The 101,416-nt window shown below is 59.2% G+C and carries 95 protein-coding genes, 1 tRNA gene and 2 pseudogenes; 50 read left to right on the top strand and 48 right to left on the bottom strand.

The window, feature by feature from the left end; translation table 11 throughout:
- Positions 1 to 204: 204 nt before the first annotated feature.
- Both QP891_RS11865 and QP891_RS08550 read left to right on the top strand, forming a co-directional pair.
- Positions 205 to 348: pseudogene (locus QP891_RS11865) on the top strand (YlcI/YnfO family protein); the annotation flags it as partial.
- Positions 332 to 595, top strand: coding sequence for a type II toxin-antitoxin system RelE family toxin (locus QP891_RS08550; RefSeq protein ID WP_284770558.1), 264 nt, complete (start codon positions 332 to 334; stop codon positions 593 to 595). The pseudogene QP891_RS11865 and the gene QP891_RS08550, both read left to right, overlap by 17 nt.
- 59 nt (positions 596 to 654) lie before the next feature.
- Here the strand turns inward: QP891_RS08550 and QP891_RS08545 are convergent, their stop codons facing one another.
- The 3 genes from QP891_RS08545 to QP891_RS08535 are packed head-to-tail and all read right to left on the bottom strand — an operon-like array spanning position 655 to position 4,933.
- Complete coding sequence (locus QP891_RS08545; RefSeq protein WP_284770559.1) at positions 655 to 1,287, bottom strand: DUF3239 domain-containing protein; 633 nt, start codon at positions 1,285 to 1,287, stop codon at positions 655 to 657.
- Positions 1,284 to 2,909 (bottom strand): DNA repair helicase XPB, encoded by a 1,626-nt coding sequence (locus tag QP891_RS08540; RefSeq protein ID WP_284770560.1) that lies wholly within the window; start codon positions 2,907 to 2,909, stop codon positions 1,284 to 1,286. Before QP891_RS08540 ends, QP891_RS08545 begins: the two co-directional genes overlap by 4 nt.
- Entirely contained in the window at positions 2,906 to 4,933 is a 2,028-nt protein-coding gene (locus QP891_RS08535) for a helicase-associated domain-containing protein (protein ID WP_284770561.1), read from the bottom strand. Before QP891_RS08535 ends, QP891_RS08540 begins: the two co-directional genes overlap by 4 nt.
- A 65-nt stretch (positions 4,934 to 4,998) precedes the next feature.
- Here QP891_RS08535 and QP891_RS08530 point away from each other — a divergent pair, with 65 nt between their 5' ends.
- Entirely contained in the window at positions 4,999 to 5,184 is a 186-nt protein-coding gene (locus tag QP891_RS08530) for a hypothetical protein (RefSeq protein WP_005279826.1), read from the top strand.
- A gap of 47 nt (positions 5,185 to 5,231) precedes the next feature.
- Here the strand turns inward: QP891_RS08530 and QP891_RS08525 are convergent, their stop codons facing one another.
- Positions 5,232 to 5,852, bottom strand: a complete 621-nt coding sequence (locus QP891_RS08525; RefSeq protein WP_284770562.1) for a resuscitation-promoting factor Rpf1 domain-containing protein — start codon at positions 5,850 to 5,852, stop codon at positions 5,232 to 5,234.
- 295 nt (positions 5,853 to 6,147) lie between these two features.
- Here QP891_RS08525 and QP891_RS08520 point away from each other — a divergent pair, with 295 nt between their 5' ends.
- Positions 6,148 to 6,528: a cold-shock protein gene (locus tag QP891_RS08520; protein WP_005279828.1), complete on the top strand. Its 381-nt coding sequence runs from the start codon at positions 6,148 to 6,150 to the stop codon at positions 6,526 to 6,528.
- On the opposite strand, the gene QP891_RS08515 is transcribed toward QP891_RS08520, so the two are convergent.
- Positions 6,525 to 7,058: a DUF2771 domain-containing protein gene (locus QP891_RS08515; RefSeq protein ID WP_284770563.1), complete on the bottom strand. Its 534-nt coding sequence runs from the start codon at positions 7,056 to 7,058 to the stop codon at positions 6,525 to 6,527. The genes QP891_RS08520 and QP891_RS08515 overlap by 4 nt on opposite strands.
- 6 nt (positions 7,059 to 7,064) lie before the next feature.
- Positions 7,065 to 7,871 (bottom strand): glutaminyl-peptide cyclotransferase, encoded by an 807-nt coding sequence (locus tag QP891_RS08510; RefSeq protein WP_410757473.1) that lies wholly within the window; start codon positions 7,869 to 7,871, stop codon positions 7,065 to 7,067.
- 5 nt (positions 7,872 to 7,876) lie between these two features.
- On the opposite strand from QP891_RS08510, the gene QP891_RS08505 reads away from it, so the two are divergent.
- The 3 genes from QP891_RS08505 to QP891_RS08495 are packed head-to-tail and all read left to right on the top strand — an operon-like array spanning position 7,877 to position 10,816.
- The gene (locus QP891_RS08505; RefSeq protein ID WP_284770565.1) at positions 7,877 to 8,545 is read left to right on the top strand and encodes a DUF3027 domain-containing protein; all 669 of its coding nucleotides are present in this window, start codon (positions 7,877 to 7,879) and stop codon (positions 8,543 to 8,545) included.
- Positions 8,546 to 8,595: 50 nt separating this feature from the next.
- Complete coding sequence (locus QP891_RS08500; RefSeq protein ID WP_284817032.1) at positions 8,596 to 9,999, top strand: NCS2 family permease; 1,404 nt, start codon at positions 8,596 to 8,598, stop codon at positions 9,997 to 9,999.
- A 10-nt stretch (positions 10,000 to 10,009) separates the two neighbouring features.
- Positions 10,010 to 10,816: a TrmH family RNA methyltransferase gene (locus tag QP891_RS08495; RefSeq protein WP_284770567.1), complete on the top strand. Its 807-nt coding sequence runs from the start codon at positions 10,010 to 10,012 to the stop codon at positions 10,814 to 10,816.
- On the opposite strand, the gene QP891_RS08490 is transcribed toward QP891_RS08495, so the two are convergent.
- The 3 genes from QP891_RS08490 to serC form a co-directional block, all read right to left on the bottom strand.
- Positions 10,777 to 11,607 (bottom strand): DUF6928 family protein, encoded by an 831-nt coding sequence (locus QP891_RS08490; RefSeq protein ID WP_284770568.1) that lies wholly within the window; start codon positions 11,605 to 11,607, stop codon positions 10,777 to 10,779. The genes QP891_RS08495 and QP891_RS08490 overlap by 40 nt on opposite strands.
- Positions 11,608 to 11,610: 3 nt before the next feature.
- The gene (gene sepH / locus QP891_RS08485; RefSeq protein WP_284770569.1) at positions 11,611 to 12,459 is read right to left on the bottom strand and encodes a septation protein SepH; all 849 of its coding nucleotides are present in this window, start codon (positions 12,457 to 12,459) and stop codon (positions 11,611 to 11,613) included.
- A gap of 106 nt (positions 12,460 to 12,565) precedes the next feature.
- Positions 12,566 to 13,684, bottom strand: coding sequence for a phosphoserine transaminase (serC, locus tag QP891_RS08480; RefSeq protein WP_284770570.1), 1,119 nt, complete (start codon positions 13,682 to 13,684; stop codon positions 12,566 to 12,568).
- Between the two features lie 157 nt (positions 13,685 to 13,841).
- Between serC and QP891_RS08475 the strand changes: the two genes are divergently transcribed.
- The 6 genes from QP891_RS08475 (at position 13,842) to QP891_RS08450 (ending at position 19,944) form a co-directional block, all read left to right on the top strand.
- Complete coding sequence (locus tag QP891_RS08475) at positions 13,842 to 15,134, top strand: citrate synthase (protein ID WP_284770571.1); 1,293 nt, start codon at positions 13,842 to 13,844, stop codon at positions 15,132 to 15,134.
- Positions 15,135 to 15,255: 121 nt separating this feature from the next.
- Positions 15,256 to 15,615 carry an FKBP-type peptidyl-prolyl cis-trans isomerase gene (locus tag QP891_RS08470; protein WP_005279843.1) on the top strand — a complete coding sequence of 120 codons (360 nt, stop codon included), beginning with the start codon at positions 15,256 to 15,258 and terminating at the stop codon, positions 15,613 to 15,615.
- Positions 15,616 to 15,725: 110 nt separating this feature from the next.
- Positions 15,726 to 16,589: an aldo/keto reductase gene (locus QP891_RS08465; RefSeq protein ID WP_284770572.1), complete on the top strand. Its 864-nt coding sequence runs from the start codon at positions 15,726 to 15,728 to the stop codon at positions 16,587 to 16,589.
- Positions 16,590 to 16,983: 394 nt separating this feature from the next.
- Positions 16,984 to 17,331: a DUF485 domain-containing protein gene (locus QP891_RS08460; RefSeq protein WP_284770573.1), complete on the top strand. Its 348-nt coding sequence runs from the start codon at positions 16,984 to 16,986 to the stop codon at positions 17,329 to 17,331.
- A complete protein-coding gene (locus tag QP891_RS08455) occupies positions 17,332 to 18,975 on the top strand; it encodes a monocarboxylic acid transporter (protein ID WP_284770574.1) in 1,644 nt (547 codons plus the stop codon).
- 39 nt (positions 18,976 to 19,014) lie between these two features.
- Positions 19,015 to 19,944: a hypothetical protein gene (locus QP891_RS08450; protein ID WP_284770575.1), complete on the top strand. Its 930-nt coding sequence runs from the start codon at positions 19,015 to 19,017 to the stop codon at positions 19,942 to 19,944.
- Positions 19,945 to 19,946: 2 nt separating this feature from the next.
- Here QP891_RS08450 and QP891_RS08445 read toward each other — a convergent pair whose 3' ends face one another.
- The 5 genes from QP891_RS08445 to QP891_RS08425 all read right to left on the bottom strand — a co-directional run bounded on the left by QP891_RS08445 (position 19,947) and on the right by QP891_RS08425 (position 25,133).
- Positions 19,947 to 20,852 carry a DUF1906 domain-containing protein gene (locus QP891_RS08445; RefSeq protein ID WP_284770637.1) on the bottom strand — a complete coding sequence of 302 codons (906 nt, stop codon included), beginning with the start codon at positions 20,850 to 20,852 and terminating at the stop codon, positions 19,947 to 19,949.
- Positions 20,853 to 20,930: 78 nt separating this feature from the next.
- A complete protein-coding gene (locus tag QP891_RS08440; protein ID WP_284770576.1) occupies positions 20,931 to 21,359 on the bottom strand; it encodes an OsmC family protein in 429 nt (142 codons plus the stop codon).
- Positions 21,360 to 21,447: 88 nt separating this feature from the next.
- Complete coding sequence (locus tag QP891_RS08435; protein WP_284770577.1) at positions 21,448 to 22,476, bottom strand: ABC transporter ATP-binding protein; 1,029 nt, start codon at positions 22,474 to 22,476, stop codon at positions 21,448 to 21,450.
- Positions 22,476 to 24,095, bottom strand: a complete 1,620-nt coding sequence (locus QP891_RS08430) for an ABC transporter permease (protein ID WP_284770578.1) — start codon at positions 24,093 to 24,095, stop codon at positions 22,476 to 22,478. Before QP891_RS08430 ends, QP891_RS08435 begins: the two co-directional genes overlap by 1 nt.
- 6 nt (positions 24,096 to 24,101) lie before the next feature.
- Positions 24,102 to 25,133: an ABC transporter substrate-binding protein gene (locus QP891_RS08425; protein WP_284770579.1), complete on the bottom strand. Its 1,032-nt coding sequence runs from the start codon at positions 25,131 to 25,133 to the stop codon at positions 24,102 to 24,104.
- A gap of 309 nt (positions 25,134 to 25,442) precedes the next feature.
- On the opposite strand from QP891_RS08425, the gene QP891_RS08420 reads away from it, so the two are divergent.
- Both QP891_RS08420 and QP891_RS08415 read left to right on the top strand, forming a co-directional pair.
- Positions 25,443 to 26,765, top strand: coding sequence for an ammonium transporter (locus QP891_RS08420; protein ID WP_284770580.1), 1,323 nt, complete (start codon positions 25,443 to 25,445; stop codon positions 26,763 to 26,765).
- A 27-nt stretch (positions 26,766 to 26,792) separates the two neighbouring features.
- Positions 26,793 to 27,131 (top strand): P-II family nitrogen regulator, encoded by a 339-nt coding sequence (locus QP891_RS08415; protein WP_023025886.1) that lies wholly within the window; start codon positions 26,793 to 26,795, stop codon positions 27,129 to 27,131.
- Positions 27,132 to 27,832: 701 nt separating this feature from the next.
- On the opposite strand, the gene QP891_RS08410 is transcribed toward QP891_RS08415, so the two are convergent.
- Entirely contained in the window at positions 27,833 to 28,135 is a 303-nt protein-coding gene (locus QP891_RS08410; protein ID WP_284770581.1) for a malonyl-CoA-ACP transacylase, read from the bottom strand.
- Between the two features lie 724 nt (positions 28,136 to 28,859).
- Between QP891_RS08410 and QP891_RS08405 the strand changes: the two genes are divergently transcribed.
- The 3 genes from QP891_RS08405 to QP891_RS08395 all read left to right on the top strand — a co-directional run bounded on the left by QP891_RS08405 (position 28,860) and on the right by QP891_RS08395 (position 30,807).
- Positions 28,860 to 29,090 (top strand): hypothetical protein, encoded by a 231-nt coding sequence (locus QP891_RS08405; RefSeq protein ID WP_284770582.1) that lies wholly within the window; start codon positions 28,860 to 28,862, stop codon positions 29,088 to 29,090.
- A 200-nt stretch (positions 29,091 to 29,290) separates the two neighbouring features.
- Positions 29,291 to 29,737: a DUF2871 domain-containing protein gene (locus tag QP891_RS08400; protein WP_284770583.1), complete on the top strand. Its 447-nt coding sequence runs from the start codon at positions 29,291 to 29,293 to the stop codon at positions 29,735 to 29,737.
- Between the two features lie 62 nt (positions 29,738 to 29,799).
- Complete coding sequence (locus QP891_RS08395; protein WP_284770584.1) at positions 29,800 to 30,807, top strand: MFS transporter; 1,008 nt, start codon at positions 29,800 to 29,802, stop codon at positions 30,805 to 30,807.
- Here the strand turns inward: QP891_RS08395 and QP891_RS08390 are convergent.
- The 11 genes and pseudogenes from QP891_RS08390 to QP891_RS08335 all read right to left on the bottom strand — a co-directional run bounded on the left by QP891_RS08390 (position 30,788) and on the right by QP891_RS08335 (position 41,839).
- On the bottom strand, positions 30,788 to 32,560 hold the full coding sequence (locus QP891_RS08390; RefSeq protein ID WP_284770585.1) for an ABC transporter ATP-binding protein: 1,773 nt from the start codon (positions 32,558 to 32,560) through the stop codon (positions 30,788 to 30,790). The two genes, QP891_RS08395 and QP891_RS08390, sit on opposite strands and share 20 nt — an antisense overlap.
- A complete protein-coding gene (locus QP891_RS08385) occupies positions 32,553 to 34,301 on the bottom strand; it encodes an ABC transporter ATP-binding protein (RefSeq protein WP_284770586.1) in 1,749 nt (582 codons plus the stop codon). Before QP891_RS08385 ends, QP891_RS08390 begins: the two co-directional genes overlap by 8 nt.
- Positions 34,302 to 34,308: 7 nt before the next feature.
- A pseudogene (locus tag QP891_RS11860) lies at positions 34,309 to 35,777 on the bottom strand (ABC transporter ATP-binding protein).
- Positions 35,774 to 36,445 (bottom strand): energy-coupling factor transporter transmembrane component T family protein, encoded by a 672-nt coding sequence (locus QP891_RS08370; protein WP_284770638.1) that lies wholly within the window; start codon positions 36,443 to 36,445, stop codon positions 35,774 to 35,776. The pseudogene QP891_RS11860 and the gene QP891_RS08370 overlap by 4 nt, the downstream one beginning before the upstream one ends.
- A gap of 50 nt (positions 36,446 to 36,495) precedes the next feature.
- A complete protein-coding gene (locus QP891_RS08365; protein ID WP_284785647.1) occupies positions 36,496 to 37,131 on the bottom strand; it encodes an MptD family putative ECF transporter S component in 636 nt (211 codons plus the stop codon).
- Between the two features lie 524 nt (positions 37,132 to 37,655).
- A complete protein-coding gene (locus tag QP891_RS08360) occupies positions 37,656 to 38,759 on the bottom strand; it encodes a hypothetical protein (RefSeq protein WP_284770590.1) in 1,104 nt (367 codons plus the stop codon).
- Between the two features lie 309 nt (positions 38,760 to 39,068).
- A tRNA-Arg gene (locus tag QP891_RS08355) sits at positions 39,069 to 39,144 on the bottom strand.
- Positions 39,145 to 39,258: 114 nt separating this feature from the next.
- Entirely contained in the window at positions 39,259 to 39,540 is a 282-nt protein-coding gene (locus QP891_RS08350; RefSeq protein WP_284770591.1) for a glutaredoxin domain-containing protein, read from the bottom strand.
- Entirely contained in the window at positions 39,540 to 40,070 is a 531-nt protein-coding gene (locus QP891_RS08345; RefSeq protein ID WP_284770592.1) for a dihydrofolate reductase, read from the bottom strand. Before QP891_RS08345 ends, QP891_RS08350 begins: the two co-directional genes overlap by 1 nt.
- Entirely contained in the window at positions 40,070 to 40,897 is an 828-nt protein-coding gene (locus tag QP891_RS08340) for a thymidylate synthase (RefSeq protein ID WP_284770593.1), read from the bottom strand. The genes QP891_RS08345 and QP891_RS08340 overlap by 1 nt, the downstream gene beginning before the upstream one ends.
- Before the next feature lie 48 nt (positions 40,898 to 40,945).
- Positions 40,946 to 41,839 carry a Rossmann-fold NAD(P)-binding domain-containing protein gene (locus QP891_RS08335; protein WP_284770594.1) on the bottom strand — a complete coding sequence of 298 codons (894 nt, stop codon included), beginning with the start codon at positions 41,837 to 41,839 and terminating at the stop codon, positions 40,946 to 40,948.
- Between the two features lie 107 nt (positions 41,840 to 41,946).
- Between QP891_RS08335 and QP891_RS08330 the strand changes: the two genes are divergently transcribed.
- Entirely contained in the window at positions 41,947 to 42,615 is a 669-nt protein-coding gene (locus QP891_RS08330; RefSeq protein ID WP_284770595.1) for a TetR/AcrR family transcriptional regulator, read from the top strand.
- Here QP891_RS08330 and QP891_RS08325 read toward each other — a convergent pair.
- Positions 42,612 to 43,370: a 3'(2'),5'-bisphosphate nucleotidase CysQ gene (locus tag QP891_RS08325; protein ID WP_284770596.1), complete on the bottom strand. Its 759-nt coding sequence runs from the start codon at positions 43,368 to 43,370 to the stop codon at positions 42,612 to 42,614. The genes QP891_RS08330 and QP891_RS08325 overlap by 4 nt on opposite strands.
- A 35-nt stretch (positions 43,371 to 43,405) precedes the next feature.
- On the opposite strand from QP891_RS08325, the gene QP891_RS08320 reads away from it, so the two are divergent.
- The 3 genes from QP891_RS08320 to QP891_RS08310 all read left to right on the top strand — a co-directional run bounded on the left by QP891_RS08320 (position 43,406) and on the right by QP891_RS08310 (position 49,684).
- Positions 43,406 to 48,346 (top strand): Lhr family ATP-dependent helicase, encoded by a 4,941-nt coding sequence (locus QP891_RS08320; RefSeq protein WP_284770597.1) that lies wholly within the window; start codon positions 43,406 to 43,408, stop codon positions 48,344 to 48,346.
- A 70-nt stretch (positions 48,347 to 48,416) separates the two neighbouring features.
- Entirely contained in the window at positions 48,417 to 49,223 is an 807-nt protein-coding gene (locus tag QP891_RS08315; RefSeq protein ID WP_284770598.1) for a DNA-formamidopyrimidine glycosylase family protein, read from the top strand.
- 35 nt (positions 49,224 to 49,258) lie between these two features.
- The gene (locus tag QP891_RS08310) at positions 49,259 to 49,684 is read left to right on the top strand and encodes a YccF domain-containing protein (RefSeq protein WP_284770599.1); all 426 of its coding nucleotides are present in this window, start codon (positions 49,259 to 49,261) and stop codon (positions 49,682 to 49,684) included.
- Positions 49,685 to 49,888: 204 nt separating this feature from the next.
- Here the strand turns inward: QP891_RS08310 and pgi are convergent, their stop codons facing one another.
- From pgi to QP891_RS08295, 3 genes are all read right to left on the bottom strand, one after another.
- The gene (gene pgi, locus QP891_RS08305; RefSeq protein WP_284770600.1) at positions 49,889 to 51,526 is read right to left on the bottom strand and encodes a glucose-6-phosphate isomerase; all 1,638 of its coding nucleotides are present in this window, start codon (positions 51,524 to 51,526) and stop codon (positions 49,889 to 49,891) included.
- A gap of 98 nt (positions 51,527 to 51,624) precedes the next feature.
- Positions 51,625 to 52,971 carry a Na+/H+ antiporter family protein gene (locus QP891_RS08300; protein WP_284770601.1) on the bottom strand — a complete coding sequence of 449 codons (1,347 nt, stop codon included), beginning with the start codon at positions 52,969 to 52,971 and terminating at the stop codon, positions 51,625 to 51,627.
- Positions 52,972 to 53,036: 65 nt separating this feature from the next.
- Positions 53,037 to 53,360 carry a chorismate mutase gene (locus tag QP891_RS08295; protein ID WP_284817029.1) on the bottom strand — a complete coding sequence of 108 codons (324 nt, stop codon included), beginning with the start codon at positions 53,358 to 53,360 and terminating at the stop codon, positions 53,037 to 53,039.
- 118 nt (positions 53,361 to 53,478) lie between these two features.
- Here QP891_RS08295 and pcrA point away from each other — a divergent pair, with 118 nt between their 5' ends.
- Entirely contained in the window at positions 53,479 to 56,010 is a 2,532-nt protein-coding gene (pcrA, locus tag QP891_RS08290; RefSeq protein WP_284770602.1) for a DNA helicase PcrA, read from the top strand.
- Here the strand turns inward: pcrA and QP891_RS08285 are convergent.
- The 3 genes from QP891_RS08285 to QP891_RS08275 all read right to left on the bottom strand — a co-directional run bounded on the left by QP891_RS08285 (position 56,007) and on the right by QP891_RS08275 (position 59,830).
- Positions 56,007 to 56,765: a M23 family metallopeptidase gene (locus QP891_RS08285; protein ID WP_284770603.1), complete on the bottom strand. Its 759-nt coding sequence runs from the start codon at positions 56,763 to 56,765 to the stop codon at positions 56,007 to 56,009. The two genes, pcrA and QP891_RS08285, sit on opposite strands and share 4 nt — an antisense overlap.
- Positions 56,766 to 57,189: 424 nt before the next feature.
- Positions 57,190 to 58,827, bottom strand: a complete 1,638-nt coding sequence (locus tag QP891_RS08280) for a histidine-type phosphatase (protein WP_284770604.1) — start codon at positions 58,825 to 58,827, stop codon at positions 57,190 to 57,192.
- Positions 58,828 to 59,074: 247 nt separating this feature from the next.
- Positions 59,075 to 59,830, bottom strand: coding sequence for a M23 family metallopeptidase (locus QP891_RS08275; protein ID WP_284770605.1), 756 nt, complete (start codon positions 59,828 to 59,830; stop codon positions 59,075 to 59,077).
- A gap of 517 nt (positions 59,831 to 60,347) precedes the next feature.
- On the opposite strand from QP891_RS08275, the gene QP891_RS08270 reads away from it, so the two are divergent.
- The 5 genes from QP891_RS08270 to QP891_RS08250 are packed head-to-tail and all read left to right on the top strand — an operon-like array spanning position 60,348 to position 66,000.
- Positions 60,348 to 62,150, top strand: a complete 1,803-nt coding sequence (locus QP891_RS08270) for a cell division protein PerM (RefSeq protein ID WP_284770606.1) — start codon at positions 60,348 to 60,350, stop codon at positions 62,148 to 62,150.
- Positions 62,151 to 62,172: 22 nt separating this feature from the next.
- Positions 62,173 to 62,781 carry a phosphoribosylglycinamide formyltransferase gene (gene purN / locus QP891_RS08265; RefSeq protein ID WP_284770639.1) on the top strand — a complete coding sequence of 203 codons (609 nt, stop codon included), beginning with the start codon at positions 62,173 to 62,175 and terminating at the stop codon, positions 62,779 to 62,781.
- A 27-nt stretch (positions 62,782 to 62,808) separates the two neighbouring features.
- Positions 62,809 to 64,341, top strand: a complete 1,533-nt coding sequence (gene purH / locus QP891_RS08260; protein WP_284770607.1) for a bifunctional phosphoribosylaminoimidazolecarboxamide formyltransferase/IMP cyclohydrolase — start codon at positions 62,809 to 62,811, stop codon at positions 64,339 to 64,341.
- A 31-nt stretch (positions 64,342 to 64,372) separates the two neighbouring features.
- A complete protein-coding gene (locus QP891_RS08255; RefSeq protein ID WP_284770608.1) occupies positions 64,373 to 65,353 on the top strand; it encodes a hypothetical protein in 981 nt (326 codons plus the stop codon).
- Positions 65,354 to 65,385: 32 nt separating this feature from the next.
- Positions 65,386 to 66,000 (top strand): hypothetical protein, encoded by a 615-nt coding sequence (locus QP891_RS08250; RefSeq protein WP_284770609.1) that lies wholly within the window; start codon positions 65,386 to 65,388, stop codon positions 65,998 to 66,000.
- 80 nt (positions 66,001 to 66,080) lie between these two features.
- Here the strand turns inward: QP891_RS08250 and QP891_RS08245 are convergent, their stop codons facing one another.
- The 6 genes from QP891_RS08245 to rpmB form a co-directional block, all read right to left on the bottom strand.
- A complete protein-coding gene (locus tag QP891_RS08245) occupies positions 66,081 to 66,800 on the bottom strand; it encodes a TetR/AcrR family transcriptional regulator (RefSeq protein ID WP_284770610.1) in 720 nt (239 codons plus the stop codon).
- A gap of 112 nt (positions 66,801 to 66,912) precedes the next feature.
- Positions 66,913 to 67,695, bottom strand: a complete 783-nt coding sequence (locus QP891_RS08240) for a putative nucleotidyltransferase substrate binding domain-containing protein (RefSeq protein ID WP_284770611.1) — start codon at positions 67,693 to 67,695, stop codon at positions 66,913 to 66,915.
- Between the two features lie 336 nt (positions 67,696 to 68,031).
- Positions 68,032 to 68,286 (bottom strand): 30S ribosomal protein S18, encoded by a 255-nt coding sequence (rpsR, locus tag QP891_RS08235; protein ID WP_005279904.1) that lies wholly within the window; start codon positions 68,284 to 68,286, stop codon positions 68,032 to 68,034.
- Positions 68,287 to 68,301: 15 nt separating this feature from the next.
- On the bottom strand, positions 68,302 to 68,607 hold the full coding sequence (gene rpsN, locus QP891_RS08230; RefSeq protein ID WP_005279906.1) for a 30S ribosomal protein S14: 306 nt from the start codon (positions 68,605 to 68,607) through the stop codon (positions 68,302 to 68,304).
- 3 nt (positions 68,608 to 68,610) lie between these two features.
- Entirely contained in the window at positions 68,611 to 68,775 is a 165-nt protein-coding gene (rpmG, locus tag QP891_RS08225) for a 50S ribosomal protein L33 (protein ID WP_023025964.1), read from the bottom strand.
- A gap of 2 nt (positions 68,776 to 68,777) precedes the next feature.
- Entirely contained in the window at positions 68,778 to 69,014 is a 237-nt protein-coding gene (gene rpmB, locus QP891_RS08220; RefSeq protein WP_005279911.1) for a 50S ribosomal protein L28, read from the bottom strand.
- Between the two features lie 513 nt (positions 69,015 to 69,527).
- On the opposite strand from rpmB, the gene QP891_RS08215 reads away from it, so the two are divergent.
- Together QP891_RS08215 and rpmF are read left to right on the top strand one after the other, a co-directional pair.
- Complete coding sequence (locus QP891_RS08215) at positions 69,528 to 69,797, top strand: type B 50S ribosomal protein L31 (protein ID WP_005279912.1); 270 nt, start codon at positions 69,528 to 69,530, stop codon at positions 69,795 to 69,797.
- A 15-nt stretch (positions 69,798 to 69,812) separates the two neighbouring features.
- The gene (rpmF, locus tag QP891_RS08210) at positions 69,813 to 69,986 is read left to right on the top strand and encodes a 50S ribosomal protein L32 (protein WP_005279913.1); all 174 of its coding nucleotides are present in this window, start codon (positions 69,813 to 69,815) and stop codon (positions 69,984 to 69,986) included.
- A gap of 173 nt (positions 69,987 to 70,159) precedes the next feature.
- Here the strand turns inward: rpmF and QP891_RS08205 are convergent, their stop codons facing one another.
- Positions 70,160 to 71,533: an MFS transporter gene (locus tag QP891_RS08205; RefSeq protein ID WP_410762244.1), complete on the bottom strand. Its 1,374-nt coding sequence runs from the start codon at positions 71,531 to 71,533 to the stop codon at positions 70,160 to 70,162.
- Positions 71,534 to 71,848: 315 nt separating this feature from the next.
- Here QP891_RS08205 and QP891_RS08200 point away from each other — a divergent pair, with 315 nt between their 5' ends.
- From QP891_RS08200 to QP891_RS08190, 3 genes are all read left to right on the top strand, one after another.
- Positions 71,849 to 73,351, top strand: coding sequence for a S1C family serine protease (locus tag QP891_RS08200; RefSeq protein ID WP_284770612.1), 1,503 nt, complete (start codon positions 71,849 to 71,851; stop codon positions 73,349 to 73,351).
- Between the two features lie 61 nt (positions 73,352 to 73,412).
- A complete protein-coding gene (locus tag QP891_RS08195; protein WP_284770613.1) occupies positions 73,413 to 74,021 on the top strand; it encodes a MogA/MoaB family molybdenum cofactor biosynthesis protein in 609 nt (202 codons plus the stop codon).
- A gap of 28 nt (positions 74,022 to 74,049) precedes the next feature.
- Entirely contained in the window at positions 74,050 to 74,280 is a 231-nt protein-coding gene (locus tag QP891_RS08190; RefSeq protein ID WP_284770614.1) for a hypothetical protein, read from the top strand.
- Between the two features lie 111 nt (positions 74,281 to 74,391).
- On the opposite strand, the gene mscL is transcribed toward QP891_RS08190, so the two are convergent.
- The 3 genes from mscL to QP891_RS08175 form a co-directional block, all read right to left on the bottom strand.
- Complete coding sequence (mscL, locus tag QP891_RS08185; RefSeq protein WP_284817028.1) at positions 74,392 to 74,889, bottom strand: large conductance mechanosensitive channel protein MscL; 498 nt, start codon at positions 74,887 to 74,889, stop codon at positions 74,392 to 74,394.
- Positions 74,890 to 75,116: 227 nt separating this feature from the next.
- Positions 75,117 to 75,842, bottom strand: coding sequence for an SAF domain-containing protein (locus tag QP891_RS08180; protein ID WP_284770616.1), 726 nt, complete (start codon positions 75,840 to 75,842; stop codon positions 75,117 to 75,119).
- Between the two features lie 38 nt (positions 75,843 to 75,880).
- Positions 75,881 to 76,462 (bottom strand): 5-formyltetrahydrofolate cyclo-ligase, encoded by a 582-nt coding sequence (locus QP891_RS08175; RefSeq protein ID WP_284770617.1) that lies wholly within the window; start codon positions 76,460 to 76,462, stop codon positions 75,881 to 75,883.
- Between the two features lie 68 nt (positions 76,463 to 76,530).
- Between QP891_RS08175 and QP891_RS08170 the strand changes: the two genes are divergently transcribed.
- The 4 genes from QP891_RS08170 to sepX all read left to right on the top strand — a co-directional run bounded on the left by QP891_RS08170 (position 76,531) and on the right by sepX (position 81,186).
- Positions 76,531 to 77,457 (top strand): UTP--glucose-1-phosphate uridylyltransferase, encoded by a 927-nt coding sequence (locus tag QP891_RS08170; protein WP_284770618.1) that lies wholly within the window; start codon positions 76,531 to 76,533, stop codon positions 77,455 to 77,457.
- A gap of 75 nt (positions 77,458 to 77,532) precedes the next feature.
- Entirely contained in the window at positions 77,533 to 78,867 is a 1,335-nt protein-coding gene (gene glp / locus QP891_RS08165; protein WP_284770619.1) for a molybdotransferase-like divisome protein Glp, read from the top strand.
- Positions 78,867 to 79,577, top strand: coding sequence for a GNAT family N-acetyltransferase (locus tag QP891_RS08160; protein WP_284770620.1), 711 nt, complete (start codon positions 78,867 to 78,869; stop codon positions 79,575 to 79,577). Before glp ends, QP891_RS08160 begins: the two co-directional genes overlap by 1 nt.
- Before the next feature lie 157 nt (positions 79,578 to 79,734).
- On the top strand, positions 79,735 to 81,186 hold the full coding sequence (gene sepX, locus QP891_RS08155) for a divisome protein SepX/GlpR (protein ID WP_349865638.1): 1,452 nt from the start codon (positions 79,735 to 79,737) through the stop codon (positions 81,184 to 81,186).
- On the opposite strand, the gene QP891_RS08150 is transcribed toward sepX, so the two are convergent.
- Positions 81,183 to 81,845: a DNA-3-methyladenine glycosylase I gene (locus QP891_RS08150; RefSeq protein ID WP_284770622.1), complete on the bottom strand. Its 663-nt coding sequence runs from the start codon at positions 81,843 to 81,845 to the stop codon at positions 81,183 to 81,185. The genes sepX and QP891_RS08150 overlap by 4 nt on opposite strands.
- A 171-nt stretch (positions 81,846 to 82,016) precedes the next feature.
- Between QP891_RS08150 and QP891_RS08145 the strand changes: the two genes are divergently transcribed.
- Positions 82,017 to 82,430, top strand: coding sequence for a DoxX family protein (locus tag QP891_RS08145; RefSeq protein WP_239269179.1), 414 nt, complete (start codon positions 82,017 to 82,019; stop codon positions 82,428 to 82,430).
- Complete coding sequence (locus QP891_RS08140; protein WP_284770623.1) at positions 82,417 to 83,118, top strand: zf-HC2 domain-containing protein; 702 nt, start codon at positions 82,417 to 82,419, stop codon at positions 83,116 to 83,118. Before QP891_RS08145 ends, QP891_RS08140 begins: the two co-directional genes overlap by 14 nt.
- Positions 83,119 to 83,138: 20 nt before the next feature.
- Here QP891_RS08140 and pmt read toward each other — a convergent pair whose 3' ends face one another.
- Positions 83,139 to 84,764 (bottom strand): protein O-mannosyltransferase, encoded by a 1,626-nt coding sequence (pmt, locus tag QP891_RS08135; RefSeq protein WP_502869506.1) that lies wholly within the window; start codon positions 84,762 to 84,764, stop codon positions 83,139 to 83,141.
- A 24-nt stretch (positions 84,765 to 84,788) separates the two neighbouring features.
- Here pmt and rsmI point away from each other — a divergent pair, with 24 nt between their 5' ends.
- The 3 genes from rsmI (at position 84,789) to metG (ending at position 89,742) form a co-directional block, all read left to right on the top strand.
- Positions 84,789 to 85,637 (top strand): 16S rRNA (cytidine(1402)-2'-O)-methyltransferase, encoded by an 849-nt coding sequence (gene rsmI / locus QP891_RS08130; RefSeq protein WP_284770624.1) that lies wholly within the window; start codon positions 84,789 to 84,791, stop codon positions 85,635 to 85,637.
- A 281-nt stretch (positions 85,638 to 85,918) separates the two neighbouring features.
- Positions 85,919 to 87,775 carry a BCCT family transporter gene (locus QP891_RS08125; protein WP_284770625.1) on the top strand — a complete coding sequence of 619 codons (1,857 nt, stop codon included), beginning with the start codon at positions 85,919 to 85,921 and terminating at the stop codon, positions 87,773 to 87,775.
- A 134-nt stretch (positions 87,776 to 87,909) separates the two neighbouring features.
- The gene (gene metG / locus QP891_RS08120) at positions 87,910 to 89,742 is read left to right on the top strand and encodes a methionine--tRNA ligase (RefSeq protein ID WP_284770626.1); all 1,833 of its coding nucleotides are present in this window, start codon (positions 87,910 to 87,912) and stop codon (positions 89,740 to 89,742) included.
- A 93-nt stretch (positions 89,743 to 89,835) separates the two neighbouring features.
- On the opposite strand, the gene QP891_RS08115 is transcribed toward metG, so the two are convergent.
- Positions 89,836 to 90,336, bottom strand: coding sequence for a GNAT family N-acetyltransferase (locus tag QP891_RS08115; protein ID WP_284770627.1), 501 nt, complete (start codon positions 90,334 to 90,336; stop codon positions 89,836 to 89,838).
- Positions 90,337 to 90,346: 10 nt separating this feature from the next.
- A complete protein-coding gene (locus tag QP891_RS08110) occupies positions 90,347 to 90,841 on the bottom strand; it encodes a GNAT family N-acetyltransferase (RefSeq protein WP_284770628.1) in 495 nt (164 codons plus the stop codon).
- 25 nt (positions 90,842 to 90,866) lie between these two features.
- Between QP891_RS08110 and QP891_RS08105 the strand changes: the two genes are divergently transcribed.
- From QP891_RS08105 to QP891_RS08090, 4 genes are all read left to right on the top strand, one after another.
- Positions 90,867 to 91,706: a TatD family hydrolase gene (locus QP891_RS08105; protein ID WP_284770629.1), complete on the top strand. Its 840-nt coding sequence runs from the start codon at positions 90,867 to 90,869 to the stop codon at positions 91,704 to 91,706.
- Positions 91,707 to 91,975: 269 nt separating this feature from the next.
- Positions 91,976 to 93,151: a resuscitation-promoting factor gene (locus QP891_RS08100; RefSeq protein WP_284770630.1), complete on the top strand. Its 1,176-nt coding sequence runs from the start codon at positions 91,976 to 91,978 to the stop codon at positions 93,149 to 93,151.
- A gap of 93 nt (positions 93,152 to 93,244) precedes the next feature.
- Positions 93,245 to 94,108: a 16S rRNA (adenine(1518)-N(6)/adenine(1519)-N(6))-dimethyltransferase RsmA gene (gene rsmA, locus QP891_RS08095; protein ID WP_284770631.1), complete on the top strand. Its 864-nt coding sequence runs from the start codon at positions 93,245 to 93,247 to the stop codon at positions 94,106 to 94,108.
- Positions 94,105 to 95,085: a 4-(cytidine 5'-diphospho)-2-C-methyl-D-erythritol kinase gene (locus QP891_RS08090; protein WP_284770632.1), complete on the top strand. Its 981-nt coding sequence runs from the start codon at positions 94,105 to 94,107 to the stop codon at positions 95,083 to 95,085. The genes rsmA and QP891_RS08090 overlap by 4 nt, the downstream gene beginning before the upstream one ends.
- Positions 95,086 to 95,139: 54 nt before the next feature.
- On the opposite strand, the gene QP891_RS08085 is transcribed toward QP891_RS08090, so the two are convergent.
- Positions 95,140 to 96,459 (bottom strand): hypothetical protein, encoded by a 1,320-nt coding sequence (locus QP891_RS08085; protein WP_284770633.1) that lies wholly within the window; start codon positions 96,457 to 96,459, stop codon positions 95,140 to 95,142.
- 91 nt (positions 96,460 to 96,550) lie between these two features.
- On the opposite strand from QP891_RS08085, the gene QP891_RS08080 reads away from it, so the two are divergent.
- The 4 genes from QP891_RS08080 (at position 96,551) to QP891_RS08065 (ending at position 101,197) form a co-directional block, all read left to right on the top strand.
- Complete coding sequence (locus tag QP891_RS08080; RefSeq protein ID WP_284770634.1) at positions 96,551 to 98,359, top strand: ABC-F family ATP-binding cassette domain-containing protein; 1,809 nt, start codon at positions 96,551 to 96,553, stop codon at positions 98,357 to 98,359.
- On the top strand, positions 98,326 to 100,059 hold the full coding sequence (locus tag QP891_RS08075; RefSeq protein WP_284770635.1) for an alpha/beta-hydrolase family protein: 1,734 nt from the start codon (positions 98,326 to 98,328) through the stop codon (positions 100,057 to 100,059). The genes QP891_RS08080 and QP891_RS08075 overlap by 34 nt, the downstream gene beginning before the upstream one ends.
- 136 nt (positions 100,060 to 100,195) lie before the next feature.
- Entirely contained in the window at positions 100,196 to 100,774 is a 579-nt protein-coding gene (locus tag QP891_RS08070; RefSeq protein WP_284770636.1) for a hypothetical protein, read from the top strand.
- A 99-nt stretch (positions 100,775 to 100,873) separates the two neighbouring features.
- Positions 100,874 to 101,197 (top strand): putative quinol monooxygenase, encoded by a 324-nt coding sequence (locus tag QP891_RS08065; protein WP_005279956.1) that lies wholly within the window; start codon positions 100,874 to 100,876, stop codon positions 101,195 to 101,197.
- Positions 101,198 to 101,416 lie beyond the last annotated feature (219 nt).

Below are 101,416 nucleotides of genomic sequence, written 5' to 3'. Positions count from 1 at the left end.
TATGGGCTAGCGGCCATCGTGGTTATCCCTTTCGAGGAAGTGTGGTTACGGAATCGAAAGGTACTACGGTGGTCGCCGGCCTCATTCATAAGGGGCCCACCGTCAGTTACAGATACACCACACTAGTGGACGCAACCCGTTAACGCGAAGCAGAAAGAGCGCCTAGATGCGCTTGCTTCGCGGACTGGGCGGACTGGAGCCTTCTATCTTCGCAAGGCCCTAGATTCCTACCTCGATGAACTTGAGTATGTGTATGCGCTCGAAGCCGAATCCGAAGCAGCCCGACGCGGAGAATTGGACACGATCTCTTTGCAGGATTTAGAGGACGAGTGTGGTTTGGTCGATTGAGTTCACCCCGCGTGCGGCGAAGGCGTTCCGGAAGCTCGACAAACTGGTACAGAAACAAATCAGTAAGTTCCTTCGTGAGGTAGCAGAGTTAGACGATCCTCGTGTGCGCGGTAAGGGGCTCGTCGCGGACAAGTCTGGATTGTGGCGGTGGAGAGTAGAGGATTATCGAGTGATTGTTTCCATCCTCGATGAAACGGTGGTCGTCAACGTCATCGATGTAGGACATCGACGCAATATTTACCTTTAACCATTTGGCAAAGGTAAAAGAAAAAGCACCAGAAACAATCTGGTGCTTGAGAGTCCTGACTAGAGGACGAGCAGGTCATAGCGGGTGGATTTGACATCGGAAAGCCGCTTTCGGGCGCGCTCTAGGCGCTGCCATTGTTCCTGGGGGATGGATTTGCGGGCGATGGTGACGGTTTCAGCATCGGGGGTTCCCCAAGCAATGGGCATGGGGGAGATTTGCTGCCAATGCTCCTTATCGGAAGTAGAACGCTGGCCGGACACAGCGGCGACAGGCACCTTGGTGCCCACGGTGCGTTGGACGCCGGGAATGGAGGTTACCGTGCGCAGGCACGCGCCCCAGCGTGGGGGAAGGGACGGATCCACATTGGTATTCACCAAGGCAAGAAGGATCATGTCTCGTTCGTTGACCTGTGCGATGACGGCGGGAGCGAGCGGATAAGAATCATACAGCGATTGGGCCGTTCCCACCTTGCTTGCGGCGGCGACGCCGACGACGGCAACGACGATGCCAAAGAGGATGAGCCCTAATCCCACGGTTATCCCCCAGGAAAAGCTCCACCACACGGCGGCGCCGGCGATGATCAGGATGAGGCCGAAGATAAGCCCGGATACGCGAAGGCGGTTGGAATCGCGCAATAACTCGTTATTGGCCTTAGCAAAGGACTCGTCAACGTCGAACTTAAAGATCTTCATTGGCCTAAGTCTACTGCGTCCATGAGCCGGTAGGCATATCCTTGCTCGGCGAGGAAGCGTTGGCGGTGCATGGCGTAGTCCGCATCTAGGCTGTCGCGGGTGACTAGCGTATAAAAGAGCGCCGCGGTTTCCTTCGGACGCAGCAGGCGGCCGAGGCGTTGTGCTTCCTCTTGGCGGGAGCCAAAGGTGCCGGAGACCTGGATGGCTAGTGCAGCTTCGGGCAGGTCAATGGAGAAGTTGGCCACTTTGGATACGACGAGGATGGATAGCACGCCCTTACGAAATTGCTGGAAGAGCTTTTCGCGCTTGGCGGTAGAGGTGGTGCCATCGATGACGGGGGCATCGAGGTGTTCACCTAATTCGCGCAGTTGGTCCACGTATCCGCCGATGATGAGCGCTTGCTGGTCGTGGGAAGCAAGGATCTTATCGACGGCGCGGAGCTTAGCCGAGGCTTGTGCGGCGATGCGGTAGCGGTCGCGCGGCTGCGCGGTGGCATAGAGCATGCGTTCTTCCGGATCCATATCCACGCGGACCTCGATGCACTCCGCGGTGGCGATGTAGCCGGCCATTTCCAGCTCTTTCCACGGCGCATCGTAACGCTTCGGTCCGATGAGGGAGAACACATCGCCTTCACGGCCATCCTCGCGCACGAGGGTGGCGGTAAGCCCTAGCCGGCGCCGCGATTGCAGGTCCGAGGTCATGCGGAATACGGGTGCGGGAAGCAGGTGGACCTCGTCGTAGATAATAAGGCCCCAGTCGCGGGAATCGAAGAGCTCGAGGGCGCGGTATTCACCCTTGGTTTTCCGCGTGACCACTTGATAGGTGGCGATGGTAATCGGCTTGATTTCCTTCTTCTCGCCGGAGTATTCGCCGATATCGTTTGGAGAAAGCGTGGTGCGGCGCAGCAGCTCGTCGCGCCACTGGCGGCCGGCGACGGTATTGGTGACCAAGATGAGGGTGGTGGATTGCGCCTTTGCCATGGCGGCGGCACCGACGATGGTTTTGCCGGCACCGCAGGGCAGCACGACGACGCCGGAGCCGCCGGACCAGAAGGCATCGGTGGCGTATTCCTGGTAATCGCGCAGGTGCCAGCCGTCCTCGTTGAGCGCGATGGGGTGAGATTCGCCGTCGATATAGCCGGCAAGGTCTTCGGCGGGCCAGCCGGCCTTGAGGAGTTCTTGCTTGAGGCGGCCGCGTTCTGAAGGAGCCACGGCGATGGTGTTGTCATCGATGCGCGAACCCAGCAGTTTTCCTACCTTGCCGCGGGAGAGCTCGGTGAGGATAGCGGGCTCTTCGGATTCGAGGATGAGCCCGTGGGCGGGGTGCGCCTGGAGGCGGACGCGGCCGTAGCGGGACATGGTCTCGGCGACATCGACAAGCAGCGATTGCGGGACCGGGAACCGGGAGTAGGTTTCTAGGACATCGACGACCTGCTCGGCGTCGTGCCCGGCGGCGCGGGCATTCCAGAGTGCCAGGGAAGTAATGCGGTAGGTATGCACGTGCTCTGGGGCGCGCTCCAGCTCCGCGAACGGCGCGAGGGCGGTGCGCGCAGCTGCGGAATCTGGATGATCGACTTCCAGCAAGACGGTCTTGTCCGACTGCACAATCAGTGGTCCGTTCATGCGTCTAGGGTAACGGAGGTGATGCGGTGCAAGGGAAACCGGATGGTGGAGCCATCGGCGGCGCGGGCATCGATTTGGCCACCGGCGACGGTCAGTGGGGTGACGGTGCGGGTCTTGGTATTGCCATTTTTATCGGCGTAGCCAATGGTGATGGGGCGTGCGGTGCGCGCGGCGGCGTGGACCAGATCCAGGTTGGGCAGGCTCGGGGCCTCGCCGGTGGTGAGGTTGCGCAGCGCACGCGCGATATCCGGCGGCGCGGCCTGGGCGCGAGGGCTGGGTGTGGGAAGCGTTGCGGGCTCGGGCGCGATGGACAAGCTAGCGCCGTTTTCGTCCTCGGCAGCGGGGGAGAGGCCGTTTTCGCGCAGGCGCTCCAACAGCTCGCTGACGCGCAGCTGGGAAATCGCGACCGTGGGGGCCAGCAGGCGCAGCGGAGCGGCCTTCGCGGCGATCTGCAAGAGGGCTGGGTCCTCGCTGCGCAGGTAGGACAGGGCAGGACCGGAGCGCAAGGTGCCGTGGCGCTTGGTGATGTCCTCGATGTGGAACTCCAACGTATGCGGGACATCGCCATGCGCGGCGAAGAAATCGCGGATCTCCGTGCCCGTCATCCCGCGGTCGAGGCCGCGGCGAAGGGAGGCATCGCTAATGCGGTAAACGCTGGCGAGTCCTGGTGATTCCAAGTCCGCGAGGGACTCCAGGGTGTGGTGGGCCGCGGGCTCGAGGGGCCCTGGCACTAGCACGGTCATATCCGCCTGGACCAGGAAATAGTCGATGGTGTCGGGGGTGAGGGTATCGGCGGCATCGAAGCCATCGATAAGCACGCTGGTGGCTCGCCCGAGCGCGATGGCGCCGATCCATTCCGCCTCGCGGTGCAGCTCCTCGATGGTCTCTGGGGAGGTGTGCGTGGCAAAAAGGGGAAAGGAAAAATGCAGATCCGCTTGAAATTCAGCTGCGGACAGCGGCTGTGCGGAGTTGAGGTAAACATCGAGGATATGCCGGCGAAACTTGGGCAGGCGGTCGGTGCTGGCGGCGAGTACCCGGCCAGATTCCCACGGGGTCCAGGGGGAGTGTTCCCAGGCCACGAGGAGCACGCGCCACTGCGCGGCTAATCCTGCATCGAGCCACTCTTGGGCGGAATCGGTGGGTGCAAGGAAGTTTCCCTCGTACCCGGACGGTTCGCCGCGGTTGATAAGCCGCGCGGACAGGCCAAGCGTAATCAGGCGGCGCAGTTCTGGTTCCGCGATGTCCAGCTGCTTGCTGAGCTGGGCAAGGGGGCGCACGCCGACGGTTTTATCCTTGAGCAGCTCGATCGGCCGGGCACCGAGGGAAGAAATCAGCTGTTGCATGCCGCGCACCACGGACAGGCCCGCGGCGGTACCGGCGTCATCGGCCTTGCGGTCAACGGTGGGCTCGCCGCGCCGCGCGGAGGGCTCGGTGGGAATGTAGGGGACGGTCTGCCCCTTCATGGCGCGGTGCACCTCGCGCGGGAGGCGAACGGTCTGGGAGTCGACGCGCTGCAAGAGATGCTTGGCAATCAGCCGCGGCACGGGGTGGGACGGATTGGTCTCGCGGGTGGTACCGATGCCATTGGAGCGCGCCAGGGTGGCAAGGACGTGGCGTTCGTCTTCAGCAAGGGTATCGATTGTTGCGGGCGATACCTCGAGCTGATTAAGCAGCGACCAGCCGGTGGGCAGCGCAGGCATGACCTCTGGCGGAATCTGCACCGCGCCAAAGGCGAGGCCGCGTTCCTTGAGCTCGCGGGTGATGGCGGGGTTGTGGTCTTCTACCTCTGCAAGCTCGCCGCCGCGCTTGGCGATGTCCTCCAGCACCGCCAACTGCTGTGCGTTACACTCTGCTAGCGCTCGGGCGATAGAGGTGCGCAAGAGGAGCCGCGTGGCCAGCGCCGCGATGGAGGGCGGCAACGGGGTTAAAACATCGGGGCGGTGGCGAAGGATGGTGGCCAGTTCCTCTTCTGAAAGGGAATTAAGCCAGGTGCGAAAATGCGGGAGGTGGGAGGACTGAGTCATGATAAATCACAATTTTAGCGCCCGATTGAGTTACGTTTTTGCCCGAGGTTTGAAATAATAAAGCTATGTCGAATGAAAAGAATGGCTTTGTTTCCCCGGCGTGGCCGGACAATGAACACCGCGAGCATGCAATTACGGAAATTTCTGCGCCTTTTGCTGGTGCTTCCAGCCCTTATGGCGATGATTTGGTGTTGCCGATGCCGGCAGAGAAGTTGAACTACGTTCACCCTTATACCCGCATCAACCGCTAAAAAATTCCCCTTGCCGCAGAAGGCTAGGGGAATTTTTATGCGCTTATTTAGCGGCTGAAGGTCTCAACCAGCTGTGCAATCGGGTCGATGACGTCGCGGTTAGCGGAGTAGAACGCGTTAAAGTCGTGGCGGTTGGCGTGGTAGGCGTCCGAAATCTGTGCCGGTAGCTGCAGGCCGTAAGCGTTAGCGGTGTCCTTAACGAGGTTGTAGACGGCGTCTACGGCGAGCTCATCGGACTTGTTTTCTGCTGCCTGCTGTACTGGCTGCGGTGCTTCAGCAGGTGCGGAAGGGGCGGTGCGCTCGGTCGGCGCGGAGTTCAGGCCAAGGGAAGCCGAGCATGCAGGCCATGCGCCCCATCCCTGGTTAGCCAGGGTGCGCTCAGCGATGACAATCTGCTGCTCGCGGGTTGCCTGGTTAGCGGTAGGGGCGAACTCACCGCCACCGTATGCCTGCCAGGTCTGGGGGTTGAACTGCAGGCCGCCGTGGTAGCCATTGCCGGTGTTGATGTGCCAGTCACCGCCGGACTCGCACTGCGCGAGGCGGTCCCAGTCGGAGTCAGGGGCAGCGGCGGCGTTCGGTGCCATGATGGCAGCGGCTGCGCCCAAGGCAACGGTGCCTGCGGTGAACTTGGCGGCAAAGTGGTTAGTCTTAGCGGAGTGGCGTCCCATAAAAGTAGTCCTTTCCGTAGTGCCCGTTTTCGTGTAAATGTTTTGCGCCTAGAAGAAAGGATGGGCAGGGAAACCTTCTTTGCGGCGACACTGAGGGCCAGCGTAGTGGTTTATAACGAAATAGTCACGTTCTGGGCACTAAATGGGAAAGAATTGAGACTATTGTGGTTCCGTCCGCAATATTTCCGCAGGTAGTGACAGTGTTGTGAACTATGCCACACGACACGTGGAACTTCTGTTCTGTATAACTTCCAGCTAAACTTAAGAATTTACCCAAGAGAAGAGGTGGATACCTATGCCCATTGGCAAAGTGAAGTGGTATGACGCCGAGAAAGGTTTCGGTTTCGTTAGCAATCCGGGCGATGAAGACGTCTACGTCGGCCGGAATGTCCTGCCCAAGGGAGTAGAAGAAATCTTTCCGGGTCAGCGCATCGAATTCGATTTCGCGGCGGGGCGCCGCGGGCCGCAGGCACTGCGGGTGCGTGTGCTGGACAAGCCGCGCCGTCGCACGCCGTCGCGCAAGCCGGAAGAGCTCGGCAGCATGGTCTCAGATGTTATGACCCTGCTGGAATCGCAGGTGCAGCCGGTACTGAACTCGGGGCGCTACCCCGAGCGCAAGACTGGGCGCCAAGTAGCAGAAATCCTCCGCGCAATTGCGAAGGATTTAGATAGTTAATCATCCATGGTGGATAGGGACCACACGGTGGCGAGGGGGGTTTCTTCGCCATCGTCATCGGTGCCAATCATGAGGGAGGAGACTTCCACCACCATGAGCCGGGGGCGCTCGCCAGTTGATGCCTCGATGGGGTCTACCGAACCGGGGATATCTACCTCGGTCGTTTCATTCGCACCATGAGAGGTTTCGTCATTGGCGGCGGGGTCATCATAAATGGACAGCACCTTCCATTCGTGATTAGAAATCTCCCCGGGGATTTCCAGATGCAAGGTGTCATCCTCGCCCACCGTTAGTTGGGGGACATCGCCTTCGGGGCAATCGGTTCCCGGCTCGCATACGAGGTAGGGCGTGACCTCCTTGGTGTTATCCCCCACGGAGGCGGTAATAGCAATCTCGCTCGGCTCTGGGCCCGGGCGCGAATTGCGCCAGCTCTGAAAGATCACCACGGAGGCGACGATGACCGCCACGACCACGATGAGCGCGAGGATTTGCAGCAGCGACTTTTTCCTTGCTTCCTTACGGGTTGCCATGGCCCATTACTTTACTCGAACGCGGTAGAGCTCATCCCACCGCTTGCCGGTAAGCCAGAATTCATCGGTGCCCTCGATATGTGCGATGCCGTTTAAGACGTCATCGGGATCGGTATATTTCGATTTATCGATGGCATCGGTAGAAATCACCGCGGTTACCTTGCCAGAGGAGAGATCGATGCGGTGGATATCTTCACTGCCCCACACATTGGCGTAGACATCACCGTCCACGCATTCCAGCTCATTGAGATCTTCCACGGGCGAGCCATCGAGGGTGACCTCGGTGGTCGAGAGCTCCGCAAAGGTCTCTGGATCCATGTGCCGCAGGGTAGAGGTGCCATCGGACATGATGAGCTCGTCCTGGTTGGCGCATAGTCCCCAGCCCTCGCCGGCATAGGTGGCGGTGTCGGTGCGCTGGAAGTCGCCGTCATAGCGCAGGGATTGCCCGCGCTTCCAGGTCAATTGCCAGATGGAATTACCATATTGGGTAATGCCCTCCCCAAAAAGTGAGTCATCGAGGGCGCGCTCTTGCAAGATTTCGCCGGTTTCAGGGGAGAAGCGGATGAGTTTGGATTCGCCCCATTGCCCGGTGCCGAGCAGGAGGTTGCCCTCGCCGTCTTCTTCGAGGCCTTGTGTAAAGGAGTTCTCTGGTAGCGGCGCCCTATCGAGGACTTCCACTGAAAGGTGATCGGGGGAGGAAGCATCGGGAGAGTCTGAGGAACAAGCGGTCAAGGCGCAGCAGGGCACGGCAATGAGAGCGGCGCGGCGGAGAAACGGCATGCACCATATGTACCACTGTCGGCGGGCCATCATGAATAATGAGGGGCGTGAGTAAGCGAAAAGCAAATCCGTTGATCGATTCCCGCGCCGTACGCATCGCGCGTGAGGCATTGGAAGAGGTGGGGGAAGGGGGCATCGGCAAGCATAGGGGCGTAGCCGGAATGGGCCGCAACGTTGTCACCCATCGCTTTGAGGCGGATATGCCGGGCTACCCAGGCTGGGAATGGCAGGCCGTGCTCGCGTGCGCGGAAGGCTCGCGCTACGTCACCGTCAATGAGGTGGCGCTGGTACCGGGCGGGGAGGCGCTGCAGGCACCAGAATGGGTGCCGTATGAGGACCGAGTGCTGCCGGGGGATTTGGGTCCGGGGGATCTCATGCCGCCAGCCATCGATGATGAGCGCCTGAACGGAAATGAGCTTTCTGCCAAAGGTCTGGCGGATGCCAAGCAGCGCTGGCAAGAAGAATATGGCCCGACCTCGGAGATGGCAGCCAAGGCGCACCTGCAGTGTCGCACGTGCGCGTTTTATATGGGGCTCATGGATAACTTTGGGGTATGTGCCAATGAGTATTCCGCTGATGGCCGCGTGGTGCATGCGCGCTACGGGTGTGGTGCGCATTCGCAGACGCGGGTGAGTGAGGAGAAGGCGCCGGCCGCGGCCTTCGATGACGAAAAGCCTATTTACCAAGATTTTGAATTTGGGGATTAAAGCAGCACACTTAGGGCGTAAAAATACCGCTCTACGTGAAAGGGCACGGCGTGAAAGCCACTCTCGATCGCTATTTCCACATTTCTGAACGCGGTTCCACCATCGGAACCGAGCTACGCGCGGGAACGGTCTCGTTCTTCGCCATGGCATATATTATTTTGCTCAACCCGCTCATTCTGGGCACGAGCCCGGATGCGGAAGGCTATACCTTAGGCGTGCCGCAGGTTGCTGCGGCCACGGCGCTGGTCGCCGGCGTCATGTCCATCGCTTTTGGTGCGATTGCGAAGTACCCCTTCGCCATGGCTGCGGGCCTGGGCATGAATACCTTCGTCGCCATCAGCATGGTCGCCACCAGCGGGCTGACCTGGCAAGAAGCCATGGGCCTGGTGGTAATCGAGGGCCTTATTATCGTCCTGCTCGCCGTGTCCGGTTTCCGCACCGCGGTATTTGACGCCATCCCGCAGCCCATGAAGGCCGCTATGGGCGTGGGCATTGGCATGTTCATCGCCATGATCGGTTTCGTGGACGGTGGGTTTGTTACCCGCGTGCCCGATGCCGCGCAGACCACCGTGCCGGTGGGCCTAGGCATTAATGGTTCGATTGCCACCTGGCCGGCGGTGGTCTTTGTCATTGGCCTTATCATTTGCGCCTTCATGGTCATCCGCAATGTGCCCGGTGGGCTATTTATTGCCATCATCCTGAATACCGTGATTGCCTTTATTGTCCAGGCGCTCACGGACTCGGAGGACTGGGGCATGGCCGCCCCAGAGGCCCCAGATGCGCTGGGAGGCCTGCCGGATCTTTCCATCGTGGGCGATGTGAACCTGGTTGGCGCCTTTGCCAATATTGGCGTGATCTCCACGGTTCTGCTCATCTTTACCCTGCTGCTGACCAACTTCTTTGATGCCATGGGTACCATGACCGGGCTGGGTAAGCAGGCCAAGCTCGTGGATGACAACGGCAACCTGCCGGGAATGAAGAAGGCGCTGGTTGTGGAAGGTGCCGGCGCGGTTGCCGGTGGTTTGGGCTCGGCGTCCTCGAATACTGTCTTCGCGGATTCCTCTGCCGGCATTGCCGATGGCGCCCGCACCGGCCTGGCCAATATCATGACCGGCCTGCTGTTTATCGCGGCCATGTTTTTCACCCCGCTCTATGAGATCGTACCCATCGAGGCCGCAGCACCGGTGCTGGTCATCGTCGGCGTGATGATGGCCGCGCAGCTTACGGATATCCCGTGGACGCGCATGGAAGTAGCCATTCCAGCCTTCCTTACCATCGTGGTCATGCCGTTTACCTATTCCATTGCCAACGGCATTGGCGTGGGCTTTATTACCTTCGCGCTCATGTCCACCTTCGCCGGTAAGGCCAAGCAGGTGCACTGGATCATGTGGCTACTGGCGGGCTTGTTCGTCATTTACTTTGGCATCGATCCGATTTCGGAGGCCATCGGCTAGCCTGGAAGGCATGCATATTTCTGATCCCCGTGACCCTCGCCTGGACGATATTCGGAACCTCAACAAATCCGATAAATCCGGCGAGGGTTTGGTCATTGCAGAAGGCCCCTTGGTGGCCGCCCGCCTGATGGAATCGCGGTTCCCCATGCGCTGCCTGGTGGGCTTTCCCCACAAGCTGGAGGCCTTCTTTGCCGAGTACGGCGAGCCGGAGTGCCCCGTCTACGAGGTCTCGCGCGAAACCCTCGCGGAGGTCGCAGGCTTTGATATGCACCGCGGGTTGGTTGCCGCTGCGGGCCGCGCCCCAGAGCCGGAGGTGGGCGAGATTCTGGAGCGTTCCCGCACCATCGCCGTGCTGGAGGGCGTGGGGGATCATGAAAATATCGGCGCCATTTTCCGCCACGCGGCCGGCATGAACGTGGATGCGGTGCTGCTGGGCTCAGGTGCGGCGGATCCGCTCTATCGACGCTCGGTGCGCGTATCCATGGGCCACGCGCTGCGCGTGCCCTTTGCCCATTTGGAGGGAGGTTTCACCACGTGGCAGCGCTCCTTGCAGGCGCTTGCCGATGCCTCCTTTACCCTCATTTCCTTAACCCCCAACCCCCAGGCGGTGCACCTGGCAGAGGCCATGCACGGGCAGGACAAGGTGGCCATGCTCGTTGGCGCGGAGGGCCCTGGGCTTACCGAGCACGCAATGAAGGCCACCGATATCCGCGCGCGGATACCAATGGCCCCAGGAACTGATTCCCTAAACGTTGCGACCGCGGCCGCCATTTCCTTTTATGAGCGCCAGCGATCCTTAAGTGACTTAAACGTCTGACGCAGCCAGTTGCCAATCAGCGAACCGAGCTGCTTCGCGGTGGAAAGGATCTCATCGCCAGTGGAATCCGGCTCGGCATCGTGGTCCTCGTAGTCGTCATAGTCGTTGAGGCCCAGCCTGTTTGCGGATTGGGCGGCGAACTCGCTGACCGGCTGCTTTGGCTTCGGCGGATCGATCTTGGGCTCTGGGCGCCCGTCGACGGCATAGCCCACGACGTCCAGGTCCGGGCCTTCCTGTCCCACGGTGATGCCCAACCAGTGTTCTTGGGCGGCCTCCATTATGCTGTGGGGCCGAAACGGCAGGGAAATGCCGCCGAGGGATTCGTCCTTTTCACCGGCCCAGAACGGCGCCTCAAAGGGCTCGGGTAGGCCGGTGTCCTCGTAGAGGCGGTCACGGGTGGCGCACAGGCAGCGCTTGAGCTCGCCGCCTTCCCACAGCGCGAAGCCTGCATAGTCTTCGTCCGCGTTGCTAACCAGCGCGATAACCCGCTGGGAAGGAACCGCGTTTAAGAGGTCCTTCGGCAGCTGGGAAAGCAGGACTGAATCGCCCTCGCAGACCGTTTGCACCACGGTAATGCCCGGGTAGCCGCCGATGTAGTACTCATTCGGATCCGTCTGCGCGGAGCGGTTCAGGGGGAATTGCCCAATCGGGGTGACCGGGAACTTGGGGTTGAGCTGGGCTAGGAACTTGCGGCCGAACCCGCGGTCCGCCTTGGGCTCGGTCTTGAGAACTTCTTCGGCGCCGGGCTTGGAGATGTACCACAGCGTGAGAACGGCATGAGAGATGTCCACTGTTTAGTCCCTCGGACGCTTGGTATTGGAGCGAACGCCCAAGAGCACGTCCTCCCAGTGTGGGGTGACGGCCTTGCGGCGGCGCTTCGAGGGCTTGGACTCGGAGGAAGGATTCTGCAGGAATTCCTCTTCTTCCGTCTCCTCGCTGGAACCGGAAATATCGGTGACATTGGCGGGCTGATCGCCGTCAATGGCTTCGTCGTAGCGGCCGCTGCCCAAGGAGGTTAGTGAGCGCACCGGCTGTACGAAGTCCGGGTCCGTAAGGTCTGCCGCGACCGAGTTGCGGGCCTCGACCGTAGCGGGGGAGGACATGGACTGCTTGAAGGTCCATTCCGCCTCGTTTTCAGAAAGTCCCGCCTTCCAGGTCACGCGCACAACCCACGGCTCGCCCTGGTGGCGGTAGGCGTCCCACGTGGACTCCGAAAGGGAGTGGCCGCGGGCGGCAAAGGAGCTCGCCAGTACTTCCCACAGGGTGAGCTTGGCGGGGCCGTCGTCGCGCACTGGGTGGGCCTGCTTGGCCACCTCAGAAATGCGATTGCGCTCCAACATGACTGGGTAAGCAAAGGGCTCGATGCGCGATTCATCGACGTGTATCTCTTCCGCGAGCTCTGCCGTGGAAGCACCGGCACGGATGCGGTTTTGGATCTCTGCCGGCCGGATCTGCTTTTCTTCCTCTTCGTGGGAGGGCTTGGGCATCGGCGCTAGCTTCGGCGGCTCCGGCTTGCTAGCGGTGGGCGTGAGGGCGGAACGCAGCTCATCGGTGATGGGAAGGGAAAACTCTTCGCCTTCTTCGGTGCGTAGCACCAATGAGTCTTCGCTCGATTCGCTGTCAACGAGAAACAGCTCGCGCATAGTGTGGCGCTCCTTTGCCTATCGACGGAAGGACGGATCTGTGATGTAGTCAACTATAACGCGAAAAGGCCCCGCGCCATGCGAGGCGGCGGGGCATGTTGATGAGTTAGTTGGCATCCAACACGTAGTCGATGCACTGCGTGAGCTTGGCGATATCCTCGGTCTCAATCGCCGGGAACATGCCTACGCGCAGCTGGTTGCGGCCCAGCTTGCGGTACGGCTCGACATCGAGGATGCCGTTGGTGCGCAGGGTGGCGGCAAGTTGTGCGGCATCCACGGATTCGTCGAAATCAATGGTGCCCACGACCAGCGAGCGCGCCGCCGGGTCGCTGACGAACGGGGTGGCCTCCGGGCGCGATTCGGCCCAGTTGTACAGCGTGGAGGAGGATTCGGTGGTGCGCTTGACCATGCCGTCGAGCCCGCCATTGTCATTCATCCACTTAATCTGGTTATCCAGCATGAGCAGGGTGGCAATCGCCGGGGTGTTATAGGTCTGGTTCTTGCGGGAGTTGGTAACCGCGGTCTGCAGGTTCAAAAACTCCGGAATGAAGCGGTCGGAGTTATTGATCTTTTCGATGCGCTCCAGCGCGGCCGGGGACATGGCGGCGAGCCAAAGGCCGCCGTCGGAAGCGAAGCACTTCTGCGGCGAGAAGTAGTACACGTCGGTCTCTGCGATATTAACGGGAAGGCCGCCGGCGCCAGAGGTGGCATCGACAAGCACGAGCTGCTGGTGGTTGTGGGGGTGGGGGCGGACAACCTCCGTCATCGCACCGGTTGAGGTCTCATTGTGGGCCCAGGCGGCGACATCGGCATCGGCAGCAAGCTCGCGCGGATCCGGGGCGGTGCCGACAGGGGATTCTGTCAGGGCCGGGGCATCGAGCCATGGAGCCTTGGAAGAGGCCTTGGCAAACTTGGTGGAGAACTCACCAAAGGTAAGGTGGGCCGACTGGCGCTCGATGAGGCCGAAGGTAGCCGCATCCCAAAAAGCGGTGGCGCCGCCCAAGGACAGAACAATTTCGTATCCCTCCGGAAGCGAGAAGAGATCGCTTAAGCCCTCGCGCACGGAACCGACGAGGTTTTTCACCGCCGGCTGGCGGTGCGAGGTGCCCACGATAGCGGGGTCAATAGCCTCGATCTGGGCGGGGCGTACCTTGGAGGGTCCGCAGCCAAAGCGGCCATCGGAAGGCAAGAGATCTGCTGGCAGTGTGATTTCTGGAGTACTCATGCCGCTAGTGTAGAACAGTTCCGGTTGGATGGCAGGTATTTTGATGTCCATAAACTTGTTGGCAGTATCACAAAGTTTGCTAGAGTGTGAATAGGTCAAAGGCACACGGCGTAAGTTGGCGCCTTTAAAGAACTCTTTAACAGGGAAAGGAAATTCCGTGTCTACTGAAGAAAACAAGGTAGTACTCAAGCACGCTGGCAACGAGTACGAGATGGATATCAAGCAGTCCACTGAGGGCGATTCCGGCTTCGATATCTCCAAGCTCCGCAAGGAAACCGGGCTTGTTACCTTCGACCCCGGCTACACCTCCACCGGCTCCACCGAGTCCAAGATTACCTTTATTAACGGTGAGGAGGGCATCCTTCGTTACCGTGGCTACGATATTGCTGAATTGGCAAATAACGCCACCTTCAATGAGGTTTCCTACCTGCTGATTAAGGGTCACCTGCCGGATGAGCAGGAGCTGTCGGAGTTCAATAATGCCATCCGCCACCACACCCTCTTGGATGAGGACTTTAAGGCGCAGTTCAACATCTTCCCGCGCGATGCCCACCCGATGGCCGTGCTTGCTTCCTCCGTGAACATTCTCTCCAGCTACTACCAGGATCAGCTGGACCCACTGGATGAGGAGCAGCTGGACAAGGCTACCGTTCGCCTGCTGGCTAAGGTGCCGATGCTGGCCGCTTACGCCTTCCGTGCATCCCAGGGTAAGCCTTATATGTACCCGGATAACAATCTCAATGCGCGCGAGAACTTCCTGCGTATGATGTTCGGTTACCCCACCGAGGAGTACGAGGTTGACCCGGTTGTCTCCAAGGCACTGGACAAGCTGCTCATCCTGCACGCTGACCACGAGCAGAACTGCTCGACCTCCACCGTCCGCATGATTGGTTCCGCACAGGCCAACATGTTCGTCTCCATCGCCGGCGGCATCAACGCCCTGTCCGGCCCGCTGCACGGCGGCGCAAACCAGGCCGTGCTGGAGATGCTCGAGGACATCGAGAAGAACAACGGCGGCGATGCTACCGACTTCATGAACCGCGTGAAGAACAAGGAAAAGGGCGTTCGCCTGATGGGCTTCGGCCACCGCGTGTACAAGAACTACGACCCACGCGCGGCCATCGTCAAGGAAACCGCACACGAGATCATCGATCACTTGGGCGGCGACCCGATGCTGGACTTGGCCATGAAGCTGGAAGAGATTGCGTTGAATGATGACTACTTCGTCTCCCGCAAGCTCTACCCGAACGTGGACTTCTACACCGGCCTCATCTACCGCGCCATGGGCTTCCCAACGGACTTCTTCACCGTCCTCTTCGCCATCGGCCGCCTGCCGGGCTGGATTGCTCAGTACCGCGAGCAGCTGGAGATGAACTCCAAGATCAACCGTCCTCGCCAGATTTACACCGGTGAAACCCTGCGCAAGGTTACCCCTCGCAGCGAGCGCTAATTAGCGCTTTTGGTCGCCCCAATTCAACCGAATCGGGCTTGAGCACTATAATTGGTGCAGCTCGGTTCGGTTTCATTGCGACCGCACGAACAAACTAGATTTCCCAAGGAGACTAATCCCCATGGATAAACCTGTTATTGAAGCCCAGTCTGGCCCAGCGCCGACCGACCTCGTCATCGAGGACATCGTCGTAGGCGATGGCGCTGAAGCTCAGCCTGGTGGCGTAGTGGAGGTCCACTACGTTGGTGCCGAATATGAGACCAACCAAGAATTCGATTCCTCGTGGGACCGTGGCCAGTCCATCGAGTTCCCACTGACCGGTCTCATTGCCGGCTGGCAAGAGGGCATCCCGGGAATGAAGGTAGGCGGTCGCCGTCAACTCATCATCCCGCCGGAAAAGGCCTATGGCCCAGCCGGCGGTGCGCACCCGCTGTCCGGCCGCACCTTGGTCTTTATCATTGACCTCATCCGCGCCGACTAAACTGCGCTAAAAATCGTTGAACCGGCTTCCCTTAAGGGGAGCCGGTTTTTCGCTGTGCTGGGGCAGTCAGTTCCCGCAAGGGGCCGCATGAGACGGCAAACTGGGGCACAATGGGAACTATGACTGTGCCACATATTTCTTTCAATGATGACCGTGAGATGCCCCAGCTGGGTTTGGGCACCTACAAGCTCAATGACGATGAATGCATTCGCGTAGTCCGCGAAGCCATTGACCTGGGCTACCGCCACTTTGATACGGCAACGCTGTATAAGAACGAAGAGGCATTGGGTACCGCGCTGAACCAAGCCATTGACGCGGGCGACGTCACCCGCGAGGACCTGTTTATTACCTCCAAGGTCTGGCACTCCCACCACGGCGCGCAGAAGGCGGAACAGGCCTTTCAAGAGTCCATGGAGAAGCTGAAGCTGGATTACTTGGACCTGTACCTCATCCACTGGCCATGGCCACAGGGCGGGCTGTACGTGGAGACCTTTGAATCCATTGCCCGCCTGCAGGGGATGGGCCAGATCGCTTCCATCGGTGTCGCTAACTTCTACGAGGAGGTCCTCGAGGACCTCATTGAGAAGACCGGCATTACCCCGGTTCTCAACCAAGTAGAGCTGCACCCTGGCTTTACCCAGCCGGAGTTGCGCGAATTTCACCACAAGCACGGCATCGTGACCGAGGCGTGGTCTCCGCTGGCGCGCGGCGTGGTGCTTAATAACCCGGAGATTGAAAAGATTGCCGCTGCGCACGAGGCTACCGAAGGCCAGGTGGTACTGGCGTACCTGATGGCCAAGGGCATTTCCGTTATTCCGAAGTCCGCCCGCAGCGAGCGTCTCAAGGAGAACCTGGCCGCCGCGGAGCTAGAGCTGGGCAAGGATGAAATCGCGGCTATTGACTCCTTGGAAGGCCAAGAAGGCTTCGGCCGCATGTTTAATGACCCCCGCGAATTCCCGGGCGAAGAGGGCTAAGAAGGCACTCTCGGGCAAAGGAGCCACCGACGACGACGTCGTCGGTGGCTTTTGCTGTGCGTGCCCGTTGGGTGGGGGAGTGCGTGCTGGTCAAGGCACTAACCGCGTTAATAGGTGGTTCCTTTCGTGCAACCTTTACTCATTAGCTAATGTCTAGTTAACAAAATTTGCGAACCACTTAAATCCTGGGTGGAGGGGGTGATTTGCAAAGAATATTAGCCCAGTTCACCGGAGCCTATCGGGCTAAAAGGGGGAGTTTATGTGAGGTGTATTGGCAATATTTACTGCTTTGCAAACAATGTTCTGTATCTTACATAGCAACGCGGGTAGTGATGAACAACACATTGCTCCTCGTTTGTACAGAACCTCTCTCACCCAAGGAGACAACCGTTCTATGAGTGATACAACTGCTCCCGTCGAGCGCCGTGACCTTACGGCAGCCGACTACATAGAAATGCGCGATAGCGAAGAGTTTGGCGAACTGCGCAGCGCTTATCGTAGTTTCACTTTTCCCATGACCGTCGCGTTTTTCGTGTGGTACATCGTCTACGTGCTCACCGCCGTGTTTGCGCCTGATTTTATGGCCATTGAGCTTGGCGATGGCGGCTGGAACGTCGGCCTCGTCTTCGGCCTGGCCCAGTTCCTCACCACGTTCATCATTACCTGGATTTACGTGAAATATGCCAATAAGAATATTCAGCCTAAATCGGTTGCTATTCGCGAGAAGTTGGAGGCCAAGTAAATGACTACCACTTACCTTGCACAAGAAACTTCTGCCGGTAACCCGATTCTGAATATCTCCATCTTCGGTATCTTCCTCGTGGTGACGATGACCGTCGTGCTGAGCGCTGGCAAGTCCACGAAGAAGGCTTCGGACTTCTATACCGGTGGTGGCGCGTTCTCCGGCCGCCAGAATGGCTTGGCCATTTCCGGTGACTACCTTTCTGCGGCGTCCTTCCTCGGCATCGTCGGTGCAGTGGCGCTCAACGGCTATGACGGATTCTTGTACTCCGTTGGCTTCTTCGTCGCCTGGCTCGTGGCCCTGATGCTCGTGGCCGAGCCGATGCGTAACGTGGGCCGCTTTACCATGGCGGACGTTTTGTCCTTCCGCCTGAAGCAAAAGCCGGTGCGCGTGGCCGCGTCCATCGCCACGCTCTTCGTGACGCTCTTCTACCTCATCGCCCAGATGGCCGGCGCCGGTTCGCTGGTGGCCGTGCTGCTGAACATCCATGACTTCAAGTGGCAGGCAGTCGTCGTCGGTATCGTCGGCGTGTTGATGATTCTCTACGTCCTGGTCGGCGGCATGAAGGGCACGACCTACGTGCAGATGATTAAGGCCGTCCTGCTGGTGACCGGTGTGGTCATCATGTGCATCATGGTGTTTGTCTCCCTGCGCGGTGGCTTCAGCAACATGTTCAGCACCGCTATTGATATGCACGCGTCGTCTGATTACCTCCATGAAAAGGGCTATGAGGCTAAGGAAATCATGGAGCCGGGCCTGAAGTACGGTGGCTCTACCGCCGCTAAGCTGGACTTCATCTCCTTGGGTATGTCCCTCGTACTGGGTGTGGGCGGCTTGCCACACGTTCTGATGCGCTTCTACACCGTGCCCACCGCCGTTGAGGCTCGCCGCTCCGTGACCTGGGCCATCGTTATCATCGGTGCTTTCTACCTGATGACCCTGATCCTGGGCTACGGTGCAGCCGCACTGGTTGGTCCGGACCGCATCCTGAACGCACCGGGTGGCGCGAACGCCGCGGCACCGCTGCTGGCACTGGAAATCGGTGGCTCCATCTTCATGGCCATTATTTCCGCCGTGGCCTTTGCTACCGTGCTCGCCGTGGTGGCGGGCCTGGCGATTACCGCCTCCGCTTCCATTGCGCACGATATCTACCACGCGGTTATCCGCAACGGTGAGTCCACCGAGGCAGAGCAGGTGCGCGTCTCGCAGGCCACCGTGGTGGTCCTGGGTATTGTCTCCATCATCTTGGGTATCTTGGCGATGACCCAGAACGTGGCCTTCCTGGTCTCCCTGGCCTTCGCAGTGGCGGCATCGGCTAACCTGCCGACCATCCTGTACTCGCTGTACTGGCGCCGCTTCAACACCGCGGGTGCCGTGGCCTCCATGTACACCGGTGTCGTCTCCTGCTTGGTTCTCATCTTCTTCTCCCCAGCGGTATCCGGCGCCGAAAGCGCCATGTTCCCGAACGCGGACTGGGCTATCTTCCCGCTGACCTCGCCGGGTCTGGTCAGCATCCCGCTGTCCTTCTTCGTCGGTTGGTTTGTCTCCATCGTAACCAAGCCGGACAACTTGGACGAGCTGGCGGCAGAGATGGAAGTTCGTTCCCTGACCGGTGTGGGTGTCGAGGCCCCAGTCCAGCACTAATTGCCCGCAAAGTAGCAATTACCGGTAATATGGTTCGACGTGTTTAATCCGTCTTCTCTCAACGCGGCGGCATCAGTAAAGGCTGGTGCCGCCCTTGCCGTGTGCATGCTTGCCTGCTCTACGGTTGCTGGGTGCAGCAATAGCGAGCGAGATAGCACCGCCAAAGCCGAAGACACCACCATTACCGCGCATAGGGCAGCAAAGGTGCCCCCGCGGATCAATGAGTTCCTCAAGGGGGATGAGGACCATTCCATTAGCTATATTCGCCTGCACGATGGCATGTATATGGGCTCTGCGGCAGAACACGATCCTCGCCCGGCGCTCAGCCTCATCAAGCTTTATATCGCCACCTACGTCATTGAGCAGGGCGAGTACGAAGATAAATTTGAGGCGCTCGGCATGATTGCCAGCTCTTCTGATAAGAGCGCCGAGGAGCTGTTCAAGAAGTACCCGGATTCCATCGATAGGATTGCCAAGGAATATCACCTGGAATCCACCAAGGCGGGCGAGACTTGGGGCTATTCGGAAACCTCCACCTATGACGTGGCCAGCTTCATTTCCCAGCTCATCAAGCGCGATGAAACCCACCCCGTGCTGGTGGCGATGTCGCACGCGGATCCGGTCTCAGAAGATGGCTATGACCAGGACTATGGCACCGCGAAGCTCTCTAATGTGGTGGGCAGCAAGTGGGGATGGTCCAACGATAAGTCGATCAATTCCTCGGTGTCCTTTGGCAAGAACTTCGTCGCCGCGGCATCCATTAATGGTTCCGCCGATGACCTCACGGACTACGTGAAGAGCGAAATCAACGGCGAGAATCTGGGCAAGGCCACCGAGCGGTTCCTGAAGTACAAGAACGGCGAGGATGTTCCGCCCATCGAGACGACCTCAGAAAAACCGACCTCTGGCGAGAAGAAGGATGAGGGCAAGAAGGACGAAAAGAAGTCCTCCGAGCCTAAGGAGAAATAGGCCTACTTAATGGCCTTGGCGATGTCCTGGGCGGCATCGGCAAGCCCGCGGATTTGCTCGTTGCTTAGCGATGACCCCTTAAAGCTCACCCCATCCGCGGTGACCTGCGGCAAATCCGGCATATTGGGGATAGCCTTGTCCAGGGTGGAGCTAAGATCCTGGATACCTGGCTGCTTGGAGCCGGGTGTCCATTGGCCCCAGTCGCTGGCGTAGACCTCGTTGACATCGACGATGACGTTCTCGATGGTCTGCTGTCGCGACTGCGGAAGCTGGTGAATGGTGGTCTTGGGGTGGATTTTCCCGTTGGAACCCCAATCGTGCATCCAGTAGAACGTGCCAATCCCATCGCGGCTGGCCCACTCGATGGTGTTGTAGTTGCCGTAAACGCCGGTCTGGTAACCGGCTATAGACAGCGCCTTGGAAAACGCCTGCAGGTATGGCCGGATGAACTGGGTGTAGTGCTCGCGGGTGGGGTTATCGTCGATGGCGATATAAATGGGGCGGTGCGTGGGTCCACCGGCGGCCTTGTGCAGCGAAATGGCCTGCGGAGCGTGGATGGCGGCGCCGGCCGCGCCCTGCTTCCAATCGGCGGTTTCGGCGCGGCCGAATTGATAGACCGAGGCCGTGGGCAGGCCGGCCGCGGCATTGGCGGCAGCCTCTTGGAGCGTGACCGGCTTGCCGGTCATCCAGGCCGCGCCGGGGCGCTTATTGGAAACGTAGCGAATGGCACCGATATGGCCCGCGCGCTTGATGGCGGCGGGGGAGGGGACGCCGGAGGAAAAATCGATAATGGTGCCGCGCACCGGGCCGAGGGCGGCGGCAGAGGGGGCTGCCGCACCAATGGCGCCGGCGGTAAGGGCAAGGGCGCTTGCCTTCAAGAGGCCGCGACGAGACAGAGACGGTGACATAAAAAGCTCCTGCAGTGATCGCATTAGTCACAATAGTTAACAAATGCACCATAGCAGGAGATGGTGGGGGAATCGTGTTTATTTTGACTCGTTGCTAAATTCCACGTTCGTGGCGTGTTCCACGGTGCGCGATACCGTGCAGTCCTTCTCGTGGGAGATGCGGATGAGGTTATCCACGAGCGTGCGGGCCTTATCGCCGTCCGGGGTGGAAGGGAAGGCGAGGGTGAAGGAGACGCGGACATCGGAAAGCCGCGAGGCGCCATCCTCATCCACGCGGTCGCCCTCTGCGCGCACCCGGAAAGACTCCGGCTCGGTGCGCCGGGAGGTCACGACATCCACATCCACCGCGGTGCATCCGGCGACGGCAGCCAGCAGGAGTTCTACCGGAGATAACAGGCCCTCGCCGCGCCCGAACTCGATGCTGGCGCCGTCCGCATTGGTGGCGCGGTACACCGAATTTTCTACGCGGGTAAGGTCAACGGAATACTGCTTCGTGATTTCACTCATGGCTTAAAGCTTAAGCCAGGCTCGGGATATAGGCCACGCTGCAGTAAAGGATTAAATGCAGCGATAGGAAATCGGAGGCAGTGCGCACTTAATAAATCAACGGCGGCGAGAAGCGGATACGCACCGATTGTCCAAGCTCTGGTTTATTATCTGCGGTAGTCCGGAACGTGACCCCAGACTCATGGGAGGCGGTAACGGAGTAGTGTCCGGCTTCGAAAATGGCGGAGTCAACCACCGCAGCAACCGTGGCACCTGGATGGTTTTCCTCCACGATCGTCGCGTGGTGCGGCAAGATGGCGGCCTTAGTGCCTTCTCCTCGCACGGTTACGTCACTCAACGGCCAAGAGATACCAAGAGTTGGGCACTCGACGCGGCTTCCTGAAATAGTGGTCTGGACAATCGTGGCATCCGCAATAAATCCCGCGACCACCGGGCTAGCGGGATTTTCCAGCAGCTGTTGCGGAGTAGCAATCTGCTGGATTTCGCCGCCGTCTAGAACCACGACTCTATCTGCGATTGCCAGTGCCTCGGCGCGATCGTGGGTGACGTGCACCGTGGTTAGGCGTTGCTTTTGTGTCAGGGCTACCAGCTCGCGGCGCAAATTATCGCGCAATGGTTCATCGAGGGCGGAAAGCGCCTCATCCAGTAATAAAACTTTGGGTTTAGCGACGATCGCCCGGGCCAGGGCAACGCGCTGGCGCTGCCCGCCAGAAAGGCTGTCTGGTGTACGGTCTTCGAATCCTGGCAGGCCCACGAGAGCTAAAGTCTCAGATATGCGCTCTTCGCGCTCGGCCTTTGCTACTTTCGCCTGGCGCAGCGGGTAGCCAACATTGTCCTTTACAGACATGTGCGGCCAGATCGCGTGCTGTTGGAAGACCATGCCGATGCCGCGTTTCTCCGGCGGAATATCAGTCATCTGCCGGCCATCTATGTAAAGCTCACCTGACGATGGAGAAATAAAACCAGCGATGGTGCGCAGGAGCGTGGTTTTACCGGAGCCTGACGGGCCAACGAGTGCAATGAGTCCCCCAGGCTCGATGGAGAGGTTGATATCGCGCAGGCCGGTGGTTCCATCCGGAAAAGTGACCGTGAGGTGGGAAGCTGCAATTTTCGCCATTATGAAGTCCTTACCTTAGGAGCGCGGATAGTCAGTGCGAGGGCAATGATGCCTAGCAGTGCAAAGAGCAAAGCGAGTGCCGATGCCTGGTTGTAATTTCCTGCCTGTTGCAGGTTGAAGACTTGCACACCCAGCGTTGTAGTTCCAGGGGCGACGAGGAGTACGGAAATAGTAAGTTCTCGAATCGCGGTCACCGCGACGAGCACCGCACCGGAGATTGCCGCCGGAATGGTCATTGCGCCGGTGGTAGTAAAAAGCGCTTTAAGAGGCGTGGCGCCAGAAATGCGCGCTGCTTCTTCCACGGTGACCGGGGTGCTTATTAGCGGGGCACGCACGGACTGGACAACGAGTGCGGTAAAAGCACAGACGTAGGCGATAAGGATTATCCAAATGGTGTTATATAACCCGGTATAGCGCCCGGCAATCAGCCAGGCGACGCCGATGATGAGCCCCGGCAGCGCGCTCGGCAGGAGCGCAGAAAGTGTTAAAAGGGTATTTCCCCGCGCCTGGGTCCGAGTCACTAGAATTCCGATGACCCAGCCAAGAATCCCGCAGATAATCGCGGCGGTTATTGACAGAAATGCGGAATTGGTAAGGCCGTCGAGAACGCGCGGGTTGGATAAAGCACTGCTAAAGTTCGCCAACGAGATGGTTTCTAATGTAAACGGAACTCCAGGGGCTGGCAGCAACGCGCGGTAAGCCAAACCAAGGATTGGGCCAATGGAAATGGCGAGTCCGCACACCCACATGATGATCGTGACCGGCCAACGCGCTGAATGCAGCGCAAAGCGCGCCGGGCTTCCGGAGTCATGGGTAGAAGACGAGTTTTTCAGGGAGGTGAGGTAGTCCATGATGACTGCGCCGATTCCCAAAAATAAGAGGACGACGCCGATGGTCGAGACCACCTGTAAGGGGTTCGATACGGTGCCGGAATCAATGAACCGGTAAATCATCGTTGCGAGCGTTTCGAATCGAGCCGGCGAGCCGATAATGGCAGGAATTCCGAAATCCGCCAGATTAGCAATTGCCGTGAGGGTAAACGCGGATAACAGGGCGGGGCGCAGGAGCGGAAGGGTGACCGTGCGCAGAACAGTCATCACGGAAGCACCAGATACTCGGGCGGCTAGCTCGAAATCGGGAGAGATGGAGCGCAGGCTCGAAGAAATGATGACGTATGCCGTGGGAAAAGAGTGGATGGTCATCAGCGCTATGACCCCGTCTGCGCCGTAGATATTCCATATTTCGAACCCAAAGAGTTTATTCAAGCCCTGATTCGGGCCGAATAGTTGAATCCAGGCGATCGCTCCGATAAATGGCGGAACCAAGAGCGGCGAGAGCAGGAATAGGCGCAGTACCGAAGAGCCGTAGACATCCGTGCGGTCTAGCGCGATGGCAATAACGGTGCCGATGATGACGGCGGCGAGAGCCGAAAGCGCCGTGGTGAACAGCGAATTCCATGTAGCAATACCGAGCCCTTGCTCTAGCAGGACGGGAATTTGGTTTCCACCCAGTGCAAGGGAGACAACAAGGGCCAAAGGCGCGATGAACAGGCCAAGGGCAATGAGCCACACGCCAACGCGCAGCGCGGACACGGAGGGATTTTTCAACAAGCGAGCCATCAAGAACTAGGAAGCCACTGCCTTTTGGAATACCTCGACGGCGGCGTCTTTATCCTTGGTGATTTTCTTCAGGTCTTGGTCCATGAGCTCAATGTCTGCGAGTTCAGGGGTGCCCGCTGGAGTTCCCACATCCTCACGCACCGGGAGGTAAGACTGATCGACGGCGATTTCTTGAGCCTTCTTCGAAAGCAGGAAGTTGATGTACTTCTGTGCCGCTTCTTGCTCCTTGGAGTCTTTGAATACGCCCGCAGGCTCAGAAATATACGGTGATCCCTCGGTGGGGTAGGCAAGGGCAACTGGGGATCCCTTATCCGCTAGGTCGCGGACTAAGTAGTCGACGACCACGCCCACGGGCCTAGAACCGGAAGCGATTTCCTGGGAGGTAGGGCCATTGGACTCTGCGATCATCGGAGAATTCTTGCCCAGGTCTTCGATCCACGCTTCACCGAGGTCTGGATTGTTCTTCCATGCTGAGGCATTGAAGGCTGCCGCACCAGAGACCGCCGGGTTAGGCATGACGAGTTTGTCCTTGTACTTCGGATCGGTGAGATCCGCCCAGGAGGTCGGGGCATCGCCTTCTGCGATTTCGTCGGTGTTATAAGCAATGACCGTGGGGATAATGCGCGTGCCGACATAAAAATTCTCGTCGTCCTTGGCCTCGTCGATGACGTCATCGGAATCGACATCGGCAAGCTCGATGAGATCGCCATCCTCGGCGTAATTTTCAAAGGTAGGAGCATCAGCCGCCCAGAAAACGTCTGCTTCGATATCGCCAGATTTCTTCTCCGAAGAAATGCGCGCGTTCAAATCGCCGGTACCGGCCCGGTACACCTTGACCTCGATATCGGGGTTGTCTTCATTGAAGGCGGCATTGATTTCATCGACCTTCTCTTCCGGCTCTGAGGTATAGACGGTAATGGTGGTTGAATCGCTTGCGGCCTGCGTATCTTCATCGTCGGTCGCAGGCTCACCGCACGAGCTAAGAAGAACGGTTGAAGCAAGGGCTAGGGCAGCGAGAGATGAGTGCTTCGGCTTCATTGGGGAAGTTCCTCCAGAGAGAGTAGTTAACAGGAACGTCTATCTAACTGCACTGAAGTTAAGGCAACTTAGGATCGATGTGAACGTACAGTAAATTCTTTGAGCTCCTGGGCGGATGTTGTGGAGGGAGGGCTCGCCAAGGAACCTCGCTCGAATGGGCAGCCTTTTAGTGGTGAAAAGCGGGAAACCAGGAGGTGACAAGCTTAAGGTAACCCCACATGGGGGATTAATCTATAGGTCAATAGATATTTATATACCTGTAGTACTACCGTTATGAAAAGCAATGAAGGAACCCTACAAGGAGAAATAATGGATTCGGTGATCGCAGGCAATGCGAGCTGGATGCTCATGAGCGCGGCTCTCGTGCTGCTCATGACCCCAGCCCTGGCACTTTTTTACGGAGGCATGACAGAGCGCCGCGGCGTGCTCAACATGATGTTGATGTCCTTCGGCTCACTAGCGGTAGTCAGCATCATTTATATCCTCTGGGGCTGGTCAATGAGCTACGGCACGGAGTCCTGGGGCGGCATCGTTGCCAGCCCCTTCGAGTTCTTCGGGCTGAAGGACTCCATCTTTGATGCCAATGGTGAATACCTCGAAGGTGCGGAAGGCTACGCCAATATCATCGATATCGGCTTCCAGCTCACCTTCGCCGTTATTTCCACCGCGATTATCTCCGGTGCACTCGCCGGCCGTGTGAAGTTCGGTACCTGGATGCTTTTCAGCGGCCTGTGGGCAACCTTTGTCTACTTCCCGCTGGCCCACATGGTCTGGGGCGGCGGCATCCTGGGTGAGGGCGAAAGCAGCGTCACCAGCTGGATCTTTGGCAGCGAAGGCGGGGAAGCGCTTGTGGCCCCCATTGACTTTGCCGGTGGTACCGTCGTCCACATTTCCGCAGGTACGGCCGCACTAGTCCTAGCGATTGTCGTGGGCAAGCGCCAGGGCTTCCCGAAGAGCGTGCAGCGTCCCCACAACCTGCCCATGGTCATGCTCGGTGCCGGCCTGCTGTGGTTTGGTTGGTTTGGCTTCAATGGCGGTTCCGCCTTCGCAGCCGATGGCCTCGCCGGCCTAGCCTGGGTCAACACCACCGCCGCAACGGCCGCCGCAATCCTGGGCTGGTTGCTCGTGGAAAAGCTGCGCGATAACTACTGCACCTCCCTGGGTGCAGCCTCCGGTGTGGTCGCAGGACTTGTCACCATTACCCCGGCCGCGGGCGACCTGAACCCGGTCACCTCGCTCATCATGGGTGCCCTCGGCGGCATGCTAGGTTGCCTCGGCGTGGGCCTGAAGTTCCGCTTCGGCTTCGATGACTCCCTCGACGTCGTGGGCGTCCACTTGGTCGCCGGCCTGTGGGGCACCGTGGCAGTTGCCTTCTTTGCCAATGACCGCGGCATCTTCACCGGCGGCGGCGCCGAAGGTTGGAAGCTGCTCATCGTACAGATTCTCATCGCCGCTATCGCCGTGGTCTTCGCCGCAGTCATTACCGCCATCATTGCGGTGATTTTGAAGGCGACCATCGGCTGGCGCGTGACCGACCAGATCGAAACCGACGGCATTGACTTTGGTGGTCACCGTGAGACCGGCTACGACATTGGCGGCCGTGCCATGCGCGGTACCACCAGCCGCAACTAAAACGCCCAGCGATACCTAGGAGCAATAATGAAACTCGTAACAGCCGTGGTCAAGCCCTTTACGCTTGATGATATCCAGCAAGCACTACAAAAACTCGGCTCGCCGGGCATGACGGTGACCGAAATCGAAGGCTTTGGCCAGCAACGCGGTAACAAGGAAATCTACCGCGGCGCCCAATTCGCCACCTCCTTTGTCCCCAAAGCCAAAATCGAGCTCATCGTGGCAGACGATGACGCCGAAGCGATTGTCGATGCCATCGTGGACGCCGCCTGCACCGGCGAAATCGGCGACGGCAAGATTTGGATAGCGCCCGTCGAAGACGTCATCCGCGTCCGCACCGGTGAGCGTGGGGAGAAGGCTATTTAGACCTCAAATGCGCGGTGGATCTGCTTGCTTATAGAAGTAGAAGAGTCGTGGCAAACCAGTTTATTTTAAGTTCAACGTGAGGAAAAATCCGAGAGCCCGACCCCGATGTGTCAACTTTCCGGGGCCAGGCCTTGTGTGAGGTTACCCTCGTTTAGTGTACATCCGATCTGTGCGGATCGTGTGGCGGTACGAGAGGATGGGCCTAACCCCAACAGTTCCACTACCCGGGGTAGGTCCCGTTGGCCCATTGGCGCACCGCTGTTCCTTGGCGTTCCAGGCCTTGGTTTTGCCTCGGTGCAGCTGATCGGCACGGTGCTTTGGGGTTATTCCCGTCGATGACTCCGGGCAAGCCTCCGTAATGTAGAGCATCGTGCGCCAGGTTAGTTCCTCGCAGGATACAGCGGTGTCTGGTTTGGTGTTGTCGGTTGCGCTAGTTCTCACGCTGCCTTACGCGCTTAAGGACGTCGTAATCACCGGTCCTGGCATCAACGGCGGATTAAGCATCAATCAACGCTGACGCAAGCTGCTACTGTGAATACTCCTAAAAATGTCCTCATCCCCTTTTTGCTACTTAACCCCCAACGGCATTGTCAAAGCAACCCGTCAATCTTTAGGTTCGACCATCGCGCAGCTGCGTGAACAGGGTCGTAACGGCCCGTTTGGCGAGCAAACTGGGGGCCAGGGCAGTGGAGGTGAACAGTTTAGAGAACTGCAGTGACCTTATAACCCTTCTTGGTGAGCAGCCGGGTCGCTGCTTTAAATGTCGCGTTATCGCTGTCGGGGTTGTATTTTTCGGGATCTAAAGCGATATGCGCGAATTTTCCATCATAGCGGATAGTCATGAATTTGTAGCCAGCTTGTTCTTCGGCATCATCGATTAGCGTTTGCACGTCGGAGGTATCGCGGTCGGGGGTGGCCGCCGCCGCATGGTCTTGATGCTGGGCTATAGGGGAAGCTTTTTCGATTGGAGTGCTGTGGCCGATTAAGCCAGTGCTTGCAGTCAATAGTCCAGCAAGAATAGTGGTAATAATCTGAATACCTTTCTGTTGGGCGTATGGTATGGGTGAGTGTGGTATAGAACACTCGCTCACCTGCAAAATTAACGGTTACAACCGTAACTTAACTTCGGATTAGCTCAAAAACTGTGCTGACCAAGGACCAGTTTTCCTGGTTCCTTCCAGCACAAGAGCCCAAATTGGTTATTATACCAAAACTAGTCTTTGTTTTCAGGCTCCTGAAACGGCTCTTCCTTTGGGAAGTACTCCAGTGGGTGGATGTAGGACTGGACCCCTGTTCGGAATACCCGGACAGGGCGGTAGATTACTATTTTTCCAACCCGGTTGGGCTGGATATCGGGTGTCCGCCAAACAGGGGTCAGGCCCGTTGGATATCAGGTGTCCACCAAATGGGGGTCAGGTCCATTCAAGGAGATATAAGTAATGCCTTGGGTGAAGTGAATAGCGAACTTTTGAGAGGAGATACCAGCCCCTTAGCCTGAGCCTGCACATGCATTTTGAATGGCGGCGATGGTAGCTTGAGAACCATGAGAAGCTTGTGGAGGTATTTCCGGCCATTCGGCGTCTCCGCCTTGGTAGTCATCGTGCTCGGGGTTCTGTTTAATGACCATCACTGGGCACTGATTCTAGTGGTCGCAATTTTGCTCATAGGAGTCGTTCTATCCTTGGCGGATTATGCTTCCGGGCGGCGTCGAAAGAATGAGGATGAGCGTTGAATCAGAAATTGCAGTTGTCGTTGGCTACCGGATTCGTCGGCGTGGTTTTGGTCATCGCAGCGCCTATTTTAATTAGCACCGGAATTGATGCTGCCGATGCTGGGCAGCAGTCAGGTAATGCTGTGGTTCCATTGCTTTTAGTGGGCATCGGAACCGTACTAGTGATCCTTGCGCTGGCCCGTTCCGGTCCTGTATTTGAAAAGAAAAATTTAAACGCCGAGCGCTAGAAGCGCTAGTTTTGGGGGCCATATTCCTTGCGGGAATGCAGAGGACACGACGTTAAGCGCCTTCAATCAACCTACTGGTTGATTGAAGGTTCAACCGCCTCTGCGATTCAAAGCCAGAGAAGTCGGGGCAAGATATGTATTTAGAGAACTTGATCCCCTCGGCTATCCAGTCATGGTGATGACTGGGAAGGAGTAATGACATGAAGGCTTTGTACAGGGCAGCGATTTTCTACCTCGTCTTGGGCTTGGTCGCCGGCTTGTTTTATCGGGAGTTTACGAAGCTACAAGATTTCCCGGAAGGCGAATATACGCAGCTAAGCGTGGCCCACACCCACTTGCTGGCATTGGGCTTCATGCTATTCCTCATCTTCTTGGCGCTGGAAAAGGTCTTCGCGCTGTCGCGGCACCGCCAGCTATTCAACTCATTTTTTTGGCTGTACAACGTGGGCGTTGTGCTCACCGTCGGCATGCAAATTTCGCACGGCATACTGACGGTGCTGGGCAAGGAATCCAATGAGATGATTTCGGGCATCGCTGGTCTGGGCCACATCTTCATCACTGTGGGGCTGACGGTCTTTCTCGTGAATTTGGGCCGGGCCATCAAGGAACCAGATGAGGGTAGCACCAAAGCTTCGGTGAACGCCTAACTATGAGCGAGCACAGCGCACAATAAAACGTCACGGCGCCTACTCGCCGCGATTGGATAAGCTTGGCGGTTCTTTCCGTCGGGTTGGGCATCATTGTTCTAGATGGCACTATCGTCGGCGTGGCATTGCCCTCGGTCATCACTGACCAGCAGCTTAACCCGACGCAGGCGCAGTGGGTCAACAGCCTCTATGCGGTGCTATTAGCTGCGCTGCTGCTGCGACGGGCAAGATTTGCGGGTACCTGGGGACGCAAGCGCGCCTTCCTCACCGGCCTGACAATATTTGTGGAAGGCAGCGTATTGGCGGGTTTTCTACCACCGCCGCCTTTGACCTCCGCGCGAGCCGTGCAAGCTATCGGCGCCGCATTCATCATGCCGTCCACGCTCTCTACGGTTAATGCCGTATTCCGTGGCAAGTACCGCGCCGCAGCCTTTGGTGTGTGGGGCGCGGTGATTTCTGGGGCTGCAGCGCTCGGACTGCTCGCCGGTGGTGCACTGACGGAATGGGTGTCCTGGTATTCGCGATTATCGAGGCCCGACCTAGGCTGGTGGGAACCCCAATCCTCGTTCAGTTTCTTTGGCTGGACGTGGTCAGAAAACGCGCCCATCTCACCGGTGCCGGTGGCGCTCGCGGTTTCGGCCGTGGGCTTCGCGCTGTCAGCCATGGCAATCGGTGCATTCTCTCCGGTGCAGCAGCCCCCACGTCGCGGCGCGTTTCGGGGCACCCGGCACCGTGCTCATCGGGCTCGGCTTGGAAGCCGTCGGCGTCCTTATCCTCGTCCTGCTTATGGGGCCGGATACGAATGGTTGGATTATCGCCGCGCCGCTGACCCTGTATGGATTGGGCCTTGGGTTCGCCTCCGCAACGCAGAGCACCGTGCGTCTGGGGCAGTGGTGCAGGCCTTAAGCGAGGGCTTGACCATCGCCGCGCAGTGGTCGCTCGTAGCCGCTAACGCATTCCTCGCTCTGGGCTTTGTTGGTGCACTTCGGGTGCGCCGTGCTGCGGGGGAGAAGGGTGCCCCCGCAAGCAATGCCGATCTCGGTGCCCGCTTTAATCGCGTCCCGAACTGATTTTCCACCCGCGTGCTGCTTTGCGTTGCTGCCAGAAGTGACGGTAGATACCGGGGACATCGGAAAGCTCAGCGTGGGTACCAAGTTGGCTGACGTGCCCGTGTTCATCCAAGACTACGATTTGATCAGCAGATTTAATTGTATCCAGCTTATGGGCGATGACGATAAAAGTAGACTTCTCCCGTAGCTCGTCCATTGCGGCAAGGATATTTGCCTCATTTTCTGCATCGAGTGCGGAGGTAGCCTCATCAAAGAGGACAATCGGCGCTTGTTTGAGCAGCGCGCGAGCAACAGATACGCGCTGGCGCTCACCGCCGGACAGAAGCCGTCCTCCTTCACCAACCGGAGTGTGCCACCCTAGGCGGTTGGCAATAGACGTCACGCCTGAAAGATTAGCTGCGCGGAAGACTTCCTCATCGGAGGCATCGGGACGACCAACGCGGATATTAGCAATCAGCGAATCATCGAAGAGATAGACGTCCTGAAAGACCATGGATAGTCTGGACATTAGCTGTTCGGTTCCAAGCTCGCGGATATCTACGCCGTCAACCATCACCGTCCCGGAATCTACATCCCAGAATCGCGAAATAAGGCGCGCAATTGTGGTCTTTCCGGAGCCAGAAGGACCGACAATGGCGGTAACGGTGCCCGGTTGGGCGTGGAAGGCGACATCGACCAATACCGGCTTATCTCCGTACCCAAACGTGACATTGCGCAGCTCAACACTGCCCGAACCGTCTCCTGTACGCGGAGTAGTGGGTTCTGGCAGGGAAGGGGCATCGGTGATGAGCTCGGTTTCTGCGAGCGCGATACGGCCTGCGTCTAAACCGACGAAACAAGAGCCCAGCTGCTCAAGCGTGCGGGTAAACCTCAAGCTGATTCCGATGATCGCAATTGTTTCTAGTGGCGATAGGGCGCCTTCAACGGCAAGATCCGCGGAGACCATAATGAGAGCCACGATGAAGATCTGCACTACTATGCCGTTGAGTAGCAAAGCTAATGTGGATACCCATAGCTCGCGTATCCGTGCTTTATGATCGATTTCTAGTGCTTGCTCAAGCGGCGCAAACCCTTGTGATTTTCCCGCCGCGCGCAAGGCCGGCTGGCGGTTAGCAAATTCTACGATGCGCTGGGAGAGCTCTTTACTCGGCCCGAGTGCGCGGTTCGATGCTTTCTCACGAATCCATGCAGCCAACTGCATCACCACGAGCGCCAATGGTGCGATGATTAGAAAGACCAATCCCAACCGCGGATTCCAGAAACACGCTCCAACCAACAGGGTCATAAGTGCTGCACCATCGCGGTACACCATGCCTTGAGTATGTGCAAGAGTCTCGGCCGCCACCATAAAACGATCTGAGACGAGACGAGATAGCCCGCCGGTATTAGCCGGTATGAACCAGCCGAGCGGTAGCGTTGCCAATTTATCGCCCACAGTCGTGTGCGCGGTTCGGATGAAATCCAAGGCCGTGTGGTAAGAGGCCATGGTTGCGAAAAATCGTAGCGCAAAAGCTACGAGCGCAATTGCCAAAAGCGTCCACATCCATGGTGCGATCGTCGTATCCCCATCGAGTGCCTTTGTAAGTGGCACGAGCGTGAGAACGGCGAGGCCGTCAAGCACGCCAACGATAAGCGATAGACAAGCATGCCTTTTATTGAGCTTATGACCTACAGGACTTTGCAGCTTTTTGACACTGCGAGTAAGTAACGGATCACGAAGCCGCGAACTAGCAGGCGTGGTGGCATTAGACATGAGAATTATCCTTCACAGGCTTGAGGCGGATTATTTGGTCTGCGCCTTGGATTGACTCCGGTTTGTGGGCTATGACCAAGACGGTCTTGTCTCTTACGAGTGTGGCCAGAGCCGCTTGAATTTCTGCTTCGCAGTCAGGATCGGTTGCCGCAGTAGCTTCATCCAGGATCAAGATTGGGGCATTGGTAATAATTGCCCGGGCAATAGAAATGCGTTGCTGTTGTCCACCGGATAAAGAGATGTTCTCACCAACAACGGTGTCGAGCCCAGCTGGTAAAGCGCGAATATCAGCAGCTATGTGCGCGGCCTCTGCTGCTTGCCAGATCTCTTCATCGCGAGCTTCTGGGCGTGCAAGGCGAATGTTTTCCCGAATACTCATGCGCAGTAAGTGAGGATCTTGTAAGACAAAAGCCACAGTGCGGTACAAACTGTCGAAAGTGAGATCACGGATATCCACGTTGTTGATAGTGATTGTGCCCGAATCTGGATCCTGGAAACGCGCCAGCATCGTTGCTGCTGTGGATTTGCCAGACCCGGAGGGGCCAATCAATGCCGTGACAGTGCCTGCGTTTAATTGCGCAGAAAAGTCTTGGAGGACTGGTGTGTCTGGGGCGTAGCTAAAGCTGACCTTGTGGAATTCCACCTCCATGTCTTGACTACTGGCATCGAGGCTCTTTGAGCCTTCATTCACGTGGGAAATTGTCATGACTTCATCGAGGCGCAACGCCGCATTGCCAGCGAGCTGGTAAGACCACATCATGCGGCCGACGGTTTGAATCGTGCCTGGGATCACCAGTGCAATCAACGTTGTGGCGATGACTTCAGCAACCGTGACATAGTCCCCGGCTATTAGCAGAGAACCGACTCCTATATTGATAAGGATGAGCACGGGAACCGCCACCACGGATTCTGAAATTGCGCTAACGCGAAGAAGCGGACGTACCCACTCGTAATAGAAGATAGCGAATTGTTTAGCAGCTTCGCGGTACCGAGCGTGGGCTTTGCCAACGGTGCCGAAAGCCTTGACGACGGAAATACCTTCGGAGAACTCCACTGCAGTGGCAGAAACCTCTCCAAGATAATCGTCCATTTCCGCAGTTTTTGTGCCCATATCTTTCATTGAATACGCCTGGATTGCTAGGAAAATGGGCACAGTGACAATAGAAAGTAGGCCAAGGCGCCAATCCAAGATAAAGGCATAAACTAGAAGCGCAAGAGGCGTGAAGATTGCGGCAACTTGCTCTACAGGAGCATGGGCTGTCAGGGTGTGCAGAGTTAGCGTATCGTCCTCGACTGCTTTGCGGACTTTGCCGGAATTAGTCTGGCTAAACCAAGACAGCGGTGCTTTCGCAATAGCGGTAATAATTCGGCGCCGGTTGATCCCCACCAGCTTTGCGTCAGCGAAGTGGGTGATCGTAAGGGCAAGGAAATAGAAGAATAGCTGGCCCAAAAATGCTGCAAGGAGCCATTTCACAATGGACGCGACGTCATCAGTATTGCCGTCGATTAGAGCATTTCCCAGTGCCACCAACGCGACGTAGGGTGCTACGGCGAGTACCGAGGATATAAGCGCGAGAAACTGTGCGAAGTAGATGGTTGTTTGCACTGGGGCCAGTAGCTTTTTTAGAGCGACCTGGCCGGCTTTTTGTTTTGCGCGAGCCTCTTCTTCCGGTGACGCACCGTGTGATTCTGGCGCGTGGGTTCCGCTTGATTCTGTGGAACTTTGTTTTACCTCAGACATTTCTTTCTCAATTCTTGTTGATGTCAGTCATATCGATGATTCTGGTGACTGATTCTTGGATGAATTCGTGGTCATGGGTGATAACGATGACCACTGCGCCGCTTGCTGCAAGAGAGCGAAGCAGCGCAGAGATGGATTGCAGTTGGCGCCAGCCCACCCCAGAGGTAGGTTCATCGAAGATGTAGACCTCTGCTTGCTCGGCTTGGGCTGAAGCTATGGCTAAGCGTTGCCGTTGCCCACCGGACAGAGACTGCGGATGCCGTTGGGCCATCTCTTCCAGATCGAGGCGATGGAGAATCTCGTTGACATCGATGTGGTCCCGCTTCTTCTTTGCCAGTCCGAGCGTGACCTCTTCTTCGGTGGTGGCAGCGAATAGCTGGCGGCCAACATCCTGCATCACCATGTACGCGCTGCGCCTCCGAGCTGCTGCTCCTACTCGTTTGCTGTTCAAACGGAGACTACCGCCGCGTTTGGGAGAAGCAAGACCACAAATGATCCTGGCGAGGGTGGTTTTGCCTACACCGTTGGGCCCGATTAAGGCGGTGACTTCGCCGCTGGGGAAAAATGCGTGGTCAATGTTTAGCACCTCATGCGTGCCATAAAAAAACGGATATCGCTTAACTCGAGTCCGCTCCAGTGGGGATCGGCGTTTTCGGGCGTGAGTGGTCCCGGCACGCTCGCGGGCAGGGGAACGTGGTGCAGACTGCGCAACCCCAATTGTTTGCGTTTGGGTTCGTCTAAGGCATAAAACTCCTCAGCGTGGAAACTCCGCGCTATTTTTCCCTGAGTCAAGTAAATAACTTGGTCAGCGATATCTTTTAAGAAAAAGAGGCGGTGATCCGCGATAATGATCGTTGTACCTAATTCCTTCAAGCGGTGTAGCACGCGTGCAAGAATATCGATGCTTTCCATGGAGAGATTGGAAGTGGGTTCATCGAGAAGCACGAGACTGCCCGGGGAGACAAGCGCGCATGCGCATGCCACGGTTTGTAACTGTCCACCGGATAATTCTTTGAATCGCCGGCCCCGAAGATCGTTAATGCCTAGCAACTCGACCGCTGATTGAATCCTCGACTCAATTTCTGCGGGATCCATACCAAGGTTTTCTAGCCCGAAGGCTAATTCTGCATTGACACTTTCAGTGAAAAACTGCGTCCGTGGATTCTGGAATACTGAGGCGCTGAACTCGATGGCGCGGGACAGCGGTTCCTGCGCAGGGTTAAAAGCCTGGTCATCCTTTGTAATAGTGATGGTGCCTAGTAGCTCTCCTGGATTGAAATGGGGGATGAGTCCGTTGATCAACTTGAGTACCGTGGACTTTCCCGATCCGGAATCACCGGTAATCAGTAGGCACTGTCCTGGAGAGACAGAAAAAGACACATCAGATACACCTTGAATGCCTGGCCGAGCGCCCAATGGATATGTAAAAGAAACGTTATGGGCGTTTACACTGGTTGCGATACTGCGTTCGTTCATAAGTGGACCTCCGTGGGAAGCCAGACAGAGGCAACAACGAGGCCCAACCCAGCTATTGCAGTTGCATCGACAAGCTTGAAGGAAAGATCGGCGGTGGTGGTTGGACGTGTGGGTCCTCCCAATCCGCGGACAAGAGCAGAGGCAGCGAGCTCATCACCAGCGCGGACAACGGCGCCTAACAAGGGGATGATCAGCATCGCGGACGATTGTGTGGGCTGTGTGAACCAGCTTTTTACTCCGGGTTGGAGGCCACGAAGGACCATGGCATCGCGGATGGCTTTGGCTTCTGCCACGATGATCGGCAAAACGCGCAGGAATACCGCCGGTGGAATGGTGGCCCAGCCTGGTAAACGCAGGTCCCGCAGTGCTGAGGTCAACGTGGATGGTGTGAGAGTGAGCAAGCCGAATGCGCCGATGGACATGCTGATGACAAAACGGCTTAGCCACGAAAAAACTGCCGCCGAAAAAGCGAAAAATGTGGAGCCAGGAAGCTGTAAAAGGCCCCAATACCCTAGATAGGATAATGCAAAAGAGCACAGGCAAATAAGACCATAGTGTGGCTTTACTGTAGCTAGTGCGATGGAGCTGAAGGCGATAGAAATCAGCAGCGTCGGTAGGTGGCCGTGGCTGAGAGCTACCGCATTGATTACTAGAACAGAAAGCAGCACGGTCCGTGGATCGATCGAAGGTCGACGAAGCACGCCCTGTTTTCGCAGGCTCACAGGAGGCCAGCGCTTTCAAAGTGTTTGCGGCTGACGCGAACTCCGACCTTTCCTCCGATAAAGCCGACGATGAGCGCACAAATGGCCAGTACTCCAATGGTCCATGGCTGGAAGATATCCGACATAGCATCGGCGTATTCTTGGCCCATTTGGTCTGCGATATCGACGTAGTATGAGTCCGTATCCAGGATTAGCGGGATAAAAGGCAAAGAAACCCAGGCACAGAAGACGCCATAGGCAATAGGGAAGGACTTGGCAATCCCGAGGTGGCTTTTTGTGATAATCAAATCCGCGATAAACCCAAGAATTATGCTTCCCAGCAAGGTCCAGAAGTAGTGCCCGGTGAGCATGAATGCTAATCCGTTAATACCGCCGACAAGGGTGAAAGCGCCCATTTTGGGCGTGCGGGCGGCATAAAGCGCTAGCACGATTCCATTTGCGATTGCCGCGATGAACCAGCCAATGAACATGAATTGTGGTCCTGCGAATCCGACCATCCCGGTTACAAAGGTGATTACAAAGTAAAGTGCAGCAAAGATACCAGCGTTGATGAGATCTCTGGTGTTTAAACGTGCCGTCGACCCACTGGATGAGCTTGTATTCCGTGCGGGCGTAGAGGACTGTTGGGTCATGGTAAACCTCGATTCATGAACAGTAGGGAAAGTAAGGCTTACCTAAAACGTATAATACTGTTTATAAGGTATTTCTAGCTTGATCTGAAGATTTACCCTTAATGGGGGCGAATGCAGATAAGCGGTTTTTAGGGATCATAAAATAACTATTTATTGATATGAGGGAACTAAGGTGTACCGCCTCTGCATGGGGTTGCCCGCAAATCGTGGACACGTAGTAGAGCTACCTAGTGGTTAGGCAGCGATTTTCTCTTCGTTTCTGGTTTGGGTGATGTGATTTTCGAAATCGACAGGGCTTACCATCCCGAGGGCTTCAGTGCCGGCGCCGACAGTTGTAGACCACTTCAATCCAGTAAGCCACAGCCTGACGCGCAGTATCGTGGGTTGGCCAGCGCTTCCGAGAGTGTCAGGAAGTTTATCTGTGAAACTCCTTCTAGATTAGAGCTTCACGCACAAACTTCCTGACACTCTCGCCGCAGGTGTTCCCTAACTTTGGTGGGCGGGTACTCGGCTACTAATGGCAACTACGCAGCAGGCGAATCCTTGCCATTGCCTAACGCTCCATCTGCGAGCATCGCTGCACCATACACGGGGATGAAATAGATAATTGCAACCGTGAAGAAACGCGCGGCGGTGACATCTTCTTCAAGCAATGTCCCCAGAACTTGATGCATATAAGCGATAACTGATCCGCCGAAAGTGACCAGACTGCCGGATTGAGTAAGGGTAAGTTCATTGAGATTGAAACCGAACAGGACTTGTGAAATCGACGGCTTAAGAGTCCCGTTTTCAGTGATTTGATTCTCAACGAATTCAACGGCCTGTGCGTCCTCAACCAAGTCATCAATATCATCAGCGGTTTCCACTGGGATATCGAGGTTGAGTTCTTTTTCGAGCCGTTCAAAGCGGCGTAGAACGCTGTCAATGTTCGGCGGACGGTAGTGTTCACCAACAATCGTTGATGCTGCGGAGCACTTCTCAAAATCAGGGAAAGCTGCCGGATAGCCTTTCAGAGCAACCTGCGCGCCTGGCGAGAATCCCAGTCCCTGCATCTGTTTCAACAACTGTTCAGGGGCAGTCAGGTTCTTGGTCGCTTGATTGATAGCCTCGGTGAGTCCTCGTGGAACGATTGCTTGTACATTTAATGCCTGTGCAGCACTGACGGCTTGGGTCAAGGCTGAGAAGTTAAGCCCTGCGGGCATGCTCTTTGGTGGGATAACTTGACCAATTCCACCGAGAGTAGAAATGTCTGGTAGGGGATTGCCGAGTTTCGCTAAGGCGGCCATTGATGTTTGCACCCCAGTCATCTGTTCCAATGCTGAAGAGCCGATTCCAATATCCATACCGCTTCGTATTGCTTCGACAGCTTTGAAAGTTTGGTCATCGTACATTTTCAGAAAAGCGGATGCAGCGTTTGTGGTTGTTTGCGCTTGGCTGAGGGCTTGCATTACTCCGCTGTTTTTGAAGTCAATGTAGGGGCTCGTTCCCAGTTTCATGGATGTGTTCAGGTTTGCTACTTGTTGCGCGAGGGCTTTGGAGCCTGCAGCACTGTTTGCGATGTCACTTTGTATTTTCCCGAACCAATCCAGATTGCGATTCTGCTTCGGGTTGCTGCCATCGTGGGGCATCGTGTCACCTTTCTGAGGTGGAGTGGGCCGTATTGGGTTGATTGTCTCACATGGGTGTCATTTCCCAATTCGCATTGTCAAACACGTGCTCTATGGCCGCTGGCTTGTGGGGGTCGGGTAGTTGTACTGGTCTGTGAAACGACCTAGCATTGATTGTGTCTTGTGTCGTGGGTTTGGGAGTGTGGGCCTGACCCCGGAAACAGCTCCGGCACAACAAAAACGCCTCTCCTATTTGCACAGGTAGAGGCGTTTTGCCGTTTTGAGGAGATTGTTCGAACAATCAAATCTAATTGTTCGAACAATCTCCAATGGTGCCCCAGAGAAGATTCGAACTTCCGACACCGGCTTTAGGAGAGCCGTGCTCTATCCCCTGAGCTACTGGGGCGGGGATGTTGCTCATGCAACTCGGATCATCATAGCAGTGGGGCGCGAGTGCGCCCCAAAAGGCTGCGTGCGCGGCCGTTTGTGTGGGTCGGCCCAGCAGCCTTAGCTATGAGGTTTAGGCGCCTGCCAGCTCCTCCTGCTTATTGCGCACGGAGGATGCGGGCGGGTTGGTCTCGTGAGTGCCGTCGGAGTACAAGACGGTGGGGATGATGCGGTTGCCGTCGTTGACGGACTTGATCCACTCGTTGATGTCGTCGGCGTTCTCGCCTTCTACGTCCACGAGCTCGTATGGGGTTTCGGTGCGGTCCAAGTTCTTGATGAGCTTGGCGCAAAATGGGCACCAGTCGGCGTAGAAGATGGTGACATCGGCGTTGGTTTCGGGTGCTTGTACAGTCATTAGGCTGCGTCCTTTCTGTCGTAAGTTAAAAAGCGGTACTTCATGGGGAGCTCGCTGGCCGGTTGCTCGGGAAGCTCTAGATGCCCTTTGTCTGAGGTGAGCCAGTCCGTGCTGTAGGCCAAGCCGAACGTATCGGGGATATCCGGGGCAAAGACGGCGTCTTCGCCATAGATATCGCCGATGTTTACGCCCATGAGAGTGACCTCGATGCGGTCCACCTGGTCCAAGGCGGCGGTGTAGATTTGGCCGCCGCCGATGACCCAGGCATCGGCAAGCGCGGGCATCGTTCTGCCCACCGTAGCACCAGTTGACCACGTGCCGGGCGCGCGCGAGGAGAGCACGTAATTGTTCCGGCCGGGCAGGGGACGGAACTTGGGGTTGAGGGACTCCCAGGTCTTGCGGCCCATGATGACCGGCGCGCCCATGGTGACGTCCTTGAAGTGCTTGAGATCCTCCGGCACGTGCCAGGGCATCTGTGCACCATCGCCGATGATGCCGTCCAGGGACTGCGCCCAGATCGCGCCGAGCATTAGACCGACACCTGCGCCTTGATGGCCGGGTGCGGGTCGTAGCCCTGCACCGCAAAATCGGCGAAGTCATAGGAGAAGAGGTCCTTCGCCTTGTTGAGTTTCAGCTGCGGGTACTCTCGCGGCTCGCGGGAAAGTTGCTGCTGTACCTGCTCCACGTGGTTGTTGTAGATATGGCAATCGCCGCCGGTCCAGATGAGATCGCCCACCTTGAGACCAGCCTGCTGGGCAAACATGTGGGTCAGCGCCGCATAAGAGGCGATATTGAAGGGCACGCCCAGGAACATATCCGCCGAACGTTGGTAGACCTGCAGCGACAGCGTGTCATTGGCCACGTAGAGCTGGAAGAGCAGGTGGCAAGGCATAAGCGCCATCTGGTTGAGCTCAGATACATTCCACGCGGAGACCAGGTTGCGGCGCGAGTCTGGGTTGTTCTTCAAGGTGTCGAGTGCCTGCTGGATTTGGTCGATGTGGCTCCCATCCGGGGTGGGCCAGGAGCGCCACTGCACGCCGTAGACCGGGCCCAAATCGCCATTCTCATCGGCCCACTCGTTCCAAATGCGCACGTTATTATCCTGCAGGAATTTCACATTGGAATCGCCGCGCAGGAACCACAGCAGCTCGCCGATGATTCCGCGAAAGTAGACCTTCTTCGTGGTCAGCAGAGGGAAGGATTCCGCCAGGTTATAGCGCAGCTGTGCGCCGAAAATGGAGCGCGTGCCGGTGCCGGTGCGATCGCCTTTGGCCGTGCCTTCTTCGAGGACGCGGCGGAGGAGATCCTCATACGGGGTTTTGATAGTGGCACTAGAGGCGGTGGACGTATCACTCATGGTGCCCCAGTGTAGAACGTTAGAAAGCCATGGGGATAGTCAGAATTTTTATTTCCTGTCGGCGCTGGTAGAGGGACTGCTTGCGCGAAGTGTTTCTCGCAGGGCCTGCTCGATCGGGGTGGCTTCCCACTGGGCGGTGGCACCGCTCAAAATGGAGGGGTGTTCCCACAGGTAGCTCATCTCCAACAGTCCATGAAGATCGGAGTTAAAGAGCCCGCCAAGCTTGAGCATCCACGGACGCAGCGTTATGGGCGAGTGCCGGCAGCCAGCGAGATGCGCGAACTCCGCCTGGGTAATTGCAGGGGCGCAGGGTACGGAAATGATAGGTGGGCTGGTGGGGTCAAGGAGGGCATCAGCAAGCGCGCGGCCAAAGTCCGGAAGGTAGGTAACCGAATGCTTGGTATGCGCGTTGAAGAGTGCGAGGGGAATGCGCTTGCCGATGATCAGTTGGTGATACACGCACCCCGGGCCAGAATCCGGGCCAAATAGATCTGCGGCCACCACCGATACGGCGCGGGCAGGTGAAGCGAGGCGGGTATTGATGAGCGCAGCGCGCACACCGGGTTTTCCTTGTCTGGATGTGGTTAAAGGGGTACCGGGTGAAAACGTTTCGTAGCTCGGATCGAATCCGTAGATGGATTCTGGAAAGACGATGGGGATGGCGCGTTCGGCGGCGATGCGGAGGGCTGTGTCCTCAGCGGGGATGAGGAGCGTGCGCCATGCCTCGGCGTTATAAGCGGCGTGGATGCAGTGGACAATGCCGTCGACGTCTGCGGGGTAGAACTCTTTTTGGGTGGCATCGCCGGTGATGTGCTGTACGTATGGGCCTAGGTCGAGCACTGAGCCATGGCGGCTCATGATGATGCATTCATGGCCTCGGGCGGTGAGTTCGCGGGCAACCGCCCGGCCAACGGGTCCGGCGCCAGTGATGAGAAATTTCATTATGCGGAGTCCTATTCATATTAGTGACTGGTGCTCTCTAAAAATATAGGGCGGGGCCACCGAAAGCAAGAGCAGTGCTCTCTTTTGTGAGTTGCTATAGTTTGCTCATGGCACAAACCCCACGCGAGCGCGCCCGAGAACAGACGATGACCCGCATCATCGAGCTGGGGCGGCAGCAACTAGCTAGTGGTGGTGTAGAGGCGCTGAACCTACGGGCCATAGCCCGTGAGCTAGGAATCGTTCCTTCTGGTATTTACCGCTACGTACCGGATAGGGCAAGCCTCATAACCCTCCTCATCGTTGATGCTTTTGACTCCCTAGATGGGGCTGTGGCGCGCCACGATGATCTGAGTGTGCAACCGCGTGAGCGATTCATTGGCCTCGTAGGTGCGATGAGGCAGTGGGCCCTTGAATTTCCGCAACGGTGGGGCCTGATTTATGGCACTCCGATTGTGGGCTATCAAGCGCCAACCACAGAGACGATAGCAGCGGGCACCAAAGTGAGCCGCCGCCTCGCCGCCTTGCTTGAGCAGTCCACGGTAGTGCCGCTGAGGCAGCGCTCGCCCCACCTGGATGCCGATATGGAGGCAGCCGCGAAAGATATGGGCTCCGATCTCAGCGCGGACGCCATGGAAATGGCGCTGGAGGCCTGGGTGAGGATCATCGGGCTGATTAACGCCGAGGTTTTCGGCTACCTAGGGCGCGATACGCTGAGCGAGTTCGCCGAGTTCCATGCCCGATCGGTGGCGCGGCTCGCCGATGGGTTGGGGCTCTAAAAGCCGCCATTCTCCTCGGCAAAGGCCGCGGCGTGCTCCAGAATCTCGTCTTTCAGCTCGGGGCGGCAGATGAGCAGATCGGGGATGAAGGTGTCCTCGTTATTGAAGGTGATGGGGCTGCCATCGAGACGGGAGCAGTGCAGGCCGGCTGCCAGGGCAACGCCTACTGGGGCGGCCTGATCCCATTCGTATTGGCCGCCGGCGTGAATATAACCGTCATAATCGCCCAGCAGCACGTGCATGGCCTTAGCACCGGCGGAGCCGACGCCCTCGGTTTCATAGCCCATCTTTTCCGCGATGTAGCCGGCCACCGTGGGCGGGCGGTTGCGGGAGATGACGAACTTCTTGGATAGCGGGCCGGCGACGGCGCGCACATCGGAGGACTTGAAGGTCACGCCGTAATCCGGCAGGCCCACCGCGGCGTGGACCGGGGTGCCGTCCTCAACGAGGGCGATGTGTACCGCCCAGTCCTGGCGGCCGGTGGCAAATTCCTTGGTGCCGTCAAGCGGGTCCACGATCCAGACGCGCTTCTTTTTTAGCCGGGCAAGGTCATCGGAGGCCTCTTCAGAAAGCACGCCATCGCCGGGCCGGTGCTGTTCTAATACGCGGGCGATCCATTCTTGGGCGGCGTCATCGCCGGCATCGCCAAGCGAAAGGCCCCGCAGCAGGCCACCATTGCGCACGCCCTTTAAAATCTCGCCGCAGCCTTGGGCGAGCGAATTGGTCAGGCGGGAATCAGAAATCTCGACGGTCATGGTGCCCACATTACAACGGGGACTAGAGTGTGGTCATGCCAGAAAACATCCTCGAGCGTTTTCGCCCCCAAGTGGCGCAGTGGTTCCAGGACGTTTTTGCCGCTCCCACCGCGGTACAAGCCCAGGCATGGGACAAGATTTCCCGCGGGGATCACGCCCTGATGGTTGCCCCCACCGGCTCCGGTAAGACGCTCGCTGCGTTTTTATGGGCGCTAAATAACCTGGTGGAGCGTGAAGGCCAATTGGCCCTGCCGGTAGGCAATGCTGCTGGCTCCGCAACGGGCGTGCGGGTGCTGTATATCTCGCCACTCAAAGCGCTGGGCGTGGATGTGGAAAATAACCTGCGGGCCCCGCTGACCGGCATTGCGCGCACCGCGGAAAAGCTGGGCCTGGAGGCGCCGAATATTTCCGTGGGCGTGCGCTCGGGCGATACGCCCTCGGCAGAGCGCTCCCGACAGGTGCGCAAGCCGCCGGATATCCTCATTACCACCCCGGAATCGGCGTATTTGATGCTGACCTCAAAGGCGGCGGGGATTTTGAAAACCGTCGATACCGTCATCATCGATGAAATCCATGCGCTGGCCGGCACCAAGCGCGGCGCGCACCTCGCCCTGACGCTGGAGCGCCTGCAAGAAATTGCGGGCGACTTTCAGCGCATCGGGCTTTCTGCCACGGTGCGCCCGCTTTCGGCAGTCTCGGATTTCTTAGGTGGCAATCGCCCGGTGGAAATCGTGGCGCCTGAAGCCCACAAGAAGTGGGATTTGGACGTGCGCGTTCCGGTAGAGGACATGTCGGATCTTCCCACGCCAGAGGCGGGCTCGACCATTGGGGAGCTCACCGTTGATGATGCCATTGGCATTACCGGCGGGCCGGAAGGCAGCGGCGACGGCATGGAGGAATTCGGTGGGGAAGAAGACACCGCGTTGCCCACCGCGAACTCCATTTGGCCGTTTATTACCCAGGACCTCTATGCGGACATCATGGCGCATCGCTCCACGCTGGTCTTTGTCAATTCGCGGCGCAGCGCCGAGCGCCTGACCAGCCGCCTCAACGAGCTTTACGCGCAGGAATATGACCCGGATTCGCTTTCGCCCGAAACACGGCGCGATCCTGCCCAGTTGATGGCGCACTCGCACGTTGCGGGCAAGGCGCCGGCAGTCATCGCGCGGGCGCACCACGGCTCGGTGTCCAAGGACGAGCGCGCGATGACGGAAACGATGCTGAAGGAAGGCACGCTCAAGGCCGTGGTGGCCACGAGCTCGCTGGAGTTGGGCATCGACATGGGCGCGGTGGATTTGGTGGTACAGGTGGAATCGCCGCCCTCGGTGGCCTCGGGCCTGCAGCGCGTGGGCCGCGCCGGGCACCATGTGGGCGCGGTCTCGCACGGCGCGTTTTATCCCAAGCACCGCGCGGACCTAGTGCAATCCACGCTGACGGTGTCGCGCATGCGCGGCGGGATGATCGAGAAGATGCACACCCCGCGCAACCCGCTGGATGTGCTCGCGCAGCAGACCGTGGCGGCGGTGGCCGCAGCGGGCGAGGAAGGCTTAAGCGCGGATGACTGGTATGACATCGTCAAGCGCAGCCATCCCTACCGCGAGCTGGCCCGCGAGGTCTATGATTCCGTGATCGACCTGGTCAGCGGCGTGTACCCATCCACGGATTTTGCGGAGCTAAAACCCCGCGTGGTGTATGACCGCGTATCCGGCGTGATGACCCCGCGCCCAGGGGCGCAGCGCGTGGCCGTGACCAGCGGCGGCACCATCCCGGATAGGGGAATGTTTGGCGTCTTCCTCTATAGCGGTGGGGAGTCCGGGAAGGCCCCGCGCCGGGTGGGCGAGCTTGATGAGGAGATGGTCTACGAATCTCGCGTGGGCGATGTCTTTACCTTGGGCGCGACCAGCTGGCGCATCGAGGAGATCACCCGCGATCAGGTCCTAGTCACGCCCGCGCCGGGGCATACGGGCCGCCTGCCGTTTTGGAATGGCGATGGCGCCGGGCGCCCCTATGAGCTCGGCCAAGCTTTAGGCGAGTACCGCCGCGAGGTGAATACGGACCCGAGCATTATCGCGGATGCTGATGAGAATGCCCGCAGCAATATCTTGTCCTACCTGCGCGAACAGCAGGAGGCCACCGGCATTATTCCGGATGAAAAGACGCTCGTGCTCGAGCGCTTCAAGGATGAGTTGGGGGACTGGCGCGTGGTACTGCACACCCCCTTTGGCCGGCCGGTTAACTCCGCCTGGGCCTTGGCGGTAGGCGCGCGGGTGGGGGAGCGCACCGGCATGGACCCGCAGGCGGTGGCCGGCGATGATGGCATCGTGCTGCGCCTGCCAGAGGGCGAGGCCGATCCCGATGGCACGATTTTTGCCTTCGACGCCGACGATATTGCCGATGTCGTGGCCGAGCAGGTGGGCAATTCCGCGCTTTTTGCCTCCCGTTTCCGCGAGTGCGCGGCCCGCGCGCTGCTTTTGCCCCGCCGCAATCCCGGCAAGCGCGCCCCGCTGTGGCAGCAGCGCCAGCGCGCCGAGCAGCTCTTGGACGTCGCCCGCCAGTACCCGTCCTTTCCCATCATCTTGGAAACGGTGCGCGAGTGCGTGCAGGACGTCTACGATGTCCCGGCGTTGCAGGAGGTCATGCGCGATCTGGGCCACCGCCGCGTGCACATCGCGGAGGTCACCACGGAGCAGCCTTCGCCCTTTGCCTCCTCGCTGCTGTTTAATTACACCGGCGCCTTCATGTATGAGGGCGATTCCCCGCTGGCGGAAAAGCGGGCGGCGGCCCTCGCCCTTGACCCAGCGCTCTTGGCCAAGCTGCTGGGCACGGTGGAGCTGCGAGAGCTCTTGGATCCCGCGATCATCGACGAGGTCCATGCCCAGCTGCAGCGCACCGCACCCTCGCGCCGGGCGCGCACCACCGAAGAGGTCGCGGATCTCCTGCGCGTGCTCGGCCCCATTCCGGTCGAGGAGCTGGGCGAGCATACCGACGTTCCCTTTACCGCCCTGGATAGCCTGGGCACGCGGATTATGCGGGTGCGCATCGGCGGGCGCGAGCACCTTGCCCAGTCCCAGGACGCCGCGCTGCTTCGCGATGCCCTCGGTGTTCCCATCCCTCCCGGCATCCCCGCCCAGGTCGCCACGCTTGCCGATGCCCTCCCACAGCTCATCAGCCGCTGGGCGCGCACCCGCGGCCCGTTCGTGCTCGCGGACTTAACCGCTGCCTTCGGAATTTCCGTCTCCGCTGCATATACCACCCTGGCCGGGTTGGATTCGATCGTGGAGGGTCACTACCGGCAGGGAATCGAGGAGCAAGAGTACTGCGCCGCCGAGGTATTAAAGACCATTCGCTCGCGCTCGCTTGCGGCTGCGCGCGCGGATACCGAGCCGGTCTCCGGCGCCGCCTTTGCCCGCTTCCTCCCGGAATGGCACGGCATTGCGCCCGCAGGGAAGCGGCCGGCACTCCGCGGTGCCGATGGAGTATTTTCTGCTATCGAGCAGCTCGCCGGGGTTCGCCTGCCGGCCTCTGCCTGGGAGTCCATCATTTTGCCCGCCCGCGTGGGGGATTATTCGCCCCGCATGCTAGATGAGCTAACCGCCAATGGTGAGGTGATGATCGTCGGCGCCGGAAAGGCCGGAGCTGCCGATCCGTGGGTGATGCTGCTGCCTACCGATTACGCCGCCCAGCTCGCCCCCGAAACCGATCCGGAGGGCGTAAGCATGCTGCAGCGCGCCATTTTAGGCGTGCTCGAGCGCGGCGGCGGCTTCCTCTTTTCCGATATCGCCGCCGAGGTCCCCGGTACCGCCGAGGAAATCCGCGAGGCCCTCTGGGGGCTGGTAGAAATGGGCCTGGCCAGCCCGGATTCCTTCGTCCCCATCCGCACGCGCTTATCGGCAGGCGGGCGCGGTGCCTCCCGCGCCGGCCGCGGTTCTACCGCCCACCGCTCCAAGCGGCGCCCCACGCGCTCGCGGCTGCGCATGGGTCGCACCTCGTTTGCCCAGACCCAAAATGCCAACGGAAGCGCCGGCCAGACCCCACCTGATATGCTCGGCCGCTGGTCGCTGGCTGTGCCCGCCGCCCAAGATGCCACCTCGCGGTCCGTGGCGCACGGCGAGGCCTGGCTGGATCGCTACGGCGTGGTCACCCGCGGCTCCGTGGTGGCCGAGGACGTCCTCGGCGGCTTCGCGCTGGCCTATAAGGTGCTTTCCGGCTTTGAGGAATCCGGCAAGGCCATGCGCGGCTATGTCATTGAGGATCTCGGCGCCGCGCAATTTTCCACCCCGGCTATTATCGATCGCCTCCGCGGCCTGGCGGATTCCCCCGATGTCACCGGTTGGCCGTCCGGCACCACCGTCCCAGAGACCTTCGTGCTCGCCGCCGTGGATCCCGCCAACCTCTACGGCGCGGCGCTGCCCTGGCCGCAGCGCGATGATGCGGGTGGCAAAGCCACCGGCGGGCCGGCCCGCTCTGCCGGGGCACTAGTCGTGTTGTGCGATGGCCTCCCCATAGCCCACCTCACCCGCGGCGGCAAGACCTTGACCACGTTCATCGACGCCCTGCCCGATGGAATTGAGACCACCGACGTCTACGCCCGCCTCCTGTCCGCGCTCGTAGAACTCATCGCCGCCGGGCACATGTCGCCGCTGGTGATTGAGAAGTGCAATGGCAACCCCATCCACCACACCTCAGCGGCTAATATCCTGCGCTCGCTCGGGGCAGGAATTACCCCAAAGGGCATACGCATTGCCGGGCAGGCTGCGCCGCCGCGCGTTCCGCGCCGCGGGGCGCGGGACGGCTCACCGGACGACTCGCGGGGTAACTCACGTGATGGCTCGAGCGGTGGCCTGCGCGGCGGCGGTCTGCGCGGCGGCAGGCGCGCCTCCGAGGCCATCGAGGAGCTCAGCTTCGACGATCCGCCCCCGCCCCCGCCACCTCGCAATTCCGGTGGCTTCCGCCCGCGCGGCGGATACCGTCGCTAGCGCCACCTGCCTGCAGGTGTATTTTGGTGGGGCCACAGTGTCTGAGGCCCACGGAAGGAGGCCAGCCCCCATGCCCGAAGGCGATTCCGTCCTACAACTTTCGCGCCGGCTGCAGTTTATGGCCGGGCGCGAGGTCACCGGCTGTTCCGTGCGCGTACCGCAGCACGCCACCGTTAACCTCACCGGCACCATCTGTGAGCGCGTGTGGCCGTATGGCAAACACCTCTTCATGCAATTCGACCAGACCATCGTGCACACCCACCTAAAGATGGAGGGCGCCTGGGCCATCCACTACGCTGGCGACCGCTGGCGCAAGCCCGGACATAGCGCGCGCATCGTACTGCAACTGGCCCATTCACCGCGCGATATTGAACTCGTAGGCCACTGGTTGGGCTTTGTCGATATCTTCGACGCGGATCAATACTTTAGCCGCATCGCGCACCTTGGCCCGGATATCTTGGACCCCGACTGGGACCGCGAGGAGGCGGTGCGCCGTCTGCGCGCGCGACCCGAGCGCAGCATCGGCACGGCGTTATTGGACCAGAAGGTCGTGGCAGGCATTGGTAATGAATACCGCGCCGAAATCTGCTTCCTCGCCGGCGTTCACCCGGCCGCCCCGGTGGCAGAAGTGGATGTGGAACAGGTATTGGACATCGGCAAGCGCATCATGTGGGCCAACCGGAACTCGCCCATCCGCGTGACCACCGGCGTGCGCCGGGCCGGGGAGACCACCTATGTCTTTGGGCGCAACCGCAAGCGTTGTCGGCGCTGCGGCACCATCATCCAGAAGGATTCCCTGGGCGGCGTTGACCGCGGTGGGGACGAGGGTGAATTAGAGCGCATCATCTGGTTCTGCCCGCACTGCCAGCCGCTCTAAGGTTCCTTTACGCTTTTCGCGCTAAGCTGGCGGGCATGCGATCACTACTAAATCTTGTATTTAATATCATCTGGTTACTCTCCGGCGGCATCGTTCTTGCGCTGGGTTACTTCCTCTTCGGCATCATCGCCTGCATCTTCATCGTGACGATTCCGGCGGGCGTGGCCTCGTTCCGCATGGGTCAGTTCGCCCTGTGGCCGTTCGGCCGCTCCGTGGTTGAGCCCCGCAAGGGCACCGGCGGAATGTCTTCCATCTCCAATGTCATCTGGTTCGTCATCGCTGGTCTGTGGCTATCCATCGGCCACGTCGTGACCGCCGTCATCCAGGCGATTACCATCATCGGTATCCCCGTTGCCTGGGCCAACCTCAAGATGATTCCAGTGACCTGCTTCCCCTTCGGCCGCAAGGTTGTTAGCTCGAAGAACATCCCGGCCGGCTGGCAGCCCATGGTGAAGCTGTAAATTCACCTCGCCTGAAAGCGCCCGGCCCGAAGCGAAATGTTGCTTCGCGGCTGGGCGCTTTAGTGATCTGTGGTGCTTAGGCACGAAAATGTCCACAACAACCGCGTTTGTCTGAATTTGAGGGCAGATTTTTCAAGAACGCGGTTGTTTTGGACACTTTTACGTGCCCGGGGCGCCTGGGCACGGGCACGGCGCGGGCCGGAACTAACGGTTGGCGCGGTACCAGCCGATGAGCTTATCGGTGGACTGGTCGCCGGAATCTACCTCTTGGCTGCCGGAGACGGCAGGGGCCAGGTCATTGGCCTGCTGCTTGCCCAGCTCCACGCCCCATTGGTCGAAGGAGTTGATATCCCAGATGATGCCCTGGGTAAAGACGATGTGCTCGTAGAGCGCAATGAGCGCGCCCAGGGTGGAGGGGGTAAGCTCCTCGGCCATAATCGTGGTGGTGGGCCGGTTGCCCGGCATCACCTTGTGCGGTACGAGGTCTTCGTCAACTCCCTCGGCGGCGATTTCTTCAGCCGTCTTGCCAAAGGCCAGCACCTTGGTTTGGGCGAAGAAATTGCCCATGAGCAAGTCATGCATCGAGCCGGTGCCGTCCGCGGTGGGGAAATCCTCCTTGGGGCGGGCAAAGCCGATGAAGTCCGCCGGGATGAGGCGGGTGCCCTGGTGCATGAGTTGGTAAAAGGCGTGCTGGCCGTTGGTACCCGGCTCGCCCCAGTAAATTTCGCCGGTGTTTCCAGTGGTGACCGCGGTGCCATCGCGGCGCACGGACTTGCCGTTAGATTCCATGGTCAGCTGTTGCAGGTAGGCCGGGAAGCGGCCGAGGTCCTGCGCGTACGGCAGGACGGCGTGGGTTTGGGCGCCAAAGAAATTGGTGTACCAGATGCCCAGCAGGCCCATAAGAACGGGCACATTGCGCTCTAGCGGGGTGGTGCGGAAGTGCTCATCCATGGCGTGGAAACCTTCCAACAAGCGCATGAAGTCCATCGGGCCAATGGTGCACATCAAGGACAGGCCGATGGCGGAATCGAGGGAGTAGCGACCGCCCACCCAATCCCAGAACGGGAACATGTTGTCCGTATCGATGCCGAATTTCTCCACCTGCTCCGCATTGGTGGATACGGCCACGAAGTGCTTGGCTACGGCGGATTCATCGCCATCGAATTGATCGATGAGCCAGCGGCGGGCCGCGTGCGCATTAGTCAGGGTTTCTTGCGTAGTAAAGGACTTGGAGGAAACGATAAAGAGGGTGGAGCCGGCATCGAGCCCGTCCAAGGTGGCGGCCATATTGGCAGGGTCCACGTTGGAGACGAACTCCGCGGAAATGCCGGCCACCTCATAGGAGCGCAGGGCTTCTGCGGCCATGGCCGGGCCGAGGTCAGAACCGCCGATGCCGATATTGACCACCTTTTTGATGGTGTGGCCGGTATGCCCCAACCAAGATCCGGAGCGCAGGGCGGTGGCGAAATCACGCATGCGTCCTAGGACTTCGTGGACATCAGCGGCGACATCTTGGCCATCGACGTGCAAGTCATCTTCTACCGGCAGGCGCAGGGCGGTGTGCAGCACGGCGCGATCCTCGGTGTTATTGAGATGCTCGCCTGCAAACATGGCATCGCGGCGGCCTTCCACATCGGCGGCGCGGGCTACCTCGACTAGGTGCTGGAGGATCTCTTCATCGATGAGGTTTTTGGATAGATCCACGTGCAGGCCGGCGGCGTCGAAGGTGTAGTTCTCGGCGCGGTTCGCGTCTGTGGCGAAGAGATCGCGCAGGCGCATGTCCTGCTTTTCTTCATATACCTTGACCAGGTCTTTCCACTGGGGCGATGCGGTGATATCCATGGCAATTGGCCTTTCTGGCGACGAGCGCATTGGCAATGTGTACCCCTCCCACCGTAGTCGAGAATGAGTGCCAACGGCACCGTGAGAAGTGTGGCGTTTTAGAGGATGAGGGCGCCCGCCCAGCCGGCGATGAGAAGTGGGATATTGAAGTGGATAAAGGTGGGGATGACGGAGTCACGGATGTGATCGTGTTGGCCATCGGCGCCGAGGCCGGCGGTGGGGCCGAGGGTGGAATCGGAGGCGGGGGAGCCGGCATCGCCAAGCGCACCTGCAGTACCGATGAGCGCTACCGTGGCCGCGGGGCTAAAGCCGAGCGAGGCACACAGGGGAACGTAGATAACGGAGATGATGGGCAAGGTGGAAAAGGACGAGCCAATGCCCATGGTGACCACCAGGCCGACTAAAAGCATGGCGCCTGCGGAGAGAAACTTATTGGTGCCAAAGAGGTTGGCGGTGGCATCGACAAGCGGGCCGACTTCCTCCGTCGCCGTCATGACAGAGGCAAAGCCCTGCGCGGTGATCATGATAAAGCCGATAAGCGCCATCATTTTCATGCCGTTGGTAAAAACGTCATCGGCGTGCTTCCAATCCACCGCGCCGGAAATGAGCAAGATACCCAGGCCGGTCAGGGCGCCGACGAGCAGGCCATCGGATTCGAAATCGAGCGTCTGCATGATGATTTGGACGGCGAAGGTGGCAATAATCGCCAGGATGGAGACCCAGATTTTATACGTCGAGGGTGTTTCCTGGTGCTCTTCGGCGGCAATAGGCCGGTCCTCGTACTCGCGCGGGGCGCGGTAGCTGATAAAGATGGCGATGAGCAGGCCGGTGAGCATGCCCAGGGCGGGAATGGCCATGACCTGCATAATATTGATATCGGAGGTATCCAGGCCAGCCTCTTCGATATTGAAGAGCAGGATATCGTTCAAATAGATGGACCCGAAGCCCACCGGAATGAACATGTAGGTGGTGATAAGGCCGAAGGTCAGGCACGTGGTGATAAGGCGTCGATCCAGCTTGAGCTTATTAATCACCGCCAATAGCGGTGGGACGAGCAGCGGGATGAAGGCAATGTGAACGGGGATGAGGTTCTGGCTCATCACGGCCATGGCGATAAGGCCAATAACGAGCATCCACTTGGTGGTGGCCGCGGCCTTGGGATCTAATTCGCCGGTGCCGCCGAGCTTGGCGATGAGAAAATTGGCCAGGATCTGCGGCAGCCCGGCGGAGGCAACACCCATCGCGAAGGCGCCCAAGAGGGCATAGCTTAAGGCAATCTTGGCGCCGCCGCCGAGCCCGTCCTGGAAGGCGAGCATGGTGGCATCCAGGCCCATGCCGGATATTAGGCCGCCGACGATCGCGCCGATGAAAAGCGCCACCACCACGTGCACGCGCAAGAGGGCGAGCGCGAGCATGACGATGACGGCGATGAGTACTGCGTTCATGCCCCGAAAGCGTACTGCATAGTATGGGCTAGCCCGTAATTAATCCGAGGGGTTGAGAGGTGGCCTTACCCCAGGCGGCCGCGCCCCATGCGCAGCAGGGCAGAGGCGATGGTGGGGCCTTCCTCACCAAGCTCCGCGCGGAACTCGTTGAGGATGGCGATCTCGCGGGTGTGCACCAAGCGCGTGCCACCGGAGCTCATGCGGGTGCGGCCCACCGCGCGAGAGACCTCGGTGCGGCGCTTGACCGCATCCAAGATGATCTTGTCAAGGCGGTTGATTTCCTCGCGATACTGCTGGATTTCCGCATCAGATAGGGGATCGTCCGTGCCGGTGGGCGTGCGGATATCCAAGCCATTGTCAACGATGGATTCATTATCTTCAGCGGTCATGGTCCCTTATTCTGCCACTTTGTCGTGCCAAGGTGCTACTTGGTCAGGGTTTTGGAAAGCGCAGTGTATGCCGCAATTACCGGCCATGTCCGGTGGTGCTAGTAGGTTGGTAGGCATTATGACGAATAACTCTCCATTTAGCCCTTCTTCCACCCCGCGCGAACCCGCATCTGGCACTACCTCCCGTGGCGGTTTTGCCCCTAGCCAGAATCCCTTTGGTAGCACGCCCAGGCCCGCGGAATCCGATCCTTTAACCCAAGGTTTGAACCCGCAGCAATTAGAGGCGGTTACCCACACCGGCAGGCCCCTGCTGATCGTCGCCGGTGCCGGTTCCGGTAAGACGGCGGTGCTTACCCGCCGCATCGCGTACCTCATGCGCCATCGCGGGGTAAACCCGTGGGAAATCCTCGCCATTACCTTTACCAATAAGGCCGCCGCTGAAATGAAAGAGCGCGTGGGCTCTCTGGTGGGACCGGTGGCCGAGCGCATGTGGGTATCTACCTTCCACTCCATCTGCGTGCGCATTTTGCGCCAGAACGCGCAACTCGTACCGGGGCTTAATACCAACTTCACCATTTATGATGGCGATGATGCCCGCCGGCTTCTATCCATGATTGCCAAGGATATGCAGCTGGATCTGAAGAAGTACACCCCGCGCGTGCTGGCGAACCAGATTTCCAACCACAAAAATGAGCTCGTGGGCCCGGCTGAAGCGGCAGAAAAGGCGCAGCAGACAAAGAACCCGTTTGAAACAACCGTGGCGGATGTCTACGCCGAGTACCAGCGCCGCCTGCGCGCGGCCAATGCGGTGGACTTCGACGACCTTATCGGGGAAGTAGTGCGCATTTTCACCGAGCACCGCCAGGTGGTGGAGTTTTATCGTCGGCGGTTTAAGCACGTGCTGATTGATGAGTACCAGGACACCAACCACGCCCAGTACGCGCTGGTAGCAGCGTTGGTGGGCAAGGGCGAGCTAGGCCCCGATGCCCCAGAGCTGTGCGTGGTGGGTGATTCCGATCAGTCCATTTATGCCTTCCGCGGCGCTACTATCCGCAATATCGAGGAATTCGAGCGCGATTACCCGCAGGCACACACCATCCTATTGGAGCAGAACTATCGCTCCACGCAGACCATTTTGAACGCGGCCAATGCCGTGATTGCGAAAAATGAGAACCGCAGGGAGAAAAACCTGTGGACCGCGCATGGTGATGGCGAATCCATCGTGGGGTATGTGGCGGATAATGAGCACGATGAAGCCCGCTTTATCGCCGCGGAGATTGATGCGCTGGCGGATAAGGGCCACAGCTACTCCGATATCGCCGTGATGTACCGGACTAATAATGCCTCCCGCGCGCTGGAGGATATCTTCATTCGCTCCGGCATCCCCTATAAGGTCGTTGGCGGAACACGCTTTTATGAGCGCCGCGAAATCCGCGATATGGTGGCCTACCTGCGCATTATGGATAACCCGGACGATACGGTGAGCCTGCGCCGCATCATCAACGTTCCCAAGCGCGCTATTGGTGATAAAGCCCAGGGCCAGATTGCCCTGCACGCGGAGAACCAGGGGATAAGCTTTGGCAAGGCGCTTGCCGATGTCCCCCGGGGCGACGTCCCCGGCCTCGGCACCCGCGCCGTTAATGCGGTTACCAAATTCAACGACATGATGGATGGCATCCGCGCACAAATCCCAGGCATGCGCGATGAGGTGACCGGCCAGCCCGATTTGGGAGAGTTGCTCACCGCCATCCTGGATGCCACCGGATACAAGGCGGAGTTAGAAAACTCCAATGATCCGCAGGACGGTGCGCGCCTTGATAACCTCAATGAGCTGGTGTCCGTAGCCCGCGAATTTACCTCGGAGGCTGCCAACCAGTTGGCCGCTGCTGGTGCGGATGCCGTCGATCCCAATGAGCTAATAGAAGAAGGCGAAGCCGCGCCGGGCTCGTTGCAAGCCTTTTTGGAGAAGGTCTCGCTGGTCGCGGATGCGGATCAGATTCCGGATTCTGAGACAGGGGTAGTAACGATGATGACCCTGCACACGGCGAAGGGCTTGGAGTTTCCCGTCGTCTTTGTCGCTGGTTGGGAGGACGGCCAATTCCCGCACATGCGCTCGCTGGGTAACCCGAAGGAATTAAGCGAAGAGCGCCGCCTGGCCTACGTGGGCATTACTCGCGCCCGCGAAAAGTTGTACCTCACGCGCGCCATCTTGCGCTCTGCGTGGGGCAATCCGGTAACCAATCCCGCCAGTCGCTTCCTCGCCGAGATCCCAGAGGATCTCATCGACTGGCGGCGAGAGGATTCCGATAGTGACCTCACCGGTTCCTGGGGAGCCGATGACTATCAATATGGCCGGAGCTATCGCCGCGGTTCTAGCGGCGGCTATTCCGGCGGTGGGGGTGCTGGGTTTGGCCAGCGCGCTACGTCTTCCCCTTCGCAACGCACTCGCCAGCCTGCAGCTAATTCCATGCCGAAGAATAAGAACCTCAACCTTGCGGTAGGAGACCGCGTCAATCACGCGAAGTACGGGCTTGGAACCGTGATTGAAACGGCCGGTTCCGGCGCCCGCGCCACGGTGATCGTGGACTTCGGTTCCTCCGGCAAGGTGCGGCTCATGCTCATCGGCGGTGTGCCGATGGAAAAGCTCTAGACCGAAATCCCGCGCTCGTCGAACCAGCCCACTGGGTCAACGGCTGCGCCGCCGCCTGGGTGGATTTCGAAGTGCAGGTGCGGGCCGGTGGAGCGGCCCTCATTGCCGATGTCCGCGATGTGGTCGCCGGCAGAAACGTGGTCTCCCACATTGACGCGCAGCGAGTTGGCGGGCATGTGGCCGTAGACAGAGATGCTGCCATCGACGTGCTGGATGCGAATCCAGTTGCCAAAGCCTTGTGCTGGACCGGAGTTAATGACTGTGCCGTCCATGACGGAGTAGATCGGGGTTCCGACTGGGTTGGCGACGTCGATGCCGTTGTGCATCGCGCCCCAGCGCATACCGAATCCCGAGGTCAAGGTGCCGGAGGTGGGAAAGACCACCGTATTGCCAGCGGCGTCCTTGCCACGCTCGGGGGTCAGCCCGGAGCGGTCTCCCTCGGGAGCGAAGGCTTCCCGCAGGCCCGGAACGGAGGAGGGGTCCAAGACGATGTTGACTCCGCCGGATTCATTCTGGCTAAATTCCGGGACCGCATCGCCGTTGAGTACACCAACGGCGGTATTTGCGAGGCCGACGGCGGCGTCGATCACGCCTGCGTTATCAACGTTGGTGGCTTCCGGCTCAGAGGAGCCATTCGAAACGTCCACGCTAGCCACTGGATCAGCAGCAAAAGCGGAGGTGCCGGTAGCAAAAACGGTGCCAAGCGTGATGATGCTTAGCGCTACATTCCTGCGTGCGCGGTTCATGCGCTTCATAAGTTTAAGTCCTTTTCATGGCTGTGCATGGTCTCGAGGCGCGCAAACCTTGAAGGTTTCGCGTCTTTCAACTGCCCTGTGCGACACGCCGGGGGAATGGAAATACCCCATTTGGCGTTCGCTTGTGGCAACGAGTTAAAAGTTAGCCTGCCCATGGGTACCGCGCAATCTGGAAAAATGCTGGTAGAAACCACGATTATTCGAAAAGTTTCGAACATGCCAGCTTGTTGCGCGTGTTACGAAAGTGGCCAAAGTTGCGGGTTTGAAGTACTGGTTTAAGTTCTGGGGGTAGCTGGCGGGGGTGCTGGGATGAGCTTGTCGGTGTCGAGTCGGAAAACTGCCATTTACCTGCGACAAGGCCCTGTACTGGACTCGGCTGAAAGCGTCTTGGGGTCCCTGTCGGGCAGGGTCATTCCTAAGGGCGTTAGAAGGGGAGCTGGCTACCAAATTTGTGCAGTTGTTGTTGAATTTGTGGGCCGAAAGCGTTGACCGCACCGATTCCTATACCGATGGTCAGTGCGCCCGCAATGGCACCGATGATCCCCCAGAACTGCGGCTTGGAAGAGAGGGAATCAGCAACCGGTAGTTGGTGATCTGCAGCGTCTTCAGCATCCATGAGGTTGGCTTGAGAGTGATCTGAGGTGGAGCCTAAGGGTAAGCAATCGGCGAGCTCCTCGATAGTATAAAACGTTGAGTCAGCGGCAATAGGCTCACAGCCATCGTGGAACGGGATTTCCTTTTCGTTGTAGAGCATCCGCACAAGGGTCTCTCCGCGATCATTTTGGAATGCGTCCCATTGAATATTCGCGCCCATCGGGGAGACGGTATCACCACGCCATGCGGAGTTATCCCAGCTGTATAAATCATCCTCTGGGACACCTTGTTCGGAACCAGGCAGCTTCAGTAGGGCAGCCAGCGGGATGATGGTCTCGGCGTGGCCGAAGCGATAATTGGCCGCCACGTCGCCGCCAGCAGCGCGGTCCTGAACGTTTCTAATCATCTCCTCAAGCAGTGGTTCATAGTTGTCGTAGGCAATCGTCTGGCCCTGGATAGCCGGGCCTTTCTCATAGAAGTCTTCTACGTCAAGCAGGTACGCAAAGGTTGGTCCGCTGGTATCGTCCATGTACTCATCAAAGATCCACCCCTCCGCCGGGGCCTTTTCCTCGTGCTCCAAAGCTGGAGCGATGATGTAGAGGTTGTAGAACTGCAAGGCGGCGTCAACGATGCCCTCAACGGATTTATCGTCCTTTTCTCGGGCGGAAAAGCGAACGGAGCCATCTGCTAAACCGTTGATAAATTCTGGCGTAAAAATCTTAGCCAGCAAGCTGCGTGCAGCCTGCTGCGACTCTGGCTTGGCGTAGGCCTGTTGTACTTTTTCCTGTAAAGCCTGAGAGTCCTTCCACTCTGTATAGCGCTGATAGGATGCAGCGTTTTTATCCTTGTGTGCGTACATCAGGTCAGGGCGTGCGGCGATATTAACGTGGCCATCTTTCGTGTCATCGTCCAAGTGTGTGGCCAGTGAAGGGGACTGTTCCAGTAGACCTTCCCCGAAGTTCCACCCAGAGTCATTGGCGCGGTCCTCTCCAGAGGAAGTGAAGCTCACCTTGAGGTCCTCGGCGGCAATCGATCCCAGTAGCTCCGCATTGCGCTGTGCATTGCGCTTGCCGATGCCCCTGAGCTCTTCTCGTCCCACTTCCGTCAGGTTTCCATAACCGGCTTCTTGGCCAGGGCCACCGGATAGCTCTCGGTTTACCGCTATCATGGCCTCTACTTGCGGGATGAGCTTTGTACCGAGCTCGGTGAGCTGATCGCGTTGTTGGGCATACTCCAGCATCTGCTGCGCGAGGTCATCGTATTTAAAGCTTGATAGCCCGCGGGATCCGTGGCGATCTACCGTTGAGGCGTAAATCTGGTGAAACCCACTGGGGGCTTCGGCGTAGCTTGATCCCTGTGGCTGGTAATGCTGCTTGGAGTAGTAGGTGGCGCCTTCGGAAGCTAGAGCTGGTGCGGGCGCGAGGGTACAGCTAAGGGCAGTGATGAGGGAGAGAGTGCGTGTACGCATATGAGTATTCCTTGCTGGAGAGCTGGATAAAAAGACAGCTGACAGCTTAAGGGCCGCATCTTGCAATCACATGGCATGTAGGTAAATTGCGGGAATACTTTTCGGCTCTCGGCGGAGTGTGCGACGCGTCGGCGAATCGGGATTGAATTTTGCTGCTGCGAGCCAGCGGAGGTGGATGAGACAGTAGGTATAGCAAAAGCGCCGCAGAGGATATCTGTGGCGCTTTAACAAGAAGGGAAGAAGGCTCTTAGAGCTGGATGCCTCGCTCGGCCAGCCATGCCTGTGGGTCAACGGCGTCACCGGAGTTCGGGTGAACCTCAAAGTGGAGGTGAGAACCGGTGGAGAAGCCCATGGAGCCCATGCCGGCGATCTTCTGGCCGGCACGCACGTGCTCGCCCACGGCAACGTCGAGGGTCTGCATGTGGCCATAGACGGTCATGGTGCCGTCATCGTGGAGGATGCGGATCCACTGGCCGTAGCCGGAGGCAGGGCCGGAATCGATAACGGTGCCGTCCATGATGGAGAAGATGGGGGTTCCAATGGCGTTGGCGATGTCAACGCCGGCGTGGAACGAACCCCAGCGCGGCCCGAAGCCGGAGGTGAAGGCGCCTTCAGCGGGGCGGGCAATGGAGGGGGCGCGAGCGGCAAGGTCCTCGGCGGCGCGGTCAGCGGAAGCCTGGATGGACTTGCTCAGCTGGTCCACCAAGTTGGTGACCGGCTTTGCCTCAGCAACGTTGAGGATCTGCGGTGCAGCATCGGAGGAGCCTGCTGGGGCGTTGTTAACCTCGGAAGTATCAGCGGCAAGCTTGTAGTCAACAGACTGCGTCTTGGTGGTGGTAGTTGCAGTGTTGTCGGACTCAACGTTAGCGGCAGCTGCGCCGCCTACGCCGGCGGTGGATACGGCACCGGCTGCAACGGTCATGACAGCGATACGACCCTTGGTGGTCTGCGAGGTGACAATCTTGCGATGGCGGCCGGCGCCACGCTGAACTTTGCTTCGCATTAAATCTTCTTTCGTATCTTTCACAATCTTCAAAAAGAGCGTTACATCGTCTCTGGGGTAGTTACGAGATTGTGACCTTCTTGTTACCAACGAGATGTAACAGTAGCGTCTCAAAAAGATAACAGCAAGCCAAAAGTTGATTTTTTCTCGGGCCGATCTGGAATAAGCCTACATGCAGGCAACTTCTGGAGAATTTTACGCATGGTGCGATATAGATCTCTTAAAGCCAAGCCCCCGCGGTAGCCCCGAGTCTGTAATAGTGCACCTTAGGTGCCGGTTGTGGAAGCGCCCCCGCATGAAATTACTGTGACCAGTGGGGGATAAGGGGGAAAACTTCATTCCTTATATATATGTCTACAGTAGTTACTGAAGAAGTCCACGGTGATTTTGGAGGTGCCTCGTCGCGCCACCCCGCTACCGCGCGGAAAAGGTGGCAAAGTGGACGCCGATGAACAAAAACACCAGCCCCCAATCTCGGTCAACGCCCCGCCCGCGTAGCCAGGCGCGGGGCCGGACAGTGCAGACAGAGCGCGCCCCTCGTGCACCCCACGCCACCGCGACGCAGAAGCCACATAATTCTGCAGAACGCGTCGCCCGCAAAGCCGGGTCGAAGGCGAAGGCCCGTCGCACGCCGGCTCCGCTGACGAAGGCCGGGCGCATTCGCCAATTATTCATGTCGGCGGCGCTGCCGAATATTATTGTCGTCCTTATTATTGTGGCGCTCGCTTTCGGTGCGCTCTTGCTTTTCGGCTCACCGCTCGCGTGGTTGCCCACCATTGTGGCGGAAGCCTGGATGGTCTTTAACCTCGCGCCGGTATCCGCGGCCGGGGTGGACCTGTCGTTCCTCCCAGCCTTGCCCGCCCTCATCCTCGCAACGGTGGTGGCGGTGCGCGTGCGCGCCGCGGTGAAACACAAAGTCAGCGTGAAGGACCTGGCGATACTTGTCGCTTGCGTGGTGGGCGTTCCCGTGGTGTTGACCTGCATTGCTTGGGTGATGTTGTGGGATGCCGGCAAGGTCTTCGATGTGTCCCCGCCCAACCTTGCTGCCGCGCTGGCCCGGGTTATCGTCGTGCACTTGGCCGCGATGGCGGCTGGCATGGGCGCCCGCCTGTGGCGTGCCTTGGCCAAGCGTTATGGCGCCCCGCCGCTGCTTGTCGATGCCGCCCTTATCGCACTGCGCTACCTTGCCTACCTCGCCATTGGTGCGGCGGTAGTCTTTGTGCTCGTTTTCATCGTCAACTTCTCGCGCCAAGGGGAAATGATGGATGAATATCCGTCCATCTCTGGGCTGGGCATTTTCACCCTTATTTTGTTGAGCCTGCTGTATATCCCCAATGCCATCGTCAGTACCGGGGCAGTGCTGGTGGGCTCGGAGTTTTCGGCAGGGGAGGCACAGGTCAGCCTCTTTAGTACACACCTAGTTCCGTTGCCGCCGCTACCGATTACTGGTGGCATCCCGGCCTCCTCGCCGGGGTGGGCGGTTGTGTTTATGGTGGTTCCCCTCATCGCTGCGACAATGTCGTTGTACAAGAAGCGCCCATCCTTCCAGAAGGCGCTCGCAGCCACAGTGGCTACCGCGGTCATCATGTTCTTCGCGTGCTACCTCGTCAGCGGCACGCTGGGCTACTACGGCCACGCTGGCCCGCACCTGTGGACCGCTGCCGGCCTCGCCGCACTGTGGATCGCCCTTGTGGGCTTGGCCGTCGCGGCAGCCTTTGCGCTCATGAACTGGCGCGACGCCCGCGCAGCCGAGGCGGAGGCAGAGTCCGCGGAGGCGGAGGGCGCTGAAGAGGATTCAGACGGTACCGAAGAGTCGGCGGAAGATTCCGCTGCAGAGGACACCGGTGACGCAGAGCAGTCTGATGCGGACACGGCCGATGCAGACAATGCTGAGGCCGCCGATGCCGACGATGCGGACACCGGTTCTGGCGAGAGCGAATCCGACGAGGGTGAATCGGAATCGAGTGACGGTGACGCAGCTGAGTCCGCTGCGGTAGAAACAGAGGATTCGGCCGACGAAGATGACGCTGCCGCAGAATCCACGGACAACGCAGACACCGCCGAGGACGAAGTTAATGACGACGAGGTCATCGAAGGGAAGGTCGTTGAAGACGGCGCCGACACGGAGGACGCCGCGGGCGATGGTGGGAAAGAGGGGGCATCGGAAAGCAGCGAGCACGATGCGACTGAAGACCCCGAGATCCTGGAAGGCGAGATCGTGGAAGAGGACGCAGACGAGCACGGCGCTGGTGCGGTAGAAGGCGGCGAAGCACCCCAATCGGAAGCGGCAGATTCTACTGAAAGCGGGAAGAGGGACTAGGCTATAGCGCGTGACTTCACCGATGCCACCACGCGCTACTGATGCTACTGACCGCCTACGAGTTGTCGTGCTTGTCTCTGGGACGGGCTCGCTTTTGCAAGCCATCTTGGAATCCCAGGATGAGCACTACCGTGTGGTGAAGGTGGTAGCGGATAAGCCGTGTCGAGGTATTGACCGCGCCCGAGAACGCGATATCGATACTGAGATCGTGGAAATGGGCGCCGACCGTGCCGAATGGAATACATGTCTGGCTGATGCAGTAGCTGCTGCGCAGCCAGACATTGTTGTTTCTGCAGGCTTTATGAAGATTTTGGGGGAGGGGTTCCTCCGCCGCTTCGAAGGCCGCACCATCAATACCCACCCGGCGTTATTGCCTGCGTTTAAGGGCGCGCACGGGGTGCGCGATGCGTTGGAGTATGGCGTGAAGGTCACAGGTTCTACCGTCCATTTCGTGGACGCGGGCGTGGATACCGGTTCCATCATTGCACAGCGGCCGGTGGCCGTGCGGGCAGACGATGATGAGGCCAGCCTCCACGAACGCATTAAAAAGGTAGAGCGCGAACTCATCGTCGATGTGCTGCGCGCGGCGCAGCCCCGCGGCGAGGAACTTTTTATTCAACTCGCAGACTAAGACTTTTCGAAAGGCTTAATCCTCCTCATGAGCGAAGACCGCAAGCAGGTAAAGCGCGCACTCATTAGCGTGTACGACAAGACGGGGCTGGAGGATCTGGCCCGCGCACTTGATAAGGCAGGCGTAAAGATCGTCTCTACCGGCTCCACCGCCAAGAAGATTGCAGACCTGGGAATCGAGGTCACTCCGGTTGAAAAGCTCACCGGCTTCCCCGAGTGCCTGGAAGGCCGCGTCAAGACGCTCCACCCGCGCGTGCACGCCGGAATCCTGGCCGATACCCGCAAGGAAGACCACCTGGCGCAGCTCAACGAGCTTGAGGTAGAGCCCTTCCAGCTCGTCGTGGTCAACCTGTACCCCTTCCAGGAAACCGTAGCCTCCGGCGCGGACTTCGATGGATGCGTAGAGCAGATCGACATCGGTGGGCCTTCCATGGTGCGCGCGGCGGCCAAGAATCACCCGTCCGTTGCCGTGGTCGTGGATCCGGCGCGCTATGGCGAGGTAACCCAGGCCGTTGAAGAGGGGGGCTTTAGCCTTGACCAGCGCCGTGGCCTCGCCCGCGATGCCTTCCTCCACACCGCTAATTATGATGCGGCGGTCTCCGCATGGTTCGTGGACCAGCTCAGCGATGGCGAGGAGACCACCTCGCTGCGCTACGGCGAGAACTCCCACCAGGCCGCCACCGTCACCCGGATTGGCACCAAGGGCCTGGCCAATGCCAAGCAGCTCAACGGCAAGGAGATGAGCTACAACAACTACCAGGACGCCGATGCCGCCTGGCGCGCGGCCTGGGATCACGAGCGCCCCTGCGTCGCGATTATCAAGCACACCAACCCGTGCGGCATCGCCGTATCGGACGAGTCCATCGCTGCGGCCCACCGCGCGGCGCATGCCTGCGACCCGATGTCCGCATTCGGCGGCGTCATCGCCGTCAACCGCGAGGTTAGCGAGGAGATGGCCGAGCAGGTCAAGGGTATTTTTACCGAGGTCATCGTCGCACCCGCCTATGAGGAAAAGGCGCTGGAAATCCTGCAGAGCAAGAAGAACCTGCGCGTGCTTTTGGCCGAGCCAGAAGAACAGGGCGAGGAGCGCAAGTACATCTCCGGCGGCGTGCTGCGCCAGGAACCGGATACCTACCAGGCCGAGGGCGATAAGCCTGAAAACTGGACCCTGGCAGCGGGCAAGGCCTTGAGTGACGAGGACTTAGCGCAGCTCGAATTCGCCTGGCGCACGGTGCGCGCGGTCAAGTCCAATGCGATTTTGCTGGCCAAGGACAACGCGACCGTAGGCGTGGGCATGGGCCAGGTCAACCGCGTGGATTCCGCCAAGCTTGCGGTCGAGCGCGCCAATACGCTTGCCGATGCCACCAACCGCACCCAAGGCTCCTTCGCCGCCTCCGATGCCTTCTTCCCCTTCGCCGATGGCTTGCAGGTGCTTCTCGATGCCGGCGTCAAAGCCGTTGTCCAGCCCGGCGGCTCCATCCGCGATGAAGAAGTTATCGAGGCAGCTAAGGCCGCTGGTGTTACGATGTATCTTACTGGAACGCGCCACTTCGCTCACTAGCGATAGCGCCTGAAAACTAAGGACCCTGGCCATGCTCGCACCAACCCGCACCGCGCCGAGGCGTACTGCACCGAGACGCATGGCGCTCGGCGGCCTACTTGTGGCGGGGGCGCTGTGTCTTAGCGCGTGCGGGCAGGGCGAGAAGGAGACGGGATCAGAGCCGGGCATCGCCAAGCAGGCGACGCCGCGCTCTACAGAGAGCGCGACGGATACGGCGGATAGCCCTCGCGATGCCGCAGAGAAGGCCGAGGGTGCGCCAGCCGATGCCCAGTCAGATGCCGCGAACTCAGCCGGTGCCGACGGGGCGGCTGTGGCTGGTGACCTGCAGCGCGAGCTCGACCGCATCGCCGCCAACTACGGCAATGTAGGCATCGCGGTATCGGATGGCACCACCACCGTTGCCGCCGGGCGCACCGCGCCCGAAACCGCCTGGTCCACCTCCAAGGTGCCGGTGCTCATCGCGGCCCATCGCGCAGGGCTCATCGGCCCCGACGTGGTGACGTCTGCGATTACCTATTCCAATAATGAGGCGGCTCAATCCGCCTGGGACGCGCTGGGCGGCAGCGCACAAGCCGCCCAGGCCGCGCAACAAGTGCTTGCCGATGCCGGCGATGCCACCACCCAGGTACAAAGCCAGGTCACCCGCCCGGAATTTAGCGCCTTTGGACAAACGCAGTGGAGCGTGGGCGACCAGGCTGCGTTCATGGCAAAGCTGCGCTGCGTCAACGGTGCCGAGCCCATCCTCACCGCGATGTCTACGCCCGACCCCGCCCAAAGCTATGGCCTGCGCAACCTAGAGGGGGCCGCCCTCAAAGGCGGCTGGGGCCCAGATACCGCCGGCGGCTATGATGTGCGGCAGATGGGTCTTGCCACCATCGGCGGCCGCGAGGTGGCGGTAGCACTCATCGCCTCGGCCCCGGATGGTCAGTACGCCTCCGCCCAACCATTACTTTCGGGCATGGCGCTTGATCTCTCCAAGGCCGACGTTGCTTGGCCCACCCCAGCTTGTTAGCTCCATCCCTGGCTTGTGAGAAAGGACTTATCATGCCGCACTTTCATCTAACACCACGTTTGCGTTGGGGACTGCACCTCGGCGCGGTAGCGACCGCGGGCATCGTTTTGAGTGCATGCAGCAATGGCACGGATGAGGATCAACCCGACTTTTCCGGCGATGGCGGCATGACCACCGTCGAAAGCACGACGGATACTGCAGCAGAAGAATCCTCGTCGGCGACAAAGTCTCCGGAAACTCAAGAGAAAGAACCACCCGTGGTGACGGTGACCGAAACCGAACAGGAGCAGGCACAGCCACCAAAAAACAATAACGGCGGCGGAAATGAACTCATCGACGGCTTGGGTGAATACGGCTGGACCGATACCAATACTTATGCCAATTGCCACCGTTATGAACGCGTCGTCTTTGCCGGCAAAGGCCCAGACGGCAGGGCCATTATCTGTGAAAATCAGGGAAACGTCCTGACGTACCGCTCGACCATCTTTGGTGGCGAATTTACTGGGTCAATCATTGGCCAAGACGGCGGCAATTACTACGTGGATGCCACACCATCGACCATCGTTGTAACCCCCAGCGGGATTAGCGTGCGCGAAGGCGGCGGACTGGCCGCCACCGCGGACTTTACTCAATCCTGGCAACGTTAATCACTGGTAAGTGGTTAACGACGTCACAAGGAAATGGTTAGCGTTAACCTCAGGGGAGAGGTTAACGCGCCATAACGAGGTTAACGGGACTTTTTCTTATTGCGGTCCGCTGCTGCCGCCGCAGCCGCAGAAATCGAGTCATTGCGGTTCTTCAGCAGCTCAAGTGTCATCGCTTCGGCGTCCTCAGGAACGGTGGCGCCGAGGACGGCAAGGGCGGCATCGGCAAGCATGGCGGCAGTCTCCGGAACCGACTGGGCCGCGGCATAGGGAGGCGTGCCATCATTGGGGCGCATCTCGATGACCGACAGCGCGATGTGGAAGGGCAACTCGATGCGCGGATCCGCATCGCCCACAATGGCAGCGGCGGTGGTGCGGAAGTGGTTCTGCAGCCGCTCGCGGGAGCTGTGATACTCCGAAAACTCCGGCGAATTGGCCACCGGCAACTGGTACAACCGGCCGACGTTCCAACCGCTGGTGAGCAACAGGCGCGATTCCGCGGCAACCAACGACCACAGGCGCTGCTCGGGCTCGGCATCAGAATCCACCAGCTCATCGGCTAACTCCAGCGAGGGCTCAATGGTGGAATTTAGCAGCGCGAGGAAAATCTCCGTCTTGGAGGGAAAGTGGTAGTACAGCGATGCCTGCCGGATGCCCACCGCGTCCGCGATCTGGTGGGTCGACGTCGTGGCAAAGCCCTGGGTGGTAAATAACTCTGAGGAGGCGTCCAAAATCTCTTCCCGGGCGCTATTGCCTCTGCGGCGGGGGCTATGTTTACGCGGCCTACCGACGTTTCCTGACATGCGGCGGACGCCTCCTTTCTCTCAGCAGAAAATGCTTTTACTCAACAACTCTACAGCCCTGCAGCCCGCCGGCGCGGACCGCATGCGTAGCCACAAAAACTTTGTGGCGATTCTAATGTGCGCCATCCGCGGTGCGTTGGGAGATGGACTCGAAGGTCGCAGATACCATGCGGCAGGCCGTGCCGTAGGCCGTGCGCTCCAGTGGTGGCAGGTCTTGCAGGACGGATTCACGGCCGTGCACGTTGTCGAACCAGCGGCGCATTTCTACCGAATACCCAGTGCGCCACGCAAGGTCGAGGGTCTCTGCGTCCTCCGCGGTGAGCATCCCGCGTTCTTGGCCAATGGCGAGGCGATCGACCGTGGGACGCGGGCCCGGTGCCGCCCAGCGCGCAATGGCGGCGATGGGGGATAACAGCATGGACTTGATATCTACGGCCGCACTGCGATCGGGCAAACCGCCAACGCGCTGGAGCAGAGGCGGACGCTGGGACAACGCCTCCTCCAGCAAAGCTTGCTCGCCGCCGCGGCCTAAAGGCAGGCCGGCATCGACGCGCGCTGCCATGGAATCGGCCGCTTGATGTACCTCTAGCCCGACATCGCGAAAGACGGACTCCAAGTCGCTGTCTTCTCCCATCCACTCGATGGGCATGCTGGGTAGCTGATCCCCGCGCGCCGCCGCACCGGTTAACCGGATATCCGCATCCACGCCTGGCGCGCGCACGATATCTGTCAGTAGTCGCGAAAACCAGTTGGCTAATTCAATCTCATCGTCCTGGTGCGCTACCGCATTGCGCAAGACATCTTGTGCTTCCGCCAATAAGCCGCGAGCGGTTGCCCGGGACTGGCAATGGGGAGCAAGCTCCGAAAGATCGAGAAGGGATTGATGCAGGCCCATACAGTCACTGCCTTTCACTCATTGCAAAGCGGTGCGCATCTAAAAATTGTGCGGCGCAGGATTGCTATAAATGTAACACTTATGCGATATCGCAGTAGCGCTCGGGGGAGCGTGCGGCGGGTGCCGCCGAGTAAGGGTGCTGTGGGAGTCCGTCGCGGAGCTTTGCTGCTGGTGCTCTCGCGGAGGTATGGCGTGTGTGCGGTGTAGCGCGAATTTAGGCTACTAAAACGACTTTCGCCGCCTCACCTCGAAAGGCGGGGCGGCGAAAGTTTATGGATCTTTTACCGTGTCACACTTGCCAGCGGCAAAAGTGCGCTGTTGATACCCAGCTACTGTTTAGCGGGTGGTGAACGGCAGGAGAGCCATTTCGCGTGCGTTCTTGACTGCGGTAGCAACCTGACGCTGCTGCTGCGGGGTCAAGCCGGTGACGCGACGGGAACGGATCTTGTGGCGATCCGAGATGAATAGACGCAGAGTCTTGGTGTCCTTGTAGTCCACCTTCTCAATGCCCTCAGCCTTCAAAGGGTTCTTCTTCGGGCGACGGCTCTGCTCCATACGGAACTTCTTTTGGTTATTGCGCTTATTAGCCATTGTGCAATTACCCCTTTACCAGCTGGACTTGCGAACGCCCGGCAGCTCACCACGGTGAGCCATGCCGCGCATACGGACACGGGACAGGCCGAACTTGCGGAGGTAACCGCGTGGGCGGCCATCGGCTGCGTCGCGGTTACGAACGCGGGCTGGGGAAGCGTCACGAGGCTGGCGGTTCAGCTCGAACTGAGCCTCCAAACGCTCCTCATCCGGGGTGTTCGGGTTCTTGATGATCTTCTTGAGCTCAGCGCGACGCTCCGCGTAGCGGGCGACGATTTCCTTGCGCTGCTCGTTCTTAGCGATCTTGGACTTCTTAGCCATGAATTATCGCTCCTCGCGGAATTCGACGTGCTTGCGGGCGATCGGATCGAACTTCTTCAGGGAGATGCGATCCGGGTTATTGCGCTTGTTCTTACGGGTCACGTAGGTGTAACCGGTGCCCGCAGTGGACTTCAGCTTGATGATTGGGCGAATATCGTTACGTGCCATACTTAAATCTTCTCCCCACGTGCGCGGATCTTGGCAACAACGGACTCGATGCCGTCGCGGTCAATGATCTTCATACCCTTGGTGGAAACATTCAGAGTAATGGTACGGCCCTCAGAGGGCAGGTAGTAGCGACGACGCTGCACGTTGGGGTTCCAACGGCGCGAAGTGCGGCGGTGCGAGTGCGAGACCTGCTTGCCGAATTCCGGCTTGCGGCCCGTTACCTGGCAAATAGCCGACATGGGTCTTCTTTCTCCTAGCCGCCCACATCGTGGCTATAAACGACTACGTGCCGACTGCCGTGTGAGGGTGGCAGTGCTCAAAAAGTGAGGTGTGAGCAGGTGCGGCATCATCGTCAAAAACCAGTAGACGGGGCGTAATACGTATATTTTGACAACAGCAAGAGCAAATCTTACAGCCTTACTCGCGATATACCTAATCGCTGCTGCGATGCCCCTACGTATAAAGGTGTCGGCTTTCTGCCGATGATCAAGCGACAGCGCCCAAAGCATTGGGGAGGTTCGAGGCCTTACTATAACGAATGGGGCGCATATGTGTGCCTGTGGCGACTGTGGTTGCCACAGGCGAGCAATTTCGTATATATGGCCGTGGAATGTAGGATAATTCAGGTTATCGGTCGGCGCGCTTTGTGGCGCCGGGCGAGCTGTAACTGTACATCCCAACTCGGGCACGATCCGTACCGTCATTATTCAGTGTGCGGAACCGACCCGTAGTCCAACCCTGAGGGAATATATATGAAGAAAGACATCCACCCAGATTACCACCCAGTGGTCTTCCGTGATGCTGGTACCGGTCACTCCTTTTTGACCAAGTCCACCGCTACCTCTTCTCGCACCGTTGAGTGGGAAGACGGCAACGAGTACCCGCTCATCGTCGTTGACGTTACTGCTGAGTCCCACCCGTTCTGGACTGGTGCACAGCGCGTTATGGATACCGCTGGCCGTGTCGAGCGCTTCAACCAGCGCTTCGGTGCCATGGCTCGCCGCAAGAAGAAGAACGCGTAAGGAGAAGAAGAGAAAATGGCAACTCCTAAGTTTAAGAAGTCCCGTGCGAATACCCACGCACGTCGTTCCCAGTGGAAGGCTGACAACGTCGCCCTCCAGGAAGTCACCATTGACGGTCAGACCGTGCGCATCCCGCGCCGTCTGGTCAAGGCCGCTAAGCTCGGCCTGGTTGACGTAGAGCAGTTCTAAGCCTGCTTTCATCCTCGCCCCCTCCCGGTTGCTTATTAGTGACTGCGAGGGGGTTGCGATGTTTTAGACCCGCTTAGATTCTAGGGGGCATCAAAAAGCACCTGCAGGCCCGGGGTGGGCGGCAGGTGGTGCGGGGAACGCGCAGCCACAGTGCGTTCTCCTAAGCCGAAGGCCTATGCCTCGAGGGCGGCCTTGCGCTCCTCGGTGAGGCGGACTTCTTCCTTATTAATAAAGAGGAAGATGGCCAAAACGAGGATGGTAAAGAGCAGGAAGACCATGAAGGTGACATTCCAACCGGCGTACTTGACCAGGTAGCCCACACCGGTCGAGGCGAGCGTGGCACCGAGCAGGTAGCCGAAAAGCCCCGTAAAACCGGAAGCGGTACTTGCCACATTGCGCGGGGAGAGGTCGAGGGCCTGCAAACCGATGAGGCCAACCGGACCGTAGATGAAGGCACCGATGAGTGCGATGAAGGTAACCATAACCGCGAACGGGGTGCCCACTGGTGCCAGCCAGTAGCCGGCGATGGACAAGCCCGTAGCCAAGATAAAGATCAAGATGACCTTAGAGCGGTTGCCGTGGAAGAGCTTATCGGACATCCAACCGCAGAGAATGGTGCCCAGGAGGCCTGCGAGCTCGAAGGCGCCGAAGGCGATCAAACCGGAATTGATGTTCATGTGGTGGACTTCGGCGAGGTACGTCGTAATCCAGTTGAGCACGCCGTAGCGCAGTGCGTAAACAAATACATTGGCAATGGCCAGGAGCACAATGATGCGGTTGCGCAGGACGTATTTGAAAATCAGGTCCTTGGTAGAAATTCCATCGCCTTCTTGCCGCTTGATGTCTGCAACCTTGGCAGGATCATCGCGCCATTCATCGACCGTCGGCAGTCCTTCTGAAGGCGGATTATCGCGGATGAGCAGGAAGGCTAAGGCTGCGATGATCAGCGCCGCGACGGCGGGGAGCCAAAAGGCTACCTGCCATTGATTGCCGGTCATTGCCAAGCCGACGCCTACCAGCAGCGGTAGTACGCCTGCGCCCACATTGTGCGAGGTATTCCACAGCGATCCTTTCCAACCGCGCTCGGATGTGGAGAACCATTGCACGATGACGCGGCCGCATGGTGGGTGCCCCATGCCTTGGAACCAACCATTGAGGAACATGACGGTGGCAAAGACGCCGACGGATGCTGAGACCCACGGGACGAAGCCGACTATCAGGTTCATCAGTGCGGATAGACTCAGTCCGATGGGCAGGAAGTAGCGCGCATTGGACTGGTCCGCGAGCATGGCGGAAAAGAATTTGGATAAGCCATAAGAAATCAACACGGCGTTACTAATGATGCCGATTGCAGGCTTGTCGATGCTCCCGTTATCTTCCAGCAGCAGCGGCGCGATCGTGGAGATGTTGTTGCGGATGAGGTAAAAGCCCGCGTAACCCAGGAAGATTCCCATGAAGACTTGGAAACGAAGGCGGGGGAATTTCTTATCAACGTCCTCTTTAGGTAATTGAGGGCGTGGGCGGGGAGATTTGAGCCATGTCAGCACTGCATACTCCTTGGGTTGGAAAGATAAAAAAGATTGAACTTAAGGGTAAAGTAAGGCTAACCTTAAGTTAAATATAAAAGTAAGCTAACATAACTATGGATCGATTTTATTCTTCGGTGATTCTGTTCACAGCGGTGCGCCGCGGGGTGGGAGGATGTCTAACGGGGTGATGGTGGAGTCGAGTGCGAACGCAGGGGAGGCGACAGGTGTGGTGAGTTTGACCAGCTTATTGCCTACAGTAACTTCACAGGAACTTCTAGTAGGTTGGCAGAGTAGTTTAAGTTGTGACCAAGTGAAGCGAGGCATAGTGTTCCTATGAACATGAGGAATGATGACAACCGCGGCAATAATGGTCAGTCGCACGGTGTCCCGCAGGAACCCAACGGCGCGAACAATGGGCAGGCGCCGTATAACCAGCCGCGCGGAGGGCAACAGGATACTGGATCCGCGTATTCCAACGGAACCTATTCCCAAGGCTGGAACCAGCCGCGCATCAACGAGCAGGAGGCACAAGCCTCCCCACACGGTAACGAGGCGCCGCAGCACGCGCAGCACACCCCGCCCAGCAATCGCCTCTTTGGCGGCGCTCAGCCGGGTGCTACCCACGGGCAGCATGAAACTTCTAGCTTCGCTACCCAGCAAGGCGAGTATTCCCAGCAGGGGCCTGCGAATAATCAACCCGGCCAGCTGCCCGTGCCTGGGGTAACGCCATTGCCGCCGCAGCCAAAGCAGGAAAAGAAGATCGGGCTGGGTGCCGCGATGGCAATCGCTGCGGTAGCGGCAATCGCTGCAGGCTCCATTACCGGCGTGGTCATGGGAAAGAATCAATCCAGCAGCGGCACGTCCGTGGTCAATGAGGCGCTCAATAGTAAACCGGCCGCCAACAGCATGGGCAAGGAGCCGGAGGAAGGCTCGGTGGAAGCGGTTTCTGCCAAGGTTTTGCCGGCCGTGGTATCCATTCAGACCGCTACTCGGACCTCGGCTGCTGAAGGTTCCGGTTCCATCATTTCTCCTGATGGTTATGTGTTGACCAACCACCACGTCATCGCCGGTGCAGAGCAGGGCGGCATTATGCAGGTGACCTTGAACGATGGCAGCAAGCACGAAGCCGATCTCGTGGCTTCCGATGCCAATACGGATGTTGCCATTATCAAGATCAAGGACGTGCACGACTTGCCACACCTCCAATTCGGTGACTCTGATGCGGTAGCGGTAGGCCAAGAGGTAGTCGCCGTCGGCTCGCCCCTCGGGCTTAATGCCACGGTGACCTCCGGCATCGTATCCGCGAAGAACCGCCCGGTGCGCGCGTCTCAGCAGGGTGGCGAGTCCTCGCTTATCGATGCCATCCAGACCGACGCCGCCGTCAACCCCGGCAATTCCGGTGGTCCCTTGGTGGACATGGAGGGCAATATCGTTGGTATGAACTCGATGATTGCGTCGTTGTCCGATAAAACCTCGGGTGAGGGCGGATCTATCGGCCTCGGGTTTGCCATTCCTTCCAACTTTGCCAAGCGCATGGCTGATGAGCTCATCAATAAAGGCCACGTAACCCACCCCACCTTGGGGGTTAAGGTCCTGGCGCGCGATGACGGAAATGGCGCGCGCATTGCAGAGGTCGAGCCAGGGGGACCAGCGGATCAAGCAGGTTTGAAGCAGGGCGATATCGTCACCCGCGTCAATGACCGGCTGATTGAAAACGCCGATGCGCTTATCGCTGCCGCGCGTTCCCAGGACTTCGGTGCGACCGTCACCTTGGAAGTATCCGATGGACATTCGGATGACACTCGTCAGGTAGAGGTAACCCTGACAGGCGAGTAGATTAAAATGCAGCCCGCGCCGTGTCCGCATTGCGCCCCCGACGTTTCTTTGAAGGAGAAAAATGGCAGACTCCCAGCAAGACTTGACCGACTCCACCCGATTGGAGGATTCGGCTTCCACAGACGCTTTGCGGGATGTGGCGGAGCCGGATGATGCCTACCTTTTGGCCAGCGAGAAAGAAGACCGGGTGGCGGCGCCGCGTCGCGCGCTCGTTGTGATCGTCACGGATCACCCCGGCGAAAATTCAGATAGTACCTCCAAACTGGTTACTGAGCTTTTGGCAGAGGCGGATTTCCGCATCGATGGTTCGGTGGTCGTGCGCTCGAAGAAATCCAAGATCCGGCAGGCCATTGAAACTGGCGTCGTCGGCGGTGTAGACCTCGTTCTCACCGTCGGCGGCACCGGAGTGAGCCCGCGCGATAAGACCCCAGAGGCTACCACTGGGGTCATCGACAAGATGGTGCCAGGCGTGGCCCAAGCCTTGCGCTCTTCCGGTCAGGCTTGCGGCGCGGTCGATGCGTGCGCATCCCGCGGCATTTCGGGCGTTTCTGGTTCCACCGTCGTGGTCAACCTCGCACCATCGCGCGCTGCCGTGCGTGATGGCATGGCCACGTTGACCCCGCTGGTCCACCACCTTGTGGATCAATTGCAAGAATCCAGCGTGCAATAACGCGAAGGAAAGGGGTGGAGATACTGCCATGACCTCTCAACCACGCCGCCAGCGCAGGCGCGTATTCCGGCAATCAGATGCGCCGGAATATGACCGCAGCGCGGATCGCCCAGTAGGGCAGGACTTAGCTAGTGGGGAAGGCACCGATGCCCACCGCATCGTTACCCTCGATGATGCCGCAGCGGAAGGCGATGGCGCTCAGCCAGCCGAGCGCGGCGAAGAATTTTACCGCGAAAACCAGCCGCCGCACCACGGCTAATAGTCTGCTTAGCCTTGTCCCGAGCCAAAAATGCTCAAGCAGTCATTACAAAAGCCCGTGGCCTCCTTCATTGCGAAGGTGGACACGGGCTTAACTGCTTCTTAGCAAGAATTAGTCGTCGTGGCGGCTGTGCTTGCCCTCAGAAGCAGTGGAGCCATCGGTGTCCTCGACCGCAGTGGCATCCCCAAGTGCCTTATCTGCGGCGGAGACAGCTCCCGCGTTCTGAGCCTGCAAGAGATCGCGGATTTCTGCCGAGAGTTCTTCCGAGGTCGGTGCCGGTGCCTCTGGGTCCACACCCTGGCGGCGCTTGGATGCTTCAGTGAGCTTGTTGAGCGGCATCACGATGAGGAAGTAGACCACTGCGGCGATGATCAGGAAGTTAATCGCGGCGGTAATGACGGCACCAAAGTCCACGAGGGTGGACTTATTATCGGTGATTTGGAAGCCCAAACCGTCGACCTCTGCGGAGCCGAAGGAGTTAATGATCGGCTGAATAATGGAATCCGTTACGGAGGTAACAATCGCCGTGAACGCGGAACCGATGATGACCGCGGTGGCAAGCTCGACGACGTTGCCGCGCATAATGAAGTCTTTAAAGCCCTTGAGCATGGGAGACGGAGAACCTTTCTGGGAATAGATAAGGATGGGTGTGAACCATGAGCAAGCGGGAAGTTTAGTTCAAGCTAAAAGTACTCACAACTTGACGGACACGTGAATGCCACAACTCACTTGATTGGTGCAGTGGTGACTGACCTGCTCCAACCGATCGGATGGAGATTCCATTCTCCTAGAATTTGCCCAGATTATCGGGGCAATGGTCAACCTTCGTGCGGTCCTTAGGAAGCAGAATCGGCGTCAACAGGTGCTTGAGGCTGGGCGCGATCGCCGACGATAACCACGGTCAGCGGTTGGTTTAAAGAGGCGGCGGCCACGTCATTGGCGTGTTCATTTGGCAGCGCGAGCAGGACGGTGGCAGAAGAAACCTCGCCCTCCGCGGTGGTGGTGGATACGACCCGGGCGCCGGAGGCAATGACGCGGGCCGTCGCGGGCTGGGAATCGGTGGCATCACTTGCCGTGACGATATCGACGGTATCGCCGTGGTGAAGGTGGGGGATGATGTCTGGATCGGCAAGTTTGACTGGGATCATGCGGCCGGAGCCGCCTCCCTTAGAATCGGCAGATCCCGAGTTTGCGACGAGGCTAGATACCAATTCTTGGCCCAGGAGCCTCTGGCTGGTGACCACCTCGCCCTTGCCCGCGGCGGCGGTGATAATGCGGCCGGCGAGATCGGAGGGGGCATCGGCAAGCGCGCTGCTAGGAATGGAAGAAGAAGGCAGGCGCTCGAGGGAGACATCGGAGGCGGAAAGCTCCGCACCGGCGGGCAGATCGTGGCTAAAGACCAGCACCTGCGGCAGTTCCTTCGCCCTGGAAATCGCGGAGACCAACGCAGCGATGAGCAGAACCAGCGCGATGCCGCGGCGCACGAGCACGCCGCGGCGGTGGCCAGGGGTGCGCAGGGTGCGAAGGATTTGAGAGATTCGCGGGGACGGAGAATAAGCCATGCACAATTAGACTGCGCTACTGCCTGCGCGGTTCCCGCCTAGGAAGAAAAGCGGTGGATTCCTGCGGCGGTAACCACGGCCTCGACCCGGCGATCGTGGGATGTGGCCGGGATAGAGTCAAGGAACTCGGTGGGGTAGACCATGGCGAGTACCGCGGGGTGGTTGCGCGGCACCAGGGAAAGCGCGCGGTCGTAGTACCCGCCGCCTTTGCCCAGGCGGTTTCCGGCGGCATCGATGGCCATGGCTGGGGCCAAAATCAGATCGCAACCGCACAGCACGCGGCTATCAAAACGCGGGCCGGCCGGCTCAGAAATGCCCAACTGGCCGGGCTGCATGCTGTGCGGGCCCTTGTATTCTGCCCAGTTCAAGACGCCGTTGCCGCAGGTGATGGGCAATAATACGCGGTCAATGCGGCGGGTAAGCCACGGGATGAAATCCTCCCCGCCTGGCTCTGAGCCCAGCGGCCAATAGGCAGCGACGCTCGATACGCCGGCAAGCTCGGGTTCCAACTGCTCGCGCAGGGCAGTGGTCCATTCCGCGCGCTTATCGTCGGTGAGGTTGCGGCGCGCGCGAAGCAGGCGGGTGCGCAGTTGAGCTTTGATATCGCTGGAAGAAGGCATAAATAAATAATAGCGTCCGTGGCGTAGCGCTACACAGGAAAATAGTGCGCCGTTGTACCCTAAGATCCATGGCTAATGAACTCGAAGATTCCGCCACCGGAATCACCACGGTTGTAGTTCCTGCGGCTGGCATGGGCACCCGCTTTCTGCCCGCCACGAAAACCGTCCCCAAAGAATTGCTGCCCGTTGTGGATACTCCCGGCATCGAATTGATTGCTGAGGAGGCAGCCTCTGTGGGTGCGCGCCGCCTTGCGGTCATTACCGCACCCGAAAAGCAAGAAGTAATGCGCCATTTTGCGGAATTTCCGGATCTGGTAGAAACCTTAGATTCCCGCGGCAAGGATGAGCAGGTAGCCAAGGTCAACCGCGCCCACCAGCTCATTGAGCCCATCGCAGTAGAGCAAGAAAAGCCCTTGGGCTTGGGCCATGCCGTGGGGCTGGCGGAAGAAGTCTTGGCAGAAGACGAGGACTCTTTTGCCGTCATGCTGCCGGATGACATCGTATTGCCGGCCACCGTCATGGCGGATATGGCGCGCGTTCGTGCTGAGCTTGGCGGTAGCGTGCTGTGCGCCTTTGCGGTGCCGCAGGAGCAGACGTTTAATTACGGCGTTTTTGACGTAGAAGATACTGACGCGCCGGGCGTGAAAAAGGTCGTCGGCATGGTGGAAAAGCCGGACCCAGAGGACGCACCGTCCAACCTGGTTGCTACGGGGCGCTACCTTTTGGACCGCAAGATCTTTGATGCGCTGCGCCGGATCGAACCGGGCAAGGGCGGGGAATTGCAGCTTACCGATGCCATCGAGCTGCTCATTGAAGAGGGCGAGCCCGTCCACGTGGTGGTCCACGAGGGCAAGCGCCACGATTTGGGCAACCCCGGTGGCTATATCCCAGCCAACGTGGACTTTGGCCTGCGCGATGAAAAATACGGCCCAGCGCTGTATAAAGCTATTAAACAAATCATGTCCGATTTCGAGGCGGAACAAGGCCTTAACTAATTACCTTGCACCGCGCGCACGTGCGTTGAGGGAAGCAAGGTAAGAGGGCAAGAAGAAAGGGCGGGCAGAGACCGTATGCGTTCAGTTGATGACCAGTTGGCGCTGGTTACTGATGCGGCGACGACCCCGGAGCCGGTGCGGATGAGCATTTCTAATGCGCTGGGGTTAATGTGCGCCGAGCAGGTGCAGGCCAATCAGCCCTTACCGGGCTTTCCCCAGGCGGCCATCGATGGTTATGCGGTACGCGCCGTTGATATCGGCGGCGAGCGCGGGCTGAAGGTCCGGCGCCCGAAGAATCAGGATCAAGACGGCAGCGAGGGGGAGGAGTCGGCTGACCAGGCCGATGACGCCGCCACGCAGCCCGCCCCGCCAGAGGTCGAGCGTTCCCTGCCCGTCGTGGGCGAGGTTCCGGCCGGTTCGAAGCAGCCGCTGCGCCTGCAGCCCAAGCAAGCCGTGCGGGTCTATACGGGTGCTCCCTTGCCCACGCTTGCCGATGCCGTCCTGCCCCTCGAGTGGACCGACCGCGGACGCAAGCGCATCACGGCGCACCGGACGGTGCGCTCGGGCGACTTCGTCCGCCGCGTGGGCGACGATATCCAGCCAGGCGATGTCGCCGTATCCTCTGGCACCGTCCTTGGCCCAGCACAGATTGGCCTGCTGGCCGCCGTGGGCCGCTCCAAGGTGTTGGTTTATCCGCGCCCGCGCGTGACCATCGTGTCCTTTGGCCGCGAGCTCGTTGATGTGGACAAGGAACCGGGCCTAGGCCAAGTCTTTGATGTGAACTCGTATTCCTTGGCTGCCGCTGCAAAAGAAGCGGGGGCGGACGTGGTCCGCGTGGGCATTGCCGAAGGCGAACCGCGCCGTATCCGGGAAGTGCTAGAAACCCACATCACGCGCAGCGAGGCCCTCGTTATTACCGGTGCCGTTGGTGGCGCCGGTGCCGAGCAAATCCGCGAGATTTTGGCGGAAATCGGCGATATCGATACCTCCCGCGTGGCTATGCACCCAGGATCCGTGCAAGGTTTTGGGCTGGTAGGAGATGAACGCATCCCCACCTTCCTCCTTCCCTCGAACCCAGTATCGTCGCTGGTTATTTTCGAAATCTATATTCGACCCTTGATTCGCCTGGCCTTGGGCAAGCGCAACGCCCACCGCCGGGTGGTGCGTGCCCGCGCGCTCAACCACATTGATTCCCGCCCCGGACGCCGTGGTTTCATCCGTGCCCGCTTGATGCGCGATGCCGAGACCGCCGATTACTTGGTCGAGGGCCTTGGCGGTGCGACCGGCGCGCCGGCGCACCTTCTGGCCGGACTGTCAGAGGCTAATGCCATGATCCGCGTACCGGAGGAAGTTACCGAGATCCGCCCGGGCGATGTCGTCGACGTCTTATTTCTTACCCAGCGCAGCTAATGCTTGACCCTTTCGGTACCGCTGCAGCGAAGCTGCGTCATCCAGTCACCGGGCCCACCGATGATCTGCATCCCGGTTGGCCGGAGGCGACGCCGACGGTGCAGCTTCTTTCCTCGGGGACACTGCCGTCTGGCGGGCGAATGCGGCTGAGACCCTTGCTGCGCTCGGATGGTCCCGAGTGGCGGCGCCAGCGCATTGAGGATGAACCATTGCTCCGGCCGGTGGAGCCTACCCAAGCGACCACCTGGGCACAAGCCCACAACTCGCAGGCCTGGTGGAATTACCTCATTTTTCTGCGCAACTCCGCGCGCGATGCGCAGGTGATCCCCTTGGCCATTGAGCTCGAGGGAAAATTCGTCGGCCAGGTAACACTTGGCAATATTCAGCATGGCAGCATCCGGGACTGTTGGATTGGCTATTGGGTGTATTCCGCCGTGCAGGGTGCCGGCGTTGCCACCGCGGCTACCGCCTTGGGAGTGGATCACGCCTTTGGGCGGGTAGGCCTGCACCGGGTGACTGCCACCTACTTGGAGCAAAATCCCGCTTCCGGGCGCGTGCTGGGGGCCAATGGATTTCGCTCCGAGGGGTATTTGCGCCGCAACCTGCATATCGATGGCGCTTGGCGGGATCACCACTTCGTCGCCTTGGTTAAGGAAGACTATTCCTCCACGGCGGTTGAGCGGCTGCGCCAAGCTGGGCGTTTGGTGTGAAAAGCATGCTTAATTCCGGGTAACGCTTTCTCAATTTTCACATAAGTAACAACATTGTAATTTGCGGCTTCTGTGGCCCCTAAAGTGCGGTTGTGGCGATTAGAGTGGAGTAATCATCTGCACCCCAAGGGAAGGTCCTTAAGTCGTGTCCACAGCTGTGCCAGTTATTGCAATCATCGTGGTGTGGCTCTTCGTGCTCGCGCCGTGGCTCCTGGGCAGGAGTAATCGCCCGATGAGCCACACCGGAGAGGCCTTTGAGGATACCCGTGTGCTCTTTTCCGGCGATTCCGGCAATGTCGCCGGCCGCCGCCGCCCGCGCTTGCGGGCCGATGATGTCCACCGCAGTGCTGCGGATGAAGACCAAGACTACGAGGTTGTATCCGCTGCTGCCGAGGACCCAGACCGCGAGGCAAACGTCGATGACGTGCTGATCGATGAAGAAGCAGAGGACCGCGCTTCCCGCGCACAGTCGCGGACCATTGCTGGCGCGGCCCGCCGCGCCCGGGCACAACCCTTTGGCGTGGGTGGCCGCGCATTCCGCTCTGCTGCCGACGAGGACGGGGCGGACGCGCACGATGAACACTCCGCCCCAGCTGAGGACGCTGCAGAGACCATTGAGGGTGAAGTCATTGAGGAATCGGTGACTCCGGCTGCGGCTGCTGACACCGCTGATACCACCGATGCCACCACTGCCGCCGATAGCGCGCGTACGTCCAAGGCCTCCGTCGATGCAGATGCGGACCTTGACGATGCCGATGATGTCTTGCTTGATGATGAGCGCGCCGGCGGGGAAGAAGGTGGTGCAAAGCGCAAGCGCCGCCGCAGGAATGTGGCTGCCGATTCCACCGAGTCTTTCACTGCGCCGGTGGCAGCAGACATTGCTGAGGATGCGTACGACTACGACGAGACCTATACCTCCCCGGTAGATCTGATGTATCCGGGTGCGGTTGATCCCGCCCCAGTCATTGATGCAGAAGAACCGGATACCGCAGAAACCGACTCTGCAGAGTCCGAATCCGATAGAGCAGGAGAGGAATCGGCCGAAGTAGATGAGTACGGTGCCCGTGGTGCTGAGGACGCGGCGCTGAATACTGACCTTTCTGAGGACGAGGTGGCATTTGCTCAGCGCCGCCTTGGCCGTGGTGGATGGGACCCAGTGGCGGATAAGGAAAAGTCCGCTACGCGCTACCAGCGCCGCCAGCGCACGCTTATCGGCCTAGCCATCGCAGTGGTCCTCACCGTGGCCCTCGGCATTGTGGCTGGCGGATGGACCTGGTGGCTGGCAGGTATCGTCGGCGTTCTGACCGGCATCTATCTGGTGGCGTTGCGCGCACAAGTCCGCCAAGAGCAAGCACTCTTGCGCCGCCGCGTAAAGCACCTGCGCCGGGCGCGGTTGGGCGTTCACAATACCGATGATGAGGCGTTGAAGATCCCCCGCAACCTGCGCCGTCCGGGTGCGGTCGTCGTCGAAATCGACGATGAAAGCCCCGACTTTGAGCACCTTCCCTTAAGCTACAGCGACGATGAAGACGGTGACTTTGATGGCCCACACGCCGGGCCCGATGGGGTAGGTCGCCGCGATGACCTGGCCGCTCGCCGCGCGGGTTAATTAGCCCGCTGCGCCTGGCTTCCGTGGAGCTTTTCGGTTTCCTCCGGCCATACGCCGGAGGTGGCCCGGCGGTGGGAGCCTAAGAGGTGGGTATCGACCATGCCGATGGCCTCCATGAGCGCAAAGCAGGTCACCGGCCCCACGAACTTAAAACCGGCCTTCTTTAATTCCCGCGACATGGCCTGCGACTCGGGGCTCTTTTTCGGGATATCCTCCATGACCTCGGGATAGATATTTTCTGCGGGCTGAAAGCTCCAAATGAAATCCGCTAGGCCGCCATTTTCGCGCAGTTTAATGGTGGCCTTCGCGTTATTGATGGTGGCGCGGATCTTGGGCTCGTTGCGGATAATGGAGGCATCGGCAAGCAAGTGCTCCACCTCGGCCTCACCGAATTCCGCAACCTTGTCCGGATCAAAGTGGCAAAAGGCCTCGCGGAAGGCGGGGCGCTTTTTTAATACCACGGCCCAGGACAGCCCAGACTGGAAGGACTCCAAGCTCAGGCGCTCAAACAGTCCGGCCTCATCCCTAATGGGAAGGCCCCATTCGGTGTCGTAATAATTCGTTAGCAGCGACGATGTCACGGCCCACGGCGTGCGGGCTATACCGTTTTCGTCGTACGCTAGCGGGGTTCGTTCTTCGGTAGTGGTTTCAGTATCCATGGGAGGTTCTCCTGTTGCTGTGTAGTGCCTATTTTCCTTGTCTTTTCCATTGAAGCAGCGATGGCGGGCGAGGCGCAGTGTGTACCTAGCTAGTTGGTGAAATTGCGAGCTCAGCGGGTGGGGCAGTGGCGTCTTCGCGTTGGGGTGGGCATTCGATGTAGTCTATTGACCATGAATAGACCTGCCGTTCGCGATGCCGCGTTGTTGCTTTTTCGGTTGGTCCTCGGACTCATTTTTATCGCGCACGGCGTGGACAAGATGTTCATGGACGGAATGGATGAGACTGTGGGGCAGTTTTCTGCCCTCGGCATCCCGCAGCCACAGATTGCCGGTTATGCCGCCGCAATCGGGGAAATGGTAGGCGGCGCCTTCCTCGTCATTGGTCTGTTGACCACTTTTGCCGCTGCGGCGCTGGCCGTGGACATGGTGGGCGCGCTGTACTTCGTGCACTGGGGCAATGGCCTCTTTGCTGGCGACGGTGGCATCGAGTACCCCTTGGTGCTGTGCATGTCACTGCTGATGATCGTTATTTTTGGTTCTGGCCGGGCGAGCTTGGATAGGGCGTTAAGCAATGTTGACGCATAGCCAAGTGCAAGCGGCGATTTCCGCCCAGCTGGATGGGGAAGAAGCGGAGCTTTCCGCTGACGTCATCGACGCTCACCTAGAACACTGCGCGGAGTGCCGAGCATTCCGCGATAAGGCAGCGGCGCTATCGCGTTCCTTAAGCTTCGTGGAACCGGCGGATTCCGGCATGGCGCCGCCGACCGACCTTTCTGAGGTAATCCTCGCAGGGGTAGAACCGGAGTGGAAGCGGGCCTCGAGCGCCAGGCAGGCCAACCTCACGGTGGCGCGCATCGCTTTGGTGGTCATGGGACTTGTCTTTGCGGTGTGGGCCATCGTGCAGGTGGTACGCGCCTCCGGCCTGGTACCGATGGGCGCAGAGGGTTCGGTGCTGGACCCCGCGGCCGATCCAGAGCGCGCCAACCTGCTGATGGAAGGCGCGGCCGTGCGCTTTGGCATGGCGTGTGGCCTGCTGTGGAGCACGTGGCGCCCAGCGTCTGTGACCGGGCTGTTCCCGGTATCCGCCACGATGTTTGCGTTTCTTTTTGGCTTTGGCGTGCGCGATATTGCGCTGGGGACCGTCACCCTGGAGCAGGTCTATTTGCTCATCGCTACCGCGCTATCGACCCTGAGCCTGGCCTGGGCGTGGGCGGCCGAGAAGGGCTACCTGGTGCGCGCGTGGTGGAAATCCCTGAACGCGCAGCCGCACTAAGTGGATCGGGTTTCTGCGAGCTATTTCCAGCTGGGCAGCCACATCATGGATTGGTACCACGATTCCGGGATGATGAAGCCGTACAAGATGGGCGCGAAGTAGAAGAACATCGCGACCACCAGCGCGAGGTAGCAGGCGGCGGCAAATGTTCCCCGCCGCATCGTGCCGCCAGCGATGCGCGTTATCCATCGCCACCTTATGGGCTTACCGCGCCCGACCATTTGGCCCAGTATGAGGGCAAGCAGCACGATGACGAAGGGGATAAACGCGGTGGCATAAAAGAAGTACATCTGCCGGTCAAAGGCCGCGAGCCACGGCAGGAATCCGGCCGCGAAGCCCACGAGGGGAATGAGGAAGGCGCGGTTGCGGCGGATGATAAGGGACCACAGCCCCCAAAGCACCGCGGGGACCACCAGCCACCAGATCGCCGGGGTACCAAAGAGGTAGAGCATCTTGCGGCATTCGCCACCGCCGCTGCATTCCAGATCCGTGCTGGAGTAGTACAAAATGGGCCGGGCCCCGGCCAGCCATGCCCACGGCTTGGAATCCCACGGGTGGTGGTGGCCACCGGAAGAGGTCAAGCTGGCGTGAAAATCTAATACGGATAAGTGGTAATAAAACCAGCCGGCCACAGATTCTGGTAAGTGCATGAGCCAGGAGTCTTCCCCGATGGTCCCATCCACCTTGGCGTGCCGGTAGACCGCGGTTTCTGAGGCAAACCACGCGCGCCAGCTCCACACATAAATGAGCACGGGCACGGCCACCAGAGAAGCGAGGGCCGCGGGAGTATCGCGGATGAGCGTGCCCACGATATAGCGGCGAATGCCATACTTGCGGCGCAGTGAGAGATCACTAAAGACGCAGAGCAACCCGAAAAACATGATGTAGTACAGCCCAGACCACTTCACGGCGAGCGATAGTCCTAGGAAGACGCCGGCGGTAAAGCGCCACCACCGGAAGCCAAAGCGCGGTCCGAATGGGGAGGTGCCCATCCCGTCGCTCAGCAGGGCATGGTGGAGGCGCTCGCGCATTTGTTGATGATCGCGGGCTAGCGCCCACGCCGTGGCGACGATGAAAAAGACCTGGAAGATATCCAGCATGCCGAATTTCGCGGAGACCAAGAGGACGCCATCGCAGACGGCTAAAATGCCGGCAAAGGTAGCCACCTGCCAGGAAAAGGACAACCGGCGGGCCAGCGCCATGGTCATCAGGACGGTGCCGACGCCGAAGAGGGCCGTCATCAAGCGCCAGCCCAGCGGGGTATAACCAAAGACCCATTCTGAAATGGCAATGATCTGCTTTCCCAGCGGCGGGTGAACCACGAGTCCAAAGCCCGGGTTGGTCTCGATGCCGCCGATGAATAAGTTATCCCAGCTTTTGACCATGTCCCAGGCTTGGGGCACATAGTGCTTTTCATCGAAGACGGGCGTGCCCTGGGATACCGGCGCGGTAAGCCCCACGAACCGGGTGATTAGTGCGAGAACGGCGATGATGCCTGTGCTTATCCAATCGGCCTTGCCCCACGTGTAGGTACGCGGTGCCGGCGGCATCACGCGGTTATGCGGGGTGTGCGGTGAGCTAGCGGGGGCAGCGGTAGCAATAGTCACGAAGAAGAGTTTAGGCGACGAGCCTGCGCGCGGGCGCATAGGAGAATGTGGAATGCTAGAGGCATGTCAGCTTTAGGTCTGGAACCACTTCCGCGCGGCGTTATCCTTGCCGCCACGCCCTTGGGAAATGTCGGTGATGCCTCGGCGCGCCTGATGCAGGCATTGGCGCATGCTGATGCCATCGCTGCCGAAGATACCCGCCGCGTGCGCAACCTGGCGCAGGCCCTGGGGATCGAGATTTCCGGGTCCGTAGTATCCAATTTTGACCACAACGAGCAGGCGCGTGCGCAGCAGCTTATCGATGCCGCCCAGCACGGCACCGTCCTCGTGGTCACCGATGCCGGAATGCCGATCATCTCCGATCCAGGCCTGTCTCTAGTGGCCGCGGCCGCCGAGCGCGATATTCCCGTGACGTGTTTCCCGGGCCCCTCAGCGGTGCCCACGGCACTCGCACTCTCTGGCCTGGGCGTGGGCCACTTCCTCTTTGATGCTTTTCCGCCGCGCAAGCCCGGCCCGCGAAAGGCATGGCTGGAATCGCTGCGCAATGAAAAGCGCGCCATCGTATTCTTTGAATCGCCCCACCGCATCGCCGAGACGCTTGCTGATGCCACCCAGGTTCTCGGCGGCGATCGCCCCGCCGCGGTATGCCGCGAGCTGACCAAGACGTATGAGGAGGTGCGCCGCGGCTCGTTAGCTGAGCTGGCCGAATGGGCGAGCGAGGGAGTCAAGGGCGAAATTACCGTGGTCATCGAAGGCGGAACCGGCGCTGCCGTGACCGCCGCTGACCTTGTCCCGCAGGCCTTGGAGTTGGCCGCGGCCGGCATGCGCTTGAAGGACGCGTGCAAGCAGGCCGCCAAGGGGACTGGGGTGTCGAATCGGGAGTTATACGATGCCGCGTTGGATGCCCGCTGACGGCCTGCAAGTTGAACACTTGTTGAGCTGTCCGCAGGTTATTTCTATACAACGTATAAAACGTCACAATTAGTCGTGCTAACAGGTGGTTTCACGCTTTTATATATGTTATCGAATCGTTATATTTCTCGGGCGTGTGACGCCTAAAGGCTGTCTACGTGGGGATATGCAGCCTTTAGGCGTGCAGGAATTCTTAAGGAAATGCCCAAAATGTGGATAAGCTGGGGTTTTGCTATCAAAACGGTTTGAAAAATTGGGGTCGCGCCGCCACTGTAGAGAGCATGACTAATACTGAAAATAACGGCACTGGTGTGCCCGAAGAAGGAAAGGGGCCCGGTGAAGCGCCTGCTGGGACCACCTCTACTGCTTCGAGTGATCAGCCGATTGAGGATTATCAAACGGTAGAAGAGGCACTGGACGAGCAGACGGCGACGAGCCAGATCCAGGACATGATCAACTCTGAGGGGTTCCACCCCGAAGAGTATGACGATCCGGAAATCGAAATCGCCGCAGACCGCGATAATATCCCGATTGACTGGACCATCATGGGGATTGCGGGTGTGCTCGTTGCCGCCATCGTTATCTGGGGCCTTGCCGCACCGGATAACTTCGCGGACTTTTCTTCCGCGGCCCTGACGTGGGTCGTCGATAAGTTCGGTTGGGCCTACGTGCTCTTTGGCACCGTCTTCGTGGCCTTCGTTATCTTCATCGCTTCCTCCAAGTTTGGCTCCATCAGGTTGGGCCATATTAATGAGGAACCGGAATTTTCCACGCCTTCGTGGATTGCCATGATGTTCGCTGCCGGTATGGGCATCGGCCTGATGTTCTACGGCGCTTCCGAGCCGCTCGCGAACTACCGCGACGGCACTCCCGGCCGGGGAACGGAAAACGTGGGATCGTCCATGGCCTATGCCATGTTCCACTGGACGCTGCACCCCTGGGCTGTGTACGCCATCGTTGGTTTGGCCATCGCGTACTCCACCTACCGCATCGGCCGCAAGCAGCTGCTGAGCCAGGCCTTCGTCCCGCTCATCGGCGAGCGCCGGGCCAACGGCGGATTGGGCAAATTCATTGACATCCTGTCCATCTTCGCCACCGTCTTCGGCACCGCCTGCTCCCTGGGCCTTGGCGCGCTGCAGATCCAGGCTGGCCTGGAGGCATCCGGCATCATCGATAACCCAACCCAGTCCGTGGTTATCGGTATTGTCTTGGTCCTGACCCTGGCCTTCTTGTTGTCCGCGCTCTCCGGTGTGGGCAAGGGCATTCAGTACGTGTCCAATGCCAACATGGTCTTGGCTGCGGTGCTGGCCATCTTCGTCTTCATCTTGGGCCCAACGGTGACCATCCTGAACCAGGTTCCAGGATCCATCGGTAACTACTTCAACTACTTCACCGAGATGATCGGCCGTACCGCAGAATCCGAAAACGGCACCGCCGGCGAGTGGCTGTCTGGCTACACCATCTTCTACTGGGCATGGTGGGTTTCTTGGTCCCCGTTCGTGGGCATGTTCTTGGCGCGCATTTCCCGCGGCCGTTCCGTCCGCGAGTTCTGCCTAGGCGTCCTGCTCATCCCAGCCGGCGTTTCCACACTGTGGTTCGCCATCTTCGGCGGCACCGCAATCCACATGGAGCAAAACGGCGAATCCATCACCGGCGAATCCGCCGAGGTAGAGCTGTTTAATCTCCTGCACAACCTGCCTGGTGGCTTCATTGCCGGCGTCGTCGCCGTCATCTTGCTGTCCACCTTCTTCATTACCTCCGCGGACTCCGCTTCCACCGTGATGGGTTCGATGACCCAAAACGGTGCCGCAACCGCGAAGCCGTGGCTCTCCGCCATGTGGGGTGCCCTGACCGCAGCCGTTGGCCTCACCCTGCTTTTGGTCAATGAGGACGCGCTGTCCAACCTGCAGAACGTCACCATCGTGGCGGCGCTGCCGTTCTTGTTTATCGTCATTGGCTTGATGTTCGCCATCTACAAGGACTTGAGCCAGGACATCATTTACCTCGAGTACCGCGAGGCGCAGCAGTTCCAGCGCAAGATGGCCCGCGAGCGCCGCTTGCACCGCGACTACCAGCGCACGCAGGTGCTCAAGAAGCGCCGCAACGAGCGTTTGAAGAACCCGATGAAGCGCAAGTAGATAGACCATCTACCGCCTTCGGTAGCAGCGCCCGCCGCTTTCCCAGAGTTGGGAGGGAGGCGGGCGTTTTTCGGTCGGAGAGGTAATGTGCCCTCAACGTGTGTTCATGCAGGTGCTTCGATAAACTGGACTCCATGACTGAGTCTTTAGTAGTAAATGTTGCCTGGCCATATGCCAATGGCCCGCGCCACATCGGTCACGTGGCTGGCTTTGGCGTTCCCTCTGACGTATTCGCTCGCTTCCAGCGAATGCGTGGCCGCAACGTACTCATGGTCTCCGGTACGGATGAGCACGGCACCCCGTTGCTGGTCCAGGCCGATAAGGAAGGCGTATCCGTTCGCGAACTCGCGGATCGCTATAACCGTCAGATCGTCAACGATCTGGCTAACCTCGGCTTGTCGTATGACCTTTTTACCCGTACCACCACCCGTAATCACTACTCGGTGGTGCAGGAGCTGTTCAAGGGTCTCAATGAGAACGGCTACATGCTGAAGGAGACTACCAAGGGGGCAATCTCTCCGTCCACCGGCCGCACGCTGCCGGACCGCTATATCGAGGGCACGTGCCCCATTTGCGGCGCGGATGGCGCCCGCGGTGACCAGTGCGATAACTGCGGCAACCAGCTGGACCCAGTAGACCTCATTGACCCGGTATCCAAGATCAACGGCGAAACGCCGCAGTTCGTGGAGACCGAGCACTTCCTGCTGGATTTGCCATCTCTTAAGGACGAGCTGCAAAAGTGGCTTTCCACCCGCGAGGATTGGCGCCCCAACGTGCTGAAATTCTCCCTGAACCTGCTGGAGGATATGCGCCCGCGCACCATGACCCGCGATATTGACTGGGGCATTCCCATTCCGGTGGACGGCTGGCAGGACAATAACGCGAAGAAGCTATACGTGTGGTTCGATGCCGTCGTGGGCTACCTGTCCGCTTCCATCGAGTGGGCGCACCGCACCGGCCAGCCGGAGGCATGGAAGGAATTTTGGCAGGACCCAGAAACCCGCCACTATTACTTCCAAGGCAAGGACAATATCACCTTCCACTCGCAGATCTGGCCGGCGGAATTGCTGGGCTATGCCGGAAAGGGTGCCAAGGGCGGCGAGCTGCACCAGTACGGTGAGTTGGACCTGCCAACGGAAATCGTCTCCTCGGAATACTTGACGATGTCCGGCTCCAAGTTCTCCTCGTCCAAGGGCGTGGTGATCTACGTTAAGGACTTCCTGGCGGAGTTCGGTCCGGATCCGCTGCGTTACTTCATTGCCGTGGCTGGCCCGGAAAACAACGACGCGGACTTTACGTGGGATGAATTCGTGCGCCGCGTCAATAACGAACTTGCCAATGGCTGGGGCAACTTGGTTAACCGCACCGTATCCATGGCGCACAAGAACTTTGGCGAGGTTCCGGTTCCAGCGGCCCTGGAGGAGCGCGACGAGGCCATTTTGCAGCTGGCGGAGGAGACCTTTAACACCGCCGGTAACCTGCTGGAGCAATCCAAGTTCAAGCAGGCCATTGTCTCCATCATGCACGTGGTGGGCGAGGCGAATGCCTATATCGCCTCCCAAGAGCCATGGAAGCTGGCCAAGGATGAAACCCAGCGTGAGCGCCTAGCCACCGTCTTGTGGACCGCCCTGCAGGTTGTGTCTGACTGCAATGTCATGCTCACCCCATTCCTGCCATTTACCGCGCAAAAGGTGCACGAGACTCTGGGCCGCACGGGCGAATGGGCCGCGCAGCCTGAGGTGCGCGAGGTCAAGGATGATATCCCGGTTGAGCTCGTAGGTGCGGGGCTTCCCCCAGAAAACCACGAATATCCTGTCATTATGGGTGACTACACCCAGCAGCAGGCCAAGTGGGAGCGCATCCAGGTGGCACCGGGTACTACCTTGGCAAAGCCGAAGCCGCTTATTTCCAAGCTGGATCCAGAGCTCGGCGAAACCGGCCCGGAATGGGCGCCGGTGGTGAACTAGCGCGGTAGCACCCCGCTAGATATACAAAGCGCGGTGGCCAGTCCCAATGAAAGGGAAGGCCACCGCGCTTTTGTTATGCCTTTAAGGTTCTGCCTAGTGCTGGAAATCGCGCTGCAGATGAACCAAACCTAGGCGCACGCCGTCCTTGGTGTGGATATTGGGCATACGGCCGGTTTCTTTAAACCCAAACTTCTTGTGCAGTGCGATGGAACCGGCATTGCTATCCACGATGTAGGTAATCATGGTTTCGATATAGGGATCGTCGGCAGCGATGTCCATGAGGGCATCGAGAAGCTCGGAGCCTACGCCCTTGCCCTGGGCTGCGGGGGAGATGTATACGGAATCTTCGACGGTGCCGTAGTAGATGGCGGGCGTGACGAATTGAAAGTAGGCGGCCCAGCCGATGATTTCATCATCGTCTACGGCAACGAGCACAGGCGAGCCCGCCTTGGCCATGTCTTTTAGCCAATCCTCGCGGTCAGAAACCTCTTCTTGCCAGGTGATGAGGTTATTGGCTGGTTTAGCGGCGGAGGCGGCGTTGTAGATGGCGGAAATCGAGGGGGCATCGGCAAGCTCAGCGGGGCGAATATGCATCAAAAGTCCTTTACACCAGAAGTTCTAAGTGGGTGAGGCTAAGCCAGTGATCGAATTTGTAGGTTACCTCTTTGAGAGTTCCCACGTTTTCAAACCCGAACTTTTCATGCAACTTCAATGATGCCGTATTAGTAGACACGATCAAGGCGAGCAGCGAATGCACCTTCTCATCCGCCCGGGCGCGTTCTACGAGCTCACCCATCAGGGCGGTGCCCACGCCTTGGCCCTGGGCATTGGGGGAAAGGTAGATCGTGGTTTCATAGCAGCCTTGCCAGATGCGGGGATCGCGGTAAGGGTGGTAGAGCGCCCAGCCCAAGTATTCGCCCGCATCGGTTTCGGCAACGAGGAAAGGACACTCCATGTCCTGGATGTGGCGCAGGTGTTCTTCGCGCTCAGCCACGGTGACTGGGGTGGAGTTAAAGATGACATCGGTGTGCTCGATGGCCCAGTTGAGGGTATCGGTCATGGCGGGGACATCGCTCAGGTCCGCTGGTCTGATCAACATAGCTGCCAATATTACAATTGCGGGTATGTCTAAAAAGAAGCGACGTCCTACTCCCATTCCAGCCCCAGGACTCAGCGGGCTCAGTGATGCGCATACGCACCTTTTCTCGCATAAAGATACCGATGAGGTGCTGGTTAACCGCGCCCGCGCCGCCGGGGTATCCCGCCTGGTGACGGTAGGCGATGACCGCCGCGAGTCCGAAGCGGCTCTTGCGACCGCGCACGCGTTTCCCAATGTGTATGCCGCCTGTGCCATCCACCCGGTGCGGGCGAATGAGCTAGACGCGCCCACCAAAGCCGCTTTGGAGGATATGGTGGCGGATCCGCGCTGCGTGGCGGTGGGGGAGACCGGCATGGATGCCTATTGGGTCCACCACGAACCGGAGACCACCGCGAGCTTGGTCCAGCAAGAAGAATCTCTGCGCTGGCATATCGATCTGGCGGTGCGCACCGGCAAGACCCTTATGATCCATAACCGCGAGGCGGATAAGGATTTGCTGCGCATTCTTGCTGATGCCCCCACGCCTGAAACCGTCATGCTCCACTGCTTTTCCTCACCGCTGCGGGTGGCAGAAGAAGCATTAGAGCGCGGTTACGTTTTGTCCTTTGCTGGCAATGTCACCTTTAAGCGCAATGCGCAGTTGCGCCAGGCGGCCGCTCTGGCTCCGGCGGGGCAGTTGCTGGTGGAGACTGATGCGCCGTTTATGACCCCGGAGCCGTTCCGCGGGCAGCGCAATGAGCCTTCCCTGATTGGGCACACCTATGACTGCATTGCCCGGGCGCGCCACCAGACCACTCAGGCATTGGCGGCGGAGGTCAATGAGACTTTTGACCGGGTGTATGGAATTAAGACGACAGGCGAGTGAGGATTGTCACAAAATTAAATACGCTGGTCGCTGGTGGCATGGGTGCTGGATGTGACAACTGTTTTCGCCAGTTATAGCTGTGGCGCAGCGCTTCTCGACTTTCCTTACTCGTTATCGTATTGTTATTGATTGTTCGTTGAGGCTTAACGCCTCTACCTTCCCGCCGCGCTGGTTCACAGTGGAGTAGTCGCGGCACCGCCGCTGGTTTCCCTAGCCCGCGGCAATAATTGTGATACTGGATAGACAGCACCACCGGAGATTAACTACACATGGCACCTCACCACATTAAGCGCATCAATAATTCACGTTCCCTGCCGCTGCGCCTGGCAACGGGTGGCGTCTTGAGCACCCTCGCCGTAGGCGGTGTCGTGGCGGTTGCTGCGCAGAAAGACCTAGTCGTAGAAGTCAACGGTGACAAGGTAGAGCTGGCCACCTTTGCCAAAGACGTGGACGGCGCCCTGCAGGCGGCCGGCGTCCAGGTGGGCGAAGAAGACATCGTCTCGCCCGCACCATCTGAGTCCGTGGCCGATGGCGATGAGATCTCCGTGCGCACCGCCAAGCCGGTTGCCGTATCCATCGATGGTGAACAGCAGCAGCTTTCTACTACTGATCTCACCGTGTCCGATCTGCTCAATAACCTGCAGGGCGTAAACCCGGGAGCTGCCGTGAAGTCTGGCGAAGATGACGTGGATAAAGATACCCAGTTAAAAGATGGCATGGATCTAGAGGTCGTTTCCCCCAAGATCATCAAGATCAACGATGGGGGCAAGAATACCTACACCAAGATTGCCGCCAAGACCGTGGACGATGTGCTCAAGGAGCGCGGTATCAAGCTCGATGAGGATGACCGCGTTTTCCCAGCCAAGGAAGAAAAGGTCACCGAGGGCATGTCTATCAAGGTTGAGCGGATAGACATTCAGACCGAGGATGTCACCGAGGAATTCGAGGCCGAGCCGCATTTCGTGGATGACCCTGAGCTGGAAGCTGGCGCTGAAGAGGTGCGCGAGCAAGGCGAAAAGGGCAAGCGCGAAATCACCCGCAAGGTGGTCCTGAAGAACGGCAAGAAGGAATCCGAAGAGGTCATCAAGGATGAGGTCGTTGTAGGGCCAAAGCCTGCGACCATTGCCCGCGGCACTAAGCAGGCGGAGCCGGAGCCGCAAGGCGGTAACTCGGGCGCGGCTGCCCCCGCCGTGGCTGATGGCTCCGTGTGGGATTCCATCGCGCAGTGCGAATCCACCGGTAACTGGTCCATCAATACCGGCAATGGTTTCTCCGGTGGCCTGCAATTCGCACCGTCCACTTGGGCTGGCTTCGGCGGCACCGAATACGCACCTGAGGCTTGGCAGGCCACCCGCGAGCAGCAGATTGCCGTGGCACAAAAGGTACAAGCCTCCCAGGGCTGGGGTGCATGGCCTGCATGTACCGCCAAGTTGGGCCTGCGCTAAAAAGCACGCGCAGCACCGCGCATTCTGCGTCGCACCCCGCGTCACTACGGCGCGGGGTGCGACTTTCTGCATTCTTCTACTAGGTTAGAGAACATGACTGAATCTCCGGGCGCCGCGCTTTTAGGCCCAGTAGAAATCCGAGCTTTAGCGGAGAAACTGGATATCACGCCCACCAAGAAATTGGGACAGAATTTCCTCCACGATCCCAATACCATTCGCCGCATCATCGCGGCAGCGGATCTGGATCCCACAGACCGCGTCGTGGAGGTCGGCCCCGGGTTGGGGTCACTGACCCTAGGGCTGGTGGAGACCGTTGAGGATCTCACCGCGGTGGAAATCGATCCGCGCTTGGCGGCGCAGCTGCCGGAAACGGTGGGAGAGCGCGCCGCCGACTACGCCGAGCGCCTGCGCGTGGTGGAAAAAGACGCGCTGCGCGTGACCAGTGAGGATGTCGCGGCTCCTACGGCGTTGGTGGCCAACCTGCCCTATAACGTGGCGGTGCCGGTGCTCTTGCACTTTTTGGAGACGTTTCCTTCCATCCGCCGCGTGCTCGTCATGGTGCAGCTGGAGGTGGCGCAGCGCCTCGCCGCGGAGCCCGGCAGCAAGATCTACGGCGTGCCTTCCGTGAAGGCCGGGTTTTATGGCACGGTGAGCCAGGCTGGGACCATTGGCAAGAATGTCTTTTGGCCCGCGCCCAATATCGTCTCCGGCTTGGTGCGCATCGATGTCTTCGATACCCCGTCCTGGCCGGTCGACGATGCCGCGCGCGCTGCGGTTTGGCCGCTTGTCGATGCCGCCTTTGCCCAACGCCGCAAGACCCTCCGCGCCGCACTATCGGGCCACTATGGTTCCGGTGCGGCCGCCGAAGAGGCGCTGCGCGCGGCCGGAATCGATCCGAAGCAGCGCGGGGAGAAGCTCGCTGTTGCAGACTTTGTACGATTGGCAGGACTACAGTGAGCGCACCACACGGAAACGAGCCGATCACCTATACCGCGCATGCGCACGCCAAGGTCAATGTGCACCTTGGCGTGGCGGAACCGCGGGAGGATGGCTTTCACGAGCTGGTCACGGTCTTTCAGTCCCTGAGCCTGCACGATACGGTAACGCTGACTGATTTAGGTAACGCCGAAGTAGATAAACCCCGCGTGCAGTACCTCAAGGTATCCGGTCCGCACGCGGCGGGCGTGCCCGAGGATGACACGAACCTGGCGTGGACCGCGGTGGACCGCATCATGCAACACCTGTATGTCACCCGCGGCGGCATCAAGATTCCGGAGGTGGGCCTTGAGATTCACAAGGCAATTCCCACCGCCGGCGGCATGGCAGGCGGTTCCGCGGATGCAGCGGCGGCGCTGCGCCTTGCCGAGCGCTGCTACGGCCGTTATTACGGAATCGATTCGGTAGGAGAGCACATTCTGGATGCCTTGGGCGCCACTCTTGGCTCCGACGTGCCGTTTACCCTGCTGGGCGGCACGGCGCTTGGTACCGGGCGCGGGGAGCAGTTGACTTCCATGATGACTAGGGGAACCTATCACTGGGCGCTGATTGCCTCCGATCGCGGCCTATCCACACCTAGTGTGTTCCGCAAGCTCGATGAATTGCGCGATGCGGGGCGGGTAACCGCGCCGGCGCTTGATACGACGGAGATTTCCCAGGCGCTCATTTCCGGCGATGCCCAGCGCGTGGCAGCGCACCTGCACAATGACCTGCAACCCGCCGCGCTATCCCTGCGCCCAGATCTCCGCAAGACCTTGGAGGCGGGCATGGATGCGGGTGCGCTCAACGGCATCGTCTCCGGCAGCGGGCCCACCTGCGCGTTCTTATGTGCCACCCGCGAAGACGCGGAAGAAGTTGCAGCACAGGTCGGCATAGAAATACCGGGCACCAAGGGCGTTGTAGCCCAGGGCCCGGCTGCGGGTGCGGAAGTGCTCTAGCTTGGGGCGATGGGGATGGGCATCGCCAAGCACGAGCACTAGAGCGCTAGAAACTTAGAGCACGGCCATTTCGGTGGGCTCGAAGTCCAGCTCGTAGCGGTCCGTTTCCTTACCGCGCAAGAGGTCGATGACGACGAGCTCCTTCTTCTGTGCATCCGTGATGTAGGCATAGCCATTGGCGGCCTTCAGGATTGGGCCCGGCTGCTGCCACTCCTCGTTTTCCTTCCACTTGGAAATCGCGTCGATCTGCTTGGTGATTTCCCCGGAGTCAGGGTCGATGACATTGAGCTTGCCATCGGTGGTCAGCACCAGGGCCTCGCCCATAGGACCGCGTGCTAGAGAGCGGAACCAGTAAGAGCCGTCCAAGTCCACCTTCTTGGCGGAGTAGTCCTCGGTATTGATCAAGGTTACCGAGGTGGGGCGCTCGAAATCGGCGTCCTTCTCGGTCTTGTTATCGGCCAAGATGACATTGGATTCCTCGGATCCCGCGGAGTTTCCGGAGCGCTGGTAGCCATCGGCACCGGCATAGTCGGAGACGTCTACCTTGTGGAACTTGGAGCCGTTAAAGACTACGGGGCCGTCTTCGCAGCCGAAGAAAAGCTTGCCATTTCCTGCGGCTGCTTCGCCGTGGACGCCGGGGCACTCGGTGGTCTCATCCAAGACCTTGCCGTCCTTGTCGAGGTGCTGGATGGTGTGGCGCTCGTCTTCGGTGCCCTTGGTGATGACCACGGAGCCATCCTTAAGCGGGACGGCCACGCCGTGGTGCGCCTCGCCGGTCTTGACGGTGTTGACGGGCTTGGCGTCCTTGGAGCCAATGTCCTCGGTCTTATAAATCTTGGCTACGCCATCGCCATCAGAAAATAGGGCGGTAAAACCATCGTGGTGGACTACGTGGCCAGCGTGGGGTGCCTTAATTTTGTCATCGCCCAGCTCTGGATCCGCGGTGTAGTAGTGGTTGTGGTCGCCGTGAGCCTTGGTGATGCGGCCGGTGTCGTAGGTGAGGAAGTTATCGCCCTTGGTCACCATGACGTGGCGGTCATTGCCAGCGTCATTGAGGCGAAGGAAGGAATTCATCTCCTCTTCATCGAGGATATCGCCGGATTTGGCATCGTAGGTGGTCAGGCCATCAGCGTGGGAGAAGACGATGCGCGGGGGAAGCTGGGCTACCTCGGTCTGGCCTTCTTCGGCCTCCATACCGTCGTGGGAGTGGCCCTCGTGATCATGATCGTGGTCATGGTCGTGTTCGTGGCTTTCCGCGGTGGTGGCCTCGTTGGGGTTTTGGGCGTCGGTATCTTCTTCCGGCGCCGAGCAGGAAGCGATGGTGAGCGCTGAGGCAGAGAGGATAGTGCAGAGGGTAAGTGTGTGCTTCTTCATACACACGCAGAGTATTGCAAGTGAAATTCGGTAGCAACATGTTTGGGAATGCGGGGGTGGCGGTAGGGAGGTATTAAGATGAGTCCCTGTTATGGCAAACCTGATTAACCTCGAGCAAGTCACCAAGTCCTATGGCTTAAAAACTCTCCTTGATGGGGTATCCCTCGGCGTACAAACCGGGGATCGCATCGGCATCGTGGGCGTCAACGGCGGCGGCAAGACCACCCTGCTGGAAGTGCTCACCGGTATTGAGCCGCCGGATTCTGGCCGCGTATCCCACACCTCGGATCTGCGCATGGCCGTGGTGACGCAGCGCTTTGACCTGCCCGAAGAGCTCACCATCGCGCAGGCGATCATTGAACCCCTCGAGCTCGAGACCTACGAATGGGCCTCCAACGCCAAGGTGCGCGACGTGCTCGGCGGCCTTGGCATCGTGGACCTGGGGCTAGATACTCTCGTGAGCTCCCTGTCCGGCGGTGAGCGCCGCCGCGTCAACCTTGCCGCCGCGCTGGTGCAGGATCTAGACCTCGTGGTGCTCGATGAGCCCACGAACCACCTGGACGTGGAAGGCGTGCAGTGGCTGGCTGACCACCTGCTCAAGCGCAACCTCGCCGTCATCGTGGTCACCCACGATCGTTGGTTCCTCGATACCATTGCCACCTGGACATGGGAAGTCCACGACGGCACGGTCGATGCATACGAGGGCGGATACAACGACTGGACGTTCGCCCGCGCCGAACGCGCCCGCCAGGCCGATGCGATGGAGCAACGCCGCAAAAACTTGGCCCGCAAGGAATTGGCGTGGCTGCGCCGCGGGGCACCGGCGCGTACCTCGAAACCGCGCTACCGGATTGAGGCCGCGGAAGCGCTTATTTCTGATGTTCCCGAGCCGCGCAACAAGGTCGAGCTCATGTCCTTTTCCAAGCAGCGTCAGGGCCGCGTGGTCATCGAGCTAGAAGATGCCACCGTGAAGTCCCCGGATGGCCGCACCTTGGTCGATCACCTCACTTGGCGCCTGGCCCCAGGCGAGCGCATCGGCCTCGTGGGTGTTAATGGCTCCGGAAAGACCACGCTGCTGCGCACACTGGCTGGCGAATACGAGCTCGCAGCCGGAAAGCGCATCGAGGGCCAAACCGTGCGCTTAGGTTGGCTGCGCCAGGAACTCGATGACTTGGATCCGCAGCGGCGGCTTCTCGATGCCGTCGAGGATGTTGCCACCTACGTGCAGCTAGGCAAAAAGGAGCTCAGCGCCTCTCAGCTGGCCGAGCGCCTCGGCTTTTCCGCCAAGCGCCAGCGCACCCCGGTCGGGGATCTTTCCGGTGGCGAGCGCCGCCGCCTCCAGCTCACCCGCGTGCTCATGGCAGAACCCAATGTTTTACTCCTCGATGAGCCCACCAACGACCTGGATATCGATACGCTCCAGGAACTGGAATCCCTACTCGATTCGTGGCCGGGTACCCTGGTGGTCATTTCGCACGATCGCTACCTGATCGAGCGCATTGCGGATAATACGTATGCGCTCTTCGGGGATGGCAACCTGACGAACCTTCCCGGTGGCATCGACGAGTACCTGCGCAAGCGCGAAGAAATCGAGGCCGGCAAGAACACAGGGGTTATAAACCTGGGAGAAAAGAAGACGGGCGCGCCGGCGCCGAAGCCGGAAAGGAAGCTTTCTTCCCAGCAAGAGCGCGAAATCACCAAGAAGATGAACGCGCTTGAGCGGAAGATGCAGAAGCTGGAAAAATCCGCCGCGCAGATCAATGAGAAATTGGCCGCGGCGGCAGAAAAAGTCGATACCGAAGCGATGACTCGCCTCGATACGGAATTAAAGGACAATCGCAGCGCCTATGAGGATTTGGAGATGGAATGGCTGGAGTTAGGGGAGAAGCTCGAGCAGTAGAAGCTCGCATCGCCGATATTGTCCGCCACCTCGATCCGTGGGGCATTATCGGCGCCGCCATTTTGTCTACGCTGGGCCTTACTCCGTCCATTTTGCCCCGCGATTGGCCCTATCAGGGCCTGATTTCGGGCCTTGCCGCCGGGTTTGGCTACGTGGTGGGCATCGGCGTGAAACTGGTGTGGTACCGCTTCGTCGTTAGCAAATGGTCGGATAAGTATCCCTGGCTTGCTGCCTCTGCGTGGGAACCAAAGCGCTACCGGCTGCTCGCGCGCATCGCCACAGGTGCGTTCATAGCCTGGATGGTCGGTTTCGTCATTATCGCCGTGCGCTGGCAGCACGAGCTCGCGAACGTATATTCCGTGCCCGCGCCGTCCATGACCAGCTACCTGCTGGTGGTGCCCCTGGCGCTGGCGGTATTTACCGTCTTCCTGCTCATCCTGCGCTCCATTATCTTTCTGGTGCGCTGGTTAGCGCGGCGCTTCCCGCAGCGGTTCCGCTCCACATACCGCCGCCTCGGGGCAGTACTCATTGTTGCGGTCATCGCTATCTACACCATTGAAAACATCATTCCCGGTGCCATCGTGGGCTTGGGCGATAGGGTATTTACCGCCCAGAACGCCGACCCTGATCCGGATACCCAGCGCCCCACCCTCAGCGAGCGCTCCGGATCGCCTACTTCCGATGTCGACTGGAACGGCGTAGGCCTGCAAGGCTCCCGGTTCCTCAGCTCCGGGGCGCATAAGGCCGAGCTAGAACAGGTCACCGGTAAACCCGCCAAGGAGCCCATCCGCGCCTACGCCGGTCTGGGCAACCGCGATTCCAATGAGGGGCGGGCGCAATTGCTTATCGATGAACTCGAGCGCACCCACGCCCAAGACCGCAAGGCCCTCTTGTTGACCATGACCACCGGTACCGGCTGGGTATCGTCCTATTCCGCGCAAGCCTTCGAACTGCTCTATGGAGGGGATACCGCCATTGCTGCAGCGCAGTATTCCGCCATGCCGTCCGTTTTCCACTTCCTTGGGGGCGGCGGCCAAGTAGAACGCGCCGGGGAAGAGTTCATCAACCCCGTCGTGGACTGGTGGAATTCGCTGCCCGAAGATGACCGGCCCAAGCTCTACCTCTACGGCGAGTCCTTAGGCACAACCGGCATCGAGGCCGCCTTTTCTGGCGTGCGCGATATCGCTAATTCCGTCGACGGCATCTTATTGACCGGCCCGCCGCACTTTAACCAGTTGCGCTCGCAGTTTGTGGAGCGCCGTGATCCCGGGTCGACAGAAATCTCGCCGGTCTACGCCGGCGGGCTCGTGGTCCGTTTTGCCAACGAGGTGGACCAAGTCCGCCGCTGGGGACGCGTTCCGGAAGAGGAGTGGGGCAGGACCCGCATGCTATATATTCAGCACCCTTCCGATCCTGTGAGCTGGTGGTCGCCCGGATTGGCCTTCAAAGAGCCGGATTGGATGAAAGAAGACAGCCCCTATTCGCGTGAGCGCGTGATGCAGTGGATGCCTATTATTACCTACCTGCAAGTTGCTGCGGATCTACCCGGAGCCAAGGATGTTCCCGATGGTGTGGGCCATAATTACGGGAACTCTGTCCTCGATGGATTTGCGGCCATCGCCGGGCCCGATCTTGCCCGTTCCATTGATTCGGAGGAGCTGCAGCGGCAATTCAATGAACTCGATGTTGGTATTTATTAGGCTTCCTAGGGCTTCTTAACCCCGCGAGGTAACCCAGAGCACGCAGAGCACCGCTTGTATAACAAAGCCATATCGAAGTGGGGCGGAACCGGCGATATGCTTTCGCCCTCTGAAAAGTTATGACAAGCTGAAAATCATGAAGCCGATTCGAAGCGCCACCGCAGCAGTCCTGACCACCGTACTCGCCCTGTCTGGTACCACGGCAGTGGCTTCTGCGGAGCTTACCGCGGCCCCGCAGGTTCAGCAGGTTTCCACCCTTGCTGAAAAGTACAACGTTACTTTGCCCAGCTTTCTAAAGGCCGCACCTGAAGCTGAACCGGAAGTAGCAGCGGAAGAAGCGCCTACGACTGAAGCCGCTCCGGAGCCACAGGCCTTCGAGGCCCCGCAGGTTGCCGCTGACTTGCAGGTAGCCACCGCCGATCACCTAGCCCAGGCTGGTCACCACCCAGATGAGACCGCAACCGCTATCGCACAGGAATGGGCAAACCAGGGTGCAGGCGGTGAGCTTACGTACTACGGCGACGTGGCAAGCGGCGTGACCCACACCGATGAGGGTCAAGGCAACGTCTACCGTCTGTCTGAAGAACAAGCCCAGGAGCGCCTCAACTGGTTCAACCGGGGCCTCGAGGTAACCCCCGGACCCGAGTACGGTTACGGCGTCGCTACTGCCTTTGATGGCGAGTTCATCTACATCGCGGAATACTTCCTTAACTAGTTCTTATTCCCGCGATACCTGCCCCCGATTCTCCTGAGGCCCGCGCGCATGGCAGAGCAGCCATGACGCAGTGGGAACAATATTGATAGAATCGGGGGCATGATTTTGATTAACGTACAGTTCCACGTAAAGCCTGAATACGCCGATACTTTCCTTGATGAGATCAACTGGTACACCGAGGCTTGCAACGCCGAGCCGGGTTGCATCGACTTCAAGTGGTACCGCGATCCGGAAGATTCTCAGCGCTTCCTGCTGCTCGAGTCCTACGCAGATGGCAAGGACGTAGAGCACGTTCAGGGCGAGCACTTCAAGCGCGCCTGCGACGAATTCCCCAAGTACCTCGTAGAGACCCCAGACATCATCAACGTCCACATCGATGGCCGCACCGGTTGGGACAAGATGGGCGAGTTCGCCGTCGATTAATCTCGCTGCCTAGTACTAAAGCCCGCACTCATGGTTGACTGAACTGCTCCCCATTAGTTGGACTGAGAAATCAGTTACCGACTAGTGGGGAGTAGTTTTCTTTGAGAGTACGAAGTTCGTTGAGCGAATATCAGCGCGAGCGGTTGGTGGAGTGTTTCGAGCAGGGCATGGGGTGTAAAGCAGCTGCCAATGCTCTCGGGGTCTCCAGACACGCCGTGC

Source organism: Corynebacterium sp. MSK310, assembly GCF_030227355.1.
GTDB classification, from domain to species: domain Bacteria; phylum Actinomycetota; class Actinomycetes; order Mycobacteriales; family Mycobacteriaceae; genus Corynebacterium; species Corynebacterium rhinophilum.
This window is presented reverse-complemented; position numbering and strand designations above follow the sequence as displayed.

Bases quoted from the DNA above. Each gene is read 5' to 3' on its own strand.
- QP891_RS08310 (WP_284770599.1), top strand. From the start codon at position 49,259: ATGCGATCACTACTAAATCTTGTATTTAATATCATCTGGTTACTCTCC.
- QP891_RS08175 (WP_284770617.1), bottom strand. From the start codon at position 76,462: ATGCCTTCTTCCAGCGATATCAAAGCTCAACTGCGCACCCGCCTGCTT.
- QP891_RS08140 (WP_284770623.1), top strand. From the start codon at position 82,417: ATGTTGACGCATAGCCAAGTGCAAGCGGCGATTTCCGCCCAGCTGGAT.
- purN (WP_284770639.1), top strand. From the start codon at position 62,173: ATGCCACCACGCGCTACTGATGCTACTGACCGCCTACGAGTTGTCGTG.
- pmt (WP_502869506.1), bottom strand. From the start codon at position 84,764: ATGCGCCCGCGCGCAGGCTCGTCGCCTAAACTCTTCTTCGTGACTATT.
- QP891_RS08445 (WP_284770637.1), bottom strand. From the start codon at position 20,852: ATGTCACCGTCTCTGTCTCGTCGCGGCCTCTTGAAGGCAAGCGCCCTT.
- QP891_RS08545 (WP_284770559.1), bottom strand. From the start codon at position 1,287: ATGAAGATCTTTAAGTTCGACGTTGACGAGTCCTTTGCTAAGGCCAAT.
- QP891_RS08430 (WP_284770578.1), bottom strand. From the start codon at position 24,095: ATGGCTCGCTTGTTGAAAAATCCCTCCGTGTCCGCGCTGCGCGTTGGC.
- glp (WP_284770619.1), top strand. From the start codon at position 77,533: ATGCGTTCAGTTGATGACCAGTTGGCGCTGGTTACTGATGCGGCGACG.
- QP891_RS08195 (WP_284770613.1), top strand. From the start codon at position 73,413: ATGGCAGACTCCCAGCAAGACTTGACCGACTCCACCCGATTGGAGGAT.
- QP891_RS08200 (WP_284770612.1), top strand. From the start codon at position 71,849: ATGAACATGAGGAATGATGACAACCGCGGCAATAATGGTCAGTCGCAC.
- serC (WP_284770570.1), bottom strand. From the start codon at position 13,684: ATGAGTACTCCAGAAATCACACTGCCAGCAGATCTCTTGCCTTCCGAT.
- QP891_RS08080 (WP_284770634.1), top strand. From the start codon at position 96,551: ATGGCAAACCTGATTAACCTCGAGCAAGTCACCAAGTCCTATGGCTTA.
- QP891_RS08520 (WP_005279828.1), top strand. From the start codon at position 6,148: ATGCCCATTGGCAAAGTGAAGTGGTATGACGCCGAGAAAGGTTTCGGT.
- mscL (WP_284817028.1), bottom strand. From the start codon at position 74,889: ATGCTCAAGGGCTTTAAAGACTTCATTATGCGCGGCAACGTCGTCGAG.
- QP891_RS08285 (WP_284770603.1), bottom strand. From the start codon at position 56,765: ATGAAGCGCATGAACCGCGCACGCAGGAATGTAGCGCTAAGCATCATC.
- QP891_RS08335 (WP_284770594.1), bottom strand. From the start codon at position 41,839: ATGAAATTTCTCATCACTGGCGCCGGACCCGTTGGCCGGGCGGTTGCC.
- QP891_RS08465 (WP_284770572.1), top strand. From the start codon at position 15,726: ATGGGAACTATGACTGTGCCACATATTTCTTTCAATGATGACCGTGAG.
- rpmB (WP_005279911.1), bottom strand. From the start codon at position 69,014: ATGTCGGCTATTTGCCAGGTAACGGGCCGCAAGCCGGAATTCGGCAAG.
- QP891_RS08515 (WP_284770563.1), bottom strand. From the start codon at position 7,058: ATGGCAACCCGTAAGGAAGCAAGGAAAAAGTCGCTGCTGCAAATCCTC.
- QP891_RS08350 (WP_284770591.1), bottom strand. From the start codon at position 39,540: ATGACTGTACAAGCACCCGAAACCAACGCCGATGTCACCATCTTCTAC.
- QP891_RS08330 (WP_284770595.1), top strand. From the start codon at position 41,947: ATGGCACAAACCCCACGCGAGCGCGCCCGAGAACAGACGATGACCCGC.
- QP891_RS08505 (WP_284770565.1), top strand. From the start codon at position 7,877: ATGAGGGGCGTGAGTAAGCGAAAAGCAAATCCGTTGATCGATTCCCGC.
- QP891_RS08425 (WP_284770579.1), bottom strand. From the start codon at position 25,133: ATGAAGCCGAAGCACTCATCTCTCGCTGCCCTAGCCCTTGCTTCAACC.
- rpmG (WP_023025964.1), bottom strand. From the start codon at position 68,775: ATGGCACGTAACGATATTCGCCCAATCATCAAGCTGAAGTCCACTGCG.
- QP891_RS08440 (WP_284770576.1), bottom strand. From the start codon at position 21,359: ATGAGTGAAATCACGAAGCAGTATTCCGTTGACCTTACCCGCGTAGAA.
- rpsN (WP_005279906.1), bottom strand. From the start codon at position 68,607: ATGGCTAAGAAGTCCAAGATCGCTAAGAACGAGCAGCGCAAGGAAATC.
- QP891_RS08460 (WP_284770573.1), top strand. From the start codon at position 16,984: ATGAGTGATACAACTGCTCCCGTCGAGCGCCGTGACCTTACGGCAGCC.
- QP891_RS08240 (WP_284770611.1), bottom strand. From the start codon at position 67,695: ATGGGCCTGCATCAATCCCTTCTCGATCTTTCGGAGCTTGCTCCCCAT.
- QP891_RS08415 (WP_023025886.1), top strand. From the start codon at position 26,793: ATGAAACTCGTAACAGCCGTGGTCAAGCCCTTTACGCTTGATGATATC.
- QP891_RS08075 (WP_284770635.1), top strand. From the start codon at position 98,326: ATGGCTGGAGTTAGGGGAGAAGCTCGAGCAGTAGAAGCTCGCATCGCC.
- QP891_RS08085 (WP_284770633.1), bottom strand. From the start codon at position 96,459: ATGAAGAAGCACACACTTACCCTCTGCACTATCCTCTCTGCCTCAGCG.
- QP891_RS08245 (WP_284770610.1), bottom strand. From the start codon at position 66,800: ATGTCAGGAAACGTCGGTAGGCCGCGTAAACATAGCCCCCGCCGCAGA.
- QP891_RS08100 (WP_284770630.1), top strand. From the start codon at position 91,976: ATGGCACCTCACCACATTAAGCGCATCAATAATTCACGTTCCCTGCCG.
- purH (WP_284770607.1), top strand. From the start codon at position 62,809: ATGAGCGAAGACCGCAAGCAGGTAAAGCGCGCACTCATTAGCGTGTAC.
- QP891_RS08300 (WP_284770601.1), bottom strand. From the start codon at position 52,971: ATGAACGCAGTACTCATCGCCGTCATCGTCATGCTCGCGCTCGCCCTC.
- QP891_RS08255 (WP_284770608.1), top strand. From the start codon at position 64,373: ATGCTCGCACCAACCCGCACCGCGCCGAGGCGTACTGCACCGAGACGC.
- QP891_RS08365 (WP_284785647.1), bottom strand. From the start codon at position 37,131: ATGACCCAACAGTCCTCTACGCCCGCACGGAATACAAGCTCATCCAGT.
- metG (WP_284770626.1), top strand. From the start codon at position 87,910: ATGACTGAGTCTTTAGTAGTAAATGTTGCCTGGCCATATGCCAATGGC.
- rsmI (WP_284770624.1), top strand. From the start codon at position 84,789: ATGTCAGCTTTAGGTCTGGAACCACTTCCGCGCGGCGTTATCCTTGCC.
- QP891_RS08065 (WP_005279956.1), top strand. From the start codon at position 100,874: ATGATTTTGATTAACGTACAGTTCCACGTAAAGCCTGAATACGCCGAT.
- QP891_RS08435 (WP_284770577.1), bottom strand. From the start codon at position 22,476: ATGGCGAAAATTGCAGCTTCCCACCTCACGGTCACTTTTCCGGATGGA.
- QP891_RS08530 (WP_005279826.1), top strand. From the start codon at position 4,999: ATGTCGAATGAAAAGAATGGCTTTGTTTCCCCGGCGTGGCCGGACAAT.
- QP891_RS08180 (WP_284770616.1), bottom strand. From the start codon at position 75,842: ATGGCTTATTCTCCGTCCCCGCGAATCTCTCAAATCCTTCGCACCCTG.
- QP891_RS08190 (WP_284770614.1), top strand. From the start codon at position 74,050: ATGACCTCTCAACCACGCCGCCAGCGCAGGCGCGTATTCCGGCAATCA.
- QP891_RS08070 (WP_284770636.1), top strand. From the start codon at position 100,196: ATGAAGCCGATTCGAAGCGCCACCGCAGCAGTCCTGACCACCGTACTC.
- QP891_RS08345 (WP_284770592.1), bottom strand. From the start codon at position 40,070: ATGCTCGGCGCGATCTGGGCGCAGTCCCTGGACGGCATCATCGGCGAT.
- QP891_RS08360 (WP_284770590.1), bottom strand. From the start codon at position 38,759: ATGCCCCACGATGGCAGCAACCCGAAGCAGAATCGCAATCTGGATTGG.
- QP891_RS08455 (WP_284770574.1), top strand. From the start codon at position 17,332: ATGACTACCACTTACCTTGCACAAGAAACTTCTGCCGGTAACCCGATT.
- QP891_RS08495 (WP_284770567.1), top strand. From the start codon at position 10,010: ATGCATATTTCTGATCCCCGTGACCCTCGCCTGGACGATATTCGGAAC.
- QP891_RS08525 (WP_284770562.1), bottom strand. From the start codon at position 5,852: ATGGGACGCCACTCCGCTAAGACTAACCACTTTGCCGCCAAGTTCACC.
- QP891_RS08215 (WP_005279912.1), top strand. From the start codon at position 69,528: ATGAAGAAAGACATCCACCCAGATTACCACCCAGTGGTCTTCCGTGAT.
- QP891_RS08145 (WP_239269179.1), top strand. From the start codon at position 82,017: ATGAATAGACCTGCCGTTCGCGATGCCGCGTTGTTGCTTTTTCGGTTG.
- QP891_RS08390 (WP_284770585.1), bottom strand. From the start codon at position 32,560: ATGTCTAATGCCACCACGCCTGCTAGTTCGCGGCTTCGTGATCCGTTA.
- QP891_RS08150 (WP_284770622.1), bottom strand. From the start codon at position 81,845: ATGGATACTGAAACCACTACCGAAGAACGAACCCCGCTAGCGTACGAC.
- QP891_RS08385 (WP_284770586.1), bottom strand. From the start codon at position 34,301: ATGTCTGAGGTAAAACAAAGTTCCACAGAATCAAGCGGAACCCACGCG.
- QP891_RS08315 (WP_284770598.1), top strand. From the start codon at position 48,417: ATGCCCGAAGGCGATTCCGTCCTACAACTTTCGCGCCGGCTGCAGTTT.
- QP891_RS08115 (WP_284770627.1), bottom strand. From the start codon at position 90,336: ATGCATATTCGCCCCGCTGAGCTTGCCGATGCCCCCTCGATTTCCGCC.
- QP891_RS08160 (WP_284770620.1), top strand. From the start codon at position 78,867: ATGCTTGACCCTTTCGGTACCGCTGCAGCGAAGCTGCGTCATCCAGTC.
- QP891_RS08125 (WP_284770625.1), top strand. From the start codon at position 85,919: ATGACTAATACTGAAAATAACGGCACTGGTGTGCCCGAAGAAGGAAAG.
- QP891_RS08400 (WP_284770583.1), top strand. From the start codon at position 29,291: ATGAAGGCTTTGTACAGGGCAGCGATTTTCTACCTCGTCTTGGGCTTG.
- rsmA (WP_284770631.1), top strand. From the start codon at position 93,245: ATGACTGAATCTCCGGGCGCCGCGCTTTTAGGCCCAGTAGAAATCCGA.
- rpsR (WP_005279904.1), bottom strand. From the start codon at position 68,286: ATGGCTAATAAGCGCAATAACCAAAAGAAGTTCCGTATGGAGCAGAGC.
- QP891_RS08110 (WP_284770628.1), bottom strand. From the start codon at position 90,841: ATGTTGATCAGACCAGCGGACCTGAGCGATGTCCCCGCCATGACCGAT.
- QP891_RS08295 (WP_284817029.1), bottom strand. From the start codon at position 53,360: ATGACCGCTGAAGATAATGAATCCATCGTTGACAATGGCTTGGATATC.
- QP891_RS08250 (WP_284770609.1), top strand. From the start codon at position 65,386: ATGCCGCACTTTCATCTAACACCACGTTTGCGTTGGGGACTGCACCTC.
- QP891_RS08535 (WP_284770561.1), bottom strand. From the start codon at position 4,933: ATGACTCAGTCCTCCCACCTCCCGCATTTTCGCACCTGGCTTAATTCC.
- QP891_RS08325 (WP_284770596.1), bottom strand. From the start codon at position 43,370: ATGACCGTCGAGATTTCTGATTCCCGCCTGACCAATTCGCTCGCCCAA.
- QP891_RS08340 (WP_284770593.1), bottom strand. From the start codon at position 40,897: ATGAGTGATACGTCCACCGCCTCTAGTGCCACTATCAAAACCCCGTAT.
- pcrA (WP_284770602.1), top strand. From the start codon at position 53,479: ATGACGAATAACTCTCCATTTAGCCCTTCTTCCACCCCGCGCGAACCC.
- QP891_RS08510 (WP_410757473.1), bottom strand. From the start codon at position 7,871: ATGATGGCCCGCCGACAGTGGTACATATGGTGCATGCCGTTTCTCCGC.
- QP891_RS08540 (WP_284770560.1), bottom strand. From the start codon at position 2,909: ATGAACGGACCACTGATTGTGCAGTCGGACAAGACCGTCTTGCTGGAA.
- rpmF (WP_005279913.1), top strand. From the start codon at position 69,813: ATGGCAACTCCTAAGTTTAAGAAGTCCCGTGCGAATACCCACGCACGT.
- pgi (WP_284770600.1), bottom strand. From the start codon at position 51,526: ATGGATATCACCGCATCGCCCCAGTGGAAAGACCTGGTCAAGGTATAT.
- QP891_RS08275 (WP_284770605.1), bottom strand. From the start codon at position 59,830: ATGCGAAGCAAAGTTCAGCGTGGCGCCGGCCGCCATCGCAAGATTGTC.
- QP891_RS08320 (WP_284770597.1), top strand. From the start codon at position 43,406: ATGCCAGAAAACATCCTCGAGCGTTTTCGCCCCCAAGTGGCGCAGTGG.
- QP891_RS08105 (WP_284770629.1), top strand. From the start codon at position 90,867: ATGTCTAAAAAGAAGCGACGTCCTACTCCCATTCCAGCCCCAGGACTC.
- QP891_RS08280 (WP_284770604.1), bottom strand. From the start codon at position 58,827: ATGCGTACACGCACTCTCTCCCTCATCACTGCCCTTAGCTGTACCCTC.
- sepH (WP_284770569.1), bottom strand. From the start codon at position 12,459: ATGCGCGAGCTGTTTCTCGTTGACAGCGAATCGAGCGAAGACTCATTG.
- QP891_RS08470 (WP_005279843.1), top strand. From the start codon at position 15,256: ATGGATAAACCTGTTATTGAAGCCCAGTCTGGCCCAGCGCCGACCGAC.
- QP891_RS08420 (WP_284770580.1), top strand. From the start codon at position 25,443: ATGGATTCGGTGATCGCAGGCAATGCGAGCTGGATGCTCATGAGCGCG.
- QP891_RS08170 (WP_284770618.1), top strand. From the start codon at position 76,531: ATGGCTAATGAACTCGAAGATTCCGCCACCGGAATCACCACGGTTGTA.